The following is a 113,831-nucleotide window of genomic DNA, read 5'->3' as shown; positions in this document are numbered from 1 at the left end:
CAGGGGTGGGGCTCCGGCAACATGCAGAAACAATTTGACTACAATTACAGTAACGCCGAGCTAAAGTCTGTTGTCGCAACCATATCCAACACCCTTGGCCCTGCCGCAGACACAGGTGCCGTTTTTTTCAACAATCACGTCAGGGGGCAGGCGCCAAATAACTGCCGACAGTTGATCAACATGCTTAGGAGCCGGTCTTAAATAACTTGCTTATTTTGCTAAATCCTCCCGGGTTAAGTTATTTCGGTCACATGCCTTAACCGTCAGCCAGGCGTGTCGCATATAACAAAAGATCACAATTATGTAGTTTCATGTTCCGCCTATTTTTTTCAAAATTTATAATAGCCCCCACATCCAGTTCGAAATTTGAGATATATAGAAATACTTAAGGCGTGTTGGTAAAAAACAACATTTTTGTACCATAGTTTGATGTTTAATTCGACATTTTTGTGGATTAATAAAAATTTCCTATTTTTCAAGATATTTTGTAAGAAACAAAATCTGATATTTTTTCTTTTAATTTCAATATATTGCCCTAGATCGATCACTCGGTAAAATATATTTGGTATAACATTTGCTAATTGTTAAGAACAAATTTGTTGATTGATAAGTGGTTGCAAAAAAAATTATTCTTTTGGGAATTAACCATTATCTTATTTAACCAGAAATGAGGAAAATATGATGTTCAAACACTGTATACTTACCATTGTCTTGATCATGTTCAATGTATGCCCGGCCCTGGCCGGAGAAGGCACCATTGATACCGGAAACACCGCATGGGTAATCATGTCCACGGCCCTTGTCATGATGATGACGCCGGCCGGCTTGGCCCTGTTCTATGGCGGTATGTCACGATATAAAAATCTGCTGAACACCATTGCCATGACGCTTGTGGCCTATTGTCTGGCATCTGTGGTTTGGGTGGCCTGGGGATATTCGCTGGCCTTTGGAGAAAGCGACTCTCTTCTTATCGGCAATCTGAGTCATCTGTTTTTATCCGGCATTGACATTCATTCTGTATCAGGTTCCATTCCCACCATAATTTTTGTTCTGTTCCAGATGACTTTTGCTTGCATTTCCATTGCCATCGTGCTGGGTTCTGTGGTCGACAGAATGAAATTTTCTTCCTGGATACTGTTTACCATCCTGTGGATTACATTTGTTTATACACCTGTATGCAACTGGGCATGGGGCGGGGGGTGGATGCATCACCTACATGCCCTGGATTTTGCCGGAGGTAACGTTGTTCACATCAATGCCGGTGTATCAGGCCTGGTGCTGGCACTGGTCTTAGGCAAACGCAATGGCTATGGAAAAGAAGCCATGATTCCTTCCTCTGTTGCGTTTACTGCACTGGGTGCCGGGCTTCTGTGGTTTGGCTGGTTTGGTTTTAATGCGGGCAGTGAACTCGCGGCCGATGGCGTGGCAGCATCCGCATTTATGGTCACCAACACGGCAGCATCTATTGCAGGACTTGCCTGGTTGTTCACTGAGTGGAAGATATCAGGGAAGCCCACGGTTCTCGGACTTGCCTCCGGTGCGGTTGCGGGTTTAGTGGGTATCACACCGGCAGCAGGATTTGTCTCCCTTGGTGGCGCATTTGCCATTGGCACAGTTGCCGGTGTTTTAGGATATATAGGCGTAGCCGTAATCAAACAGAAACTTGGGTATGACGACTCCCTTGACGCCTTCGGCATCCATGGACTTTGCGGTATCTGGGGGGCCCTGGCCACAGGTCTTTTTGCCACACCGACAGTTACGGAAGGAGCGGTCGGGCTTTTTTACGGTAATCCAAAACAATTGGGGATCCAGCTTATTTCCGTCATCGGCACCGCAGCCTTTGCGGCGATTGCCACTCTGATCGTAATATATATTACCAAAACACTCACCGGCGGAATCAGGGTGGACCCGGATGAAGAGCGGTCCGGTCTTGATAATGCCATCCACGGTGAACGCGGTTTTGAAATTGAATAAAATTGAATAGGATCACGGGTAAACCATAACATCGTCCTGAACCCATCCCCAAGATGCTAAAGCCCCCAAATTTTTCTTTTCGGGGCTTTAGCTTTCAACATCTTTTAAAAAAGTGTTGACAGAAGCTTAATTTTTGTTTAAATCCAATACCTCATGAGCCCAGGTAGCTCAGTCGGTAGAGCAGGGGACTGAAAATCCCCGTGTCAGCAGTTCAATTCTGTTCCTGGGCACCATTTATATATGAGTACGTCCCCATCGTCTAGCCCGGTCCAGGACACAGGCCTTTCACGCCTGCGACAGGGGTTCGAATCCCCTTGGGGACGCCACTTTTACCCCAGTAAAAGAAACCGAGATGCCTTTGAGTAGCAACAACCTACTCCAGGGCTTTTTCGGTTTTTGGGTTTTGGGACTTATTTTGATTTCCTGAAACAGGTTGTTAAACACCATCCGAAGTTTTTCCGGTGATGCGTATTTTATTTCCTGGGACAGATTGTTGATAACTTCCCTGATGTCATCCTTTGATATTTCGGATACCTGGCTTTCTGCTTTTTCAGCCGCTATGTTCTGCTCAAGGTCTGCCTTCTTTTCATTTAATATTTTCAATTCAGCTGCCAGCTCACCTTCATCAATGAGGTTTTTCATGTGAAGGGCAATCAGTTTCTTCCGTTGATCCGCGACATCCTCTAATTGTTTGGTTATGGCCGTGAGCCTGGAGGTATCGACCGTTGAAAACCGCTGGTGTATTTTGTCAATGACCCGTTGAAGGGTACCCACTTTTAATACCACCTGTGTCAACAAGGCTATCAGCACCTGCTCTATCTTGCCCTGGGCGATGCCGTTGTTTACACATCTGGAACCGATTACACTTTTTGAATTACACCGGTAATAACCACTGTCGCCGGTGAAATTGGAGCCACAGACATCGCATTTCAATATCCCGGTGAGGGGGTAGGTTTTGGTGTTATATGGGCTGTCCCTCAATCCTTTTTCTTTGTTGTTCATGATTATCTGGGCAATTTTTTCGCTGACTAACGGCTCATGAGTATTTTCGGTGATAACCCATTCTTCACGGTCGCGGAATTTTTTGCCTTCCTTGTATCCATCCGACTTGCCGTTTTTCTTCAATCTTTCGTTGTGCCGGTTGAAAACGGTATGACCAAGGTAGGTGTCGATATTGTCTTCCATAGATTTGGCCGTTGATACCGCCCAGTGAGATGACCCTGCTGGAGTAGGCACTCCTCGCCTATGAAAATCCGTCAAGATGGCTCGCCTCGGCTCATTCTTGGCCCGTCTCTCAAAGTATTCCCAAGCAAATGGAGCCGTTTCCGGGTCCGGGGTTAGTTTGGTCTTGGTAATGGTGTCCCCGTTGCGGTGTTGGCCGATTGTGATGTTTTCAAGTTGGTATCCAAACGGGGCTTGACCACCAGCCCGGTATCCGTTTCTGACGTTTTGCTTCATGCTGGCGACGCCCTTAACCTTGCTCTGCTGTGAATGGATGTAGTCCATGGCTGACATGATTTGTTCGAAGGCTTCATCCATAAAACTGCCGGTGTGAGGCATGTCTTTGAATACGACCTCTATGCCATGCTTTTTCCTCAACTGCCACAGGAGAACATTCTTTTCGGTGCTGTCCCGCCCAAATCGGCTGGTGTCCTTACACAAGATGGTTTTGAACGGGGGATTGGCAGAAGTCGCCTGGCCGACCATATCATCAAATTGCGGTCGGATGTCCCTGGTTGATGATAGGGCCTTGTCTTCAAAAATGTGTATCTGGTTGTATCCCTTGGAAATGGCATATTCTTGTAGCTCTGCTCTTTGTGCCTCACAGGATACATCATGCCGATCCTTACTGGACCTGACATAAATGGCTATCCCTTTGATGTCTTGTTCTATTGTCATAGGTTCGCTCCTTTAATATGGATGCCACCACATCTTCAAACAATGGGGTGGCATATTTCATTTTATTTTATTGTTCCTGGTCTGCCCTGGTTTTATTTTTGAGGATTGATACGACCAGTTCAATTATCATTTCCTCAATTAATTCTTTGAATTCTTCATCTGGTTTTTTTCCCATTAAATTTTCACCCCACACTTCTCAATTTCCCCGAGGCCTTTCCTCGGGATTGTGGAGTTTTCTTCTCCGCCCAGTTTAACGAGATGGGTGCTCGGGTGTGGAGTTTACTGGGGCATAAAAACAAAAAACCCCTGACCATAAGTTTTCAAATCAGGGGGCGGATTGGCTTTGACAGCCAGCACGTACAGCTGTGGCGTACGATTTCAATCCTGGCGGTAGCAATTATTTTCGTACCGCGCTTCCTGACCTGTGGCAGGTAATTTTGTGCCTGCCGTTAACTTATGGACAAGGGTTGGCTTGCCCTGGGGCGTATCCTGATGTTCGTGGATACAGATTTTATACTGTTTTGAAAGATTTTCGGACCGTAATTTGGTCCCGACACTGAAAAGGTCTTTCTGGGTTTTCAACCGAAAATAGGACAATAATTATTAAATTCAATTTGTCAATATTGTTTGCCTTAACAAACAGAATTGAGGTATTTTATTAGCCTGGCCAAAAGTACACATTCGGGATATGTCAGAAATGCGTTTTCATACGTATGAAAACCGTTTTTTAATCTGCGGAAAGAGGAAGTGTCCGTATACGGACGGTTTAATTCCGAACTTGATAATTCCCCCGGAAATCGGTAAAAGTCCCTCCGACAAAAATTACTGACAGGAGTAGCTTATGAACAAACTTGAACTGATCCAGGTGCTTAAAGACAAAACCAAATTGAACAAGCAGGAAGCCAGCGAGGTGGTGAGGCTGTTCTTCGACAGTCTCACCGAAGCTATGATCAACGGGGACCGAATTGAAATTCGGGGATTTTGTTCTTTCTTCATCAAGGAATACGCTGGCTACACCGGCAGAAATCCTAAAACAGGGAAAACGGTCCAGGTGCCTGCCAAAAAATTGCCCTTCTTCAAGCCGGGTAAAGAGTTGAAGGATAGGGTCGATTGTTAAAATGGCAGTTGAAATATACCCTTCATCATTCCGATGCGATCGTGGCCAGGAATTAGATTTTTTTGAAAGCACAATCAAAGAAATGAAACAAATGAGCAAAAACAAACGGGTCCGTTTAGGCGAGGACGGCCATACGGTTATTTTTTACAAAGGGGAAGCTATAGAAATCCTATGCCCGAAATTAAAGAAGTGTAAAATCACAGGTATTGAATAAGGACACCAAAGTTTCGTACCACCTCCCGAAGCAGATACCCGTTTCCACCGATTTGGTCAGGGCTGAAAACCGTTTTTAATCTGCGGAAAGTGGAGTGTCCGCACGTAAGGACACTTCCTTTCTATTATGCCTTTAATTCCAATTCTTCCATTTTTTCGGGAAGTACCGTTTCTCTTTCTTTGACACACCGGGCTTAAATCCCAGGATTTTTTCATACTCTTCCAGCATCTGCTGTCTCAACTTTCCCTCGTATTGCTGGGGCACAATAAAACTGTCGTGAACAGGCAGGGCTGGAATATTTTCGGCCATCAGGTTGGTCAAAATGGCATCCGCAATCCTGCTGTCGAGGTTTTGGAGTTCAATGCCTTTACCGGATGCTACGTCATCAGAAATGTCAGGATGAGCCAGTTTTGCCCGGGCTATAAGGCTCTTTAATGCCTTGTCTTTCAAGATGTCTTCTCTGTATCCTTCATCCACCAGTTTTTTCCTGATACCCTGGATGGCCTTGGCTTCTGTTGTGGCATTGATCGCCGTGAGCAGGGCTATTTTCTTGATTGAGCGGTCTTCCGGGCCAACAATCATGTCGTAAGGGTCCTGGGCCAAATCAATGTCTATGCCCCTTAAATGGTAAAGCATGACCACATGAAGGGCATCATAATCAAGCTCAACAACGGGCTCGCCATTGATGCGGATAAATCCGCGCATGTGGCCGGGAATATCAAGGTGGGAAGCACCATAAAATCGGCCACCATTCTTGAAAGAGGAGTTGTTGAATACCCTGTGGCAAGCTTCATATTTCAACCTGAAAACCAATTCCGCAATCCCAAGTTTACCAAGACGGCTCCGGGACCGGTAAGCTTGCCTGATTTGTTTGTCATCCCAACCCCGCTTGATGCCTGTATTCAGGAACAATAACCAGTTCAAAAAATACTCCATCAGCTCATCATTTGAAATCATAAGAGCCTTGTCTATCAATGGTTTTGGCTGTTTCTCCTTAGTGCTGGATAGGTGTATAAGAGTTTGAATATGGGAAAGAAGAGTACTGGTGGATGAAGAAGAAGTACTGGTTGTGGTGTTGATGGATGGTGGTGCTGGTGTATGGGTACTGGTGATGGTAGATGAAGAAGTGCTGGGAACACTACAGGGAACAAGGATGTACTTTGGATTAGTGCTATCTTCTTGATTAATGTACACGATATGATAGTGCTCCGTTCCAGTGTCTGTGATGTTAAGTTCCTGATTTAATTTCAACCCCGCAAGTGTATAACTCGCATTTAACAGCCCATTCAGTAAATTGTGGCACCAGAACTCGTTATCCGTTGCCACCTCTTCTGTCAGATTTACGGTGATATACTGCTCTTGGATAAATTCATTGTATTGCTCCAGGCGTTTTCTTGTTAAGACAATCGGTTTCGTTGGTGTATAACTTACTAATTTTTTACTACTATCCTTTAACTGGATGACCTGTTCTGGTTCAGCCCGTTCAATGGATTTGTGATTTCTGGTCGCAGGTACCATGAAAAACCGAGAACGAAGTCTATCAGATGCCCAGATTTTGGTTTGATATCCGGTCTTTTTTTCTTTATCCCAGTACCCATTCAGATGTTCGACATAGCCAAGTTCAATGAGGCCGTCGATAATCGGTATCAGGCGGTCATATTTCAGCCAGATTTGGCCATACATACGGTGATGCCCGTAATCATTTTTATTTCTGGATATGCGGACACAGTCCTTTGTCCGTTCGGCATGAATGAGATTGAGGATAACTTTTTTCAAAGCTTCCCTGGCACGGCTTCTGTTGCTGATTTTTTTGATGCTTGAAATTTCGTCCAAAATCTCGTCGATTAGGTTCTGGATGTCAGTATCAGGGGTGGTGAGGTGTACATTGATATGGTTTGATTTTCTGTAAATTGGTATAAACATAAATATTTTTCCTCCAATCAGGATAGGCAGGGGGGTGTGATTGGACATCCCCCAATTAAGGAGCTACCACCTAAATTTTTTTATACTTTTTGGGATAACCTGCCCCGAGGACGGAGCAGGCTTCCTGTGCTAATTTTTCCGCTGTGGTGGAAACGGAAATGTCGATTTCTGTGGGTCTGTGGTTTGTTTCAATGTCTGGTCTAATTTGTACAGATTGTAGGCCAGCACAGAGACCTGGCAATTGTCCAACCGCTTGTCGTAAAGCATACAGGCGGTCGTTACACATTCTGACTGCGAAAACGGGCATTGATAACTTTCCATGTTATTCATCTTCTCGGTTCTCCTTTCCCTGGTCTATTTCCGCATATGCCTTGCTCGCGGCAATAGGCAGAGTGAACCCCTGGTTTTTGTATTTGGCAAAAATATTGATTTGCCTGATGTGCTCGGGGGAGTAATAGCGGTATTGAATGGCACCGCATCGAACCTTAAAGGGCTCGCTGATAAAGCCTTTGGCTTCATATTCTCGGAGTTGTTTTTGGCTCAACCCTGTCTCGGTGCTGGCATCTGAAATTGAAACTGAATTCTTCATGAAAAAATCCTCCTTTGATTTAATGTTGGGAAAAAAACATTCCCTTACTTATTAGAAAGGTTAGTTTATTCCCCGAGGGGGAGGATAAAGGGCGGGAAAGGAAAGGTGGGGAGGATGTTTATTCTTCGGGATCTTCGTCTGTTTCGAGTTCGGCCTCAAGGCGGCGGCGTTCTCTTTCTTCTTCGGCCAGTTCTTCGCCCATGGCACCTGCTAATCCAATGTCATCCCAGTCCAGGAAAAAATCACACATTTTTATCACCTCCATTCTTGTTGAGTCCGTACTTCGCTTCAATGGCCAGACGGCAAGTGGGACAAATGCCATGGCTTATCATGACCCCGTCCTTTGCCAAAACTTGGAAGTTTTTCGTTGCGGGAAAACCCGTCTCCGAAATAAAGGCACCGCACCAGGCACAAATTGTTTTAATTTTCATAAGCTGTTCTCCTTTCATCAGGCCACCTTTTGATTGTTTTCAATGCCGTCAGCACGGCCATGGAGGATAAGGTTCATAATTTTTTCGCAGTCGGACAGCACCCGCAGACAAGCTTTTTCAGGACTCATCTTTACCTTTTGTGCGTAATGGCTGATGTAGCGAAAACTGTTGCCCGTGGTGTCTTCAATGCTTTTTCCGGCAATGCGGGAAAGGGCCTGGGCTGACAGCTCGGCTGTGATCTCCTGGAACGGGTCCTGACCTGGCTTCAATTCACCTTTGATGATGTAATCCGCCGTGTGGGACAGTTCATGAAAGAATGTTTTTTCCGAAGGTGTAGCAAGGGCAATTTCTTTGCGGGCGGGAGAAAAATAGCCGTAATATCTGTAATTCCCAGGGACGGCCTTAACATCTATGCCCCAGTCATAGGCTCGTTGGATAAAGGGCAACTCGGGTAGCTCAATGCTCTGATAATCCAGAGGCTCGCCCTCTGTATCCTCAACCCGAAATACAGGCATTGCCTTGAATGTGGTTAAAACCTGTCCCTCTTCCTGGGTGTTTTCATCAACCTGTTTACGGAAACACGGCACCAGAATATAAACGGCCTTGGCTCCTTTCTTCACATGACGATTTACGGCCTTCCACTGGTTAAAGCCTCTGGCATCAGCGGTTCCTGAAAGGAACTGTATGGTGCGGTTTGTGAACGACCACTGGGTGCTGGGGATATCGGGAATAGGGAAGCTGGCTACGGCTACAGCATCGGGGATGTCTCCACTTTCAAAAGCTGAAACGATTGACTGTAAAACGGCTTGGATGTTCTGGTTCATGATAACCTCCTGATTAATTAAATGGTGTGGGTATGGGATTGTGTGGATTTAATAGCCGCACTGGGAACAGGTGATGACAGGCTCTTTGCCGTTGCGGATCGTGATGTCATTCCCGAAAAAATGGCCGAAAGTGATATGATGTCCGCAATCAAGGCGGAATTTCTGGCCTTCAAGCGACTTGATAATCTTTCTCAATGCTTCGGTGTTCTGGTATGCTTCTTTCTGTTGTCTGGTCATGGGGTCCTCCAAAATAAAAAAGCCACCAAAGAGCAGATGCCCTCTGATGGCTTTGGATTAAATGTTTATGTGTTCAGGTGTAGACGATGCGGCACTTGTCCATGCTGATTTCCCAAGGGCTTATTTCATCGCTTGAAGAAAAACCTTGGTTGAGCCACAGGCCTCCATTGAAAATTTGGGGATGGTGGAGCTGGTCAAAGTCTATGAACAAATCGGCGATATACTGCCACAGCCCCCGCCCCACGACAGGATAACCTTCCAGTCTCTCGATCCGTTCCCAATCCGGGACAATCAGTTTGTAAATGTCGACAAGGGCAGAGCTTTGGTGTTCTGCCTGTTCAAATATCTCTTGGAGTCGGCTTTGGAGTTTTTTATTGGTGGTGATACCCTGGTTAGCCAGGTGCCTTTGACACTGTTTTTCAATCAATTTTGTTGTGATTGTTTCCATTGAAGTCTCCTTGATTTTGGGCATAAAAAAACCTTCGCTGGAAATCTCCAGGAAGGCCTCTAATGCTTGTTTTACGGGTTGTTTTTACCGTTTAAAGGTAAGATTAAGAGTTGAGGGAATACCAGGTCCAAGGGTCCCTGTCGGGGGCAGAATCCGTGTCGAAATAAATGCCACCACCATGCCGTATCAAATCAACTTGACCGGCAGGCTTCGGGGTCCAATAAACATCGTACTGAACCTGATACAGCCCGAGAACATTGATGTCCTTCAGCTCCTGGAAGCTGACATATCCCCATTCAGCCATTTCCAGGTCGCCATTCAAAACGCAGAACCCGAACATGGTATCCACATGGTCATATTCGGCAATAAACCAATGGCTCGACCCGATGTAAAAATGGGCATGGATGATTTTGTCCTGGGTGCTGATGTGGTCTGTTTGATAAAGCCCAGGGATGCTTGCCAGTTGTGCTTCTGTTGGTGTGTTAAACATGATTTGTTCTCCTTCTTAAATGTTAATGAAACGGCTTGTATTGCTCGTTTAACGACCGTTTAAGGTCTTGGATGACACTTGATGCGTCTGTTCTTTTCATCGTACTCAAATCGGCCCCAAATTGCCGAAAACACCTATTATTCAGATGTTCGATGCTGATACAGTTTTGCTGGGCAAGGAGCCGGATATACCAGAACTGCCTTGGTGTGATTAGACGTTCTTTCCAATCGGGGTGCTCTTTGCGGATAAATCTGATGGTTCCCGAGTCCGGTAAATCACCTGATGCCCCTAAGAAACGCTGTAAAGTCTTGGTTTTTGAAATGTGTTCAAGCATAAAATCTCCTTTGCTTCGGGTTAAAATACGAAAGGGCCTGCCCGGAATGGACAAGCCCTTGTTGATGGTTTTTGTGTTGGTTCTTTTTTCCCGCTCAATCACAGGGACAAGGGGAGGGGGATAGTGTGCTGTGTGGATTTTGGTGTTTAGGTGAGGTGCTTGGGTGGGGTGGTACTTGCGATTGCTCTGATGTAGCGAAGCGCTGAAAGATCTATGGATAAAGGGGTGGGGGCTATAATGTATCAAACAGGTAAAGCATCCCTGTTGTTGGTACGGGCTCCCAGAGGCGATAAATCCGTGGATTTGAAATTTGACGGCTATGATGCTTGGGGAAAAGGTCTTATCGATAAAAAGAGGAGAGAGGGATGGGCGATATGGTACTTAGGTTAATTGGTACTGTTATTATGAAATTTTTTATCATTGGCTGTGAAAAAAAAGACATGGTTATGTAAAAAAATTCTTAAAAACTTGATAATACAGTTTTTTCTGTATACCGGTATGGACATTGCTGTTCTTCCCTGCTAATAAAATCCAATCAGTTGTGAAGCAGGGACGGGAAGCCACTAATGTGGTCCTGAACTAGTTGAATATTAATCAAACCATGGAAAAAAAAGGGAGTTGGAATGAAGAGCAAAGTTTTTTTAGTATGCTGTTTTTTGTTATTTTTATTTATTAGTATACCTGAGCACGCAATGTCATATTCTTCTACAGAGATAAGGTTGGCAAAAGGAGAATTTTCCTCAAGCACAGTAGTAGAAATGGAGATTCTGAATTCAGCCTTTGACTGGTCTCATACAGAGGCCGCTTCAAGTCTTGAAGGTATTTATGAGGATGGTGCAAGAACGATAGAAGATCTGACTATATCGGATACTATAACGTATTCCGGAGAAGCAAGTTCATCTTCCACGGCATTAAAAAGCAAGGTGTCGGGCGAAAAGGTTACTGAATATATTGAAGCTACTGATTCGATATCTGGTATCGCAAATGTAGAGGTGTCGGCGTATGCGTATTTCGCGGACGCCCTAACAGTTTCTGGAGCTATTGATTTGAGCTATATTCAGTTCAGCGTTAGTATTGAAGGTTATTTGAGCGACTACAATGCGTATGTTTCGGTGAAAGGTTCTGGTATTGACCTTTGGTTAAGTGGTGCAGATTTGGATGGCGAGACATCTCTTGATATCGATTTAGTATCAGACCTCTTAGAAATTGATAACGGTGAAGTTTACATTTCACTTAGACTGGAAACATATATAGATTTCTGGTTGGGGTATTACGAAGAAGAAGGAACCGCTGTTGAACTAACCGCCGATTTTTTCAATACTGTCACTATTGGTCAGTTTAGTGGTTATAATGATGCTGGAGAGTTAGTCGATTTATCAAGTGTAGTTGGTAGCGATGGCCATGTTTATGATACTTTACGTGTAGAATCCGCCCCTGTTCCAGAACCAACCACATTCCTCCTCTTCGGTCTTGGCATCCTTGGTGTCGCAGGAATGAGCAGAAAGAAAACAGCATAGCTTTATCTCGGTAAAAAACAACATGAAGGTAGGGCTATTCATTTGGCTCTGCCTTTTTTCGTTCTATCGCTTGTCAAAGATACAGGTTTTAATTGGATTTAGCGCCTATAAAAGACAGTGTTTTGACGCTGGCAAGTTCCAGGTGGCACAATCGGCTCTATCGGTGAGAAACAGCCATAACGCCTGTCCTTAAAGTAATTCCGGGATTTTTACGGTATTTTATTACAACTGGTCCGATCGGGGAGATGTGGGCTGTGGGGTGGTGCTGGCACACGCCCACTGGATTTATGAACAGTGCTTACATCGGTTCTTTAATTTTTACGGATTTGTTTGTTATTCGACTGTCGGAAAAAGTTTTAGAAAAAAAATCGTCCATAGTCCACTGTCTTGGCTACGGGTGTTTTGATGTGGCGATGACTGGAAATACCGACGGCTTTTTTTGACGGCTTTTAACGGCTCAAGACGGCTTTCAAGAGCCGGAAACGCCTGTAAAATAGGGTGGAATACGCTCTCCGTCGGCCTTTCACGCCTGCGACAGGGGTTCGAATCCCCTTGGGGACGCCACTTTCACTCTGGTGGAAGAAATCGAAATACCTTTGAGGTGTAATAATGCTTCCAAAGGTGTTTCGATTTTTTTATTTCTTTGTTTTTTGATAGAATGGTATACTCCATTGTCAATTATCGGTGCCCGTTGATAGGTATCCCCAGAAGTTATCATTAATTTGGACTGTTCCGCAGCGTAACGGGTTCGTTCAGCCGATAGGAGCGCTATTTATGAATAAGGGGTTAATCAATTTTAGGATACTCTGTAATTTCAATTAATCAAAATCAATCGAAAGGCTATTTATAAATGAAGGATATTCCATTGATGGAAGAGGAACTACAGCCACGCGGAGACCTGCTTCTTCGAACCCAGACAATGCCGGCAGATACCAACCCCAATGGCGATATTTTTGGGGGCTGGGTCATGTCCCAAATGGATATTGCCGGGAGTATCCTGGCCAAGGAGGCTACGTGTGGACGTGTGGTAACCATTGCCGTGGAAGGTATGAAGTTTATCGAGCCCATTCAGGTGGGAGATATCTTTTGTTGCTATGGTTACGTGGAAAAAATAGGAAATACCTCAATTACAGTGAAGCTTGAAGTGTGGGTCAAACCCATAATTCACACCTGCGGTCTGGGGCGTTATAAAGTCACGGAAGCACGATTTGTGTATGTTGCCATTGATGATAACCATAAGAAAAGGCAAATTCCAAAAAAATAAACCATAAGGATATATTATGAACTTTGAGCAGATTACCAAAAACAGACGGTCCATCAACTTTTTTGACCCTGATAAAGATCTCTCCCCGGAAGTGATCAAAAAAATGGTGGAACTGGCCAGTAATTCGCCTTCCAGCTTTAATCTCCAGCCTTGGAACCTCGTGGTCCTCCGGGACAGGGCGCAGAAGGAAAAGCTCAAAGAACTGGCCTGGAACCAGCCCAAGATTGTTGAAGCCCCGGTGACCATGATTGTGCTGGCAGACAGGGAAGGATGGAAACAGGGCCATCCCGGACTTGAACGGACCTGGCAGGAGATGGTTAAAACCGGTATGCCCGAGACGAAACGCGATTGGTTCCTCAACGCCACACGCTCCTTATACAACTGGAGTACGGATGCCAACCTGGCCTTTGCTGCCAAAAACGCGGCATTCTTTGCCATGAGCCTGATGTATGCAGCTGTAAGTTTAGGCCTTGATTCTCACCCAATGGACGGATTTGACCATGAAGGCGTAAAAAAAGCATTTAATATCCCTGACAGATATTGGATTCCAGTACTGCTTGCCGTGGGATATAAAAAGCCTGGGCTTGTACTTGATCCACCTAAATGGCGTAAGACCTATGAAGAAATTGTCGTTGAATTATAATTAATGGATTTTCATTTCTTTAAAAAATCAACATCGGCGATATATGACGTTGCTGCACCATAAAGACCCCACCCGGAAAGAAAACGTTCTGTCGCCTGGCCGGGTCTCCATGCTCAGTTATGCCCTGTTGCTAAAGTAATTTTTCCTATGCCCAGGAAAATATAATGATCGGTTAAGAAAATTAAGATCGGTTAAGAAAAGCATGTTCGGTTGATAAAGATAGTGAGCGTTAAAGGAAGATTAGATGAAGCAATTTCTGATTGTCGGCTTGGGGAATTTCGGATTTCACCTGGCTACCCATTTATACGGCAAGGGCCACGATGTTATGGCCATAGATAAAAGTCCTGTATTGGTACAATCCATTAAAGACCTGGTCACCCAGGCGGTGATTGCAGATGCCACGGATGGGGCCGCCCTCAAGGAGCTTGGCGTCAAAAATGTGGACACTGCCGTATTCTGCTCGGATCGGAAAAAGGGCTGGACGCACTGAAAACCGCTACCGAAAAATAGCAGACATGGACCTCCCATCGCCAGGGGCGTCATCCCGGCAAGCCGTGTAACCGTCAATTTTATAAGTCTTGTTTAACCGCTTAGTAAAAGGAAATTGTATGGATCAAGACAAATTTGGTAGTAAAGATCACCTGAGGCTATCTAATGTGTCAGCACAGTTCTATAGACTTGAGAACTTGGAAAAACAAGGAATAGGACACATCTCTCGCTTGCCGTTTTCAATTAAGATATTATTGGAGCAGACCCTGCGCAACTTGGATCACTTCCAGGTGAATGAGGATGATATCGTCGCGCTGGCAAATTGGCAGCCTAAACAAAAATCTGAAAAAGAGATCCCTTTTAAACCGGCCCGGGTCATTCTGCAAGACTTAACAGGTGTTCCCGCTTTAGTTGATCTGGCCGCCTTGCGAACATCCATGAGCCAATTAGGGGGTAGTCCTGCTGTTATCAATCCCAAAATACCGGTGGATCTGATTATTGATCACTCCATTCAAGTGGACTCCTTTGGCATGTCAACCTCACTGCAGATCAATATGGAGAAAGAATTTGAACGTAACCGGGAAAGATATGAATTTTTAAAATGGGGACAAAAAAATTTTAAAAATATGAGGATATTCCCTCCCGGCGTGGGCATTGTACATCAGGTGAATCTGGAGTCTTTGGCCAATGTCGTGCAAATGAGAGATAACATCTGTTTTTCTGATACAGTGGTTGGAACCGATTCACACACGCCCATGGTGAACAGTTTAGGTGTGTTAGGCTGGGGAGTCGGTGGAATTGAAGCTGAATCCGTCATGTTGGGACAACCCATTTATATGCAAATCCCCCAGGTTGTAGGATTCAAACTCACCGGAAAAATGAGTCCCGGAACGACCGCCACAGATTTGGTTTTTAGAATTGTTCAAATTTTAAGAGACGTGGGGGTGGTGGAAAAATTTGTTGAATTTTATGGTGACGGACTTTCAGGACTTAGTCTTGCGGATAGAGCCACGATCTCCAACATGGCGCCCGAATATGGCGCGACCATGGGGTTCTTTCCCACAGATACAGAGACGTTGCATTATTTAAAAGAAACCGGCAGAAGCCCTGACGTGATTGAAAGAGTCGAGCATTACTGCAAAGCCCAAGGGCTTTTCAGAACTGACGGAATGCCCGCACCTGAATTTTCAGATGAAATTGAACTGGATCTTTCAACCATTGAGCCTTCTCTGGCAGGACCCAAGCGCCCCCAGGATCGCATCGGATTATCGGAGATGAAGCAGGCCTGGGCAAAAACCTTAACGGCGCCTGTTAACCAACGGGGATATGAGTTAAAAGAGACCGAGCTGTCTGCCCAAGCAGAGATACGTCTTTCTACGTCAGAAAAGCCTGTCACCCTGGCCCACGGATCTGTTGTACTTGCGGCCATTACCTCCTGTACCAATACGAGCAATCCATCTGTTATGATCGCTGCCGGGTTGCTGGCCAAAAAAGCCGTTGAAAAGGGACTAAAAACAAAACCCTGGGTCAAAACATCGCTTGCACCGGGGTCAAGAGTTGTCACGGATTACCTGCAGCAGGGAAAACTTGACGGATTTTTAGAGCAACTTGGATTTTTTACGGTGGGATATGGCTGTACAAGCTGTATTGGAAATTCAGGTCCCCTTGCAGAACCTATCAGCAAAGCGATAACAGGCAAAGACCTGGTCGTTGCCTCTGTCCTCTCTGGAAACCGTAATTTTGAAGGCAGAGTCAACCCGCTCACAAAAGCCAACTATCTGGCAAGTCCTCCCCTTGTTGTGGCGTATGCCATAGCCGGAACCATCGATATCAATCTTTTGGAAGATCCCTTGGGAACAGACAGGGATGGGAACCCGGTTTTTCTGAAAGATATTTGGCCGGATACAACCGAAATTGCAGAGGTTGCCTCTCTAATCAAGCCTGATATGTATCTGAAACGGTATAGCAATTTTGAAACGCTCTCTCCGCTTTGGAACGAAATTCCCACCAAGGGTGATGAAGTTTATGCGTGGGATGAATCCTCAACCTATATCAGAAATCCGCCCTTTTTCCTGAACATGAGCAAAGCGTTAAAAACTGTCAGTGATATCGTTGACGCCAAGGTGTTGGTTAAGGTCGGTGACTCGGTCACCACCGACCATATTTCACCTGCCGGAGCCATCGCAAAAAACAGTCCGGCTGCAGCCTATCTACTTGAGCATGAAATCCGGCAGGCGGATTTCAATTCATATGGATCCAGAAGGGGAAATGACCAAGTCATGGTCAGGGGAACCTTTGCCAATATCAGATTAAGGAACCAGCTTGCACCTGGGACAGAAGGCGGTATTACCACCTATCTTCCCACCGGGGAACAGATGTCAATATTCGAAGCTTGCGAAAAATATAAAGTTTCGGAAACCCCTTTGATTGTTTTAGCCGGCAAGGAATATGGAACGGGATCTTCGCGGGACTGGGCAGCCAAGGGAACTTATCTTTTAGGCGTTAAAGCAGTTATTGCGACCAGTTACGAAAGAATTCACAGATCCAATCTGCTGGGGATGGGCGTTTTACCCTTACAGTTTAAAGACGGTAACTCTCCTGATTCCCTGAAGCTGACCGGAAAAGAATCCTATTCCATTTTGGGACTTAGTGATCAAATTAAACCCGGCCAGGAGTTGACACTAAAAGTGGATGACCAGGAAATTCCTGTTTTACTCAGATTGGATACGCCTGTGGAAATTGAGTACTATAAAAATGGGGGGATTTTGCATACCGTGTTACGAAACTTCATGAATTGAAATCTGCTGTGAATGGAATGGAAGGCTTGCCATGCCCAGGTTTTTTAATAAGTTAGAAAAAAAAGCCGGATCTTCGCCGGGTCTGCAGATTGATGCCCGGGCCGCGTCGGGTACCGCATCTGATATTTGTGTGTTAATCTATTCCAAAGATTCGCTTGAAACATACCACCCCCCGGACATTGATGCAGCCCTGCCTTTGATTCAAAAAAATAAGACCGCCTGGATTCAGATGACGGGCATACATGATCATTTTGCCTTTTCAAGGATGGGTGAGCTATTCAATATCCATACCCTGACCCTGGAGGATATGGTTACCCCGTCACACCCTCCGAAGTTTGAGGATTTTGACAACTATTATTATGTCACACTGAAACAACTGGCCTTTGATCCTAAGAAGGATGAGATATCAGAGACTCAGGTCAGTATGGCCGTCATGGAGAACCTGGTTATTTTTGTCCAGGACAGACCTTCCCCCTGCCTTAACGCAGTGGAGAAAAGACTTCATGCGGGAAGGGGAAAATTACGTACGGCCGGTCCTGGTTACCTGGCTTATGCCCTGATTGATGCCGTGGTTGATCAGGCTCTTGATGTCATTGGACAGATTGCGTCGGCCGTGGAATCTGTTGAACGAGACATGCTGGAAGATTTAAATCCCGGTCACCTTGAGCAGATACACCGGTTGAAACGTGAGGTGATATTTTTCAATAAGCAGCTCCGGCCGGTGCGCGGAGCAATTCTTAGTTTGATAAAATCCGAATCCCCGTTTGTTCCGGATACCACCATCCGCTTTTATGCGGATATTTTGGATCATGTCAATCATGTTCTGGATGCGGTTACTTCTCTTCAGGAGCTTTTGTCCAGCATGCTTGATTTTTATATGTCAGCCCAGGGCAACCGTATGAATGAGGTCATGACCATCCTGACCATTATTTCTACTATTTTTATCCCTTTAAGTTTTCTTGCCGGAATTTACGGAATGAATTTTAAATTTATGCCTGAACTTGAGTGGCAGTGGGGCTATTTCGTTTTATTAGGAAGCATGGCGATGATCGGTGGAGCAATGGTTTTTTATTTTAAAAAGAAAGGATGGTTCTGAAAGAATCATGGCAGAAAAAAATTTTGTTCATATGAAAAAACTACACGTTCAATTTATTTTCAAATTTTTTGTGATCCTGTTTGCCGGATTTACTGTTTTCAGTGGATTACCTTCTGCTTTTGCCGAATCAGAGCAGCCCCAGACATCTCAGGTGGTTGATGAACTGGGCACGATACTTGAAAAATCGTTGAAAGCCGAGCTCAGTGACCTTGAAAAGTATAAAACCCGTATGGCCGCCGAAGAGAAGGACCAGATGTACCTGACAGCAGCATATAACGGGTATCGGGTCCAGTTATCCGCTTTCCGGAATTTGCTGCTGTCCGACGATGTTGATATTTCCCAGCTCGAGACAAGCAGGGGTGAACTGAAAACCGTCATGACTGACGTCCAGAAGTTATTTCAGGGACTGATGCCGGGAGAAAAGTCCCTGAAAGAGGAACTTGAACATCTGGAAAATCAGAAATTGCTTGTTGGCAAACAACTTACTGAACTTGCCGGAGTTAAAGAAAACACCGCTTCCGGTGACAAGAAAAAGAACCGGAACATTGAAAAAATAGCAACTCGCCTATCAAAAGTGCTCAAGGAAAAAGAGGCTTTGGTGTCCCGGCTGGATCAGGTATACAAGGGCCGTCTGGAGAAACTGACGGAAATAAATGAAACGTATACATCCCTGGATGCAGAATTTGAAAAAAAGATTGAAGAGAAAAAAGCAAAGGGGTTGTTTGAGCGAACAAAAAAGGACGAGCGGGTTGGTGCGCTTAATGCGCTTCATCAGGAAATTAAAACCCTGATTGAACATATCGTTATCGTTTCTGCGCCCAAGTTCTGGATATCGGAAATTGAAAAATTGTGGCAGGAGGCACAGCTTCTGGCAGTATCCTTTTTCTTTGTCCTGGCGGCTGTGCTTGCCATTCTAAGGCGGCTCAGAAAAGAGGCTTTGGGTTTAAAGAATCTGCCTGTTGTGCAAAAACTGGGTGCCTGGCATCAGATGGCCTCAGATCTGCTGATCATATCCATTATTCCGGCCGGAACTGCGTTGACAATTTTTCTGTACAGTCGTCTGGAACGAATGGTTTTGGTGTCCAAGGTTTTTTGGGCGGCCGCCATGGTGATAATGATTCTGCTTGCGTGCAGATGGATTTGCCGCGCCTTGAAAACGGTTTTTGTCGATGCCGTGGGTGGGAAATCCAATGCCCGGCATCTGATTCGTTTCACCCGGACTGTTGCTGTTTTTGTTCTTGCCTATGGGGTGTTATATGACGTTTTGGGGCAAAGTTCGGGTCTATTGATCCTGCTGCGCGTGACAGGGGCATTGATCATGGTTGTCTGGACTCTGAGAACCTGGCGTGATGTTAATTTTAATACACTGCAGTCTTCGGGGGGAAATCATCAGGATAAAAATCAGCTGATCCGGCTTTTAACCACTAAATATGTGATGCTTCTGATTTCCGGTCTTTCTCTTATGCTGGATATGACCGGTTATGAATTGCTTGCCTCTCACTGGGTCCTTTCCTGGGTTCAAAGTCTTGTGGTTGTTTTCTGGTGGGGGATCTTCTATCATTTGCTCCTGGAATGGGATCTGTATTACAGGGAGCAAAGCCATAGCAGGACCGAAGAGTTTGTTTATGATGACTATCCTGTTCAGTGGCTGATCATCCGGGCAGGTCAGTTCTGCTGGATGGTTACCCTTTCAATTCTTCTGCTGCTGATCTGGTGGGGGGATCCCCAGACCGTGCTGGGTCATCTGTATCAGGTTCTTGCCGTTCCCTTGAGCATCGGCAGTATGCGGTTCAGCTTTTTGGGAGCGATTAGTGCAGGACTTATACTTATTTTTACCTATGCCCTGGTGCGGATATGGAAATGGTTGTTCCAGAAAAAATTCTTAAGCCGGTCCGGTATGGCCCAGGGCATGCAGGAGTCCATCACAACCATCTCCTCTTATATGATTTGGGCCATAGGCCTTCTCATGGCCCTTCATGCTTTTGGGTTGAACACGGCCTCCCTGGCCGTCGCCTTTGGTGCCCTGGGCATTGGTATCGGATTTGGCTTGCAGAATATTTTTAACAATTTTATATCCGGCATCATCCTGCTGTTTGAGCGGCCCATTCAAGTGGGGGATGATGTGGAAATTAACGGCATCTGGGCCAGGGTGAGAAAAATAAATGTTCGCTCCACAATAGTACAGACCTATGACAATGCCTCCCTGATTATCCCAAATGCCGATCTCATCAGCAATCAGTTGACCAACTGGAGTTTCAAGGATAAACGGATCCGTCGCAAAATCAGCGTGGGCGTGGCATACGGATCAGATATCGAACTGGTCAGAACGATTTTATTGCAGATTGCTGTGGACGCTCCCAATGTCCTTCGATATCCGCGGGCAGACGTGATTTTTACGGATTTTGGCGACAGTGCCCTGATATTTGTGCTGCGGCTTTGGACTGATGTGGACCATATGCTGGAGGTGGATACGGATGTCAGATTCAGGATCGATAAAAAGTTCCGGGAAAACAACATAGAGATCAGCTTTCCCCAACGGGATATTCATATCCGTTCCATTAAGGGGGCTGACCGGTTTTTTTCTGCCAAAACACCAGAATCGCAACAGCCGGAGCAGGAGAAAGAGACTGATGATTGAAATTAACCTGAAACAAATTAAAACCACGAAGTTCACGAAGAACACGAAGTATAATACGCTAATATCTTCGTGAACCTCGTGTCCTTCGTGGCAACATATTAAAAAGTTGAAACTGTTAAAAACTCGTGAGTCGTAACTTTGGGAGGCAATATATCGACGTACTCCTTCCCTTAATGTTCCAAATTTGACCGTTCGTTCAGAGGGGAGGCTTCTGGATTTTGTTCTCAAGAAGCCTTGAAATTCACGCCATACAGAATTTTGATATTTTAATGAAATCAGTTGCAGCAAATCAAGAGCAATTGAACCGATCATGACAAATCGTTCATATGCATCAAAGCAGCGTCTGACTTTTCTTTTTTAATCAATGCCCATCCGAGGATTCAAATATTTATTCTTTCTGGGCTTTCTGGAATGGCGCGGCAAACCCTTTGTCCAAAATCGATATCGAAAAACACCCATGACATTTTTGAGCATATCAAACATAGTTTCGATACGGACCCTGGCGCAATAAAGTTCAAGGGCCATAACAGGATCTTGATGCAGGTCACTGCACATCAATACGATAGGACCACGACTGGTAATTGCCAGCACAAAACGGATCAGACCAGCTGTCGGCTTCCAGAGTAAATCCAGGGAAGTGATTGAAATCTCTTCAATTTTCCAATAAATTGTGCATTCGATTTTTGAGAATAGGTGTTGATGATCAAATAGCTCTAATAACCGTACTTTTTAACCATACTCTGGTGGTCTACCCGGGCTTTTTTTTTGAGGTATCTGTGCTTCGAAATAGGCCACACAGTTCTTTTTGGCTCTTATAATCAACGTAATCAGTGGCGATTGATACTGTACAGAGAACACCGAACCGGCCAGTTTGAAGAGATCGGCACTGGGGGAAAAAGCGTCCAGAGCAAGGACGCTGCGGATATTATGCTTCATCGCAAAATTTAGCGCCATTTGAATAATCCTGTTTCCCAGCGTATCTCTGGTTTCCTCAGAGCAGTTCCCATCATTTACGTGAATGAGTCCTTGATGGATTTTAAGAGATAACGGTATACAAAAAGGAGAAGCCATAGATCCAATCAGCATTCCTATGGCCCCCCAGCAATGACCACGGAAATAGGATGGCTTGCTTTGGGTTTCTGAATGTTGATGCCCGAAAGAAATGGATAAATGCATGGTAGCCAGTTGTGTTCAGGCCCCAGAATCGACAAAACGCTCAAGATCCTGCATCATCCCCCACCGGGTTGATTTACCGATCTCCTTTCCAATGCGATTCGTCATCTCGATGAGACACACCTTTTTGCTGCCTGTGGTTGCCATTTCAAAAAGAGCTTCCGCAGTTTCGGCCTTGTTGATCAGCAGAAATTTGATGATTTCCGCCGGCATGGTGCCTTTTTCCGCAAGGAACAATGCGGTTTCAACCCCCACAGCCCCGCCGCCGATCACGGCCACATGTTTGCCGGTTTCCACCTTGTCTTCAAGAACATCCCAGGCTCCTGTCACATGGGGCAGGTCCATGCCGGGGATGGGCGGTTCAAGGGGACGCGCACCTGTGGCAAGGAGCAGGGCATCGGGTTTTTCCTTTGAAATAAGGGCTTCGTCCACCCTGCAGTTCAACATCACGGGGATTTTTTCCACAGCGAGCTGATGTTCAAGGTCATCTGACAATTGGGCAAACTCTTTCCTGCCCGGAGGCGCTGCCGCCAGGTGGAGCTGGCCGCCCAGGCGCCTGGAACGCTCATACAGGACAACATCATGGCCGCGCCGGGCGCAGGTAAGTGCCGCGGTCATACCGGCAACTCCGCCACCAACCAGCATCACTTTTTTTGCTGCGTCAACTTTCCCGGCGTTGTTCCGGAACTCATGGCCGGCCAAAGGATTGCAGAGGCACTCCACATGCTTGAGTTTGAACAGGTTGTCCAAACAGCCCTGGGCACAGGCAATACAATGGACAATCTCCTTTTCTCTGCCTTCACGGGCTTTTTTGGGCAGATCCGGATCTGCGATCAGACTGCGTCCCATGGCAACTATGTCGCAAAAACCGTGATCGATCATCTCCCTTGCGGTTTCAGGGTCATTGATCCTGTGGCTTGCGATTACAGGGACTTCTACAGCGGTCCGGATATCCCGGGCAAGATAGCCAAATGCCCCCCTGGGCACCTGGACCACAATTTGGGGCACCCGGGCTTCATGCCAGCCCACATTGATACACAGGGCATCCACAGGTCCCTGGGAGAGTTGTTTTGCATATTCGATGAGATCGGATCATTGATTGCCGCCCGGCATAAAATCATTGCCGTTCATTTATCATCATGGGCACCAATGTTCCGGGTGTTGCCGGACAGTTCGTCCACCGTGGCATATCCGACGCAGATCATACCCGGTCCGCCCTTGGCCCGCCTTGCGTAAAATTCAACGATTTGATCCGTTACTTCAAATGCCTGTGCCATGCCCAAGTGCATGGGCGGCATGTAGATTCTGTTGGGAATGCTCAATTGATTGATTTTAATGGGGGCAAACAGGGGATCTGTCATTGTGGCTCCTTACATGAAACTATAAACAAGAACGCGAAGGGCCTGCGGCGCAAAGCTTGAACCTGCATTATTGGTGGCTTTAGTTTCATTTTTGTTTTGGGCTTGCACCCCATGTGTGTAATATTGGAAGTTAACCTTTTTGAAGGGGAATATCCCATTTTTTCATGTACTTCCATACAAGGGTCCGACTTTTTCCAAGCTGTCTTGCCACTTCAGCCTTATTCCAGTTGCAGGCATCCAGAAGCAACAATAGACGTTCCCGGGTCAAATGTGTCGGGGAAAAGGATAGCGGGCTTGGGAATGCGGAGCTGCCTGGGGGCGCGGCATAGAATTGATCCTGGCCGCAAACCTCGTCCGGCAGATCCTCTCGGCTTATTTCCCGGGTGCGGCACAGCACAAAGCCATGGGCAATGGCATTTTCCAGCTCCCGCACATTTCCGGGCCAGGGATAGGCCATCAGCGCTTTCATGGCGTCAGGGGTCACATTGCGAATCTCCATGCCTTCGTGCTTGTTCCCCTTTTCAATGAAGCTTCGGACCAGCAAAGGGATATCCTCCAAACGCTGACGCAACGGCGGAAGGCGAATGGGAAACACCTTAAGGCGGTAATACAAATCCTCACGAAACGTACCCTCCCGGGTCAGGGTGTTCAAATCTTTATGGGTGGCAGCAATAATCCGGATGTCAATTTTCTTTTTCCGGGTATCTCCCACCCGTTCAATTTCCCTTTCCTGGAGCACCCGCAGCAGCTTTACCTGCATATATGGCGTCAGTTCACCGATTTCATCAAGAAATATCGTGCCCGTATCTGCCTGTTCAAACCGTCCGATCCGGTCTTTGTGCGCACCGGTGAAAGCGCCTTTGACATGACCGAACAACTCACTTTCCAGCAGGGTCTCGGACAGTGCCGAGCAGTTCACCGTTACCAGGGGACGCTGCCCTCCGGCCGATTCATAGTGGATGGCCCGGGCTACAAGCTCTTTGCCTGTGCCGCTCTCCCCCTGGATCAGGATGGTCGCCCGGCTGTCTGCTGCAGCCCGGATGGCATGGAATACCTTTTCCATGGCTGCTGATTTACCAATAATATTACCTAACGCGTAACGTTTTTTAAGTTCCTGCTTGGCAGACGCTTCCCGGGCCTTGATGGCTTTAATTTCCGTTAAATCGGTCAACGTTTCCACAATGCCCAGCACATTGCCCTTTTCATCCCGAACCAGTCTGGCATTTTTAATCACCGGCACATCATAACCGTCCTTGTGCCGAATAAAGCACTCCTTGGCTTCTGTTTTGCCATGGGCCAGCACCCCGCATTGGGATATATCCGACGGATTCACCTGATCATAACACCGGCTGCATTTTATCAGGCAGCACCGCTGTCCCACGGCCTCTTGGGCGGTATAGCCGCTGATATTTTCCATCGCCTGGTTCCAGGCTGTAATTTTACCGTCCTGATCCAAAGTAAACAACCCTTCAGCCATGGCATCTAAAATGTGGTTTAAGAAATTAAGATTCCTGATCCCGTCGTTATTCACACGTCTCCCGTATATTTAGTGTTTGAACGCAAACGCAAACCTCTGTCGCGTTGCAGAAAAATTCTCATCTATGCACTGTTGCCCAGAACGTTACCAGACACCTGGTAACAATAAGGTAGCGTTACATAACAATCAATCGTTATCTTCAAACGGGTTCTTTTTTTTCTTTTTGTCTGTCACCTGACAGGCATCACGCATTCAGGTGGATACACCCATTTTAGGAAGAATATAGATTTGAAACAGTAGATAAACTGCAACAAAACCGATCACAAACAAAAATTCCATTCGCCATTTCCTTTAAAATAAGAATTAAGCAGGTCTGTTGTCATTTTATAAAAAAATAATCTCAATAGTAAAGACAGCAAGCAATATGCCAAAATAGTTACACGTTTTCAAAACATTATTTATCCGGATCACTATAAAAAATGCAGAACGGCGTGTACAGATGGCATTCGGTGAAACACTTTACAATGCGATACGATCCGAAACGTTTCAGTCATGCCAAATCAGAACTTTTGATAATTTTACGTCTGTGGTATATGCTGCGGGTCGGATGTTATTGAGTGTTTAGTGTCTGACCGAAGATAAAAATATTAAGATATAACGCCTGATGATGGAGGCCATGTGGCAGAAATAAAGGATATTGTACTGATTTACCTGGAAGACGATCCAGTCAGTTTCGCCAGAATTGAAGATATTGTGCCGGACCATAAAAAAGACTGGTTCCAGATCAGGTTACTGATGCTGCAGGTGCCCTTGCAGGTTGTTACCTGGATTTTAAAAGCAGACTACATCAATGGAGAGACCTTTTCCATGAACGGCAAAAGTATGCGGCTGGAAAAGGTGGCGGCCCCGGTCGCGCCTTTTGAACACGACAACTTGTCGGAAACATCTCCTGAAAACGACAAAGATATTGAATCCTCTGAAACCGACAATCCTCCCGAAAAAAATAAGGGCAAAATTATCTCCTTTTCCAAACGCAAAGCTCATAAAAACGGGCAGGAGCCTTAGCTTGGCCGTTCCTGCCGGTATCTTGTCCGCCTCCAGACGTACAGATATACCAGGATGGTATACGCCCTGGTTTCTGGACCAGATTGAGAAGGGGTATTTTTTTGTAACCAATCCGTTTAACAGACAGTCCCGCAGGGTTGATGCAACACCAAAAGAGATCCATACCATTGTTTTTTGGTCCAAAAATTATGGTCCGTTTCTGGATTTAAGCGCCCACAAAATTTTAGCCCAAAAAGGATTTCACCTGTTTTTTAATTTTACCATTAATACCCCTTTAAAAGATCTTGAACCCGGCCTGCCGGATCTTTCAGACCGTCTGGCCCAGGCCCGGCGCATTGCCCGGGATTTAAGTCCCGTACAGCTTGCCTGGCGTTTCGACCCCATCTGTTTTTATGAGAAGGGCGGTCGGATGTTTAACAACCTTGACGCCTTTGAAGATATCGCAGGGAAATTGGCACAGATGGGTATTAAACAATGTATTACCAGTTTTTATGATCCTTATAAAAAGGTGGCCGCAAGAATCAAGCGTATGGCTGAGTCGGGCAGACCCATGCTCAAATTCATAGATCCCGGTATGGATCGCAAAACAAAAATTATCCGCAGTATGGCGCAATCTCTTAAACATCTTGGCATGGACCTTTTTTTATGTTGTGAAAAAGAACTGATGGAGACGGCCGGATTACAGGCATATGCATCCCCTAACGCGTGCATTAATGGGCATCTTTACAAAGCCTTGTTTGGCGGCAATCCCGAAACCCGCGGCGATTATGGTCAGCGGCGAAAAAAGGGATGTCAATGCACAAAATCCTTTGACATCGGTTCATATGAAGACCATCCTTGTTTTCACAACTGCCTTTTCTGTTATGCCAGGACAGGCCTTGATGTTACAGAACCGGCTACCGGTTAACCCGGCGTGTCCCCCCACAAAAAAAATTAAACCCGCAACAGAACATGAAAATAAAAGATTTAGAAATTAATGGAGTTACCTTTCTGGCCCCCCTGGCCGGGATTACCAATCTGCCATTCAGGAAAATGGTAAAGGATTGCGGATGCGCGGTCGTATGCTCGGAGATGATCAGTGCCAAGGGCATATTTTATAACGCAGAGAAAACGATAACCCTGCTTAAGTCACAGGAAAATGAGCGGCCGCTCTCTGTGCAGATTTTCGGTTCAGATCCGGTGTCCATGGGACAGGCTGCAGCGGTTATCAATGATCTTGGCACAGCGGATATCATTGATATCAATTTTGGGTGCAGTGTTAGAAAAGTGATCAAGCAGGGCGCCGGCGTTGCGTTAATGAAAAATCCGGCGCTTGCCCGTAAAATTTTAAAGGCCGTCAGGGATGCCACGCCCCTTCCTTTTACCATAAAAATACGCAGCGGGTGGGATCCCTCCGGGGATCAGGCCGTGACTTTGGCAAAAATCGCCGAAGACCAGGGCGTCGACGCCATTGCCTTTCACCCGAGGACGGCCGTGCAGGGATTCAGGGGAAAGGCGGACTGGCAGCTGATTGCGCGACTTAAACAGGCGGTTCGTATTCCCGTGATCGGTAACGGGGATATCATTACGCCCCAGGACGCAGGAGACATGCTTTCCAGGACCGGCTGTGATGCTGTCATGGTGGGAAGAGCAGCCATGGCCAATCCCTTCATCCTTTCACAGATCGAACAGTATGTGGTCCATGGCTCTTTCAATCTTCCTGAGCCTCGGGACATCTTCAGAAAAATGGAATCGCTGACCCAGGGGTATGTATCTTATTTCGGAGAAATCACGGCATGCAGGATGCTTCGGGGAAGGCTTGCATGGTTTATCCGGGGATTTCCCGGTGCCGCTGCGTTCCGTAAAGAATTATCCACCCTTGCAAGCAGTGCCCATGTCATTGAGATGATCCGGGATTTTGAGGCAGGCCTCAAGGCTTGATATATTCGGCAGATCCCACGGACGAAATCCCGCCGCGTGGGGTGAATTCGCCTGTCACCTTCATGTAAAGGGGCTTTATCACCAAGACCAGATCGTCCAGAATTTTATTCACCACATGCTCATAAAACATCCCGACGTTCCTGTACTGCATCAGATAATATTTAAGCGATTTTAACTCCACCAGATGGGCATCCGGACGATACTCGATAATGATGGTTCCGTTATCGGGCAAACCTGTCATGGGGCAGACCGACGTGTATTCGGGCTGGGTGATTTTAATATCAATGCTGCGTTTGGACTTATATGCGTATTCAATCGGTTCCAGCAGATCCGGTGTAATAACATCAGCGGTATCCACCGTAAAAGGGGGCTCATAGTGCTTATTTTTCATCTACAATCTTTCTTTACGATTTTTTTACAATTTTTGCCCGAAAAATAATTTCTTAACGGGTTGCCATTTTTAAAAATTATGTTATCATACACTATTGAAGTATTCAATATGCTTCGAAGCAGACATCTGGTGGCAAGACTCCCCCCCTTTGATAAACAGTTGATAAACAATATCCGGTTGTTCAATATTAGGAAATTGTTAAAATCCTCTTGACAAGCGGCTTGAAAAATTAGATAAAGACGTCTGCGATCTGTCCAAAGAAAAATTAATTATTTTAACTCCTTATTATTGCACGCATTATTTGATTAAGGAGGGCCAAGGTAAATCCCAGAGCCAATAAAATTTATACATGCGGCATAAGGAGAATCAAGGAGAATGAGGTTATTATAATGAACGATTTTTTACAAAGCCTTCGTAACGGCCAGGCCGAAAAGCCGAGAACACCTAAAACAAGAAAAAATTTTGACAATTCGTATTATTCAAACACATCCAGGTTCAATTCATATGGTGGATCCGGCTATCCCAGTAATAATAGACCCCCCCAAATGAAACGCCCTATGCCTCCAGGACTTCCCCAGACTCCCGGTAACCAGATGTCTGAAGAGCCCAATACCCTTCTTTTAGCCGATATCTTGGAGAATATAGGCACCCAGGTTGATATTCTGATTAAAAATCAGGAATATATGATTACGATTCAGGAAAGAACTGCGGACCTGCTCCAGCGCCAGGCTGATGCCATTGAGATCATCATGGATCGCCTGAATTTTTCCCCGGACCAGAAGATGGATATTGCTCCGACATTTGAGCATCATTACACATCGTCTCAGGCCCCGGATGAAGAAGATGTTGACGGCACAGTGGAAGATTTGCTCAAGGCGGAGATTGCCGAGGAAGAACGCCGGAAAGTCTCAGCCCATAACGACAATCAAGATGCCAATATTCTAAAAAGGCGCAGAAAGATTGTTGAATCGCCTTCTCCGGCAGACGCATCATCCGGGGAATCCGTGGAACTGATGCCCAGAGAGGAAATTATGGATATCATCAACACCATGCGGGAACAAGGTGCGACCTATGATCAGGTTGCCAAGCATCTCATTGATCTTGGACAGCCCACCTTTTCCGGTCGTGGGGAATGGCATGCCCAGACCATCCACAGGCTGTGCAGTAACAAATAGCAACAATTAAAATAAAAAGATATAAAAACCGACCGGGATTTATTCCGGTTGGTTTTTTTTATCAGCCCCTATCCGTAACATGTAGTCATCCCACTCCGCCGGCAACATGCGTTGTTTTTGAGTGTTGCATGCCTTGCAGCATGGCACCAGGTTAAATTTCTCCGAGCGCCCTCCCCGGGAAATGGGAATCACATGATCCATGGTCAGCTCTTTGGGAGAGAAACTCTCTCCGCAATAGTGACATATCCCGGACGATCGTTTTCGCTTCCACCACTGGCTGGCCCGAAGTTGCCTGGCCTTTACCCGTTCCTTTTTCAGTGCAGCATCGTCGGGAAAAGAAAAAAACATATCGTCAGCCTTTAATATCCAAACTCGCTGAGGTGACGCTTATTTGAAACCCAATCCCGGGTTACCTTGACAAACAGCTTGAGCAGCACCTTGCTGCCCAGGATCTGTTCAATATCTTTGCGGGCGATTGATCCGATACGCTTGAGCATGCTTCCGTTTTTTCCGATAACGATACCTTTTTGGGAATCACGCACCAGATGAATGCTCGCATGGATGACGATCAGTTTTTTTTCCACTTCAAAGGCATCCACAGTTACAGCGGATGAATAGGGAATTTCCATGCCGGTGAGTCTGAATACCTTTTCCCGGATAATTTCGCTGACCATGTATTTTTCGGAGACATCGGTGAAAGTCTCTTCGGGATAAAGGGGCGGTCCCTGGGGCAGTCGGGATTCCAATTCGTCAAGAAGCAGATCCATCTGGATATTTTCCCTGGCAGAGACAGGTACAATGGTTTCAAACGCGTACATATCCTTGAACGTCGCCACCTGCTCATACACAGCCGCTTTTTTGGCCAGATCAATTTTGTTCAGCGCCAGAATCACAGGTTTACGAACGGTTTCAAACTGCTTTACGATCATTTTTTCCGACGCATAGTTCCGGGATGCCGCATCCACCATAAAAAGAATCAAATCCACATCGTCCATGGCCTGGATGGCCTGGGCAACGATTCTTTGATTGAGCAGGGTTGTGCTTTTGTGAATTCCGGGCGTATCCAGGAACACGATCTGGGAATGGGGACGATTCACAACACCAAGGATCCGGTCCCGGGTGGTCTGGGGTTTTTTGGATGTAATTGAAATTTTTTGACCCAGAACCTGATTGAGCAATGTGGATTTACCCGCGTTGGGCGCGCCGATAATACCCACAAACCCCGAACGGGAGATATTAGACATCTATTCCTCCTCCTGATACCAGTCAATGAGGTTGTGGATTTCATCCCATATGATTTGGCGACCCTGGCGGGTTTTAGCCGAAAAAAGAACGATCCCGTTCCGGTCGCGGTTAAATGCTGTACAGGCTGCATCAAACTGCTTTAGTTGTTTGGTTTTAGACAATTTGTCCGCTTTGGTCAACACCAGAAGACAGGGTATCTGTTTTGTTTCAAGCCATCGGACCATCTCAAGTTCCTCTTTGCCGGGATCCCTGCGGATATCAATGAGCAGAATCAGCCCCAGCAGGTTTTTTCGCGTTCCCATATAGGTTTCCACCATAGGCTGCCATTGTGCTCTAATTTTTTTTGATACCTTGGCATATCCATATCCTGGAAGATCCACCAGGGATAAACCATCGTTAATCAGAAAGAAGTTAATCAGCTGGGTGCATCCCGGCCGGGAGCTTGTTTTGACCATATCCTTGCGGTTAATCAAGGTGTTGATCAAAGAGGATTTTCCCACATTGGATCGGCCCGCAAACGCGATTTCCGGGAAATCGTATTCCGGATACTGGGCGGGCTTTACCGCACTTTTTATAAATTCAACAGCACGAATTTTCATGCATACCTTTTCAAATATTCTTCCAGGCGGTTCATCCCGATTTTAAGATTGTCCAGGGAATTGGCATAGGAGAACCGCAGATACCCTTCACCGTTTGCGCCAAAATCAATGCCCGGAGTAACCCCGATGTGTGCCTTTTCCAGGATATCAAATGCCAGGGTATAGGAATCGGTGGAAATATGTTTGAAATCCACAAAAACATAAAACGCACCGGTGGGCTCTGCCATCATTGAAAGCCCCATCTCTTTTAATCGCCTGATCATAAATTCCCTGCGCTCATTATACGTATCGCGCATGGTTTGGATTTCCTTATCCGCATCGGTCAATGCAGCCACGCCGGCTAACTGCGTAATGGAATTGGCACAGATAAAGAAGTTTTGCTGCAGTACCTGAAGGGCCCGGATAAATTTGGGGGGTGCGATCAGGTAGCCCAGGCGAAGCCCTGTCATGGCAAACAGTTTTGAAAAACCGTTCAGGACAAAGGCCTGGTCGGTAAATTCCAAAATGGAGTGGTCTTTTCCTTCATATGTCAGGCCGTGGTAAATTTCATCGGAAATAATATACAGTCCATGTTCTTTGGCCACCTCAACAATTTCCTTCATCCGGCTCTCGGGGATGACGGTTCCGGTGGGATTGGACGGGGAATTAATGAAAATAGCCTTGGTTTTAGGTGTGATTTTTTCCCTGATGGCTTCGGGTTTATAGACAAAGCCGTCCTGCTCATGCACCTTGACAAAAACAGGTTCACCCTGGACATACCGTATGAAATTGGCATAGCAGGCATAGTGGGGATCTGAAACGATGACCTCGTCACCGGGGTCCAGCAGTGCGCTGAACAGCAGAAGCATGGCCGGCGATGTTCCGTTGGTTACAAGGATTTGACCAGGTTCCACAGTCGTGCCGTAGATGCGTTTGTGATAATCACTGATGGCCCGACGCAGACGAAGGTCTCCTAAACTGTTGGTATAACCGGTTTCGTTTTGCTTCAGGGCTTCAATACAGACCCGGTTGACGCATTCAGGCACATTAAAGTCCGGTTCACCGATCTCCATGTGAATCACGTCAATACCCCGGGCTTCCATCTCATGGATTTTCTCCATCACGTCCATGACAATGAACGGTTTTATCTGTTCACATCTTTTGGCCACACTCATTTTTAGATCACCTTGTTCAATGAGCATTCAATTATACCTTCTGCCCCTGCTTTCAATAATTGGGGCACCAGATCCCGGACCACACTGATTTCAACCACGGTTTCCACGGAAAACCAGTCGGATTGATAGAGGGAGGCCACGGTGGGGGCGTTCAGGCTTGGCAGAAGCTCAACCACAGCAGGTAACTTGGATTCCGGCACATTCATTTTAAGCATCACAAGCTTTTCCGCCACAAGGGCAGCCTGGAGCAACATGGCAATCTGCTCAATCTTTTCCCGCTTTACCGGATCCTTCCAGGCGGTTTTATTGGCAATAAGCTGGGTATTGGTTTTCATCATCTCGTGGATGACCTTTAGATTGTGTGCCCGGATCGTGCTTTCTGTCTCTGTAATCTCCACGATGGCATCAGCCAGGCCGGACACGATTTTGGCTTCAGTGGCCCCCCAGGAAAATTTCACATTCACATTGATGTTACGGGACTGGAAATAGCGTTGTGTAAATTTCACAAGTTCGGTGGAAATGGTTTTGCCTTCCAGGTCTTCAAGATTGTTGATGTCGGAATCTCCGGCCACGGCGACCACCCAGCGGGCCGGACGGGATGAAACCTTTGAATAAACGAGGTCTGCCACCACATGGACATCAGACTCATGTTCCGCCACCCAGTCAAGACCGGTCAGGCCGGCATCAATAACCCCGGATTCCACATTGATCGACATTTCCTGGGCCCGGCACAGGGCGCATTCAATGGTGTCGTCATCAATGTCCGGGAAATAGCTTCGGCCTTCCACATTTATTTTCCATCCCGAACGTCTGAACAGGCTGACAGTCGCATTCTGCAGGCTTCCTTTGGGGATGCCCAGCTTTAATTTTTTATTCATTATTTGTATACCTCTTCCGGATCAAAGACCCGCTGTTCAACTATTTTGAATGCATCGTTATCTAGAACTTTGTAAAAACAGCTCTTATACCCTTTGTGACAGGCTGCACCGCCCACCTGGGTCACCTTGAGAAGCACAGTGTCGTTGTCACAGTCCACCCGGATCTCCCTGACTTTTTGAACGTGTCCCGAGGTTTCCCCCTTTTTCCATAATTTTTTTCTGGACCGGCTGTAATATACGGCATTGCCGCAGGCAAGTGTTTCTTCAAAGGCCTCTTGGTTCATATAGGCCAGCATCAGCACCTCTCCTGTGTCCGCATCTTGGGCAATGGCGGGAATCAGCCCGCCGGTTTTGTCAAAATCAAGTTCCGGCATGACTCTTTTGTCTTCCTTATAATTTTGATTGTTCGATAAATTGAAGTCGGCAAAAGCCGCTTGAAGCCGGTTCATTAAGGCGATCAAGATTTAGAAGCATCTTAATCTTTTACATATTTTATCCGGCCGACCATATCAAAACCTAAATAATTAATGGTTTAAACACAAAATGTCAATTAATAATTGTAATATTCCGCAAAAAAAAAGCCGGCATGACATAAAGTGCGCCCGGGCCGTTATGGTCTATGGGGTTGACCATCTGTGCCGGATGACGCCCTTCAAGCACAGTGGCAACCAAGGCCTGTAACCCCTTGTTGCCAGATGCCTTGAATGTGGGCAGCAGAACCGAATGGCAATAAAACCCGTCTCCCCCTGATGATGAGGTCTTTTTTGTGAAACACAGTGAAAAAGCCTTCACTCAAGATTTCATACGTGTATGTAACATCATCCAAATGCATTGCCAGGCAAGGGAAGGGGCTTCAGAAGACGGGCCCAGCCTTTCTATTGCCATCTTAATTCTAATCTGATAAAAGCAACTATTTTATTAAAATATAATACTATTTCCAAACCTTATGACAAAACAACAAAGTCGCACCCAGATTCTGAAGAAGCGAAGCAAGAAAAAAGAAAAAAGCTTATGTTTCTCCTTTTTCATGTGGATATTTATCCTGTTTCTCCTTGCAATTATTTCCGGATTTGCAGCCATTACCGCCGGATTTTTTTATTTGAGCCGAGATCTTCCCCAGATCAATACGCTCAGTGATTACCGCCCCGCCATTGTGACCAATGTTTTTTCCGATGACGGCAGAAAAATCGGCGAGTTTTATAAAGAGCGCAGAATCGTTATTCCTTTGTCCGACATGCCTTCTAATCTGCTAAATGCTTTTGTGGCGGCAGAAGATTCTCGGTTCCGGGAGCATCCCGGCATTGATGTGAAATCAATTGTCAGGGCGTTTATTAAAAATTTTAGGGCCGGTTCGATTGTCCAGGGCGGTTCCACCATTACCCAGCAGGTGACCAAATCTTTTCTTCTTACCCCGGAAAAAACTTATGAGCGCAAGGTTAAAGAAGCGATTCTGGCCTATAAAATTGAAAAACAGCTTTCCAAAGATGAGATACTTTTCCTTTATTTAAACCAGATTTACCTGGGACACGGCGCTTACGGTGTTGAAGCGGCTTCTGAAAACTATTTTGGAAAACATGTTAAGGATCTGACCCTGGCTGAATGTGCCATGCTGGCGGGTCTGCCCCAGGCACCCAGCAGATACAGCCCTTTTCAGCATCTGGAACTGGCCAGGCAGCGCCAGGTTTATACCCTGAACCGTATGAAGGAAGAGGGTATGATCTCCAATCTGGAGGCTACCGAAGCCATGGGTGCCAAACTGGATATCAAGCCCCGGAAAAACTGGTTCATCGAAAGGGTTCCCTGTTACACTGAACATGTTAGACGGTATGTCGAAAAAAAATATGGCAAGGAGATGCTTTACACCCAAGGGTTGAGCATCCATACCGCAGTGAACATTGAGCTGCAGAAAATAGCCCGGGCCGCAGTCAATAAAGGTCTGGCAGATTTAGATCAACGCTGCGGATACCGAGGCCCTGTAAAAAACATACCAGCCCTTCAGGTAGAGGAGTTCTGTCGCACCATTGCCGGAGAACTGAACGGCAGCCGCCCGGTCAAGGGAGAGATATACAAAGGGGTGGTTCTGGAGGTGGACGATTACAACAAAGTTACCCATGTACGGGTTGGTGATATCACAGGCATCATCCGGTTAGCCACCATGACATGGGCCAGAAAGCCAAACCCCAAAATATCCTACCAATCTGCCAGGATCTCAAAACCCTCCCAGGCCCTAAACACCGGGGATGTCATCTACATTAAAGTCCTTGAGGAGATAGCCGGGGAAAAGGAATATGAATTTACCCTGTACCAGGAACCCATTGTCCAGTCAGCACTTTTGAGCATTGAGGCTGAAACCGGCTATGTCAAAGCCATGATTGGCGGAAGGGATTTTAAAGATTCCCAGTTCAACCGGGCTTTTCAGTCAAGACGCCAGCCAGGTTCCGCGTTCAAGCCCATCCTGTACGCGGCAGCCCTTGACAAGGGATACACGCCGGCCACAATTATCATTGACTCCCCTGTGGTATATGAGGACAGGCTGCATGACAGGGTGTGGAAACCCCACAATGATGCGGGAAAATTCTATGGACCCACGTTGCTCCGCCAGGCCCTGACGAACTCCAGGAATATTGTCAGTATTAAAATCCTCCAGGATATCGGCATAGATTATGTCATCAGTTATGCAAGAAAGCTTGGAATCACATCCCCCATCCCCCGGAATCTATCCATAGCCCTTGGGTCTTCAGGCGTTTCCCTGTTCGAATTGACCAAGGCGTATTCAGTGTTTTCCAACCTGGGCTACCTGATTGAGCCGGTATTTATCACTGAAATTTATGACCGGGACAACACGCTTTTGGAATCTTCCAAATTGATTCGTAAAAAAGTTATTGATATGGGCACGGCCTATATCATAACAAGTATGCTTGAAAGCGTGGTGCAGGAGGGCACCGGCCAGCGAGTCAAGGCCCTGAACCGCCCTGCGGCAGGTAAAACAGGCACCACCAATGACCTTCACGATGCCTGGTTCATGGGCTTTACCCCCAGGTACACCACAGGGGTATGGGTGGGGCTTGACCAGGAAGCGCCCATCGGGAGAGGAGAGACAGGTTCCCGGGCTGCAAGCCCCATCTGGCTGGATTATATGCAGCATGCGCTGGAGGGTAAATCCGTGGAGGAATTTACCGTGCCCGAGGGTATTATTCGCGTTAAAATAGATGCCGAAACCGGCCTTCGGCCCATTGCCCAAAGTAAACAAACCATTTTTGAATGTTTTAAGGAAGGCACGGAGCCGACGCAGTATACCCCAAGTCCGGATGAGGTGTTGAGCACGGAAGAGCTGTTCAAAGAAGGTTTTTAGAAAAAGAGAGGTTGAAAAAAATAATTTAAATCAAAAAAAATAGTTGACAATAAGCGTTATAACATATAGATTACCCCTGTTTTTGACACTGTCTACGGGCCGTTAACTCAGTCGGTAGAGTATCTGCCTTTTAAGCAGAGAGTCGCTGGTTCGAGCCCAGCACGGCCCACCAACCTGATAGGTGTCAAAAGTTAAGTGTCCCCATCGTCTAGCCCGGTCCAGGACACAGGCCTTTCACGCCTGCGACAGGGGTTCGAATCCCCTTGGGGACGCCAACAAAATCAACAAGTTATCTAACTTGACATAAGCCATCCCAGGAGTAGACGGCTCCCAGGACGGCTTTTTTGTTACAGGCCAAACATAAGCTTACCATAATCCGGTTCCTCCCTTCTTTCTGGATTACGGTCCATTGCCAGGTTTTCAAGTGCTTCACGGACATTTTCCAAGCCCAGGCTCTTCAAGTATCTCTCCGTTGTGCTGGGGCTTTTATGCCGCAATATTGTCTGTATCACCGATACTGAATACCCAAGGTCGTACAAGATAGAGGTTGACAAGTGACTGATCGCATGAAACCCAAAGGGTTTAACACCTGCTTTTTCACAAAGCTTGCCCATAAAATGACGGCGCTCTTTGAAGGGACGCATTCCCATTTTCCCGGTTTTAAAAAAGTCTATCTTTTAGTGGAAAAAGCCAGTGATGTCCGGTTAGGTTTTTGCAAGGTAACTCCGATAGCATTTTTTTATAAAAACATCATTTTTTTGTTGACAAAAGCGTTAAAAAATGATGCTGAGCCGGCCAGGCGCGTAGTCATATAAGCCAGTTCTGTATCCATCGCAAAATGGACAAGAGCGCGTTTTTTGAAATCAAACAGCAATTCCCGGTGATCCCGGTCTTTTTTATACTGACGGATCGCGTTTTCCACGGTCTGCCCGGTCATGGGATTTTTTAACTCAGCTGTGATCACCGGCAGCCCGTTGATAGAGAGAAGCAGATCCAGTTCATTGCTGTTTTTGCTGCTGTAGCGCAACTGACGGATCACGGAAAGCCGGTTGGCACCATACTGCGACTCAAGCGTTGGATTCATTCCGTGGGCCGGTTTAAAAAAACAGACCCGAAAGGTCCGGCCATGGCACTTGAACCCGTTTCGCAGCACCGGCAGCATGCCCTGTGAATTGAGCCAGAAATTGAGATCTTTGAGCAGGCTCTCATCGGTTTTATCCCCCAGCATGGTTTCAATGCGTTTTAGTTCTTCTGCCTGGGTTTCGCGGATAAAGCCTATTACCTGAGCTGGGAAAAACGCCCGTTCAACATCATACCCATCTTTGGGCAGGGCTGAATAGCCCTTGGCCATAAGATGAGCCTCAATTGCCGATTCAAACTGTTCTTCCGTGTGTATTTTGCTCATTTTTTAAGCTTCGACGTTTTCAGCGCTTTAGTTCACCGAATTCAGCTTCCATCTCTTCGATGGACGGCAGGCTTGGTTTCAGATTATCCGGCAGGGCGCGGGTCAGTTGATATTCAGACACTCCCATTGGCTTGGCGATATCACTTAAGGCATATTCAACCACCACGGGATTACGGAATTTGCACAGCAGGATACCGATGGCCGGCTCGTCCCGCTCGCCAACCTGTAATTCTTGTTGACGCCCCACAAAGGCAAACCCCGTCCCCAGTTCAAGCAAAAAATTGGTTATATGGTCAATCAGAGCCTTTTCCAGTTCCCGTTCATTGTAGTTCTGTGTCAGCGTCAGAAAATCAAAGGTATAGGGATCTTTGATCAGTTGCGGCAGAAAGCCGCTGCCCCATTTGGCTGATTGCTGACATTCCACGATCTGCGCTCCCAGCTCCCAGTAAAAGGTTAAAAGGGTCGTATTCACCTGGACTGCCGCTTTTATCTGGGCCTTGCGGATTCGCTGTTTGATATCGGTCAGCCAGTTGCGGTATTGAGGTGTTTTGAGAGGATGGTCGGTCATTTTAAATTCCTCCGCTTGGTGCTGCGCACACGGTACAGACGTTCGGTAAACCCGCCCTGGTTTTCAAAATCCTTTGCCAGCCGTTCGACCTGACGGTCGGGAGAGAGCAGGCCACGGCGATTAAAACCAGCATGGCGTTGGCGGAAGTTTCGGGGTAGATGTGGATGAACAAGGTCCACTGGGTCCACCTCGTCCATAAAAACGACTCACGTCCTTCACCCAGCCCGCCACGTCATCAGCCGTTTGACACCGCCGGTCAATCAGTGCCTGCCGGAGCGGGTTATCCCGCTCCCACAGCGCCAATCCCCGCTGCCGCAGAAAATCCTCATAATCCAGCTTCAGCTCTTCCAGGCTTGCCCGTGCCACCTGTGTCAGCTTCAGTTCAGTCTTCTTCGAGGTTGCCGAAGCCTGTGATCCCTCGGCAATATTCTGCACCCCTGATCGAGCCGCCTGCACCATCTGGTCCTTTGTCCGACTGAAGCGATCAATATACTTGCTGCAAAACCTTACGGTTACGTCATAACACAACTGCGCCATCTGAAAACTTTTCAGGTTGCGGTAGCCGCCATGTTTGGGGATCAGGTCAGACACGGGTGATGTTCTCCTACTGGATTCGGCATCGGTTCGTTTGTTTGGGTATCGCGGCCTGCATTCAGGATTTTATTAGCCAGCTTTCCTGTTACGGCTGCTGAAATCAACGCTGTGCAGCGTTCTTTTAGAAGGGAGATGGCTTTTTCAGTAACTTTTTGCAACTGTTTTATTGATTGCGAAGCTTGCTTTATATGCGCCACAATTAATTTTTGTTCTTCAATGTGGGGCACAGGTAATTCAAAATCTTTGAATTGGGTGAAGCGTATACGAGGTGCTCGCTCTCGCACAGCAGAACATTGCGCTTGAATAAAATGCTGCAAAGCCATTTCTCTCAACAATACAGCATAATAGTCCGAATCTGTTTTATCCGTTACAGGGTCGCAGATCACATATTCTGGAGTACACTTACCATCGGAGTCAGAAACTCCTATGGCTCCTGCAAAGGCGTCCATTGAATGAATAACTAATTGGCCCTTTCGTACGCCCTGATACCCAAGTCCCAGTATTGCATTAGTAAACCCAGCCTCCCGCCTATTGCTTCGTAAAGTGACCATTCCATCCCGAAAGCAAGTAACCATTTCGTCGTCTTTCCTTACCGGCAAATCAGACTGTGTGAATAGCCATCTTGATCGTTCAATTTCCCAATGCATTGGAAGCCTACCAAGCCAGGGAATACCGGATTCTTTGAGAGGGACGTCGGGGTTCAGACCACGGGTGAGGGCGCGTTTTTTTTTCATCCAGCAGTTTCAGCAACCGCTGTTTTGCCCCGATCAACTGATCCAGTTCGGCCGTTTTTCGATCGAGATAATTGGCTATTTGGGTTTGGGTTGCGAGGGGAGGCCATTCAAGCTTGAAATTTCCTAAGAGAAAGCGACTCAACTCAATTTGATTTGTTGCCCCTTCGGAACACTCAACTGTTATTCGTTCTTGTTGACAATAAAGTACATAAAACAAATACCTTGTTTTAATCACTTTTTTGGTGGCACGGAGTATTGTAACATGACCATCAGCAAAGATATCTGTCTCCGGTTCGAAATTTAAATGGCATACACGTCCAAGAGTCCCTGTTTCTGTAGAGTTGACTAATACATCCCCCTCTTTTAGCCATGCATCTATGCGCCTAATTTCTTCTGGGTTGTGATGCTTAAATTTTGAACTGTCAAGGCCTGATGGCCATACGCAAGCTTGGTTAACGACAGGAATACCTCCATTCTCTACACATGAAGGTGGATTTCCACGTCGAATAGGATCAATCTTATATTTTAACTTTACAGTACTGCTCATATCAGCGTCACCTTTTTTAGCAATCGCATAAATTCATCTTCGGCACCCCTGATATCAGCATCTATTTCTTCAAGCTGACGCAGTTCGGTAAATTTTGTGCCATAACCTTTGCGAGTGCATTTTTCAATACGCCTGGTATTTTTCACAAGGTTTCCGATGCGAGGAATCCGCCACGAAATGCAGCGGTTGTTTCATATCAATCCAACCGGAACAAAATGGTTTTTTCTGTCAATGGGGATTAACTCCCGGCAAAGGCAAATGACATTCCCCTGTCCCAGGACAAGGCCTTTTTTTTCAAGCACGGAGAAATGCCGGATCGCGTCTTTTTTCGGACTGCCGCTTTTTTTGATTTCCACGGGGTACAGTATTCCGTCCTGTTCAATGATGAGATCAATCTCTTTTTTATCGGAATCACGATAGTAATAAATAGGGGGACGTCTGCCGTCATTATAATAACTTTTGATGATTTCACTCACCACGTAAGATTCAAAAAATGGTCCGGCCATGGCTGACACCTCCAATGTCTGGGGGCTGGTCCATCGGGTTAGATAAGCACACAAGCCGGTATCCAGAAAATACATGTTCGGTGCTTTAACAATCCGTTTCAAAGCATTGTTGAAATAGGGTTCAAGCAAGGTGATAATCCCGGAAGAAACCAGTATGGAAAGCCATTGTTTGGCAGTTGGCGAAGTGATGCCCACATCCTTTGCCAACTCGGAAAAATTGACCATCTGACCTGTTCTTGCCGCACAGGCCTGCATGAATCTCATGAAGGAAAGCTCATCGGCGACCTGGGTCAGATCCCTGATATCCCTTTGAAGATAGGTGTTCACATAGGATGCATAGTATTGCTCAATATCCTGTTCAATCTCATAAAGTGCCGGCATGGACCCTTTGAAAATCCGTTCAAAAACATCATTGACATTTTTTACAGACCCTTTCCGACCGGATAATTGTTCATATGCCGTGGTATAGGGTTGATTACCTGTGTCGAAAATCTCGGAAGTGGAGAGCCCCAGCATATGGATGACCCCTACGCGGCCGGCCAGACTCTCGGAGACGTTTTTCATCATATGAAACAGTTGTGAGCCTGTCAGCCAGAACGCCCCTTTCTGTTTTTTTTCATCCACCCGCATCTTGATATATGGCAGAAGTTCGGGTGCATACTGAATTTCGTCGATCAGTACCGGAGCCTGATACCGTTGTAGAAAAAGCTCGGGGTCTGTCTTGGCCAGCTCCCGGATCAACGGATTGTCAAGGGTTACATAAGCCCTGTTCTCTGCCGCGATCTTCCGTAGCAAAGTTGTTTTTCCAACCTGTCTTGGCCCGGTGACCAGAATGATCGGAAATGCCAAACTCATTTTGTTGACAACATTCTCAAGGTGTCTTTCGATATACATGGAATATCTCCGTGTAATTTAAAATATAGTTTTATAATACACAAGCCCAGCCTAAATTGGAACGGTTAATGAGCATGGGCAGCAATTTTAAATTATCACCCTTCGGGCGGGATCATAGCTGATAGGACATTCCTATACTATTAAATTACTGGAGTATGGAAAGAATCTGGCCTTGATTAGAGCAAGGAATAGGGATCCACATCTATGGCGATGGAGACGGATTTCACCTTCTGGATGGCCGGGTCCCGAACCATGGCAGACACCATCCGGCTGATATTTTCCGAATACAAACCTTTGATAAGAATCTGCCATCTGTACCGGGAGGAAATTTTCTGGATGGCCGCTTCAATGGGTCCCAGAATCTGGGCTTGGGGTTCCAGGGTATTTAACCGGACAAGGATGTCTGCGGCAAGCCGGGCATGATCCCTTGTCTTATCCGCATTTTTCCCTGAGATCTTGAGTTGGATCATCCGGGAAAACGGCGGATACATCAGCGCCTTTCTAAATGGGGTTTCCTGATTGAAAAATTCAAGGTAATCCTGGTTACGAGCGGCTTTAATGGTGAAGTGATCCGGGTTAAAGGTCTGCATGATCACCCGGCCCGGTTCCGCCCCCCTGCCCGCTCTGCCCGCCACCTGGGCCAGCAACTGGAAGGTGCGTTCACTTGCCCTGAAATCGGGCAGGCTTAAGCTTAAATCCGCACAGATCACCCCCACCAGGGTAATGGCCGGAAAATCATGGCCCTTGGCCAGCATCTGGGTACCCACAATAATATCAACGGTTCGGTTGCGGATCTGACGTAAAATTGCCAGGGTACTGCCCTTTCTGGCCGTGGAATCCTGGTCCATCCGCGCCACCCGGGCATCTGGAAACAAGGTTTTCAGCATGGATTCAATTTTTTCCGTGCCAAAGCCCAAATTCCTGATTTTCCCGGTGCCACAGTCAGGGCAGCGGATATCAGATATTAAAAGATGGCCGCACAAATGGCATTTATAACGGTCGGCCTCCTTGTGGAGGGTCATGGTCACATCACAATAGGGACATCCCAGGGTTTTGCCGCAGGAGGCACATACCGGAAAGGTGGAAAATCCCCGACGATTTAAAAAAATCAAGGCCTGATTACCCTTTTCAAGGCAGAAACGGATGGCCCGGCCAAGCTCCGGGGTAATGATCCGGTCGGTATAGCAGCTGCTTCCCTGATATTTTTTCATATCCACCAGGGTAATTTCAGGCAGCGTCTGGTTGTTTACCCGCCGGGTCAGTTCCAGTTTAAAAAATTTTTTCAACATCACATTCCTGCAGGACTGCACCGAAGGCGTGGCAGATCCCAACACCACAGGGCAGTTGTGCATTTTGGCCCGGACCACGGCAAGATCCCGGGCATTATACCGCAGGCCCGATTCCTGTTTATAAGAATAATCATGTTCCTCATCCACAATAATGATGCCGATCTCCCGGATGGGCGCAAAAATCGCTGACCGGGCGCCAATGACGATATTGACCTTGCCGAGACTGATTTTCCGCCACTGATCCAGGCGCTCTCCCTGGGAAAGCATGGAGTGAATTACCGCAATTTTTTCACCAAACCTTGCCCTGAAACGCCCTTCTGTCTGGGAAATCAGGGCAATTTCCGGTACCAGCACAATGGCGCCACGGCCTTTTGCCACGGCATCCGCCACCAGGCGCATGTACACCTCGGTCTTGCCGGATCCGGTCACACCCACCAGCAGACAGGGGGAGAACACATCTGCGCGGGCCTGGATCTGTTTTACAACGGCGGCCTGTTCATCGGTGAGTTCGGGCGGGGTATCCGGTGTCACCGGCTCCCCCAAAGGATCTCTAAACACCCGGCGGTTGACCACGTTCAGCCAACCGGCCTCAACCAGGGGCTTGATTAAATTTGCTGCGGTAGGCACATGGCGCTTCAAACTGGTCAGGGAGACTTCCCTTGCCTCGCGGACAATAGCAAGGATCTTCTGGCGCTTGGCTGACATCCGGATCTGGAGCGTCGGTGTTTCCCGGGGCAGGGAAATAAATTTTTCGGTTTTAATCCCGGCAGTCTGAGTTTGAAGCACGGCCGTGACCTGCACCAGGTCTTTTTTTTCAAGACCCCGCAGTACGGCTGCCCCGGCAGGATCCCGCCGGGAAAGGGATTTTAAAGAGATCCCCTCCTTTGCAGAGGCCAAACCCAGAACCCTGGCCTCTTCATGGGGTAACTCCCCGGCTTCAAGGGCCTTTGCGCCCTTGACCGTGACAAAGGCGCAGGAGACATCCATGCAGTCCAGGCCGGCGGGCATTGCCGCTTTAATGGTCTCCCCTAAAGGATAGATATAATAGCCGGATACCCATTTAAAAAATGCAATGTCAGATTCGGGAAACAGGGGATGATCATCCAGCAGATCCAGCACATCTTTGGTCTTATATGGTCCGCTTTCCTTTTTTTCCGCCAGGATATAACCGGTAACTCTGCGCCGCCCGAAGGGTACCAGCACACGCATGCCGGGACAGGCATCAGCCCGGAATGTACCCGGAATCGCGTAAACATAAGTCTGGTTCACAGGAAGGATAACAGCAACCTCAATGTAGTCGGTGGAAATCATGGGGGGCATTGTGCAGGATAAACTTATGAATTTCAATATCCAACTCATAGCCATGGGCTGATCATACGAGAAATTAAAAAACGCTAATTCTAGGTTAACTTTTTGGGCTTGCGCCAGACTACACTATTCCAGAAGCCAGGATTCGTGATTGTAGTAGGAGAGCAGCACCGGAAAAAGAAGGGTGTTGATTTCGGTGTGGCGGCTTTGGGTCATGCCTTTTCCGAATACCAGTTCGCGTCTGAATACCTCAGGGGTTAGAAACCGGGTGGGAACGGTAAATTCAAGTTCTGAAATTCGTTGTTTGCCAAGGCTGTTGTCCCAATCTTTACGGGTGCATAGAAACCAGCCCCAGTCCCCGAACGAAGGCACATTTTCATGGTATGGCAGAATAAAAAATCCGGCAGATATCAATGTCCTGCCAATACAAAGATAGCTTTCTTTGGCAAGGTAAGGAGAGGTGGCCTGGACAGATGCAATGCCGTTTTTTGACAGCCTGTGGTAGACTTTAAGATAAAATTCCTTTGAGTAGAGTTTGCTCAGTTCCGGTGTGGATGGATCCGGCATGTCTACGATAATGACGTCCCAAAATCCTTTAACCTGTTCCAGAAACTTGTCGGCATCCAGGTTCATGACCCGGACCTCGGCGACGTGCCGCACGTCATCCGGTTTCCTTTTTCTGTCAGAGGCCGCTTGATAGATCTGGCGAAACTCCCCCGGTGACATCCCGGGACCTGTCAAGGTGGTCACCCGGGCGCTGTCAAACGCATGATTATTAAGCCGGGAGAGCAGGGGATGGGTGGCGGCAAGGCTTGTCATGGCCGGGTCCAGGTCCACCAGGGTAATCAGTTCAACATCCGGGTATTTTAAAACCTCCCTTAACGCGCAACCGTCACCGCCGCCCAGGATCAACACCCGGGTGCGGGCTTGTGCCAGGGCCATGGCCGGATGAACCAGGGATTCATGATACCGGGCCTCGTCCGTACTGCATAACTGCAGGTTTCCGTTTAAAAAGAGCCGGACTTCGTCCAGGGGCGTGAAATGCGTAATAACGATATGCTGATACTGGCTGGTTTTAGAATAGACGATTGGGTCGTCATACAGGGACTGTTCATTGGTGACCTGCCACCGGCGGTTGTTCATATACCCGAAAATCACCACAACACAGGTGGCGACCATGATCACAAGCAATGGAATATTACGCCGGATGATTTGTTTACGGGTAAAATAAATAAAGGTAATCAGGGCAAGAAAAAAGTTCATGCCGGCGGTTAAAAAAGCCGCTTCCGTAATGGGAAAAAAACGCAGAAGGATGAACACATAAACCAGGGCACCTGCCAAAGAGCCGATATAGTCGGCGGACAGGATATAGCCCAGGTTGGTGGACAACTCCTTTGAAAAATCGTTGTTGATACGTATGATCACCGGAATTTCAAGGCCGATGAGAATGCCGATCATGGATACAAAAAAATAGAGCACCAGGCTGTAGTGACCCGTATATCCGTAGGACAGATAGGTCAGGGTGGGTGAATACCCGCCTGAAAGCGCAAGTGCAATTTCAATGCCGATAAAGACGTATACCAGGCGCTCCTTGGGAATTCGGGCCTGGATGAGGCTGCCGAACCCCATCCAGAACATCATCAGGCCGATGACCATGGCCCACTGTTCAAAGGCATTGCCCAGGATCATGGAGGCAAGGCTTGCCTGGATGTACTCAAGGATGATGCCACAGGCACCGGATGCAAACATGCACAGACACAGCAGGGCCGAGGCAGGGTTGACCCGGGAGTGCCCGGGTGCCCGAACGCCCCCATGAAGTTCAGATGGCATGGGCAATGATCAGCGCCACGGCAATAATGGTCGCCTGGACCACTACCAGGGCTGCCACATTCTGGTCCTCTTTGATCTCAGTTGCAATATTTGTGGTGGGCAGAAGAAACCGGTCCACAAAGGCACTGAATCCAAGCAGCAGCACCATGCCGAACACCGTATAAACAAAAAACCCAATAATATCATTTACCCAGCCGGTAAAAGGACCGGAAAGGCTGCTTTTCAAAATGATGCCCAGAGCGACCAGAATACCGGCCAGACCAATGCCTGCGGCCGGATTGTTCCGCCTGATTTCATCCCGGACGTTAAAGGGGTTGGTGAGTTCATAGACCAGGCCAAAGGCCAGGAGCACAATCTGCCCCAGGACAAAAAAGAGCAGGGCGGACCCCAGGGACTGAATAAAACTGCCGCCGCCTCCGGACATGCTGCCGTTGAGAATACAGCCCGTAGCAATGTACATACCTGCCTCCACCATGCCAAGGGCGGTATTGCCTGTCGTGGTCCGCCCGCCGCCAAGGATAAATACCTTTACACACTCCCGGTCGTTGTTTATACGTCCCATCATGATGAAATCGTTGATGAACCGGGAAAAGAAAAGACAGCCCGTGATGATTACACCGTCGACCAAAAGAGAGAGCATATCGGTCCTGAACCCTGCAGAATCCCCTGAAAGCGGGCCGATCATGCCGATGGCAATGCCAAGATAAAGCCCTGCCCGTCTTAACCCCACGGCCACATTTCCGTCATCAATGTGACGGTCATCATCAAAGTCCTTGGTCCGCCAGTCATCCATTTTTTTAGCCAGAAAAATAAATAAAATGCTCACCAGGGCGTAGCACAACCCTTGTCCCATGCTGTTTAAGGTTGCTGTAAAATTCATAAGTAATTCTCCTTATTTACCTTTTGACTTGGGACCGCCGCCCCTAAGCCCTGAAGCGCCGCCCCTCACCGAGGCAGAAGCGGTTTTAAGTCCGCCGGTTTTCGAAAAGGTGCTGTTCTGATACCGTGGTGACTGGTTCATGGTGCTGCCCCGGGTGCCGAAGGTGTATCCGGTTTGGCTCTGGCCGTAATAGGGTTTTTTGTATCTGTAGTCCGAGCGCCACCTGTTCCATGATCCATAGGAATAGTAATGGGGCGGGAAAAAGAACAGGTTGGAAAAAAAGGCATATTTCCCGTACCAGGACCAGAAATTGTTGCCGTTTTCATCCTTTTTCCATTCCCCGTATTTGGGATTGCCGACATAGGCCATGCCGGGGGGAGCGGCCTGGGGATCGGGCTCAAATTCACCATAGGGTTTGGACAAAATCGCCATGCCCAGGTTGTCCAAATTTTGTTCATAAAAAGAGGCACTCACCGCTTCCCAGCCGGTTTCCGAAGTTTCCCCGTTCTCTTCCTTAAGGTATTTATGAAAATGCTTTAATTGGGTGCTCTCAAGGTAGAAGGTAGCGGCATTGTGCCGGGAATCAGGCCAGCCTGCCGCCAAATCAAGGTTCAAGGCCTTGAAGGCGGATTCCAGCCCCGGGGTAACCCGTATATTCATCCCCTTGCCACCCGATTTCAACTCTGCAATGGATTCACCCTGGGACTGGTTTAACGCCTGAAAAACCGCAGGGGATACCTGTACGGTATAGGCGAAAATTCTGGGATTATAGAAATCTGACCTTTCATCCCAGGATTCACGATAGATATTGACAAAATAGTCCACTTTCATATCTTCAAGGATTTTGGTGTAACTTTGGTATAACTGATCCAGATCCTTTTCAAATTTTGGTGCCTCCCTGGAAAGCGTCACCTTTGCCCCTTCAATGGCATCGGCTGCCGTGACAAAAGCGCCATAGTCGGCAGGGCCTTCGGTATGGGCCTTATACTGGGTCTTTACAATATCCGTATTGACCTTTGTGTCATCCGCCATTTTGACAAACGGGGCGAACCGGGCCGTAATTTTGGCTTCTGACGCAGGAAATTGTTCCTTTGCCTTGGCCACGGGTCCCTGCTCCAGGTCTTGCACCTTTGACAGGATGGTGTCTGCCGATTCCAGGGCGGATCTCTCCATGGCCTGGGTCCGGTTCATGGCTGCCGTGATTCTGCTTACACGTTCCAAGGGCGCTTTGGCCTGATCTTTAGCGTCCCGGATTATCGAGTTGACCTGCTTGATCTGGGCTAAGGCCTGGACTTCACCTTCGGGCTTATCCTGTTTGATGGTGACGTTTAACCCCTTGTCATATAGATCCTGTGCCCGGGCCAGGGTGGCACCGGCATCGGCAAATGCCCTGCCCCATTTTTCCCTTGCTGCATACTCAGCCATGGCAGAGAAGTCCGGGGAGGTTGACAGGCCGGCATATTTTTTCTTCTGGGCTTCAATGAAATCCCGGGTAGATTCCAGATCCTGTTTTACCGCTTTGGCCTGGGTTTTGGTTGCATCGGAAAGTCCCTGGCCGCAACCGGTCAGAAAAACCAGGGCCAACAAAATAAAAACCACATTTGTGAATATTGGTTCCGTTTTAACCCGGGGGTGACGGCCTGTCATGTTTTGCCTCCCCCCTTGGAGATAAGAACCAACTCCAACGGGTTCACGGGTTTGGAAATATAAATCCGGTATTCCTCTTTGTCCCCGTCCTGCCACTCTTCAATGGTAATGAACAGGGACGATCGATTATTGACAAATTCATACATATAAACCTTTTCTTCTTTGCCGTTGCGACGGTATACGGCAGCCCAGTCGTCATCATAATCAAAGGTTTCACCGGCATAGACAATCGTGTCCTCATCCTCGACAATCTGGTCCAGATCATCTTCGTCAATGGGCTGGCCCTCTTCATCAGCCAGCCGTTTGAATTTGATCTGGTCCAGGGTGATACATACCGCCAGTTCATCATCAATTTCCCATTCAAAATGGCCCACCGCGCCGGTTTCCAGGCACAGGCATGTCAGTTCGGTGACAAAATAATCTTTCAACTTTGAATAATCCTCACTGGCCTCCTGGTATTTGTTGATCTCCTGGACAATATAGGTGCTGCCAAAACAGGTAAAAACGTCGCCAACACCTGCATCCATGATGGTCAGCCGTGCCTGCTCCTCCTTTGACAACATGTTGTCCGGGGCCAGGGTGCGGATAATGGAAAACCGCTGTTCAAAAGACTTTTGTTCGGAAACGGGTATCATGTCAGCCCTCCTGACGCCTTGACGTTAACGCATCTGTCCTGGCTCTGAAACGTTCGTTCATAACACTTAACGCATTGGAACTTTGGGAAGCAATGCTGATGGTCTCCCTTGAAATGGCAGTGTAGGCCTCAAATGCCTGCTCATAAGTATTACACGCCTCTTCCAGGGCTTCAATATTCACGGTCATGCTCTGGCTCATCTTTGCGCCCTTGACCGCAGCATCGCCAATGACCTTTGCCGTATCCGTCATGGTCTCGGCTGCTGCCTTCTGAACCATATCCAGGTGTTTCAAGGTATCCATCTGCTGCTCCGCCGCCACCCGAACGGCCAGGGCATTTTTCACGGCTGTGGCCAGGATCATGTCCGTGCGCTGGACCAGACGCTGAACCAAATGAGAATTTCTGACCATCATCTCTCCGCCGAACCGGGTCTGAAGATTGGAATTGTCAATGGTCTGCAGGTCCACAACAGCCATGGCCAGATCAGAGGCCAGGGTGGTCAGTGCCTCTTTGACCCGGGGATCGGTCACCGTCTCAAGGTGTGCCGTGAGCTTTTCCCAGATCAGCTGCCCCAGGTAAATCTGTTCCTGCAGGGCCGGCTGGATCTCTTTTAATGCATCACAAATCTGGGACAGTTCCGCCGCGTCAAAAGCCACCTGGTCCGCCTCATTGCGCAGGTGCTCCCGGATGCCGTCAATGGTGGAGTTCACGGTTTCCCTGCGTTCGGCAATAATGCGCAGGATCTCGTCGCCCTTGGGCAGACGGTTTACGGTGCGGGTGAAAAGCCCCATCACTTTTTTAGGCAAAGGCATTTGCGTTTTCGCCACCATGGTGGGGTTAACCTTGTCCAGTTCGGTTTTAATGGCCAGGATATTTCTTGCCACAGGGGAGCTCTCCTCAGCCGCCACATTTTTCAGCACCGAGCCCATTTTACGGTCGTATAGGGATACCTGGGTCTGAGTTTTTTCCATGACTTCCCGACCCAGGGAAAATACAAAATTGCCGAGCTGCCAGTTGGACGGGTCTGTTTTGACCTTCTCCACAAAGGCCTGGGCGTGATTTTCAATTGCCTTGATATCTTCAACAGCAAGGTGCCCGGGCTGGACCGGCACCAGCTGGTTGGCTGCCTGGACAGGGGTAAGCGCCCCCTGCCCGGATGCTTGTGTAACTTCCGCTAATACAGGTGCTTTGGCCTGACCGGCCACATTGGCTAGTTCCTGAGCCAAACTGGACATATGTTTTCTCCTTTATGAAAATTTACCTTCAAGAAAATGGGCCATGGTTTTAAATTCTGCAATTTCATTATTGTCCACAATCTGCCGGGATCTGGCGCATACCTCATGAAGGGTTTCAATGGTTTTTTCAAACGCCGACCTTTGGATCTGTCTGCTGTCCGGGGAAAGGTCGAGATACTCTTTAACGATTTTAAATAAATGGGTGGCCCCGATTTTTTTCAGCTCATAGGTCAGGGTCTCCCCCGGGTAACGGGTGATCATATCCGGGATAAGCGCTTTAAGATCGTCCACAATCGATTCTATTTTCAGAATCAGGTCCATGGAAAAATCACGGTCGGTCCGAATCAGAATATTCAGCTTGATCAGGGTATCAAGAATTTCCTTGAAATCAGCACCCGGATCTTTTTTGGCAGGCGGGGATTGATCCTTGGTAGACGATGAAACTTTTGGCACCTTTAGACGCCTCATAATGAGCTTGAATGCAAATAACGCAATAATAAATACGGCAGCTGTAATTATAACGGTCATGAACTATTCCCTTCCATTTTTTTAAGAAAGCCTTATTTAAAGGCAACTTTAATGCTTTTTAGACCGGGACGGTACTATTGTTATACATTAAATGGCGCGAAGTTCAAGTCAATCCGCCCTGTTGACCAGTGCCCACCTCCCAAATCACACCAAATCCAAATGCATTTGCCCTGGATAAAATGCTTGACAACACTAACGTTAGGCATATGCTGACCGTGCCATTCCTCACCATGCTGCCCATTCCGTTCATCCGGGTCGAAGAAACCACCATTGATTTTAATGCGAAAATAACCTCGGTTCAGGAGTCCTCATCCACCTCTTCCCATGGCCTTGATACCGAATTGAAAGCCAAGGCCGGATGGGGATCTGCTGCTGTGGTCGAGCATTACAAGGACAACCCCCTTCTATCGGGAATGAGCATTCCACGTGTCAGGCTGCCGGAAGTCTCCATTAATATACCCATGTTAATAGGCCCAGGATGAGGGGGAAGCAGATCAGATTGCCGATGCCGAAACCATTAAAAAGGCAGTGGGAGAAGAACTGAAAAACTCTCTATCCCGGCAGCGGGCTCGCATTGTTGCAGCCCAGAATGGGTTTCGGAAGGGGCCTCTCAACGGCGTAAAGCTGTCACGGACAAAAAGCGTTAATGTGACAGCCTCCCAAGCCCTGGGAGAGGTGGAAGCGAAACTTGTATCCCAGGTTCATATGATAGACCAAAAATTTGATGCCTGGCGGGATAAACTGGCCTAGTTTATTTCCGTTGCTTCAAATATTGTTCCCATCAGTCTACCGCCTTCAAGCCCCCGCCGCGACTGGCTGAAACAAACCTGGCAAAGCTGGGAAGCCATTGAGGAGACAAAATCCATGTACAGCTATCTGAATACGGTGATGTCTCCGGGTGACCGTCTCCACCTGCTTGACGAATTACTTGAGAACAACATGAATAGCAATTAAAATGCAGATCTCTTTATCTGAGCTTTGCCAATCCCTGGTGGATGAGTTTGCAATTGCGCTGACCATGCTCAAACGCAGCCATCCAACGGTGAAGGTAAATTCATTAAAACTGGCCCTTGGCCAGACCGGACAAGACATAGCCCAGGGCCCAATGCAGCCTCCGCGATTATCCTGCCTTACTTGACTTTCTCCCATGCAATCATTACTTCCTTTTGCCGGCTACAGGCGGTATAATGGCACCATCAAGAAACAAAATACTTGAAACAAGAGGGTAAAGCGCCTTTGGCGCACATTTTATATATCAACCCGGGAGGCAGGAACATGAATACAGCCCGATCAGGCATTAAAATTATTGTTTGCATTATGGTTGCAGCTATGCTGACCATGGCAGGATGCGCGTCATCCAGCTCCAATGTATATACCTATGAGCAGACCATGCAGGCCCAAACTGTGGATACAGGGACTGTGGAATCTGTAAAATCCGTCATCATCCAGGCCTCAAATCCTCCGGTTGCCGGTGGTGCCATCGGCGGTGTCACCGGCGGTGTGATCGGCAGCTCCGTCGGCCAGGGCCACGGACAGGGTGTGGCCACCATTGTCGGTGCCCTGGCAGGTGCGGCCATTGGCGCAGCCATTGAACATGAGGCCGGAACCAAAAACGGGTTGGAAATTGTTGTTAATCTTGACAGTTATAGAACCATTGTAGTGGTTCAGGAAGCTGATGCACCGATATTTCCCGGGGACAGGGTGCGGGTGTTGACTGCCCCGGATGGCACGACCCGGATATCTAAATAACAGGAGAATATGAAAAAAAACAGTGCAGTAAATGATAAACTAAGAAATGTTGCCATAATCGCCCATGTTGACCATGGGAAAACCACACTTGTGGATGCCATGTTCAAACAGAGCGGGATGTTCCGGGAAGGCCAGGAAGTGGATGACCGGCTCATGGACTCCATGGACCTGGAGCGGGAGCGGGGCATTACCATTGCCGCCAAAAACTGCTCTGTCACCTGCAACGGCATAAAGATTAATATTATTGACACCCCGGGCCATGCAGATTTCGGCGGTGAGGTAGAGCGGGCCCTTTCCATGGCGGATTCCGCCATTTTGCTGGTGGATGCATCTGAAGGGCCTTTGCCCCAGACCCGATTTGTGCTCAAAAAAACCTTTGAGGCAGGTCTTCCCGTACTTGTCATCATAAACAAGATCGACCGCAAGGATGCCCGGCCCGATGAGGTTCTGGACATGGTCTACGACCTGTTCATTGATCTTGGCGCGACGGATGAACAGCTGGAGTTCACCTACCTATATGCCATTGGCCGCGACGGGATTGTCAAGCGGGGACTGGAAGAAGAGGTGGATAACCTAAAGGTCCTTTTTGATATCATCATCAATGAGATGCCTGCGCCGTCGTATGATCCTGACGCCCCTTTCCAGATGCTGGTGTCAGACCTTGGCTATTCCGATTACCTGGGCCGCCTTGCCATTGGCAAGGTATTCAACGGATCTGCCGCCTCCAACGCGTCTCTGGTGTGCATGGATGAGAACGGCGGCCAGAAACAGCTTAAGGTGTCCAAACTCCAGTCCTATGAAGGCATAACACTGGTGCCGGTGGATCAGGCAGACACCGGAGACATCATCGTGCTGGCAGGCATTGAGGACGTGAAAATCGGCGATACCATATGCACCCGGGAAAATCCACTGGCCCTGCCCAGGATTACAGTGGACGAACCCACGGTGTTCATGCGGTTTACCATTAACACCTCCCCTTTTGCCGGCAAGGATGGCAAAAATGTCCAGTCCAGAAAAATCCGGGAGCGCCTGCTCAAGGAAACCCTGCTCAATGTGGCCATTGAGGTGGAGGAGAGTAGCGATGACGACAGCTTTATTGTCAAGGGACGCGGGGAGCTGCAGCTGGCCATCCTCATTGAGACCATGCGCCGTGAAAATTTTGAAGTGTGCGTAGGCCGCCCCAAGGTCATTTACCGGGAAGAGAACGGGAAGCTCCTGGAGCCCATTGAACATCTGTTTGTGGATTGCGATGAGAATTTCATGGGCGTGGTCACCGAAAAACTGTCCGTAAGAAAGGGCAAGATGACCAACCTGGTGAACAACGGCAAGGGCCGGGTCCGCCTGGAATTCTCTATCCCCTCCCGTTCACTGATCGGGTACCGGGACGAGTTCATGACCGACACCCGGGGCACGGGCATCCTGAACTCCTATCTGTCCGGGTATGAAGCCCATCGCGGGGATTTTCCCGTACGCTACACCGGCTCCCTGGTGTGCGACCGCCAGGGCAAAGCCGTACCCTATGCCCTGTTCAACCTGGAACCCCGGGGCCGTCTTTTCATCACTCCGGGCACCCCGGTTTACGAGGGCATGGTCATTGGTGAACACAACCGTCATTCGGATATTGACGTCAATGCCTGCAAAGAGAAGAAGCTGACCAATATGCGTGCATCCGGAAAAGACGAAGCCACCATCTGCTCCCCTATCAAGCCCATGACCCTTGAACAGGCCATCCATTTTATCAGGGACGATGAAATGGTTGAGGTCACCCCCTTATCCATCCGCATCCGCAAGGTGGAACTTAATGCTGCCAAACGCCATATCCTGGCCGGAAAGCTTAAGAAAAAAAATACGGAGTCCTGATTTATTTTGGGGGTGTGGCTTTAGACTTGCGCCATTCCACTTTGGACCACAACATGGGTGTGCAAAACCTGGTCCATCCCCATTTCAAAATATTGATCAACCAGAAGGAGACCCAAAGCGCCCAGGCCAGCATGGCAACCCGGTAGGACCACATGGGAATGGACACCATCCATGTCCGGGGCAGAACAGGCCCTGACACATCATGATACCAGCGCAGCAGGTTGGCACTGGCACCGTTGCCCCGGATGTTCATATCCGGATGCCCTAAAAGTCCGTTGGATATGCTCAAAACCAGACATGCACCCGATGCCAGGGTCAGTGCCACAATGCCCAGCTGGATCAGGTTGAACTTCATGCCGGTGAACCGATCGGCTTTGGACCGAAAATCGAGTGCAATCAGCCAGCCTGCCACAATGATCGCGGGTGCCGGATGGTTCATGGTGATGCCGATGAACAGCAAAAACCACTGCAACAGGGTCAACGGCGTCCGCCCGGTTTTTGAGAGGATAAAGGCAATGATCAGGATCACGATCAGTTCGGACCAGAAGAGTACGGCCGGACCCAAAGCCGGTTCCCCACCCAGAAACAGGGGCCACCGGCTGCTGCCGGGCGTGATATCCACACAGGCGTTGGCACTCTCCATCCCCAGGTTCACAACCGGTGTTTTATAGAAGGGGGTAATACCCCCGGCTGACACCCATTGGAGTACAATTTCCTGGTGTCCCGGGACAATGGGTAGGGTTACCTGGTTCTGATCCTGCCGGATGGGTCGTATCCTGCCTTCAATTTTCACCTCCTGCAGCCTGGCGTCTTTGGGCAGAGAAATGGTATGGCGCCCTCCCTGGCTGCTGTTGATGGTAAGATCCAGCTGAGCCGTGGCCGCTGCCCTGCCCGGCGAAAAGGTCAGCAGACTTTTTTCAATGGTCATGGTCTGTCCCTCAATGCCCTGGGGCCGGGTCACGGTCAGTGTCAGGGTCTCCCCGGGCCAGGGGTGCCAGGTGGGATACCAGCGGGTGCCGGTTTTATGAAAAATCACAGGGGTTCCCTGGTATTCCATATGAAAAACAGGGCTGATATCCACCTTCCATATTTCGGTCCAGTCACGGGTATTGGCATGTTTTAACTCTATTTTATCCGCAGGGGCCAGAAAAGATTCCCAGGTCAATGTTTTCTGTCCGGAACCAAAGTTGACCTTTGCGGTATTCCCCTCTACCCGGATGCCTTCGGTGGTGATGGATTCGCCGGGAAGCAACGGGATGTCAAGGACCATGCCGGAACTTGCTTCTCCTTGACGGATTACCTGGGTATTTACTTTCCAGACAAGTCCGAGCAGCAGGGTCCGTTCAATCCTGGCAAACGCAGGCAGAACACCTGTTTCAAGTACCTGCTGATCTTTACCGTCTGCCCGGGCATTTCGTTTAAACTGAAGCTGGGCATCAAAACTGCCGTCGGGATGACTGCCTTCCACTGTCCAGCCGTCCATGACAATATCCAGGTGCCGGGGTTTTAAAGGGAAAAAAAGCTGGAAACCGCTCTGCTGCCGTATGGCACCGTAAAGATCTATTTTGTGGCGACCCTTGGGGACCATCACCCAGAATTGCCCCTCTTTTTTGAAGATGCCCGCAGCGGTCAGGCCGTCCACGGTTACCTGTGACGGCAGCCACTGGCCGGCATCCCCGGGAAGGGGAATTGCCGTGTCAATGGCGGCATGAACCGCCACGCTGACCGTCATCACATCCTTTTTCAGGTCAATGGACGCCTGGGGCAAATTTGCACAGGAGTTGAAACATTGGTCCGTTTCGAGCAGCCGTTTTTCCAGTTCTTCCAGCATCTCCTTTGACGGGAATTGTGCTGCATGCGACAATACGGGCGTAAGACACAGAACAAGTGCGGACAACGCAGGAAGCATCTGTTTAATACCGGTTGCACCTGCCTTTTTAATGCCGCCTTTGCCGATACCGAGCATGCCCGCACCTAAAAGCACCACAAGGGCGACCCGCAAAAAGGCCAGGACCAGGTTGACTGTTGGCCCGATGAGAAAGAACCCTATGGACTGGTCTTTATTCACAGGACCGGACCAGGAAAAACCGATGGTTTCATACGCCGGCCACAAAGGCATGCCCGGGCCTGTCTGGGTTCGGGCTTTGGGGTCATACTGCATAACTTGCTGCATAACTTGAGCCGACTTTCCGGCCGGCTCAGGCGCACTGGCCGGGGCGATGCTCTCCATACGCATCAGCTTATTTCGATCCGCCCCCTGCCGTTCCGCTTTTGCCACGGACGGCTTCGGGCCTCCCTCTTCCATCATAATCACCTGATCCCGGGATTCTGACCGGATTACGGCATTTGATGTATCGGTCCATGTGCTGGCCAGTTCCGGGTATATGCCGATGCGAAGGGTCTGGATGGCAAAGGGAATCACAATGGCGGCAAAACAGATCAGCGCCGTACCCTGACAAAGCTTGACAAAGGCGCGCATCCTGCCCTCGGGCAGATGTTTGAGCAAAGCAAATCCCACCAAAAGCACCAGCCAGATATACTTGGGTGCCTGATCTTCATGGAAGATCAGCACCAGGGTGACAAAGGCAAGAATGGCTAAAGGTTTTGAGTAGACCCGGGACAGGGCAATGGTAAAAATCAGGAGCGCAAAAAAATCCAGCAGGGTCCATCTGCCCACCCAGGTGCCGGGGATGCGGTCTACGCTCCGGGCATTGATAAGGGTCCAGCCCGCAGGCAGGTTAAGCGTGCCGTTTACGTCATTGAAATCATGGTCCCAGCCCGTTGCCGGAACATCGGCAATCCCGTTTTCAAAGGTGGCATCGGCCACAATATTAATTTCGCCGTTTCTTAGCTCAATACCGGCCTTGTCGCTATCGTCTCTTTTGGTGATCAACTGCTCTTTACCATCCACAAGAACCTGGCCCGGATGGATGGCCGGATTCATTTCCAGGCGCCAGTTGGTGTTCTTTTTGCCCGTGATTTTATCCTGGATAAAATAGCCGGTACCATCAAAACGCAGCCACAGGGTTCGATTCAAGGAGAGCTGATCCGGTGCGGGCTCGGGATCTCCCCGCTTGATCTGCTTAAAGGCCAGTGTGGTGGCAGGCGCCATCAGGTACGCCGGAAAGGATTGCCATCGTGCCGGCATGGGCGTTTGTTTGGGGTCCACGGGGTCAGCCCCTGAAATCTGCACCTGTCTCAGGTCGGTCCTGGCACTGAAGGCCCAGATCTCGTGATCCGGCCAGAATGCCTGGTCCGGACGGATGAATCGGACGTTCTCCAAAGGCCCGGCATGGCGCAGATTAAGATCAATGTTATAGCGTCCGGGCCGAACCTGAATGGTGATCCGGCCGTCGGATTCCAGACGGGCAGGCAGCGGGCTTTTAAAGGATACCGGGATGAGCCTGTCACTTTGGTATACAGGCCCCAACACCATCTGCCGGGCCTGGCCCGACACTTCCAGGGTAAGCGCAACCGACATCCGGGCCGGAATGTCATCCTCGATGAGCCGGAAACATTCAACTTTTAACCGGTCTTCCACCCGTTGTTCACGGTTTCTCTGCTTTAGCCACAACCGGCCCTCATCGTCCAGATCCGGAAACGTTACGGGCTGATGATTAACGCTTAGACTCACCAGTCCGCTTGATGACGGGATATTCAGTCTTTCGGGCATGGTTCGCCAGTAAAATTGTCCGCTGATTGTATGACGGCCCGGGGAAAGTATCAGGCCCGGGGTGTTATCCTGGTCCAAAACCACAGCAGGCTTACCGTCGGCAAGAACCTGCACGGGCCAGTTTCTGTCGGAGCCCGGCAAATCCACCCGGGTCTGGGCATACACCTGCCATGACTGTTTGAATGCACCCCCGCTGTCTGTCAGATTCATGTTTAACTCTCCCGGCCAGGCGCAAAGGATCTGTCCGGCATTGTTGTACATGGGAATGCATGACAACTGCTGTTCTTTTCCCTGCAGCACCCATTCTTTCCAGGGGGCAAGGGCATCGGGAACGTAAACGGAAGATCTCGCATGTGCCTGGCCATATACTGCCGGAAAAATGGCGCAAGCCATAAGCAATATACAAATAACGCCGATATTTCGCTGAATGGTCATGACAATGTCCTTTTTGAAAAGAATCTGACAAATTTCAGATTTGAAAAAGGAATACGGTCCGGGTCGTATTCAATATCAACTGGGACACAGTCTAATAGGAATATGGACAAAAATCAATGCGGGGCTTTAGGAGAATTGACAGCCTGTCGAATGTAAATCATCACGGTGAGCACCTGAAACGGGCCAATGAGAATGCAAAAATCTTTCACTTATTGCAATACCAATACCATCCGAAACGATATTGAAAAAAAAAGCCCGGGTTCAGGAATTAGTGCCAGAGCAGTTATATGCAATATTGACAAACTTCGATAATTCGTTACTTTCTGATATGAACGATTGCAATATATAATTAGGAGATGAAATATGAATAGTTTGTTCAATCCTTTAACTATTGGTGCATTAGAGCTGCCAAATCGTATTGTCATGTCCCCGTTGACACGCAGTCGTGCAGGCTCGGAACGTACACCAAATGATTTAATGATAGAATATTATACCCAACGAAGTAGCGCCGGCTTAATTATAAGCGAGGCAACTGCAGTTACTCCAATGGGTGTGGGCTATGCTGATACACCTGGAATCTGGTCTGAGAAACAGGTAGAGGGCTGGAAGAAAATTACCAACGGAGTTCATAAAGCCAAGGGACGTATATTTTTACAATTGTGGCATGTGGGACGAATTTCTGACCCCATGTTCCTCGATGGTGAAATTCCTGTTGCCCCAAGCGCGGTTCGACCAAAAGGTCATGTCAGTTTGGTTCGTCCGGAAAAACCTTATGTTACGCCACGGGCCCTGCAAACAGATGAAATAGGCAGTATTATTGAAGCGTTCCGGATAGGAGCTGAAAATGCTAAAAAGGCTGGATTCGACGGTGTTGAGATACACGGAGCCAACGGTTATCTGCTCGATCAATTCTTGCAGGATAGTACCAACAAGAGAGCCGATGAATATGGGGGAAGTCTGGAAAACCGTGCCAGGTTTATGCTGGAAGTAACCGATGCCGTTATCTCGGTTTGGGGAGCTGATCGTGTCGGTATGCATTTAGCTCCCCGGGGAGATGTCCATGATATGGGAGATTCCAACCTGCTTGCTACGTTTACGTATGTTGCCGAACAGCTAAAAAAACGTAATATCGCTTTTATCTGTGCTCGAGAAGCTATGCGTGATGATTGGTTTGCACCAATATTAAAAAAATCGTTCGGCGGTGTTTACATCGCCAATGAAGGTTTCACAAAAGAAACTGCTGAAGATGTTATTGTAAAAGGAAAAGCAGATGCCGTTGCCTTTGGTCAGCTATTTATTGCCAATCCTGACTTGCCTTATCGATTTAAAACAGGTGAACCGCTTAATATCCCGGATACATCAACATTTTACGTCGGTGCAGATAAAGGTTATACAGATTACCCGTTCGCACATGTAAATCGATGATACCTGTTATGAGGAATTTGCAACAATGTCATTGTCTAAACCGTCTGCTCAGCAGCGCATATCGACTTTCGATGAGTTTGTGAGATTAGCTGATTATTCTTTAATGGATACCTTAAATGCCGATCCCGATGCCACTGGAGATGGTAACGACCACCGTGCCCGTCAGGTTTTTTCCGGTCACTTCGTACCGGTTACTCCCACGCCGCTTCCAGACCCGGAATATGTAACCCATAGCAGCACTTTTTTTAATGAACTTGGGTTGAGCGACGAGTTGGTAAATGATCCAAAATTTTGCCAGGTATTTTCTGGTGATATCTCAGCAGCGCACAAGCCTATGCGTAAAATTGGCTGGGCCGTTGGCTATGCCCTGTCAATTTACGGCACCGAATATACCCACCAATGTCCATTTGGAACCGGCAATGGTTATGGCGATGGTCGGGCGATATCAGTATTTGAAGGGGTATTCAAAGGACAGCGTTGGGAAATGCAACTAAAGGGTGGCGGTACAACGCCTTATTGCCGTGATGCCGACGGGCGTGCAGTTCTTCGTTCAAGTGTGCGTGAGTTTCTCGCGCAAGAGTATATGCACGCCCTGGGGGTTCCCACAACGAGATCTCTAACCCTATATGTATCTAAATCTGAGACCGTTGCCCGGCCCTGGTACTCCCAAGACTCTTATTCCACCGATCCTGATATTATGGTGGATAATCCTGTGGCGATTTCAACTCGCGTTGCACCATCTTTTTTGCGCGTTGGTCAGTTAGAGTTATTTGCCCGCCGGGTTCGCGGCAATACTCATCCAAGAGCCTTAGAAGAGTTGCGCATGATTGTGTCGCATTTAATTGACCGAGAATACCAAAACGATATTAATCAAGACCTTGTTTTTGCGGATCAAGTGGTTGAGTTGGCAAAGCTTTTTCGCCGGCGGCTTACGTCACTAGTGGCCAATTGGCAGCGTATTGGATACTGCCAGGGTAATTATAACAGTGACAACTGCGCCACAGGCGGCTTTACCCTCGACTATGGACCATTTGGATTCTGTGAAATTTTCGACCCTGGGTTTCAGCCATGGACTGGCGGCGGCGAACACTTTTCCTTCTTCAATCAGCCAACCGCAGCAGAAGCCAATTACCACATGTTTTGGACTGCAGTTAGACCGCTGCTTGCTAAAGATGCCGAAGCTTTGAAACAATTGGATCAAATACGTCATGGCTTTGCAGAGGCAATGCAAAAACAAATCCAGAAAATGTGGGCGGCCAAGCTTGGCTTGACAGACTATCACCCAAAGATAGTGCAGGGATTAATGCAGTTACTGACCAAATCAGAGGTGGATTACACCATTTTCTTCCGTGAATTATCCCATGTACCAGAGAATATTTCAGCCTTGAAAAAGAGCTTCTATAGAAAGAACTCACAACAACTCGATGAGCAATGGCAATCTTGGCTGAAAAACTGGCACGACCTCGTTATCAAAGGCGGCCATTTGGCTGAGATATCGGCAAAGATGAAACAGATTAACCCCAAATACGCGTGGCGAGAGTGGTTGATTGTCCCCGCCTATCAACAAGCCACGCGGGGTGACTACACATTAGTAAGAGAGTTGCAAGAAGTTCTTAGCTCTCCATATGATGAGCAATCTCAAAGGGTAGAAGATAAATATTATCGTCTAAAACCTGAGGCGTTTTTTAACGTTGGTGGCGTTTCGCACTATAGCTGTTCATCTTGATTCTAAAAATAGTTTTCACCTCAAACACCTCAGTTTGATCTGCCCAATTTAATACCTCAGGTCCTCAATAACAAAAGGGGCCAACAGCACTTCGATAAAGGCTTTGGAAATATATGAATTGCATCTAAAAAAGATAGAGAGTTTTGAAATTATTGTTCTCAATCGGTTCAGAGTTGCCTTGGCCGTTAAATAACTCATTCAAAATTTTAGTTCGTAATTGCCGAACCCTTTTGATGGAGACTTTCTCATTGAATTCTTCATGGCAATATATCGCCATCAGCAGATATGTTATAAGACCACCCAAAATTTGAACCATCAGACCATACTTACTTCTGGCAATCAGGTGATAAACTTTAAGGTGCTCCTTCCACCATTTAAAGAAGGATTCTACACTCCACCTGAGTTTATAAATCGTTGCTATTTGTTCTGCAGTAAGCTTACGACGATCAGTAGCAACATAATATTTTGTCCCGGAAATCTGATAACCAACAACACGGACAGGTTCCCGGGTTTGATTTTGCCCCGGAGTTCCAAGAAGCACTAATGCATCATAAAAAATATAACCGCCTTTTTCCGTTGGATATTGTTCAATGATTGTCCTTGTCGTTTTGGCCTTGATCCGACAAACAAAATGTTTGTTTTTGCCCTGAAGCAAATCAAAAATGTCATGGGATTGGTAACCCCGGTCCATAACGCCGGTTTGTCCTTCAGTAAGAATTTGATCAATGAAAAGGCGTTCAGCTCCGTTCCCGTCTGTCAGGTATACTTGAGTAGGGATGCCATGGTTAATGTCAAAACCACAATGCACTTTGGCTTTTTTGGCTCCTTCCCGATAGTCTGCCCAAAACATTGACAGCACAGCAGTGATGAGGCTGCCATCAATTGATACGAGATCACCTAATTCTTCATATGCATCAGGAAGCACCGCTGAAGCCTGTTTGTAGAGGTTTTCAAAAACATATTGTAATTGTTCAAGCCCCCGGTGGTTGATGGCCTCTGAAAAACTACTACGACTAATTCCCTCATCTGGTGCTACGTTTTGCCTGGCAAATTCATTTTCCTGCATATCCTGGACTAAATGACGTGCAGATTTATGCTCTTGAAGATGAAAATAGACCAAAGCTTTTAGCTGATCCTCAAAGGTCATTTTTTAACGCTTTTGTCAACAAAAAAAATGATGTTTTTATAAAAAAATGCTATCGGAGTTACCTTGCAAAAACCTAACCGGACATCACTGACCTGGATTAAAACGCTGGTCGCCTTTTCCGGTGAGGTGGAAGACGACAGAACATGTATGAAATATACGGAAACTGGAATGAATAATGGGCGAAGAGGCTGATCCAAATACAATGTATGCCATCAAGGCTGAGTTGGATGCGTCCGGGATTTATACCCGGGAAGAGCTTGATGCATTTGTATCGGTCTATTTCAAGCAGAAAAAAAGACAGAGCCATGCTGACCATAAGGCATTGACTGCTGCCATTGATCCAGCAGTGGAACGTTTTTCAATCCTGAAAGATAAGGACGAAGGACAGGCTGAACTCATCAGGGGAAAAATGGCCGCTTTCAGAAATTTATATGCCTTTCTTTCGCAGGTTATTCCGTATCAGGACTCTGAACTTAAAAAAATATATACCTTCCTGCGCTATCTTCTCCCTAAATTACCAAAACGGGAATCCGGCCCTCGCTACAGTTTTGATGATGACATTCGACTGGAATATTACCGGATTCAGAAAATCAGCGAAGCTTCAATCAATTTGTGTGAAGGAGATGCAAAAAGCCTTGATGGACCGATAGAAGTGGGTAGTGGGAAGCTGCATAAAGAAGAGCTTTTGCTCTCTCAATTAATTGATGTGGTGAACAAACGATTTGGAACTGATTTTACTGAGGCTGATCAGCTTTTCTTTGATCAGCTTTTCTTTGATCAGATTATTGAGGCGGCTGTAGAGGAAGAATCGTTGAAAGAAGCTGCTGCTGTTAATCCACAGGAGAAGTTTTCCCTTCTTTTTTCAGGAATGCTGCAAGCATTGTTCATTGAACGGATGGAACAGAATGAGAATATTTTCGGGAAATTTATGAATAAAAAAGAGTTCCAGAATGTCGTGAGCGAATGGATTTCTGAAAAGGTCTATAATCGTTTGAGGGGAGAGTTATCTGAAAGGAATACTGGCAAGTGACTGAATAAGGACATAAGGGACAATGGGGTCGGATCAGGCACATTTTTACAAATAAACAATTGATCCCATAAAAGACTTAACAACCGGCTTGAAGTCTGTGGTTGTTAAGTCCATAGCTAAAGGGTAAAGAGTGTAATGTGGATCCCTATTCCCTGCTTTGATAAGGTCCGGGTTCTTCCCGTGCTACAGCTCCCCTGCAGCCTTAAAAGACTGAATCATCTCGGATATCTTGTCTACATGGGCGGTTTCTTCAGCTATGATCTCGTGAAGTCCATCCTTAACGGATTCTGATTCCACAAAGGCCTCAAGAAATTGATAAAACAGAATCGTGTCATTTTCAAACATGATGAATGTTTCAAGCATCTTCACAGGTGTAGTGATTTTTGAAAAATCCAGCTCACTCAAAGAGAGGCTGTTGTCCCCCATCATCTCTTTAATCACCCCGGGAAGCATGACATCCAGGTCCCTGCTGCCTGCAGAAAGACGGCCTTTCTGTTCTTGAAACCAGGATTTGTGTCGTTTTTCTTCATCGGCCATCCACTGAACAAGACTTTCAATCTCCCTGTTGTGGGTCTGCTTGAGGGCGTTCAGATAGACAGATCGGCCGTTTTCTTCCATTTTTATGGCAATATCGAACAAATCATTGAGGGTAAACATAATATCTCTCCCATTCTTCATGCGTTGACCATATAATAGCGGGTAATGACTCAATCGTCTTGTTTGAATTCAAAATATAAAAAAAACTGCAGGGCAGTGCAACCTCGCTATAGAGCAATGTTTGGAACATAGTTGTCCGTGCCTGTCCCGGAAAAAGGAGAAGATAGACCATGAGCAAGTACATGCAATTGACGGTTCATGTGCGCCCGTTTTACACAAAAGGATTCAAGGCCGCATACCCCCAGCTGGCCAGTGCCCTCATCCATGCCAAAACCATCAAAGAATACGAGGATCCGTCCCTTTACGACCTTGTGGGAAAGCTGGATAAACTGCTTTACGCCTTGGATGGAAATCCAAGAGTAAAGGACATCTTGCTCAAACAAATGAGCCCACTAAAGGCATTGTATTGCCAGATTGAAGGGGGCATCGCGGCCCGGGAGCTTTCCGAGGTGGACAAAGCATTGTATCAAATCGAAGATATTTTTGAAGAGATTGAATATGATCTGGCTGGCCTTTGAGCCTGAACTCTCCTGTGCTGCCACATTTTGCGGGCAAAATGTAAAAAGCCGCCATGATACATATGGCGGCTTTTTATATTGCAAATTTTAAAAGAATTTACATGGCGTCAAAAGCCTCATCCGGGATATCGGCGTTGGTATAAAAATTCTGGACATCATCGTTGTCGTCCAGGGCTTCCATAAATCTGACCATCTGCTCTGCTTCTTTGCCTGATACCGCTGTGGTGTTCTGGGGAACCATGGAGATTTCAGCCACCTCGCAGGGAATCTGTGCACCGTCAATGGCATCCTTGACCGCATCAAAATCTTCGGGTGCGGTGAGTACGTCAAAGGTCTCTCCTTCGTCCTTGATATCTTCAGCCCCGGCTTCAAGGGCTACTTCCATGAGGGTCTCTTCGTCTGCATGTTCTTTGGAAATGGTAATCACGCCCTTTTTATCAAACATCCAGGCCACGCAACCGTCCGTACCCACATTGCCGCCGGCTTTGTTAAAAATATACCTGACATCGGCAATGGTCCGGTTTTTGTTGTCCGTGAGGCATTCCACCATCACCGCCACGCCGCCGGGCCCGTATCCTTCATAGATGATCTCCTCGTAATTGACGCCGTCCATGTCGCCGGTACCCTTTTTAATGGCCCGGTCCACATTGTCCTTGGGCATGTTCTGGGTTTTGGCCGAGTCAATGGCACGGCGCAGCCGGGGATTGGCCCCGGGGTCACCCCCGCCCATGCGGGCAGCCACCGTAATTTCCTTAATCAGCTTGGTAAAGACCTTTGCCCGCTTTTTGTCGGCCGCACCTTTCTTATGTTTGATGGTCGACCATTTGCTATGTCCTGACATGGATGTTGCCTCCTTATTTTATCTTTGCTTTTGCTATGATATAAATTTCTTTGCTTTGTTTTCTACAGCTTTCGGGCTTAAATACCCGGCACTCCTTAAACGCGGCCTTCACTTCTTGCTCAAACGTTTTGAAGTCATTTCCCTGGAAGATTTTGCACACAAAATTACCCTGAAAAGCCAAATTTTTCAAGGCCGTGTCAAGGGCCATGCGGCACAGTTCAAGAGACCGGATGGCATCCACATCTTTTCTGCCTGTGGTGGCCGGGGCCATGTCGCTGATTACGGCGTTAAATTTACCTGTATGGGGCTCAATAAAGGCCGGGTGCTCAGGGCTAAGGATGTCATCCTGGATGGTTAACGCATTGGCCGGCAGATTTGTTTCAACCGCTTTTAAATCAATTCCGAACACACGGCCCTGATCCCCCACAAGTTTTGCCGCATAAAGTGTCCAGGACCCTGGTGAGCAGCCAAGATCAAGAACAATGTCCCCTTTTTTGATAATCTGAAATTTGTTCTGAATATCTTCAAGCTTAAACACGGATCGGGCAGGATATCCCATGGATTTGGCCTTTTGTGTGAGATGATCCGCCCACTGGCCGCTCGTGCCGCCTTTTCCTGCCGGCTTTTTTTTACCCTTCAAACAAAACCTCCACGGCATCCCTTAAAAAACTGACACTTTCAATGGCCATGCCTTTGATTTTTGATAATTGTTTCATGGTGGCCGTGGGCACAAGGCATCTTGTAAATCCCATTTTGGCGGCTTCTTTGATCCTGGCCTGGGCATGACTGACCGCCCGTATCTCGCCGGTAAGGCCGATCTCACCGATCAGGGTTGTCTCCTTGTGCACGGGACGATCCAGAAAGCTTGAGGCAAGCGCGGCCGCAATGGCAAGATCAGCCGAGGGCTCGGTGATGCGGACCCCCCCCGTAACATTCATGAAAATATCCAGGCCGGCCAGATTCATTCCCAGGCGTTTTTCCATCACCGCCACAATCAGGGCTACACGGTTGCTGTCCAGCCCTAGAACCGTACGCCGGGGTGTACCCAGCCCGGACGTAGAGACCAGGCCCTGAATTTCCACCAGAATCGGGCGGGACCCTTCCATACTGGCCGTAACCACCGATCCCGGGGCCACCAAAGCCCGTTCAGACAAAAACACGGCCGATGGATTAGGCACCTGGGTCAGTCCCTGATCCCGCATTTCAAACACCCCGATCTCATTGGTGGACCCAAAACGGTTTTTTACGGCCCGGAGAATTCGAAAAATATGGTTTTTATCCCCTTCAAAATAGAGCACTGTGTCCACCATGTGCTCCATGATTCTTGGGCCTGCAATGGCGCCGCCCTTGGTGACGTGTCCCACAAGAAAAATGGGAAGGCCCACTGTTTTGGACAGGCGCATGAACTGCATGGATGCTTCCCTGATCTGGGTTATGCTGCCCGGTGTGGATGTCACCTGGGGGTGGAATACGGTTTGAATCGAATCCACAACCATGGCGTCATAGTCATCTTTTTCCGCCATGGCAAGAATCGCCTCAAGATCGGTTTCAGATACCACAAACAAAGAACGGCCCAAAGATCCCAGACGTTTTCCCCGCATGGAAAGTTGGCCTATGGATTCTTCGCCGGATACATACAGGCATTTTTTCCCGGCCTTTGCCAGGGTGGACAACACCTGGAGCATGAGCGTGGATTTACCGATCCCGGGGTCTCCGCCGATAAGTACCAGGGAGCCGCTTACAATACCGCCGCCCAGGACCCGGTCAAATTCATTGATGCCGGTACACATACGCAGGGACATGGAGGGTTCCACGGATTCAATAGGTACGGGTCTGGCTGCAATGGCCGGCCGGCCAGCACCTGCCACACCTGGGATCCGGACCACCAGGGTCTCTTCAACAAGGCTGTCCCAATCGCCACAGTCCGGGCACTGGCCCATCCATTTAGGTGTCTGTGTACCGCAGGTTTTACAGCGGAATATGGTTTTATCTTTCTTTTTTGTCACGTCCTAATTTTGTCCAACTGATTGAAAATCGGGTGAATATATCATGATATCGTATCCCTATCAAGCATGTATCCTTGGTAATCGGCAATTCTGAATTTGGGTTTTATTGGGCTGCTGTTCACTCCACCTAGCACGATACGGTTCAAATCAACGGCTCAAGAATCTAAATACAACCGCACCGGCAAGCGACACAGATGCGCTCATTAAAAAGAGACGGGCGCCATATGCCTCGTACAAATAGCCGTTCAGCAGAAAACCGGCCATCATGCCGAGGCCGTACGAGACGGCATTGTTGGCAGCCTGCCCCAGGGTACGCGTCTGTCCGGTTGAAAGCCGATCCATATACAGGATGGAGGCCACATGAAATGTCCCGTAGGTAAATGCATGCAGCACCTGAGCGATCATGATTTCAGTCACTGTGACCGCACGCCATAAAAGGCACCACCTGGCTGAAGCAGCCAAACAAGAAAAGAAGATCACATTTTCAAGGGTGATATATTTTAAAATCCTGCCGGAGTTGATCATAATAACGATCTCGGCGATGGAGGCCACAGCCCAGGTCGACCCTATAAAAAAAGGGCCATAACCCAACTCCTCCAGATAGATGGAATAAAATCCATAATAGGTCCCATGGCTGAAAATCATCAGAAACGAGCAGGTGAGAAAAGTCAGGGTCCGGGCATTGAGGAGTTCTCTGACTCCGGCGTGAAATTGTTCCTCCCTTGCTTTCGCCTTGGGCATGGGAATCGAGAAGATCGCCTGAAGCGTGTAACCGGCCAGAATGAGAGGAACAATAGTATTGATGCTGAAAAGATCGGAAACCTTGCCCAGACTGAACACAACAAGGATAAAACTCACCGATCCCCAGGCGCGAATCCGGCCATATCTGTTCTTGTCACCACTCCCACTACCCAGTTCATCCATTGCAAAGGCTTCTATAAATGCAATGAGCGGGGCAAAGAAAATAGTATGAAAAATGGTCACAATGAGCATGCCCGAAAAATTATTGATATAGAGAAAGAAGACCCAGATTGCGGCACTGAGGAAATTGAATAGAACATAAATCGGTTTTCGCCAGGCATACCGGTCGGCAACAATACTCCACACTATTGAAAAGACAATGGTAATGGCGGTCCTCAGGGCAGACAGGGAACCGATTTCAAAACTGGTGAAACCCAGATGATGGCAATAGAGGTTAAAATAAGGCAGAAAAATCCCCATTACCCCGAAATAGATAAAATACTGGATTTTCAGTATGCGCTCTGAAGATCCGTTTAAACTCTCCCCGGGTTTCATTGCATCAGCCTTTTTGTTTCTTTCATGTTACGCCTTGATCAGCAACTCGGTGATCCTGATTATCACATGATTCTCCGGTGATCCAGCACTTCATTAAAAAAAAAATTGAATTTATTATAAGAACGTAGAGGCAAAAACGTTATTTGTTGAGGTGTTTATCGCTTACAAAGCGAATTCAAAGGCTGCCTGAAAAAATCCCTTTCACATTCCATGGCATATCGGTAAGTGGCCTCAACCAGAGGATCTGCAGGATCGGCATATTTATCCACCAGGGATTCGAGGTTACAGGCCAAAGTCTCTATCGCACTGCTGCTGTATGTCTTATTGAATGATATGTCAACATCAAGACTTTCAGCCCATGGTGGTTGAATCCGGTGATTCTCCTGTGCCCCGGTGAATGTCGAGTTTGCGCATGCGCGAGGCAAAGGTTGAGCGGTTGATACCTGACGCCTTTGCCGCCCAGGTGATATTCCAGTTAAATTTTTCCATGAGCGCCATGACATAGGCCTTTTCAAGATCCGGCCAGGTCATGATGGAAATATCGCGCAGGTATTGTGTCTCATTTGTTTGGGGATCTGTGTTTCTTGGCGCTGTGCTTTCTTTGACCCCATCCGGGTTGATTTTAAGAATACGTTCGGGAAGATCATCCGGTTTTATAATTTCGTTTTGGGTTGTAACCATCAAATACCGGATAAGGTTTTCCAGTTCCCGGATATTGCCCGGCCATGTATAAGCCACCAGATGGTGTATGGCTTCAGGGGAGATTTTTTTTTCGGAAATGTTTGTTTTCCGACCTTCCACGTTTAAAAAATGCCGGACCAGCAACGGAATATCTTCCCTTCGTTCCCGCAATGGCGGCAGGTGAATCGGCAGTACGGAAAGGCGGTAATACAGATCCTGTCTGAACCGGTTTTCTTGGATCATCCCGGCAAGGTCCTTATTGGTGGCTGCAATGATTCTGATATTGATGTACCGGACCTGGGTGGCGCCTAATGGTTTGATCTCATTTTTCTGCAATACCCGAAGAAGCCCGGCCTGAGTGCCCATGGGCATGTCTCCGATTTCGTCCAGAAACACCGTGCCGCCGTCAGCGGCCTCAAACAATCCTGCCCGGTCCCGGGTTGCACCGGTAAAGGCGCCTTTTTTATACCCGAACAATTCGCTTTCCAAAAGGGTTTCGGGGATGGCCGAACAGTTCTGGACCAGGAAAGGATAATCCGCTCTGGCACTGCCCGTGTGAAGGCGTTCTGCCACAAGCTCCTTGCCTGTGCCGCTTTCGCCCGTTATCAGCACATTGAAGTCGGTATCTGCATAGCTTTTGACAAGATCCATGCTTTTGTGAAAGGCCTTGCTCTGGCCGATAATGGTATTTTCTTTTTCAACCCTGGACAGGACCGATGAGAGTCTGCGATTCTTTTTCTGCTCCCTGGCATAACATAGGGCGTTGCCCAGGGCGATGGAACAGATTTCAAGCAGGTTTTGGAAATGGGAAAGGTAGGAAGAATCCAGATTGAGGTGAATACTGTCAGGGTTGGTGTCAATAATCTGTACCGCCCCAAAGACCTGTCCGTCTATGAATAAAGGAAAACAGAGGATCTGGCTGCTTTTGATGGCGAAATGTGCTTCCACCTCCCGGTTGTGACGGCGATCAGAGCCCGCTTGGGCAATGGTCATCTTGCCGTTTTCAATTACCCACCCCACAATGGAGGGTGAGCCTGCATCCAGGGTAACCCCCACAATATTTTCGCTGTCAATGCCGGCGGCCTCAACACAAACATAGGTCCGGCCCCGTTTGATCCAGATTGATCCACGCCTGACATTCTGGATTTTCAGCAGGGCATTGAGAAATTTTTTTTGGAGAAGGTCCGGGTCCAGCTCCCTGAACAGCTCATAATTTTCCTGGGATAATTTGTCTTTTTCATTGTTCATAAAAACAGCATTCTGTTAATATTTTGGAAAATTGCACCGTCACAATAAGCACTAAATGATTTCTTCAGGCTTGCACAACCGTTTGGCCTTATTTGATAACCGTTGGCATTTTTGGCATGAATAGGTCAATTTCTTCATGACTGGTTTGCAAAGCATCTTAGCTTCAGTTGACGAGGCCCCACAGTTTTTGCAGACAAATGCTTTTGACGTATCCGATGATTTTCGCAAAATGTCTTTTTTCTTTTTACACGCCTTACAGGCCCTAAGCTTTTTTCCCATAATGCATTCCTCCTTCACAACTTAAACGTTCCATTCATACTTTAAAAATAGCACGGATTTTTGAAAGGTCAATTGGCAGCGTCCAAAGACAAAAAATTGGATGTCACCGCAGCCAAACGAGTTGTTCTCTGTTGTGACGGTACCCGCAGCGATTGGCAACGGACAAGTCATTGGCTGTTATAAAAAAGATCCAGGAAAGATTCGGTTTTTGACCTTTGAAACATCAATTGATCAAGTCAGCCGGTATCATTTGATATCCAGGCGGCAGGGATCAGTGGATCAGTTTTGTTACAAACAGATCGACCACCTCAATGAGGATCAGGATGATAATAATCCACTCCAGCTGGGCACTGTGGCTGTGCTGCGAAAGGTCTTTAAACAGCTCCAAATTTTCCTGGACAATGCCAAGATTCTCCTGAATATAGCGGTAGCGCAGCGTTATATCAAGTTCACGGGTCAGGGCGGTATGCAGCTGGTCAAGGCTTTGTTCCTCCCACATGAGCTGCGGGGTGTCAAAGATATAGAGGTTGCGGGCAATTTGATTTTTTAAGTTCAGGGCTTTTCCGATATACTGGATCAGTTGTCTGCCTTTTAGATCGACTTTCCCTTTTGTCTCCAGCTGGGTGGTGTAAACCCTTGTCTCTTCCAGAAGATGTTCAGACTGTGAACTGTAATAGCCTAAGGCAATGGACTGGGCGATGGAGAACATAATCGTGTAGATCTTATCTACCTCGTATGAAGTCAGAATGATTTTATTGAAAAGAACCCTGCGTTGTTTTTTGCTGTCGATTTCAATGGTGTATTTTTCACTTTCAAAGTCCGATGTGGATTTAATCTCCAAAAGATTATGGATTGAGCGCAGGATAAGGGTTTGTTTGTTCTGGTCAACATCCACAAACACCACACTGCCGTAGTTGGCAATAAAGATATAACCGCCTGCCTCCGTCATATAAAAGAGTTCGGTGGGCTCTTCTCTAATCAGTTCAAAAAGCAGAGATTTTTTTATAATTTCAATATTGATATTGCTATTGACATGAAGCCCAAAAACTAGTTTTTCCACGATTCCCTCCAATTGACAATAAAGAATTCTAACATGCTGAGACTGCATTTACAACGGTTAGCGAAGTTGTAAAGGAACTCGACAACAGTATTGAAAGCCGGACACTGCACATCCAAAACAGGGAGTCAACGGGTACTCGGCCTGTATGATCCGGCCGGTCTGTCTGTCCCCAAAGGATGGAGAGGCGGATTTTTTTTAAGGCGTATTTTGCCCTCTACCATCACCCAGGAGACATCCGAAGCCCTTGCCGCATAGACCAGACCTGAGTATGGGTCATGCATGGGGGTCATGTGAAGGCCGGTAGTGTCCACCACAATGATGTCCGCAGCCTTGCCCGGGTGTATGGAGCCCGTGATATCACCCAGTCCCAGGGCCTTTGCACCGTCAATGGTGGCCATTTTCAGGCAGGTGCGGGCATCCATGACGCAGGGATCCAGGCGCACAACCTTATGCAGTTTGGCGGCTGTGTCCATTTCAGAAAACATATCCTGGTCGTTGTTGGATGCACACCCGTCCGTGCCAAGGCCCACGGTCAGACCGGCAGCTACCATGTCCGGTACCGGCGCCACCCCGGATGCCAGTTTCATATTGGATTCAGGACAGTGGATGACCCCGCACCCGCGCTTGGCAATAATGCCAATGTCGTTTTCATCCAGCCACACGCAGTGGATTAAAAGGGTGTCCGGATCAAGGATGGCCAGGCTGTCCAGGTAGGCGATTACGGACAGGCCTCTATTTTCTTTGATCATACCCGGCTCGGCCCGGGTTTCTGCGGCATGGATCTGGAACAGAACCCCCTTTTCCCGGGCAAGGTTCTTTCCCGCCACAAGCGTCTGTTTTGAACAGGTGTAGGGAGAATGACAGAAAAGAGACGGGGTAATTCTCGGAGACAGGGTGCTGGTTTTCTCAATAAAGTCTTTGGCATGATCAATGTTTTTGACAGGATCAGGAACGCCCGGCGCAGGAAAATCAATCACCCCCTGGCCGGCTACAGCCCGGATGCCACTATCTGCCATGGCCTTTGCCGCATGGCTTTCCAGAAAATAGCCGTCGCAACAGGTGGTGATGCCGCCGGCCAGCATCTCCCTGCAGGAGTGGGCTGTCCATTGCGCCACGGATTCTGGGTTTACATCCCTTGCTTCGGCAGGAAAAATATGCCCATTGAGCCAGAGATCCAGGGGCAGGTCATCGGCCAGTCCCCGGAACATGGACATGGGTGTGTGGGTGTGCCCGTTCACAAGTCCGGGCATAATAATTCCACCGCAGGCGTCGATCTGTCGTGCAGGGTTTTGGGCCAGAGTCCTTATCTGTTCCGGGAGTGCGGGTCCGCAATCCGCAATTTTGCCCTGTTTAATATGGACGAACCCGTTTTCAATCACGGGCAGTCCATCCTCCATGGTTAAAAGGATGCCGTTATGTATAAGAATGTCATTTTCCATGATATAGTTCTCTTATTTTTTTGAACCCATTATCCGGCCTGCCTGTCTGTCCCCAAGGGATGGACAGGCGGACTTTTTTTAATTGTCTCCACCACAATGATATCAGCAGTCTTACCCGGGCGTATAGAGCCCCATGATATCATCCATTCCCAAAGCCATTTACCCCGTCAATGGTGGCCGTTTTCAGTTAGGTTCAGGCATCCATGACGCAGGGTTCAGGCGCACAGTCTTATGCATTGTATAGCTTTCTAAGATATTTTTAGACGCATGAATATCTTGACACTTAATTACCTGTTCAATTAGGATACCTCAAACGCTGTTTGAATGCAGCCGGCAAGTAAGCTTTGTTAGACATATACACCCTAAGCCACGAAGGCATACAGATATCCTTTTTGAAAAATCGATGATCGAGTAAAAGCGTCGGCCCTTTGCGGCTTTTTTTTGGTTCAAGGAGTTAGAATGAAGACAAAACTTGCATTGTTATGTGTCGCTCTGTTTCTGATCCCGGTTGTTTTTCCGGCAAATGCAAAAACTATTTTGGACAGCACAGGTAAAGTCGTGGTGGTACCGGAGAAAATCAGCCGCATTATCTGCTCGGGTCCGGGGGCCTTGCGTTTGATCACCTATTTCAATGCCCAGGATTTCGTGGTGGCTGTGGATGATATGGAGACGGCTAGAAAAAAGTTTGATGCAAGACCCTATGCCATTGCCAATCCCCAATACAAAAATCTACCGGTGTTCGGGGAATTCAGGGGAAACGACGACCCTGAAAAAATTTTGGGCCTTGCCGCACAGCCCCAGGTTATTTTTAAGACATATGTCGGCATGGGCTATGACCCGGTTGAATTATCTCAGAAAACAGGTATCCCGGTGGTGGTGCTGGAATATGGCAATCTTACCGTTCAAAGGCAGGTTATTTACAACAGTCTGCGGATCATCGGTCAGGTGCTGAACCTGGAAAACCGGGCCGAGGCCTTGATCGGTTTTTTTGACGAGCAGATCGCTGAACTCAACCGGCGCACCGCATCCGTTGAAAATAAAAAAACGTGTTTTATTGGCGGTATAGCACATAAAGGCCCCCATGGATTCCAGTCCACAGAGCCCAATTATCCACCCTTTGAGTTTGTGAATGCCGCCAATATCGCAAACGCCACTGACGTCAAGGTGAAAAATTTGTCCCACTCAAGCTTTTCCAAAGAAAAACTGCTGGAAGAAAATCCTGAAGTTTTGTTTCTGGACCTATCCACCCTGCAAATGGGGGACGGTCATAGCGGGCTTGATGAACTGAAAACAGATCCCGTATTCCAGGCTCTGGATGCCTTGGCAGATGGCCGGGTTTACGGGGTGCTGCCCTATAACTGGTACACCCAGAATTTCGGTTCTATCCTGGCCGATGCCTGGTATGTGGGAAAAGTGCTTTATCCGGAACAGTTTGAGGATGTTGACCCGGTTAAAAAAGCAGATGAAATTTATGATTTTTTACTATCTGCCAAAGTATATGCCGCCATGGATGCCCTGTTCGGGAACAAAGCATTCAAACCGGTTGATTTAGGGGCGAAATAAAGGAGATGCACTTTGATCATGGTGCTGTGCCTGATGCCTATATCGGGTATATTCGCAAAAAATCCTGGTTGCTTTTCGCCCTGTTCAGTCTTATGGCAGTCCTGTTTCTCATCTCTTTGTGCAAAGGGGCCGTAAAACTTCCTTTGCTGGATGTAGTGCAGACATTAATGTTGGATCCGCCGTCCCGAAAGGCAGATCTTATCGTATGGAATATCCGGCTGTCGCAAACTGTCATCGCGATTTTAGGCGGGGCAGGCCTGGCGGTCTCCGGTGCCGTAATGCAGTCGGTATTGAAAAACCCTTTGGCCTCACCCTTTACTCTTGGCATTTCCCATGCGGCCGCATTTGGGGCCGCACTGTCCGTGATTATCATGGGGAGCGGGGTGATGGCCTCGTCTTCCGGTGATGCCGTGGCCATTTCAAATCCGGTGATCACCGTGGTAACGGCTTTTTCATTTTCAATTATAACCGCGTTAATCATTATTTTTATTTCCGGCAAAAAAGGGGCCTCGCCCTAGGTCATGGTGCTCACCGGCGTGGCATTAGGCTCTCTTTTTACTGCCGGAACCATGCTGCTGCAGTTTTTTGCCGATGATGTGCAGCTGGCTGCCATGGTCTTCTGGACCTTTGGGGACCTGTCCAGAGCAGACTGGAACGACATCGCACTGATTGCCCCGGTTGTGCTGGTGCTGCTTGGTTTTTTTCTGGTAAACTCCCTGGACTACAACGGCATGGCAATGGGGGATGAGAGTGCCAAAGGCATTGGCATACGGGTCGAATGGATCAGGCTTTCCGGCATGTTGGCCGCTTCTTTGATGACGGCTTTGATCATCAGCTTTGTGGGTATAATCAGTTTTGTGGGCCTGGCCGCCCCCCATATTGTGCGGCGCATCATCGGCGACGACCACCGGTTCCTTTTGCCGGCATCCATTCTCGCCGGGGCCTTGATTCTTCTGGCAGCAGATATGGTCGCGCGGCTGGTCATGCTCCCTCATGTGCTGCCGGTCTCTATTTTTACGGCATTTTTAGGGGCACCGATTTTCATTTACCTCATTATTAAAGGCAATCCCAGATGATTCTGACAGTAAACCAAATTGATTTTAAGTATAAATCCGTTAAAATTCTTGAGGATATCAATTTTTCCATTCCCCGGGGTGCAATCACCGTAATATTAGGACCCAATGGCGTGGGAAAAACCACATTACTCAAATGCCTTAATAAAATTTTAACCCCGTCAGCGGGCCGGATTTATGTAAAAGACAAGCCGTTGAAAGCCATGGATATCCGTCAGATTGCCAAAGAAATCAGCTATGTGGCTCAGTATAACGAAGCAGGCAAAATCACGGTGTTTGACGCCGTCCTCATGGGGAGATACCCCCATATCAGGTTTACAGCCGGCAAGGAAGATTTAAAAAAAGTCGGGTCGGTGTTAACGCATTTGAACCTGTCACACATGGCCCTTAAAAATTTGTACGAACTTTCCGGCGGGGAGCTTCAGCAGGTGGCCATTGCCAGGGCCCTGGTCCAGGAAACCGATATCCTGCTGCTGGACGAACCCACCTCCAGCCTGGACTTAAAAAATCAGACCCGGCTTCTAAGTCTTGTCCGGCATATTGCACAGGACCACAACCTTGCAGTGATTATGACAATGCATGACCTGAACTCGGCGCTGCGGTATGCGGACCAGTATATCTGCTTAAAAAACCACACAGTGTTCGGGGCGGGAAAAATTGAAGAAATCCGGTCAGAGTTGCTTACAAAGGTGTACGGCCTACCGGTTGAAATTATCCGGCATAAGGGCTACCCTCTCGTGGTGCCGCTTGAAGACGCCTCCAAGGCGGCCTGATGATGAATTTATTCATGGTTTGAAATAGAACTTAAAGCTGTTAAAATTGGGTACAAATCATGATTAAACTGAACTCGGAAATTTAGATACCCCAGGTCAGGGAGGATAAAATGGATTTTGAATTAAGCAAAGAATTGCAAATGCTCCAGAAAGAGATTCATAAATTTGCAAAAAAAGAGATCGTTCCCTTTGCAGACCAGTGGGATGAGGAACATTACCTGCCCATTAAAGAGGTGATGCGTCCCCTGGGTGAAATGGGGTATTTCGGCACCGTGATTCCTGAAGAATACGGTGGAGAAGACTTGGGCTTTCTGGCAGCCATGATCGTGACCGAGGAACTGGCCAGGGCCTCTTCCTCCCTGCGGGTTCAGGTGAATATGCAGGTGCTGGGCTGTGCTTACACCATTTATACATACGGTAATGAAGCAATTCGTAAAAAATATGTGAAAAAATTGTGCACAGCCGAATACATCGGCGGGTTCGGCATCACCGAACCGGATGCAGGTTCTGATGTCATGAACATCGCCTCCACGGCCGAAGATAAGGGCGATCATTGGCTGCTCAACGGCAATAAAACCTGGATTTCCAATGCCGATGTGGCAGACTGTTTGATCTACTACGCTTATACGGATAAATCTGCCGGCTCCAAGGGGCTGTCCGCCTTTGTGATTGAACCCAAAAACTATGACGGTATAAAAACCTCTTCCCTGGACAAGCTGGGTTCCCACTCTTCCCCCACAGGCGAACTGTTTTTGGACAATGTTAAGGTGCCCAAGGAAAATATCCTTGGCAAACCCGGTGACGGTGCTAAAATTGTATTTTCATCTTTGAATCAGACCCGTCTGTCTGCAGCTGCCGGCGGCGTGGGATTGGCCCAGGCCTGTCTGGACGAAGCGGTCAAATACTGTAATCAGAGAAAACAGTTTGGCAAAAAGATCGGCGAGTTCCAGATGAACCAGGACATGATCGCCCAGATGGCCACGGAAATCGAAGCAACCCGTCTTCTGGTCTACAAAGCGGCCTGGGCCAAGGACCAGGGCCGACTGAACAACGGCATGGATGTGGCCATGGCCAAATACATGGCCGGCGAAGTGGCTTACAAATGTGCCAACTATGCCATGCGGATTCTGGGAGCCTACGGCTACTCCACAGAATATCCCGTGGCCCGCTACTACCGGGATGCTCCCACTTATGCCATGGTGGAAGGTTCCGCCAATATCTGCAAGTGGATTATTGCTCTGGATCAGTTGGGTATCAGAAAAGCGAACAGGTAACTTTTTAAGAAAGGAGATCCACATGTCTGAAGAGGTACTCGCACCCCTGTCAGGGGAAATTGTCAGCTTAAGCGTTGAACCGGGCGCAGCCATAGAAGAGGACGACGAAATTCTGGTTATCGAAGCCATGAAAATGGAAACCCCCATATTTGCCCCCTGTTCCGGCACTGTGTCAAAGATTGTCGTCAAGGCGGGGGATGTTGTGGAGGAAGATGATCTGTTAGCCGTCATTGATTAGGCGTCAAAGGAAAAACAAATGAAATCCTATTTTGAAAACATGACGCCTTTTGGTAAAGCGCTCAAAAAAGGGACCATAAAACGCACCCAGAATAATTATGAGCAGGTCCTTGGGTTGGAAAAACAGATCTTAGCCGCAGTGGACGATGTTAAAAACGCAGGTATTTCCGAAGAAAAGATTAACCAGCGGGGCCAGATGACCGTATGGCAGCGCCTGGAATATATCGTGGACTCCGGCACCTGGACCCCGCTTCATACGCTTTTCAACCCTGCGGATAACGTTGAGGGCACCACCAATGTCATTGACGGTCTTGGGAAAATTGCGGGCAAATGGGCGGTCGTGATCGGTTTTGACAACAAGGTCATGGCCGGAGCCTGGCTGGCCGGCCAATCCGAGAATATTTTGAGGGTCACAGACCTTGCAAAAATACTGAATATCCCGCTGGTCTGGCTGGTGAACTGCAGCGGGGCCAAGCTCACGGAGCAGGAAAAATTTTATGCCAACCGAAGGGGTTCCGGTACCCCGTTTTTCAGGCATGCGGAACTTGAGCAGGAGGGCATCCCCGTCCTGGCGGCCATTTACGGCACCAACCCTGCCGGCGGCGGCTACCAGTCGATCAGCCCCACGGTTCTTTTTGCCCATGAAAAGTGCAATATGGCCGTGGGCGGTGCCGGCATTGTCAGCGGGATGTCCCCCCAGGGAGGGTTTACTGCGGATATGGCTGAAGCCCTGGTCCAGAAAGCCAAAGAACACCGGGAAAAGCCACCCGGATCCGTGGCCACCCATTATGACCACACCGGTTTTTTCCGCTTTGTGTACAAGGAAGAAAAAGAGGTACTGGACGGCGTTAGAGAATATATGAAAAAGCTGCCGGCTTATGATCCTGAATTTTTCAGGGTCACCGACCCCAGGTCCCCGGCGTTCGAAGCTGAAGAAGTCATGCGCCTTCTGCCCATCGCCTCCAAGACCGTATATGATTTTGACGACATTCTGGCAAGGCTCGTGGATGGCTCCGAACATATGGAATACCGCCCCGACTACGGCCCTGAAGTATATACAGGGCTTTGCAAGGTGGACGGATTCCTTGTGGCCTGTATCGGGAACCGCCAGGGGTATCTTGGTAAGGGCTACCCTGAATATGCCGATTATCCCGGCATGGGGGCCAAGCTCTATCGCCAGGGGCTTCTCAAGATGAACGAGTTTGTAACTCTTTGCGGGAGAGACAGAATTCCTGTGATCTGGTTCCAGGACACCTCCGGCATTGATGTGGGCGACATTGCCGAAAAAGCCGAACTTTTAGGCCTGGGCCAGTCCCTGGTCTATTCCATCCAGCAGTCAGGTCTTCCCATGATGCTTGCCATCCTGCGCAAGGGAACCGCAGCAGCCCACTATGTCATGGGCGGCCCCCAGGCCAACCGGAACAATGCCTTTACCCTGGGCACCTGTGCCACGGAAATCTGCGTTATGCATGGTGAAACAGCAGCGGTGGCCACTTATGCAAGGCGGCTTGTAAAGGAAAAGGAGGCAGGCCGGGATCTTGAGCCTGTGGTGGAGAAGATGAACGCCCTTGCCCGGAAATACAAGGAGACATCAACCCCGCTTTACTGTGCAAAACATGGCATGGTGGATGAAGTGGTAAGGCTTGCTGATCTGCGGCACTATATGCAGTCCTTTGCGGGCGCGGTTTACCAGAACCCCAGATCCATCTGCCCCCAGCATCAGATGATCCTGCCCAGAATTATACGGGATCACGCTGTCGAAAAGGAAAAGGAATAAATCATGGGGGATGCGGTCAGGGTCTTTCTCATCGGACTTTTTGGTGTATTCGCAGGCATGACTTTTCTCTACCTTTCTATGAAGATTACTGAAATGGCTGTCACCGCGCTGGAATCAAAAAGGAGAACCGGGGAAGATACCGGGCAGGGAGAAGATAAATGAGTGCTTTGTACACCCTGTTTCAGACCACGGGTCTGTTTTATGTCACTCCGGGCATTGTGGTTATGTGGGTCATCGGACTAATCCTGATCTACCTTGCCATTGCAAAATCCTATGAGCCCCTTTTGCTGTTGCCCATCGGATTTGGAATCATCCTTGTGAACCTGCCCCTGGCAGGACTGATGACCCCCCATGAAGGGCTGATTTGGAAATTTTATGAATACGGTATTCACTGGGAGGTTATTCCCCCGGTGATTTTCCTGGGCCTTGGGGCACTCACCGATTTTGGGCCGCTCATTGCCAACCCCAGGCTGATTTTTCTTGGTGCCGGGGCCCAGGCAGGTGTGTACATCACTTTTTTTGCGGCCCAGGCCTTTGGATTTGACCTGAAAGAGGCGGCAACCATCGGTATTATCGGTGGTGCAGACGGGCCCACCACCATATTTCTGGCATCCAAACTGGCCCCCTCCCTTTTGGGGGTCTGTGCTGTGGCAGCCTATTCCTACATGGCCCTTGTGCCTATTATCCAGCCCCCGGTGATGAAGCTTTTAACCACTGCAGAGGAAAGACGAATCCGCATGGCCAAGGGTAGAAAGGTGGGAGCGCTTGAAAAAATGCTCTTTCCCATTGTCTCCACCTTTGTCATCATCCTGCTGGTCCCGGCATCAGCGCCGTTGATCGCCATGTTCATGCTGGGGAACCTGTTCAGGGAATCCGGCGTGGTAGGACGTCTGCACGATGCCGCCCAGAACGAACTGATGAATATTGTTACCATTTTTCTTGGGGTATCAGTAGGCGCAACCATGAATGCGGAGAATTTCTTAAGGCCCCAGGTGATATTTGTCTTTTGTCTGGGGCTTTTTGCCTTTGTGATCTCCACCATGACAGGGGTTCTCCTGGTCAAGCTCATGAACATTTTTTCCAAAAATAAAATTAATCCACTGCTGGGTGCAGCCGGTGTTTCTGCCGTACCCATGGCTGCCAGGGTGGTTCATAAGGTGGGTATGGAAGCGGATAAGAAAAATTATCTTCTCATGTATGCCATGGGGCCGAACGTGGCAGGTGTTATCGGCACCGTGATTGCGGCCGGTATTTTTTTAACCCTTTTAGGGGGGTGATCGTGATCACCCCAGGGTTTCTTTTCATCGCCCTTACACATCGTGTGGTAGGAGATCAGACGGGCACCCGGCTTTTATGGGTGTTCGGCGTACACATTATTCGGGAAGCGGGCAGGCCAGCATATGTTCTCTGATCACCTCAAACAAATCACCAAATCTAAGAACACCGGTGACCGTGTCGCCGTTTTTTACGATCAAAGGCTGGTGGGCGCCCATAACATATTCATGCAGCGCTTTTTCCAGGGAATCATCCTCCTGGAGATATTCAGTCTTTTTAGGTACATACATGATTTCGGAAGCCTTGATAGCGGCACCGCGTTCGCAAATGTTCTTAATGGGCTCCACCCAGAGATTAAAATCCCGCATAGCATTAATCACATAATCTTTGGTCAGTGTTTTGCCTTCATAGTTTTCGAACAGTTTTTTATAGTTGGGCTCAAGTGTTTTGAAAATATCAATCATGGTAACGTTTCCCTTGAACTTGCCATTGTCATCAACGACAATAACATCCCTGTGGGCGTGGCGGCCATCTGATTTGCTTTTTTCCAGAACCTGGAACATATCATAAACGGTATCCGTTTCCTTGATGCTCACATAGTCAGGTAAGGGGATCATAACCGTTTTTATTAGAATTTCTTTCATCGCATTCTCCTCAAAAGGGTATTAATGGCCTTAATTATGATGATTTTATAAAAAAGTCTGGGTAAGTTACTCAGATCTTTAAAGCTTTTTTTGTGTGCTATGCCTGCTAGTTGATATGTCAGTTCAGCCCATGATTATTTTCTAGAATTATATGAGAAAAATATGGGAAGTCAAGCTTTATAGGTAATTTGACCCTGTCAAAGTTCGAATTAAAAAGATTTTTCGTCATTGATTGATTCTCTTCATTATATAAGAAATAGTTGTATAATCTGCACAGAACTTACAATTTTTGTTGTGGATAGAGCCACGGTGGAAAAACAGGTCAGCCCGTGCTGTTTTCTGCGATTGTCTGTAAAACCGGTCTTTTGATTTTGTGTCTTTGAGGGGAATAAATTATAGTGGGAATTTTTTGTCTGAAGAACGCCATCCAGGTGGCAGACCGGGTAAGGGACCGCCTCTTTGATGATTCCTGGTATATTCTTGGGCGCATTGAAAAAGGGCTGGTCCGGATTAATCCCAAAAATCAGAGCACTGAAGTTTTGGAAATGCTCAGCGACATTATTCTGAATATGTCTGCCTTTGCAGGCCTTGCTTTGGAAAGCATAAGCCGGGGAATGGGGTGGCGATTTATGGATATGGGGCGACGGATTGAGCGGGCCCTTCATATAATAACCGTTATGACCAGTCTGATTCAGGGACGCAGCTTGCCGGATTCCAGCGAGCTTGAGGCCGTACTTGAGGTGGCGGATAGCCGCATAACCTACCAGACCCGTTACAGGACTACCCTGCACATGGAGCCCCTGGTGGACCTGCTGCTGCTGGATGAGATAAACCCACGGTCTGTGGGATTTCAGCTGGCAGCCCTTTATTCCCAGCTGGAAACCCTGCCTAAGCCCCAACCTTTTCCTTTCCGGACAAAGGAGGAGAAAATTATCCTGGATCTGACCACCCGGTTGCGCCTGGCAGATACTCAGGAGTTGATGATACTTGGGAAAAAGCATGTGCTGCCCAACCTCGATGCGTTGCTTAAGAAACTGAATAAGGAATTGCAGGACCTTGCCGACAGCATCACCCAGCACTATTTAAGCCGGATCGAAACGGAAAAACAGCTCAATGGTCAGTTTGCAGGTAAGGGTTACCCTGTGGTCGGGGCTGTGGTAGGAATGGTGAATAATGAAATATAAAATTAGCCACCGGACCCATTATCAATATGACTCTCCGGCCTCATTATCCCATAGCGAACTGGTGCTGATACCATAAGTGCTTGGTCAACTATGTTGCCATCTGGAGAAAAAAATTTGTGAACCATTTCAGATGATGTTAATAATTTCATTATTGATTTTTAAACATTTATGCCGGTCTGGTGATTCTCACTTTTCGGATATTGTCCCGTTCGATAAGTAAATACGAAAGATCAACGGAAACCATAATCAAATTGTTTGAGATGTACTATGAGGAAAAATCAAAAAGAGTTGTTTGGGTTTATGATGACACGCTTGAAAAAGCGTTGGGATCTATGTTTGTGCCCTGGGGATTCCTGTGAAGAAAAAGCAATAAACGCTCATTCAATTCAAAATCGAAGAACGTTAGATCTGCTGAGCGTAAACGGGCATATCATAATGCCGAAGCCCAAATTAACTGCGACTGCTCTACCAACGTTTATATTTAAATCATTAAGCCAAAATAAAGCGACAAGCTTTACTGGCTTATGTAAAAATCACGACACTGAACTTTTTAAACCCATCGACACCAATCAACTTGATATTAATGATCCAGAGCATCTATTTCTTGTCGCCTATCGCTCTGTTCTGAGAGAGGCTTTTGTTTCTATGAAATCAGCAATAGACACTCAGCTTACTTATCAAAAAGGAGCAGCAATTCTAAATTTGGCATCTTATCCTGTTATAGGGATTTTGAGCTGTTTAAACATAAAGCCCATTAGATGTTCCCAACTCATTGAGCCGTTTCATCTTCAACCTGTTTGAGTCCTTCTATTTCTACAAGTTCCCAGACCACAAGGGCCTCCATGATCGTGGAAAATCCATCCGGCCGGTTCAGCAGGTAGAGTAATGCCTTGGCTTCTGCAACACTTTTTTTCAGCACAGCCACTTTAAGCGTCTTCATGCCAAGAAGGCCTGCACAGCGATGCCGCTTGAAACCGTCTATTAAAAGATGGCAACCGCCTTGCTCAACCGCAACGACAGCCGTCAATTGACCATGCTTGACTAATAAAGGCGCCATCTTTTCCCGGGCATCGGCGTGGACCGGACGCAGGAATCCTAAACGTAAATCCAATTGGTCTGGACGCAGACTAATCATTTGGGCCTCCGGTGATATTGAGGCTTTTCTGAAAAATCTCCCCGATTGGGATAAGGCCACAGTGGCCCACAGGTTGCTTAGGCGCCTTGGACGTCTGTGTTGCAACGGCTTTTCGGGGAAGGGAAAGCACTTGAAACAGTCGGCCGTCAAAGGCTATGAGATCTTTATCAATGAGCCCGTTCCTGGCTTGGATATATTCGTCCAGGCTGATGGCCGTCAATGAACAAATTTTATCATAACCGTAATAAGACATTCCCTGACGATCTGCCACCATCACCAGAAAAAGATACAGCACAAGCTCCTGGTAGTTCAGGCTGTCCCAATACCCCTGGCGGATAAACCGATGGCTTATCCATGCGAAACTGCCGTTAATTTTTCTAATTCGATGGTCCTTCAACGGGTCTTTGGTAATCATTTTTGCCCTCCTTGGAGATATAATGATGAAAATTGTCGCCTGAATAGCGTCTGCCATATCCCCGCCGGGGAAATTGATCTACAATCAGACCTCTTCTTCCGCAAAAACAGCAGCATGGATGGGAAGACGGAGGCGTTACCCGAAGACTATCATTGGATTTGGAGGGTGTTGAAGTGTCATCATCCACGGTTTTTTGAGAATTTCTTAATCGCCGTTTTTTTCCTGTCGACGATGGGCTATCTTACCTTTTTCAGTTTGTCGATACTTCTCCTGGGCGTTACGGTGAGCTTCTCTTTGAGCAGTTTCGCGACAGGATTTACAGCAGTAAGTCTGTCCACGCCAGCAACTGTGACAGATATAAAAAATGCTGCCGCATCGTTTACACTGAATTTCTTTTAATAAGACGATCTCCACATTTTCCGTTCTTGCCATAAAACGGAAGCTGTGATTATATGAGGATGTTGGGTAGCTTCCGTATTTTATATGGATGTCTGCTTTTTGAAGGCTCGAAGCCGCCTACTTCGAGCCTTTATTTTTTTCAAATCCATCCAGGAAACAAAACCAAAATCAAAGAAAAAAAGGAAGAAAATATATTTTTTAAAATCTGGGGGTGAAGAAAATACAAAGTAAAAGGGATGGAAGCTTTGTTACCGGCTAAAGGGGTGGCCTGCTTCATCACCATAGGTGGGGACGTTTACGACCGGCGGTAAAACGTATTCATCTTGATTTTATAATATGCTGATGGAATAATGACCCAATTATGAAGAATATAAAGCGTATTCTGGTGCTCGGCGGCTGCAGGAGCGGCAAAAGCGGTTTTGCCAAGCAGGCCGCAGATCATATGGCCCGGGACAAAAAAATATATCTGGCCACCTGTGTGCCCACGGACAGGGAAATGAATAAACGGGTTAAACAGCACCAGGAGCAGCGCGGACCTGACTGGGCAACCATTGAAGAACCCATACGCATCCATGAGACCATTGAGCGGGCCTGTGCCCAGGCAAAGGTGATTCTGGTGGACTGCCTGACCCTTTGGACCTCCAACCTTTTGCTCCAGCAAACAGATGAGGCCGGTATTATGGCGGCGGTGGACCTGCTTTTAGGCGCATTAAACCGGTCAACCTGCCCTGTTATCCTGGTTTCCAATGAAGTGGGATATGGAATCGTTCCTGAAAACAGCCTTGCACGGCAGTTCAGGGACATGGCAGGGCTTGTCAACCAGCGCGTGGCCCGGGCCGTTGACGAGGTTTTTGTGAGTATGGCCGGTATCCCCGTCCAAATCAAACCGGGCCAAATCAAACCGAATCAGATCAAATCCGGACAGGTCGGGCCCGGGCTCTTCAACGGCAAGGATTTTGGGAACGGCGAACTTCAATGACCCGGACGGATACCCCTGGTTTTTTTGCAGACTTACGGGCCTGCATGGCCTTTATTACCATTCTGCCCACGGGAAAAAATCCGGTATATTCTCCTGTGGGCATGATCCGCTTTTTCCCCGTGGTGGGATTGATCATCGGCACCCTTCTGGTGATAACCGATTTTCTGGCATCCATGGTCTGGCCGGCACCTGCCGCAGCCCTTGTTGATCTCATTTTCCTGGTGGCCGTAACCGGCGCCTTTCACCTGGACGGACTTGGCGATACCGCAGACGGAATCTTCAGCCATCAAAGCAGGGAGCGGGCCCTTGAAATCATGAAAGATTCGAGAATCGGAATGATGGGACTGGTTGCCGTTGTTTTAGGTCTGGCGGCAAAACTTGCCGGGATCTGGTCGGTGAAAATCAGTTGTTCTCCGGTTCAGGCCATGGCCATACTTTTCGTGGTGCCCTCTTTTTCCAGAGCCTCCATGATATTGGGCATAAAATATCTCAAATACGGCAGAAAAGACAGGGGAACAGGCAAGGATCTGTTTGACCGCCCGCTTAATTCAAAAGATTTTTACCTGTGCCTGATCCCGCTGGGGTTTTCCCTGCTTCTGGGGTATAAGGGTCTGATATTGATTTCAGGGTTTGCCCTGGGCTGTGTTGCTATTTTAAAATTTTACAAACAAAAAATGAACTGCATCACAGGGGACATGCTTGGTGCCATGACCGAAGTGATGGAAGCCTGGCTGTTCATGGCCGCCGGCATGAATGTTATTTAAATGATTCAGGGCCACGGCGGAAATAAACAGCAGCTTGCAGACCGTATAGGATGCGGGCTTGAAGATATCATTGATATGAGTTCCAACCTCAATCCCCTGGGGCCGCCGAAACGTATCCACGCCTTTATCCGGGAAAACATTCACCTGATTCATGCCCTTCCCGAACCGGATGCGGCCGGTATGTCAAAGGGGTTTGCAGACTATCACGGCATTGATCCCGGGTGTGTGATGGCAGGCAACGGTACCACATTTTTCATCTATACCCTGCCCCTGGCCCTTGGGGCAAAAAAGGCCCTGATCCTGGGTCCTGCCTACGCCGATTATGAAGATGCCTGTGCAGCCCTCAATGTAAAGACCTGTCACTGTTTAACCCTTGCCCAAAACAATTTTGTTCCGGATCTGGATCAGTTGTCTGCCGAGGCGCAAGGCGCCGATCTGGTGTTTATCTGCAATCCGAACAATCCCACAGGCGCCCTGATTGACAAACAGGATCTGGAGAGATTAATTGGCCGCCACACGAACACCTGTTTTGTGGTGGATGAATCCTATCTGCCCTTTGTACCGGATGCAGAAGCGTTTTCCCTTGTAACGCAGACACACCAGCCCAACCTTGTGGTGCTCTCCTCCATGTCCAAAATCTTCAGGATTCCTGGGCTTCGCACAGGTTTTTTAAGCGGGGCCAAAACCTTGATCCGGAAAGTCATGGCCCATTACCAGCCCTGGAGCGTCAATGCCTTGGCCCAGGCAGTAATCAAAAACATTTACGATCATCCGGGCGACATTTTGCCCTTTTACCGGCAGACCCGGGAATTTATCGTTAAAGAACGCCGGGCTTTTGTCCATGCCCTGGCTGAAACAGAGGGCATCCGGCTTTTTGATACGCCGGTCTATTTTGTGTTGGCCCGGCTGGACCGGATCTCTGCCCCTGAACTGTGCCGCCGGGTGGGAGATGACAGATTTCTGATCCGCGACTGCGCCAATTTTAAAGGGCTGTCCGACCGGTTTGTCCGGTTTTCCCTGAAAACACATGAAATCAATCTGGCCCTGGCCCAAAGCATCAAAACAGCCCTGGCCCGGGAACATACGTAACCGTGCTTTTTGATGTGACCTGGCACATTATAGCTGCCGCGTTTATCCTGGATATCCTGGCCGGAGATCCCAAATCCCTGCCCCATCCCATTATCTATATGGGCCGGGCTATTTCATTTTTTGAACCTGAATTTCGAAAACGGATTAAAAACCCATTCCGGGCAGGACTTCTCTTTGCCCTTTGCCTGATATCCACAGCCTTTGGCCTGACATGGGCCCTTGTTTTTATGGCCGGCCGGATTCATCCGGTTGCGGCCGCCATTGTCCAGATCATATTGATTTTTTACAGTTTTTCCACCAGAAGCCTGTACAGGGCCGCCATGGATGTATTTACCCCGCTGTCCCGAGGAGATCTGGCCCAGGCCAGAATCAAGGTGGGATATATTGTGGGACGCCAAACCAAAAACCTGGATGAAGCGGGTATCACCCGGGCGGCCTGCGAAACCGTGGCGGAAAATTTCGTAGACGGTTTTCTGTCGCCCCTGTGTTTTGCCCTGGTACTCGGTGCCCCCGGGGCCATGATGTACAAGATGATCAATACCCTGGATTCCATGGTTGGGTATAAAAACGACACCTATATCCTGTTCGGCAGGGCTGCGGCCCGCATTGACGATGGGGCCAACTATATCCCGGCCCGGCTCTCCATCGTGATGATTGCGCCGGCAGCAGCGATACGTTCCCTTTCCCGAGGCAGGCGCGCGTTTTTCACCGCGCTGACCCAGGGTCGCAATCACAAAAGCCCCAACGCCGGCTTCCCCGAGGCGGCCTTTGCAGGAGCGCTGGGCGTCCGGTTCGGCGGTCCCAATGTCTACCACGGAAAACTTGTGGATAAACCCTATATCGGCGGTGCCTTCAACGACCCCAAACCCGTCCACATTGAAAAAGCCTGTGAATTAATGATGCTGTCAGCCCTTATTTCCGTGGTATTGGGCTCTCTTTTGGCCTGGGGTCTGTTTTAGAATGATGAAAAAACCTTTCAGGCTGGGCACAACCTCCTTTATCTATCCGGATCATATTATCCCCAATGTCAAAAAAATCGGCGCCTTTTTTGACGAAATTGAACTTCTGGTCTTTGAAAGCAAACCCAAAGAGGTGATGCCGCCCCGGAACGATGTGAAAGAACTGGCAGGACTATCCCGGGACCTGAATCTGACTTATAATGTCCACCTGCCCACGGATATCAACTTATGTGCACCGGACCATCGGCAACGCCGGGACGCCGCAGATACCCTGAAACGGGTGATTGAGCTATTTTCCCTTGCGCCTGTCACAAGCTTCACCCTTCATCTGGAGATGGATAAACCCATGCCGTCAAAGGATGGCATGGAAGTCTGGCGAAACAATGCACAGCAGGGGCTTGAATTGCTGGTGCCGGCCCTTGAAGATCCGGCAAAGATCGGCGTGGAAACCCTGTGGTACCCCCCGGATCTTTTCAAAGAAGTGGTAACCCAATTTGGCCTCTCCGTCTGTGCCGACCTTGGGCACCACATCAAATACGGGTATGACATATCGCGCACCTTTGAACTGTTCGGCCCCAAAATCAATCTGATTCACCTCCACGGTGTGGATACACACCTTGAAAAACCGCCCCAAGACCACATTGGCCTTGACAAAATGGCACCAGGCGAGTTCAGGAAAATCATCGGCCACTTGAAACACTACACGGGAACCGTCTGTCTGGAGGTTTTTAAACTTGCCGATCTGCAAGGCTCTCTATCTGCCCTGGCCAAAATTTTTAACGGCATACCCTGTATATAAATCCATAGTTATTTAATAAAATCAATCCGGCTGATCCATACACAAATCTATGACTCAAGAGCGCAGAATGCGTATTATCAAAATATTATCGGAATATCATCAATAATTCACAGATAACTCAAATTTAGAATTGCTGATTAAAATGATAGATGATAGGGTAACGAATAATTATGATTAATTGGGAAACCTATTCATGAATGAAAAAAAATCCAAGGCAAACCTGCCGCCTCCACCTCAGATGAGCCCTTACGTATTTACGCTCCTGTTGCTCGGATTCGGGTTGTGGTGCTTTTGGGACGGATGGCTGAGTACAGATCCTGACATGGCCGAGTATGCCCTTTTCAACCAGGTATTGAGCGCTGTGTTGGTTCCCTGGGCCGTATGGGATTTTTTCAACGTCAAAAAAAAATATAAAAATAATAATAACCGACCGGCTGATCGCCCGGGATCTACAGCAACAGACAAAAGTAACTTTAACACAAATAAATAAGAGATGGTTGCCATTGTCGGATATTCTGATGCGGCAAAGTCTTTTCAACAGATTTTTTTTGTTTTATGAAACCGGTTTCAGGGTGGGCCCGGACAATCGAGTGATCCGGAACCACCTCCCTCCAGTGTATAAAACCTACTTTCGTCCCAGAATCATAGTTTCGGGGTTGACCCATTCATCAAATTGTCCGGGCTGAACCAAATCCAGTTTTGCGGCAGCCTCTTTTAACGTCATGCCGTCCGCAAGCGCTTTTTTGGCGATCCGTGCGGCATTGTCATATCCGATGTGCGGTGCCAGCGCTGTGACCAGCATCAGGGAGTTTTTCAGGTGGCGTTCAATCACCGGGATGTTCGGGGTAATCCCGGCCAGGCAATGGGATGTGAAAGAGGCGATGGTGTCGGCCAGAAGCGTAACTGACTGAAGCAGGTTATGTATGATAACCGGCTTAAATACATTGAGTTCAAAATTCCCCTGGCTGGCGGCAAAACCGATGGCCGCATCATTTCCCATGACCTGGCAGGCCACCATGGTGGCTGCTTCGGTCTGGGTGGGGTTTATTTTTCCGGGCATGATGGAGCTGCCCGGCTCATTGGCCGGGATGTTGAGTTCTCCGATGCCACATCGGGGACCGCTGGCAAGCCACCGGACGTCATTGGCGATTTTCATCAGATTGGCAGCCAGCCCTTTGAGTGCACCACTGGTGAAGACGATCTGATCATGTCCGGTGAGGCCATGGAAGGTGTTTTCCATCTGTGTGAAGGGATGGCCGGTTGACCTGGCAAGTTCCTGTGCCACGGCTTTTCCAAACCCTTGGGGCGCATTTAAGCCTGTTCCCACCGCTGTGCCGCCAATGGCCAGCGGATAAAGTGTTTCCAGGGATTGCAAAATCTGCTCTCGGCTGCTTTGGATCATGGCTTCCCAGCCGCTGATTTCCTGGCCAAGTGTTAGCGGTGTGGCATCCTGGAGGTGGGTGCGTCCTATTTTAATAATCTGTGAAAATTCTCGGGATTTTTTTTCAAGGGTAAGACGCATGCGGTCAACTTCGGGAAGCAGGGTGTCATGGATCTGAAAAACTGCCGCAATATGCATGGCAGCCGGGAATGTATCATTGGAACTTTGGGATTTGTTTACATGGTCATTGGGGTGGATGGGTCTGGTTTCATCAAGCTTCTTGCCGTCAAGAAGGGCTGCTCTGTTGGCAATGACCTCATTTAAATTCATATTGGTCTGGGTGCCGCTGCCCGTCTGCCAGACGTGAAGGGGAAACTGGCTGTCGTGATCCCCGTTCAGGATTTCATCGCAGACCCGGATAATAAGATCTGCCCGATGATCGTCCAGCAGTGTCATCTGTCTGTTGACGGCGGCACAGGCTTTTTTCAGCCGTGCAAAGGCATGGATCATGGCTTGCGGCATAAATTCCCGGCCAATGGTGAAATTCTGCCGGCTGCGTTCGGTCTGCGCGCCCCACAATGCGTCTGCGGGCACCTGGATTGCGCCCATGGTATCATGTTCGGTTCGATTCGCCATCTCTTGATTCCTCCTTTTGGCCCTTACTCCGGAAGGGCGGGTCTGTTGTGTCGGTTCCGGGAATGATGGGGTTCCTTACGATCTGTTTGTCGGAATTTGCCAATATAACAGCTTGCCGGAGCAAGATCAAATGCTTGAGGCCGCTGCAGCAATTCAGAGTGTCGCACCTGCACCGTAGTAGTTTATGATGTGACCTTTATAATTAAGGCGCGGTTCACCGTATCTTCAATTTGAAATTGAAAGACGTCATTTCTCCTTAATTTAGCTATCCCCGTTTGTACCTCATTTTGTGCTATAGAAATTTTTCTGTATTCTGGAGCAGACACCTCCTATACAATTTCATCCGTTGTAAGAGAAGCGGTAAAAAAAAATAAAATAATAATAATTTTACTTGACACACAGATTGGTGCTTGATATATATGCTTCCGTTTCGGGCGATTAACTCAGCTGGGAGAGTGCAAGCCTTACAAGCTTGAAGTCGCAGGTTCGATCCCTGCATCGCCCACCACATCAGGCAAGTTACGGGGGTGTAGTTCAGTTGGTTAGAACGCTAGCCTGTCACGCTAGAGGCCGCGAGTTCGAGTCTCGTCACTCCCGCCACAATAAAGCAAAGGGCTTTTGAGGAAACTCAAAAGCCCTTTGTGTTTTTTTTGAGGAATACACAAATAAGTAAAGACAAAAAAACCGGCGATCAAGAAAAAGATTCTTGATCGCCGGGGTGTGCAGGGTTAAATAATGATGCGTCAGGCTCTGTGAGTCTTTGTCAGAGCATTGATAATTTCAGTTCCCATTTCCTCAGTATTGACAGCATTTTCTTTTTTATCGGTCAGATCTGCAGTGAGGATTCCTTGGTTAAGAACGTCGGAAATTGCCGCCTCAATGGCATCAGCTGCCCGGGTTTGTTCAAAGGAGTATTTCAACATCATGGCTGCGGACAAGATTTGGGCAATGGGATTGGCTATACCTTTGCCCGCAATATCCGGCGCAGAGCCGCCAGCCGGCTCATAAAGGCCGAATTTTTTTTCATTCAGGCTTGCCGAAGAGAGCAGCCCCATTGATCCGGTGATCATGGCACATTCGTCAGATATAATATCGCCAAACATATTTCCGCATAAAAGCACATCAAACTGGTGGGGGTTTCGGATAAGCTGCATGGCGGCATTGTCAACGTATATATGATTCAAGGTGACATCCGGATATGATTTGGAGACTTCTGTGACCACTTCCCGCCACAGAACCATGGCGGTGAGTACATTGGCCTTGTCCACAGACGTTACAATGCTGCGCCTTTTCCTGGCGGCCTCAAACGCCATTTTGGCAATCCGCTCAATTTCGAATCTGGAATATACCATGGTATCAAATGCGGTTTCCTCCTGGCCGCTGCCTCTTTTGCCCCTGGGTACACCAAAATAGATCCCGCCGGTCAGTTCTCTGACACATAAAATGTCAAATCCGTTTTTTATGATTTCCGGTTTCAGGGGAGAGGCGGACGCAAGGGAAGGGAATACTTTGGAGGGTCTTAGGTTGCAGTATAAACCAAAGTGTTTGCGCAGCGTCAGAAGGGACGCACGTTCAGGCTGTTCCTCCGGTGGCAGATGTTCCCATTTGGGTCCCCCCACCGAACCAAACAAAATGGCATCTTTTTGTTCGCACAATGCCAGGGTTGAGGCCGGCAGTGCTTTGCCATGATTATCAATGGCTGCACCACCCACATCTGCGTATTCATAGGATAGTTTAAAATCAAAAAGCTCAGCAGTTTTATCAAGCACTCTGATTGCCTGTGCCATGACCTCTGGACCAATACCATCTCCGGCAAGTACAGCAATTTCGTTCAATGTTTTTGTCTCCTGTAAGTTTATAAATAATTAATTTAATTAAATTATACTGGAATATATTGAATAAGGCAAGATGCAAGAACAACAATTTTATCCAAGATAGGCCTTATCTATTATTTTCATGAGATATTTAAATGAGATTGCCCTGTTCGTGGATAAATTAAACGTTTTGGTTTAAAGCGTTTTACGCTATGGTGTCTTCCAAATTTTTATTTACTCTTAACGTATAAAGAGGTGCTGCCATGCCAATTGCAGACAAGATGGTCGGAATCGTAAAATCCGCATCCATGATCAGAAAAATGTTCGAGGAGGGCATCCGGATGAGAGAACAGTTCGGGGCTGATAACGTGTTTGATTTTTCGTTGGGAAATCCCGATGTCCCGCCGCCGCCGGTGGTGAAGGAAACGCTGCTGGGTCTGATCAATGATGCCGCAACTTCTCACGGATATATGCCCAATGCAGGATACCCCTGGGTGCGCCAGGCCGTCGCCGATTACCTGAACACCCAGTGCGGCGTTGGGATGACTGCGGATTTGGTGGTCATGAGTGTGGGGGCTGCCGGTGCTCTGAATGATGCCTTAAAAGCCTTGGTTAATCCCGGCGAAGAGATCCTGGTGCCGGCCCCATATTTTGTGGGGTACAACCAGTATGCGTTTATTTGCGGAGCCAATCTTAAAACCGTCTCTACCAAGCCCGACTTTCATTTGGATCTTGGGGCCATTGACGATGCTATTAGTAAAGATACCCGCGTCATGTTGATCAATTCTCCGAACAACCCCACGGGCGTGGTATATAACAAACAGGAACTGGATGAGCTGGGGCAGCTTCTGGAAAAGAAAAGTCAGGTGTTTGGTAAACGCATTTATTTGATTTCGGACGAACCCTACCGCAAAATTGCCTATGATGTGAATGTGCCCTGGATGTTTGGCGTATATGACCATACCATTGTGCTGACCTCCTATTCCAAGGAGCTCTCCCTGGCCGGTGAACGTGTGGGATATCTTGCGGTCCATCCCGGGGCTGAAGATGCGGCAATGATCGCGTCAGCCGCGGCCGTGGCCAATACCATGATGTTTGTGAACGCCCCGGCGCTGTTTCAGCAGGTGGTAGGAAAGCTGCAGGGCGTATGTGTGGATATTGATATCTATCGCAAACGCAGGGACATGATCTGTGAGGGCCTTGCTGCGGCAGGGTATGAGTTTAATGTTCCCGACGGTGCATTCTACCTGTTTCCCAAGACCCCCATTGAGAATGATGTGGAATTTGCAGGTCTGCTTAAAGAAGAGAATATCCTGGCCGTACCCGGTTCAGGATTTGGTGGCCCCGGCCATATCCGACTCTCCTATGCCGTTCGTGAACAGTCCATTACAAATGCCATGCCCGGATTCAAACGGGCCATGGAAAAGGCTCAAAAATAAAATAACGCCATATTTTTGGGGGACAATTTGTCCCCCAAAAATATTTTTTAAACTCTATCAATTCTGATAGTGCTGCCTGGGATATGCTCTTTTTTTTCGGAGTGCACCGGTTCATGCCCCTTCTCTGCTGTCCAGCACCCCGGGAGCAGGAAAACGCACTCCCAAGCCCATCAGGGCCTGTTTTCCCCTCAGGGTCAGGTCCGTTGTGAACCGGAATTGGTCCCGGGCGTCCACCGGATAGGCCTTGATCCTGTATTCCGTGGCCCAGGGCCCTTCCGAGGCAAGGATAACCACCGGTTTTAACAGCTGAAGATAGGCGCTGGTCATGGCCGTATCTTCCAGGGCCTGGATTACCAGCCCGGGGTCGTGCTCGGGGTGGAGGTAAAACCTGGCAACACACTGGAGGTGGCGACTGCCGTCGTTGGCATTGAAGATCATTTCCCCCCAGAGCTTCAGGTGAGGGATCACCACCACCGTATCATCAGGGGTGAGTATCTCATAGGACCGCATGCCGATGGATTTGACCTCTCCGTAAACCCCGTCCACAGAGATCCAGTCCCCAAGCCGGTAGGGCAGTTCATAGAGAGTGACGATGCCGGCGATGAGGCTGCCGACATAGTCCTTGAAAGCAAACCCCAGGGCCAGACCCAGGGTCCCCAGCAGGGCAAATATATTTTGCGCTTTTGGATCCACGACAATGGAGATGATCATCCACACAGAGGCCAGGATGATGACAAGACGGGTCAGCGGTACTGTGGCCAGGACATAGAGCCGATGCCGGCCCGAGAGTCGGTCCGCTATCCACGGAATCACCTTCTGACTGAGTCCGATCAGCACCAGGGCCAGGCCGGCCAACAAAACGACCCTGATAACGGTTTCCTGGTTCATCTGCTGGAAAAATTCCATGGGTCAATCCTCCTTTAGAATTTGTCTGTCAGATAGGCTTCCCCGTTGAGGTGGGCTCTCACGGACGGATACCAATGGGCCGATATTTTTAACTCTCCCTGGTGGGTTTCCACAATTCCTGCGTCAGTCAGCGTAAGAAGTGTCCGGCCTGCCTCAGTAGCGGGAAAGGGAAGCAGGTCCACGGCAAGATCCCGGGGCAACCCGTTATGAAGCAGCAGGGTGTGCATGAGGATCGGGGATGCCAGCCCCAGGTCCGAAGGGACAACAAGAGATGGTATTTTTTCCCAGGGCTCCACCCAGATGGTGATTTCGTCGGCGGGTCCTGTTTCAGACGCCTGGTCACCGGCGGTCTGATCCGGTTCGCGTTTCAGGGCCCGCCGCCAGATCTGAAGGGCAATGCCCGGTATACCAAAACTGCGGGCTGCCAGTTGATTGATAAAGGCACTTGCCCTGGTATCGCCATCTGCAGGTAGAACTGTTTCTGCGTTGTTTGCCTGGCGGAAGAGTATCTGCCGACCGCATCCATCATCTGCCCTCCGGCTCAGCCATCTGCCCAGGGAGAGATCGTCAAACGCCTGTGCTACCACCGCTTTTGGAAACGGAACCGGGAGTATCCGTCGCAAATAAGTCAGAGCCCAGGAGTTGCATCCGATAACACCAGTGCCCACAGCCTTTGAATTGATGTTCGCCAGGAGTTGGCGGATCAGGGTCAGTCCACGAACATGGCGCAGATAGGTTTTAGCTATGTCGGGGACTACCCAGGGAGTATCTGCGGACTTTGTCCAGTCCAGCCATGTCAGGTCCTGGCTGAGAATCTGCTCTGGATCTGGCGCCGGAATCAGCCGCCATTCCAAGGCCTTGGCCAGACGGGACAGGATCTGGGCATTGTCGCTGCCGGGCAGGCCCGCAACCATCATAACAGACGGGGCCTGCGCTGATCCGGTTTTCTCTTTTACCGCGATTTCAAGCGCCCGGACAGCCCCGGACCAGTTAGAGAGGGGCGCAACTTTTTCAACGGCAGAAGGCGACAGGTATTCCAAATTCTGAGCAGGGTCATGGATCTGGGTGTCGTTCCGCTGAAATCGTTGCCAGATATCCTTTATCCCGCGTTTTATGGTGCGGGAGATGGTTGCCTGGGGAGCGGCATAATCTGCCAGGGGGACATATTCCCACAGATTCGGTTTTTTCCGGTTCACGTCATTTCCTCATGTTAAATTCATGTCGGTGTTCGTCCGGCCCTTCCGGGTTGATCAGGTCTTATTTGCCGCTTGAAGGATTCAGGCGCTCTGAACAGAATTTACAGAACACCGCATCCGGATTATGTCCATGGGCCATGCAGGCCTGGGTGGAAATTTTTTCCGGACAGATAGGAAGTTGCCTTTTGCTGAGCAAGGTATAACAAAAGTTGAACAGATGCTCAAGAGTCTGAATTCAACCTTTTTTCATAAATGTACACTTATCCATTATCTTACAACAAATGAGAAGGCAAGTATGTAAAATCCAAATCATTGAGAAGATTTACAAAATATTATAAAATAGGTTCATGAATTTACCACAATCGGGAGAGCCTATGCCTAGATGTGAACGATACAACCAACCAGCTATCGGAACAATAGTTTGCAGGCCATGAAGCCTACCACCCGGGAAGGGTAAAGCTCCGATTTTACATTACCTGTGGTGACTGCATGGCTGTGTATCAAGGGTCGTATCTTTGTGAAGGGTCAAAATGTTTCTTACAAGAACCTATTATGCGGCCACGGCCGATTGAATATTAGAACAGGAGAAAAAATGACCACACAACCAAAAGAAAAAAATACTATGACACAGGCAGAATATTTGGCCATGGAACGAAGCGCCCTGGATATCAAGTATGAATATTTCGAGGGTGAAATATTTGCTATGGTCGGAGCAAGAAAAAACCATGTTCGAATTAATGCTAATCTTACAAGAAAAATAGGGAATAAATTCGAAGCCACTAATACCCCGTGTGAGGTGTGGCCCAATGATATGCGGGTAAAAATTGAAAATGGTTATGTCTACCCTGATATTGCAATCTCTTGCAACGATGCTGAATTTGAAGACAACGAATTCGATACACTGACAAACCCGATTGTTATTATAGAAATTCTTTCAGAATCGACAGAAGCCTTTGACAGAGGAAAAAAATTTGGCTTTTACCAGGCAATCCCAACACTTCAAGAATACATCCTTGTCTCTCAGGATAGATATTATGTTGAACAATTTATGCGCAGTAATGATGGTAAGTGGGAGTATCGATCACTAAAAAATGTCGATCAAATTCTAAAAATGGAATCTGTTAATTGTGAATTGCCACTATCTGAAATTTATTGGGATATTGAGTTTGAACAGAAAGGTTAACAGATTCCGGCAGCTTGATGAAACAGGGTTCATTCCCCCAGATGTTCTTGATTGAGCCGTCAAGAAAAAACATCAGTCCATAGGTCAGAATCAAGGTGTATACTTTTAAGTGTTCTTTATAGAATACATGGCTGTCGGGTTTAATATCATTCTGGATGACTATTGTTCTGGTGCTTCTTGCTTTAATACGGCAGACAAAATGTTTGCTCTCTTCCTGGAGGAGATCAAAACTTGATTATCGAATAATCCGGGGACAGATTTGGGTAGAGCAGGAGCCAGGGTATAGTCCAGCCTCCTTTCATTAAACCGTACGTGCGGTTTTCCCGCATACGGCTTTCCGATGTTTTTCATCTATCTGAAGAACAGGCCGGAATTCAGCCTGAACCTTGAAGCTTGAATCACATTTTGTTTCCCTCAATTTGCCTGTACAAATCCCGGGGACGATGCTTGATAGGGCGGGACGGCGCCCTCTGAAATTGAGGAAAAATGTCATCCCAAATGCTTGATTCTTTATCCGACTTGTTTTATGCTTTTGATACTTGTGCAAAAGATGTTCCTCAACTTGCAGAGACGATTAAACAAATCATTTCTGATATGGATTGACTTTAAGGAATACAAAACAAAAAAAACTCTTTGGCCACGGATCAGGACCAAGACTTCCACAATCCATACGGATTCAGCCCAACGATAACATGGAGGGATCATAAAAATGGATATCCACGCCTGGATCGCCGTTGCTACGTTGGTTGCGGCCATGGTTCTTTTTATCAGCAAGCTTATCCCTCTTGAGGCCACTGCTCTTTCGATCCCGGTTGTGCTTGCGCTCACCGGGACTGTTAATCCTGCTGAGGCAGCCCTCCGCGGGTTCGGTAACAGCGCGGTGATTTCTCTGGGAGCCATATTCGTACTTTCAGCCGGGCTTAAGGAGAGCGGTGTCGCTACGCTGATGGGGAGAATGCTTGAGCGGTTCGGTGGCAAAAAAGAGTGGCGTCTGGTTTTGCTGATCATGGTCACCACCTGTGTTCTCTCCGCAATCATGTCAAACGCGGCTACTGTTGCAGTTTTCCTTCCAGCTGTTTTGGTGCTCTCCCGCAGGGCAAACATTTCCCCTTCTCGATTAATGATGCCCCTGGGGTATGCGGCGATTCTCGGCGGCACGCTTACCTTGATCTCGACGACTTCCAACCTTATTCTTGGAAGTGAACTTGACCGACTTAGCGGCGGAGATAAAGCTCTCGGGATGTTTGAGTTCGCTGTTTTAGGCGTTCCCATCTCTGTCGCCGGCATTGCATATATGGTTCTGATCGGGACCAGACTAATCGGTAAGAATAGGTTGGACAACACACCCAGGGTCGGAAGTTTCCAAGAGCGGTTGAAAAAACGGTACAATCCCGAAAAAAAACTTTTCAAACTGACCATTCCATCGGGGTCTGATTTGGCCGATGCCACAATTGAAAAGGCAAGCCTTGGAAAGCGATTCCAGATCGAAGTTGTCCAAATCGCCCGCAAAAAGGGTTTTAGAAAACAATTCATAGACATCCGGCCGGATCTCAAGATGCATGCCGGCGATGTTCTCTTTGTCGATGGACGGGATGAAGACGCTCAAAGACTTGCCAAAGTGCACTCAATTTCTATTGAGATTGCAACTGAGGTCGAGTTGGAGAGTCTGAGAGGACGGGGGATCAATATGGCTGAGGTATTAATTTCACCTCACTCTGCCTTCCTCGATAGAACCCTGATCGACATTAGTTTTCGAAACGTGTTTGGACTGTCAGTCCTCGCCATTTTAAGAAGCGGTAAAATTATCGAAAAAGACGTAGGCGCTACCCCGTTGAAACTTGGTGATGCCCTGCTCGTATACGGCCCCGTCCGATATTTCCGAAAGCTTGAGGAAAATAATGATCTGGTGCTTCTGGATCGGCAACAATCTGAAGAGGATGTCCGACACGCACCTATCGCGCTTGTGCTTCTGGCCGTGGCCCTTTTACCGCCGGTTCTCGGATTGTTCCCTCTTGCGGTCAGTGCCTTGGCCAGTGCGCTTTTAATGGTGGCAACCGGCTGTGTCTCGCTTCGAGGCGCTCAAAAAGCAATTGATTTTCGAATCCTATTTCTGATTATAGGTACAATTCCTCTGGGTGACGCACTATTCCAGACCGGTGTGGCGGGTAAAATGGCCGCCAATTTGTTCCCGGCGCAGATGAGTTTGGGGCCGTTCTATGTTTTGGGGGTGCTGTTTGTGGTTTCTTCTCTGTTTAGCACGGCATCTAACAATGCGGCAGCCGCGGTTATCCTTGCACCGGTTGCTTATCCTGCAGCAGAAGCTAGCGGTATTGATGTCAGTAAAACATTTCTTGCTGTGGCCTATGGCGCCAGTTGCGCCTTTGTTCTTCCGTTTGCTCATCAATGTAATTTGATGACCATGGGGCCCGGAGGATACAAAACAAAGGATTTCATCAAGGTCGGAGTTGGTTTGTCTTTGGTTATGGCGACGACGGCGGTTGTTCTTCTCGCTCTATAGAGTATAGGGTTAATTTTTATGGTATGAGTGAAGGCGTTTGCTAAAATTACCCATTCACAATGATTATAGTTAAAATCCCGTTATCCAGACTTTACTTTTTATTGCAGGTGATTATCGTTGTTGGGGTAACCAAAAACAAATCCTGGTGACCCATGAAAAAAAATATTGCTGCCGCTGTAACCCAGACAGCTGATAAATATGCTGCTCATAGCCCGACTCCCCTGCACCCCCTGGAAGAAGATTCCCGGTCCAAGGAACTGGACCGGATCATTGTCCGGGGTGCCAAGGAACATAATCTTAAAAATATTGATGTAGAGATCCCCAAAAAAAAGCTGGTGGTTGTGACGGGTGTTTCCGGGTCGGGCAAGTCCAGCCTGGCCTTTGATACCATTTTTGCCGAAGGCCAGCGCCGGTATGTTGAGTCCTTGTCCTCCTATGCCCGGCAGTTCATCGGGCAGATGGAAAAACCCCGCTACGATACCATCCGGGGGCTTTCTCCCACCATTGCCATTGAACAGAAGTCCGCTTCCAAAAATCCACGCTCCACCGTGGGTACCATCACTGAAATTTACGACTACCTGCGGGTGCTCTTTGCCCGGGTGGGGACCCAGTATTGCTATAAATGCGGGAAAAAGGTGGGACGGGGCCATGCCCAGGCCATGGTCTCCCAGATTATGGATCTGCCTGACGGGTCTAAGATCCTTATTCTGGCGCCCATTGTGGAAAACCGCAAGGGGGAACATCGGGAACGCCTTGAAGAGCTCAAACGCGAAGGTTATGCAAGGGTCCGGGTGGACGGGGTGGTCCAGGATCTTGAAAATGTCCAAGCCCTGGCCCGCAATAAAAAACACCACATTGAAGTGGTTATAGACCGGCTGGTGGTAGCGCCCCAGGCCGCGTTTGAAAAACGACTCACCGATTCCGTGGAAGCGGCCCTGAAACTGGGCGCAGGCCAGCTCATTGTGCACATGCTGGGCCGGGAAGACTTGAAAATGAGCGAGGCACGTTCCTGTTGCGGTATTGCCTATCCGGAACTTACGCCCCAGATTTTTTCTTTTAACTCTCCTTTGGGCATGTGTCCTGACTGTAACGGTATCGGCACCCTTTTGGCCATTGATCCGGATAAGGTGGTGCCGGATCCCAATCTATCCATCCGTGAGGGTGCGGTGGTTCCCTGGAAAAACTATTTCATCAAGAACCCGCGCTTCAACAATGAAAATTCCTGGGGCAAGGGCCAGTTACTGGCCATGGAGGAGCAGTGGGGTATTGATTTTAATATGCCCTGGAAAAAGCTGCCCCAAAAAGACCGGGATCTGCTGCTCTACGGCTCCGGAGATAAACAGATGACCGTGAACTGGAACTCGTCAAAGATCCAGGGTCAATTTTCCCGCACCCACGAAGGTCTGATCCACACCTTGATGCGCCGGTACAGGAACACCCAGTCCGAACATCAGAAAAAGTACTATATCGATTTCATGACTTCGGCCATCTGTCCGGCATGTAAGGGGCGGCGGCTGCGGGATGAAATTTTGCATGTCAGGATCAATGAAAAATCCATTATAGATGTCACTGAGATGACCGTGAAAGATGCCTATAATTTTATCTCTTCACTGGTGTTGACCGGCAGCAAAAAGCTCATTGCCGCCGAACTGCTCAAGGAGATCCGGGATCGTCTGGGTTTTCTGGTGAACGTCGGTTTGGATTATCTCTCCCTGGACCGGTCCGGTCCCACCCTCTCCGGCGGGGAATCCCAGCGCATCCGCCTGGCCTCCCAGGTGGGGTCTGAACTGACCGGGGTGCTTTATATTCTGGATGAACCCTCCATCGGCCTTCACCAGAGAGACAACATTAAATTGCTGTCCACGCTGAAGCATCTGCGGGATATCGGCAACACCCTGCTCATTGTGGAGCATGACCAGGAAACCATGGAGGCCTCGGACTGGATTGTGGACATCGGCCCGGGTGCCGGTCATCTGGGTGGCGAGATCGTAGCCCAGGGTACCCCTGAACAGATCAGGAACAACCCGGTTTCCCTCACCGGTCAATTTTTAAGCGGACATGAGACCATTGCCGTGCCTGAAAAACGAAGGACCCCCAAAACCATGGGAGATAAATGGCTCACCATCCACGGGGCATGTGAAAACAACCTGGCCAACATCACAGCCAAAATCCCTGTGGGGCTTTTAACGGCCGTCACCGGTGTGTCCGGAGCCGGTAAATCCACCCTGATCAACCAGATTCTTTACCCGGCCCTGGCGGTAAAACTGCACGGCTCCCAGATGAGTGTGGGAAAACATAAAAAGATCACCGGGCTGTCCCACATTAATAAAATCATCAACATTGACCAAAAACCCATCGGCCGGACCCCGCGCAGCAATCCCGCCACATATACCAAGCTGTTCGATCCTATCCGGGACCTCTTTGCCATGCTGCCCGAATCCGAGGCCAGGGGATATAAAAAAGGACGGTACTCTTTTAATGTTAAGGGTGGCCGGTGCGAGGCCTGTCAGGGCGACGGATACATCAAGGTGGAGATGCACTTTCTGGCCGATGTGTTTGTGCCCTGTGACGTATGCCACGGCAAGCGGTTCAACAAGTCCACCCTGGAAATTAAGTACAAGGATCATTCCATTGCCGATGTATTGGATCTTTCCGTAGTGCAGGCCAGGGATCTGTTTGACGCCTATCCCAAGATCATAAGAATTCTGGATACGCTCGTGGATGTGGGGCTCTCCTATATTAAACTGGGTCAGGCAGCCACCACCTTGTCGGGCGGCGAAGCCCAGCGGATTAAGCTGGCCCGGGAGCTTGCCAGAAAGGACACCGGCGACACCCTTTATATCCTGGACGAGCCGACCACCGGGCTGCACTTCCACGACATCCGTATGCTGCTGCAGGTGCTCCAGCGCCTTACCCATGCCGGCAACACCGTTGTGATCATTGAACATAATCTGGATGTGATTAAGACGGCAGACTGGATTCTGGACATAGGTCCCGAGGGGGGCAGCGGCGGAGGAAGGATTGTGGCGGCCGGTCCGCCTGAGGATGTGGCTAAAGACCCCGGCAGCTATACTGGCCGGTATTTAATTCCCATCCTTAACTCCGGCGGTTACATTTTTGTTTGATGAGTTACGTTTTTTGCATCTTTTGAGGGTCAGGAGTGAAAATTTTGTAACTCGGTTTTTTATTGGCAGAATGCCTCTTTTTGAAAAAAAAGATTTAAATATAAGCAGTTGCATTATTGGTATGTTATTTGCATATAACAGTTATGTATGACAAAGGACACAATAACCCCCTGAAACCAGTGCATACGCTATCTGTCCTTGTCTCTCCACCATCATCACCTTCCTGTGTTGGAAGAGCATTTCCACACATGGCCTCACAATTAAATGGTGATTTAAAAAAGAAAAAGAATTGTGATCAGGTAGGCTTCAGTCCTGTTTGACAGACTGATTCAAAGCTAAAATGCCCTGTGGACTATAAATCACAGGGCATTTTGGCGTTTTGTTCAGGCTGATGCTTACAAGGATATCTAAAACAGCTAAAAATGAAAATATCGTTGCTATGGATGAAGTTTTGGTAACCATTTTGTATATGAATTCTTGTTTTTTTATATATTTTGTTTAAATTCAGTATGTTATTGTTTGGCATGCCCTTTGCTATGCTATGTCACGTTCATTGCTATACCGGCGATGGATTTTAAAGAATTAAGGAGATATAAACGATGGTAATGATCAGAGAGAATATTAGAAATAAAAATAAAATTGCAGCCCTGGCTTGTATCCTGGCAGTTTTGGCAGCGGTCTTTTTATATGGCACAGGCGGTTCATCTGCCATCCAATTTCTTAAAGGGGTGGTCTGGGGGCGTGCGTTGATTGCCGTATTCTCGGTTTTTTCCAGTCTTGCCCTGGCAGAGCTGGTATGGAGAATCATCCTGGTTCTGAAATACAGGCCAATTCCGGGTGTGTCCGATGATCAGCTGCCCACTTGTACAATCGTAGTACCGGCTTACAATGAGGGTCGTCAGGTTTTTGATACCCTTAAAAGTCTTGCTGCCAGCAACTATCCCAGGAATAAAATTCAACTGATTGCGGTGGATGACGGCAGTATGGATGACACCTGGAAATGGATTAAACAGGCCAAAAGAACCCTTTCATTACCTGTTCTGACTATACGTCAGCCCCGGAATCAGGGCAAACGTCAGGCCCTTTATGATGGGTTTAAGAAAAGTAGAGGCACGGTTCTGGTGACAGTGGATAGTGACTCCATGGTGGAACCCGACACCCTTAGGAATCTGGTGACGCCTTTTGCATTAAATCCCGATGTCGGCGCTGTTGCAGGCAATGTTCGGGTACTCAACCAGTCCCAGGGTATTATTCCCCGGATGGTGGACATTGTTTTTGTGTTCAGCTTTGATTTCATGCGTGTCAGCCAGAGCATGGTCCGTACAGTGACCTGCACGCCCGGGGCACTGTCTGCATACCGTAAATCCGTTGTCATGGGTGTGCTTGATAAATGGCGGAACCAGACTTTTCTTGGGCGACCCGCCAATATCGGCGAAGACCGCGCAATGACAAATATGATTCTTCGCCAGGGCTATGATGTGGTGTTTCAGCAGAATGCCAGAGTTTTTACCGAGGTCCCGGTGGCTTATACCCAGCTGTGCAAAATGTATTTGAGATGGGCCAGGAGCAATGTACGTGAGACCATTGCCATGGCCTCCTTTATATTTACGCGGTTTCGCCGGGGATCAATGCTTGGGGCGCGGATCAACCTGGTTTCCGACGTGATCAAACTTACCGTGGCGCAGCTTTTTTTCTTGATGTCCTGGGGACTGATTTTGTGGAATCCGGCCATATTCGGGAGTAAGACCATTGTCGGAATTGTGCTGGGCTCCAGCCTGGCCGCCACGATTTACGCCTTTAAATTCGGCAAGATTTCCTCAATATTGGCATTTGTGTATGGCTTTTTCTTTTTCATCGCCCTGAGCTGGATAAAGCCTTATGCCCTGATAACCCCTCATCACTCCCGTTGGCTGACACGTGCCTGTCCAAAGGTCAATCCGGACAATGATCTTCACCACCAATTAGGTGCCCGGCAGTTGACCTGATCTTTTCTTAATTACTTTCTTTTCTTTGGGCACGGCGCACTGTTCCGGTGCTGCCGTGCCTTCCTTGCCTTGGCAATCATTTTTCCATGGCCTACAGTTTTAATATCACCTTGTCATGAAGCCGCGTTATTGAGAAACAATTCCTTGTCCTGGAGCGGAACTGAATAAATCAACGATCAATAAGTTGGCGATTACAAATTTGACCGTTCGTTCAGAAGGGAGGCTTCTGGATTTTGTTCTCAAGAAGCCTTGAAATTCACGCCATACAGAATTTTGATATTTTAATGAAATCAGTTGCAGCAAACCAAGGGCAATTGAACCGATCATGACAAATCGTTCATATGCATCAAAGCAGCGTCTGACTTTTCTTTTTGGATCAATGCCCATCGGAGGATTCAAATATTTATTCTTTCTGGGCTTTCTCGAATGGCGCGGCAAACCCTTTGTCCAAAATCGATATCGAAAAACACCCATGACATTTTTGAGCATATCAAACATAGTTTCGATACGGACCCTGGCGCAATAAAGTTCAAGGGCCATAACAGGATCTTGATGCAGGTCACTGCACATCAATACGATAGGACCACGACTGGTAATTGCCAGCACAAAACGGATCAGACCAGCTGTCGGCTTCCAGAGTAAATCCAGGGAAGTGATTGAAATATCTTCAATTTTCCCATAAATTGTGCATTCGATTTTTGAGAATAGGTGTTGATGATCAAATAGCTCTAATAACCGTACTTTTTAACCATACTCTGGTGGTCTACCCGGGCTTTTTTTTTGAGGTATCTGTGCTTCGAAATAGGCCACACAGTTCTTTTTGGCTCTTATAATCAACGTAATCAGTGGCGATTGATGCTGTACAGAGAACACCGAACCGGCCAGTTTGAAGACATCGGCACTGGGGGAAAAAGCGTCCAGAGTAAGGACGCTGCGGATATTATGCTTCATCGCAAAATTTAGCGCCATTTGAATAATCCTGTTTCCCAGCGTATCTCTGGTTTCCTCAGAGCAGTTCCCATCATTTACGTGAATGAGTCCTTGATGGATTTTAAGAGATAACGGTATACAAAAAGGAGAAGCCATAGATCCAATCAGCATTCCTATGGCCCCCCAGCAATGACCACGGAAATAGGATGGCTTGCTTTGGGTTTCTGAATGTTGATGCCCGAAAGAAATGGATAAATGCATGGTAGCCAGTTGTGTTCAGGCCCCAGAATCGACAAAATGATGTAACACCAATCATTTCAGATGCTCCGATAAACCCAAGAACTACCATACAAAACATGAGCCAGGTAATATTTCTTGAAAAAGCATTGCGGAAAAATCGTAGAGTCTGATAAATATATTTGAGAATTTTGGGTCCTTTTTTGTTTGAATTTGGTTGTTCAAGGCGTTAAAAAGCCTAAAATGCTCTTTCCATTTTTAAATGTCACTTTTTTTTGAAAAAACTTACGACTCTCGAGTATATAATGAAATGGGACGCATCTCTATGAATATTCAAATGGTATCAATTCATTTGTGACATACCACTATCTATCCGGGCGGGTGTCTCATTCTATCCTGTCCGGGCAGAATTTTAAATCCATGTCCCAGAATTCACCGACCCGATCCAAATAAGCCTGCTCCGAAGTTGAGTTGAGCAGTTTTTTCAACGGTTTTTTGCTCTTTTCAAAGGAGGGCCCCAGATAGCTCCATAATCCCTTCATGCGCCCGATAAGGTGCGCCGGGCCTGAAAAAACCTGTTTGTAACTATTAAAAAGGTCCGCGTGAAAGGTTTTCAATCGTTCACGCGTTTGCCTGTCTTGATCTTGGGCGTCGGCGTTTTGGGAATCGAATATCACCCCCTTGATCTGCTCGGGCAAAAAGGGATTGGAGAGAATGCCTCTGCCGATCATGAAACGTCTGATTTGCGGAAAACGCTGCCGGATTTTTTCCCATGATGCCGTGTCCACAATATCTCCGTTATATACCATGGGATGGATACAGGCTTTCATGGCCCCTGCAAAGGCGTCAACATCAGCGGTGCCTGTATACATTTGTTCCCCGGTTCTGGGATGCAGGATAATTTCGTCAAGCTTGTGGGTATTGAACATTGCAATCAGGTCCAAAATCTCCTCCTTGCTTTTACGGCCCAGACGAATCTTAACGCTTAATGTAGGCTTCATGCCCGGAATTACCCTGGAAAGGAAGGCGTCTATTTTATCCGGATGGGATAAAAGGCCTGAGCCACGCAGTTTTACTGCAATTTTTGAATGAGGGCATCCGAGGTTCCAATTGACTTGAGTATAGCCCATGTCGAAAAGACAATCTCCAAGATAGATAAAATCATCCGGATTATTTCCCAGAATTTGTGGGATCACGGGAAGGGCTATATTCAAAGCCGGAGCCACGTCTTTCAGCCTGGACGGTTTCAGGCGCCTGCTGCTCATGGTGGAGATAAACGGGGCCATGGCCTGATCAATGCCGGTAAAATGCCGGACATAAGCCTGTCTGAACACCACATCGGTAAAGCCCTGCAAAGGGGCCAGTATCAAAACGGGTCGATTATCTGTCATGGGATATTTTTTACTGGGATTACCCTGAATTAAGCTCAAAGATAAATCAATTTTTATTCCGGGGAGTGATCGTGGGGCGTATTATGCTTTCCAATGATGAAAGGCATAATCACTTCAATTTCACCACTTTCCCCCCGTATAAATTCTGCGTGGGGGTAGGTGTTTTTGAACACATTAAGCATTTTTCGGTTTTCGGCCAGGACAAGGGCAGTAAACCCGGAATAATTATTTTTCCGGGCGATTTTTTCAAGGCAGCTCAGCAAAAATGTGGCAATCCCCTGACCATGAAGCTCCTCCTGCACCAGAAATGCCACTTCCGCACTCTTTTGGTCCACTTCTGCGTAAGAGGCCACCGCCACAATCTGTTTGCGTTTACCCTGCTGCATCAGGGCGATCAGGGTCATATTCCGGCTGTAATCCACCTGGGCCCACATCTGCTGAAGCATACGCCTGGAGAAAACTTTGCGCCTGTTAAAAAACCGGAAATAGATGGAATCCTCCTGGAGGGAATAGTAGAAATTTCTGGATTCGAACTCATCCGAGGGCTGAAGCGGCCTCACTTGCAACTGTTTTCCACCGGACAAGAGCATGTTGTATCTATATGCATTGAGAAACAGCAGATCCTGGTTTGTGGGAGGCAATTGGTCACTGAAAATATAATGGTTCTGCTTGGCCTGTTCAATGAGCTGCTTGCGGAATTTGGGATGAGCAATCTGGGCCAGTTCCATAACCCGCTGGAAAATGCTTTTCCGGCGGATTTCCGCAATACCGTATTCAGTGACCACAAGGTCAATGTCACCCCGGGTGGTAGCGACCCCGGCACCTTCGCTTAAATGGGTCACAATACGGGATACCTGGCCGTTCTGGGCCGTGGACGGAATGATGACAATGGAAAACCCGCCTTTGGACATGGCAGACCCCCTGATGAAATCCACCTGATCACCGATGCCCGAATAAAACAGATACCCTTTTGAGTCCGTGCATACCTGACCTGTCAGATCCACCTCCAGGGCGGAACTGATGGAGATCAGATTGTCATTTCTGGCAATAACATTGGGATCATTCACAAATTCAGAAGACCTGAAATAGAACATGGGGTTGTCTGCTATGTAGTTATATAGTTCCTTTGACCCCATGCAAAGGGATGCGACAGCCCGTTCAGGGAGAAAATTTTTTTTGCGGTTGGTGATAACCTTCTGTTTAAATAAAGGCAGCAGGGCGTCCGTGATGACCTGGGTATGGATACCAAGGTCCTTTTTTCCGGCCAGATAGGGCATGATGGCATGGGGAAGATGCCCGAAACCGATCTGCAGTGTGGCACCGTCATCCACCAACTGGCTGACATAATGGCCGATGCGCTCGACCACGGTTTTATTTTTGGTTTTGGGCAGGGATTCCAGAAGTTCTTCTTCGTATTCAACCAAATAATCGATATCGTCGATGTGCACCAACGAATCTCCCCAAGTTCTGGGCATTTGGGGATTGACCTGTGCGATGGTAATCTGCGCACTTTTCATTCCGGAAAGAGTGATGTCCACGGAAATGCCTAAAGAGCAGTAACCATGAGCGTCTGGCGGGCTGACCTGGACCAGCGCAACATCCAGGCCGATTTCATTGTTCCTGAAAACTTTTGGGATCTGGGAAAGGTATGCCGGGATATAATCAATTTTTCCTTCAAATACAAATTTACGCATAAGAACGGAAATAAAAAATAGTTTAATGGAAAACCGGGACGAAAAATTATCATCATTGAGATATTGCGCCAGGGTGGTTGACAGCATCTGATAAACAACAATGTCCTGAAGGGACTGGTCTTCGACCATGGTCCGGATCAGGTGCTGGGGTTCTCCGCACCCTGTACCGATGAATACCCGTGAACCATTGCGAATTTTTTTTACACTTTCTGCAGCCGTGAGTAGCTTATCAGGACAAATCTGTTTTAAATCCATGCTATTTTTCCTGCCGGGTCAATGCCAGAGTCGAAATCTTTAGGCCCATGTACAAGTTAAAGGAAATCATAAATCTGATTGATAATCAATTGTTTTTATTTTGATCATTTTCCTTAAATTGTGCAAAGGCCGGGGCGCAACCGCCCACCCCGGCAAGATTTTTGTAAAGACTGTTGTAACGCCCTTTATTTTTTGTTTCCGGTTTCGGGCAATATCAGTCAGGAACGCCCCGGTGTGATGATTTGGGGCTCAAAGTTTAATGTGGCGAAATAGTCATCCATGGTCTCTGCCCGGCGGATCAGTTCAATGCTGCCGTCGGTTTTAAGCAGAAGCTCCTTGGGACGAAGCTGGCCGTTGTAGTTAAAGCCCATGGCATGTCCGTGGGCCCCGGTATCATGGATAATCAGGATGTCGCCTTCGCGGGTTTCAGGCAATTGCCTTTGGATGGAGAACTTGTCGTTATTCTCACACAGCGCACCGACGACATCCACTGTTTTCAATGGGGCGGATTCCGGTTTGCCATGGATATGGATATGATGGTATGCACCATACATCCCGGGGCGCATCAATGCCGACATGGATGCATCCACGCCCACATAGCTGCGGTAGGTGTTTTTATGGTTGATCACCGAGGTGACAAGAACGCCGTGTGGACCGGTGATATACCGGGCACTTTCCATATAGAGCTTGGGTACCCAGCCGTTTTTTGCCTTAAAGTTTTCAAAGGCTTCGATGATGCCGACGGCCATGCCTTCAAGATTGAATGCTTTGTGATCCGGCTCGTAGGGAATGCCCAATCCGCCGCCGATATTTATGAACTCAAACCGGATATCAAGGGCTCGGCTTACCTCTTCAGCCAGCTCCAGAAGCATCTCCGCCGTGTCGATCATATATCGGTAATTCCGTTCATTGGACGCTATCATGGTATGCAGGCCAAATCGTTTGACGCCAAGTTCCAGGGCCTGCCCATAGGCTGAAAAGATTTGCTCCCGGGTCAGGCCGTATTTGGCTTCTTCCGGTTTTCCGATAATGGCGTTTCCCTGGCGTGTCGCACCGGGGTTGTATCTGAAACAGAGCAGATCAGGTATGGCCGGCAGTTTGGCAATCAGGGTGATGTCGTCCAGGTTTATGATGCTGCCCCCCTGGTCCATGGCGGCTTTGAGCTGTCTGCGGGTGGTGTTGTTGGAGGTGAACATGATATCTTCGGCATTGCTTCCCACTTTACGGGCCAGCTCAATTTCCGGCACAGAAGAGCAGTCAAACCCAAACCCCTGGGTTTTGAGAAGTGCCATCACCGTGGGATTTGGCAGACCTTTTACGGCAAAATACTCCTTGAATCCGTCAATAGGGGCAAATGCTTCGTTCAGGGCCTGGCAGGTTTGAATAATCCCGATTTCATCATAGATATGGAACGGGGTGCCAAAGGCTGATACGGCATCCTGGACCACCGTTGACAGTCTCTGTTTAAATTCAGGTGACATGGGCATGGTAGTAATTCCTTTATAAATAAATTAAACGTCATCCGGCAATTTGATCTTGGCACTTTCCTTGAAAGTGGAAAGCGCAATAAATGTTTTCGTTGCCCTTACGCTGCTCACATCGGCGATCCGGGTTTGTATCAGCTCTTCCAGCTCCATGTTGCCGGACGCCTTTACTTTAATCATCAGGATGTCGCCGCCTGCCAGATAATGGACTTCCTGGACCTGTTCAATGGCTGCCAACAGTTCGCCGGTTTCCCGGATCTTCGACGCACGGGTCACCTCGATACTGACAAAGGCGGTCATGGCACAGCCGAACATATCCGGGTTCAGGCGCACCTCATAACCCTGGATGATCTTTTTTGCCTCCAGTTTTTTAATACGCTCAAGCACTGCGGAAGGGGCCATGCCGATGGCTCTGGAAACTTCAACATTGGGTATTCTGGCTTTTTTCTGCAATATTTTAAGAATTTCCAGATCAATTTTATCCATGACAATAATATTCAATTTATGTTAAATTTATCATACAAGCTTTATATTTATGAAAATAATATTCGCTATTTATTATAAAGTCAAGAATATTATTCTATTTAAAAATAAAAATAACAAATTAAGTTCTGTTCGCGAGGGTATCGTCTGAATCTTGGATAAATTGATTTTGATTGATAAAATACGATATTTCGTATACATGTAAATTTTAAGTAAATTCAGATTAACAACGGGTTGAGATGGATGAACAAGGAGAATATTAAAATCCTGGTGGTGGATGATGAGGAAGGCATTCTCGATGTCACCGAATGCTTTTTCGAAAGAAAGGGATACCAGGTATACACCGCAGGAAACGGGGAAATGGCCCTGGATATTGTCAACCGGGAAAAAATAGACTGCATTTTTACCGATATAAATATGCCCGTGATGGACGGACTCGAACTTGCCGAAC

Annotated in this window: 107 protein-coding genes, 6 tRNA genes and 2 pseudogenes (2 of these 115 only partly in view); 54 read left to right on the top strand and 61 right to left on the bottom strand. The window is 48.1% G+C overall.

The genetic code is table 11. The annotated features are described in order from the left end of the window. The 4 genes from DESPODRAFT_RS03710 to DESPODRAFT_RS03695 all read left to right on the top strand — a co-directional run. Positions 1-201, top strand: the final stretch of a protein-coding gene (locus DESPODRAFT_RS03710; protein ID WP_004071427.1) for a DUF72 domain-containing protein. It extends 594 nt beyond the left edge of the window; the window shows 201 of its 795 coding nt (coding positions 595-795); its start codon lies off the left edge, out of view; its stop codon occupies positions 199-201. A 477-nt stretch (positions 202-678) separates the two neighbouring features. Beyond that, positions 679-1,974, top strand: coding sequence for an ammonium transporter (locus DESPODRAFT_RS03705; protein WP_004071425.1), 1,296 nt, complete (start codon positions 679-681; stop codon positions 1,972-1,974). Positions 1,975-2,131: 157 nt separating this feature from the next. Continuing rightward, a tRNA-Phe gene (locus DESPODRAFT_RS03700) sits at positions 2,132-2,207 on the top strand. Positions 2,208-2,222: 15 nt separating this feature from the next. After that, positions 2,223-2,300: transfer RNA gene (locus DESPODRAFT_RS03695), tRNA-Glu, on the top strand. On the opposite strand, the gene DESPODRAFT_RS21680 is transcribed toward DESPODRAFT_RS03695, so the two are convergent. Then, positions 2,260-3,873, bottom strand: coding sequence for a recombinase family protein (locus DESPODRAFT_RS21680; protein ID WP_353740116.1), 1,614 nt, complete (start codon positions 3,871-3,873; stop codon positions 2,260-2,262). The genes DESPODRAFT_RS03695 and DESPODRAFT_RS21680 overlap by 41 nt on opposite strands. Before the next feature lie 841 nt (positions 3,874-4,714). On the opposite strand from DESPODRAFT_RS21680, the gene DESPODRAFT_RS03675 reads away from it, so the two are divergent. Further along, positions 4,715-4,990, top strand: a complete 276-nt coding sequence (locus DESPODRAFT_RS03675; RefSeq protein WP_004071424.1) for an HU family DNA-binding protein — start codon at positions 4,715-4,717, stop codon at positions 4,988-4,990. Between the two features lie 91 nt (positions 4,991-5,081). After that, positions 5,082-5,204: a hypothetical protein gene (locus DESPODRAFT_RS21415; protein WP_280985107.1), complete on the top strand. Its 123-nt coding sequence runs from the start codon at positions 5,082-5,084 to the stop codon at positions 5,202-5,204. 132 nt (positions 5,205-5,336) lie between these two features. Here DESPODRAFT_RS21415 and DESPODRAFT_RS20870 read toward each other — a convergent pair whose 3' ends face one another. The 9 genes from DESPODRAFT_RS20870 to DESPODRAFT_RS03625 form a co-directional block, all read right to left on the bottom strand. Next, positions 5,337-7,127, bottom strand: a complete 1,791-nt coding sequence (locus tag DESPODRAFT_RS20870; RefSeq protein ID WP_004071422.1) for a hypothetical protein — start codon at positions 7,125-7,127, stop codon at positions 5,337-5,339. Positions 7,128-7,449: 322 nt separating this feature from the next. Further along, complete coding sequence (locus DESPODRAFT_RS03655) at positions 7,450-7,716, bottom strand: helix-turn-helix domain-containing protein (protein ID WP_004071420.1); 267 nt, start codon at positions 7,714-7,716, stop codon at positions 7,450-7,452. Between the two features lie 118 nt (positions 7,717-7,834). Further along, positions 7,835-7,966 (bottom strand): hypothetical protein, encoded by a 132-nt coding sequence (locus tag DESPODRAFT_RS21410; RefSeq protein WP_004071419.1) that lies wholly within the window; start codon positions 7,964-7,966, stop codon positions 7,835-7,837. Continuing rightward, the gene (locus DESPODRAFT_RS03650; protein WP_004071417.1) at positions 7,959-8,165 is read right to left on the bottom strand and encodes a hypothetical protein; all 207 of its coding nucleotides are present in this window, start codon (positions 8,163-8,165) and stop codon (positions 7,959-7,961) included. The genes DESPODRAFT_RS21410 and DESPODRAFT_RS03650 overlap by 8 nt, the downstream gene beginning before the upstream one ends. Then, positions 8,165-8,971, bottom strand: a complete 807-nt coding sequence (locus DESPODRAFT_RS03645) for an ArdC-like ssDNA-binding domain-containing protein (RefSeq protein ID WP_004071415.1) — start codon at positions 8,969-8,971, stop codon at positions 8,165-8,167. The genes DESPODRAFT_RS03650 and DESPODRAFT_RS03645 overlap by 1 nt, the downstream gene beginning before the upstream one ends. Before the next feature lie 48 nt (positions 8,972-9,019). Beyond that, positions 9,020-9,208, bottom strand: a complete 189-nt coding sequence (locus tag DESPODRAFT_RS03640) for a hypothetical protein (protein WP_004071412.1) — start codon at positions 9,206-9,208, stop codon at positions 9,020-9,022. Positions 9,209-9,281: 73 nt separating this feature from the next. Continuing rightward, positions 9,282-9,656, bottom strand: coding sequence for a hypothetical protein (locus tag DESPODRAFT_RS03635; protein ID WP_004071410.1), 375 nt, complete (start codon positions 9,654-9,656; stop codon positions 9,282-9,284). A 103-nt stretch (positions 9,657-9,759) separates the two neighbouring features. Beyond that, positions 9,760-10,146 (bottom strand): DUF2958 domain-containing protein, encoded by a 387-nt coding sequence (locus DESPODRAFT_RS03630; RefSeq protein WP_004071408.1) that lies wholly within the window; start codon positions 10,144-10,146, stop codon positions 9,760-9,762. A gap of 22 nt (positions 10,147-10,168) precedes the next feature. Then, entirely contained in the window at positions 10,169-10,480 is a 312-nt protein-coding gene (locus DESPODRAFT_RS03625; RefSeq protein ID WP_004071406.1) for a hypothetical protein, read from the bottom strand. A gap of 623 nt (positions 10,481-11,103) precedes the next feature. On the opposite strand from DESPODRAFT_RS03625, the gene DESPODRAFT_RS03620 reads away from it, so the two are divergent. The 7 genes from DESPODRAFT_RS03620 (at position 11,104) to DESPODRAFT_RS03590 (ending at position 20,925) form a co-directional block, all read left to right on the top strand. After that, positions 11,104-11,997, top strand: coding sequence for a PEP-CTERM sorting domain-containing protein (locus DESPODRAFT_RS03620; protein ID WP_004071404.1), 894 nt, complete (start codon positions 11,104-11,106; stop codon positions 11,995-11,997). 868 nt (positions 11,998-12,865) lie between these two features. Further along, positions 12,866-13,261 carry an acyl-CoA thioester hydrolase YciA gene (gene yciA, locus DESPODRAFT_RS03615; protein WP_004071402.1) on the top strand — a complete coding sequence of 132 codons (396 nt, stop codon included), beginning with the start codon at positions 12,866-12,868 and terminating at the stop codon, positions 13,259-13,261. A gap of 16 nt (positions 13,262-13,277) precedes the next feature. Next, a complete protein-coding gene (locus DESPODRAFT_RS03610) occupies positions 13,278-13,904 on the top strand; it encodes a nitroreductase family protein (RefSeq protein ID WP_004071401.1) in 627 nt (208 codons plus the stop codon). A gap of 244 nt (positions 13,905-14,148) precedes the next feature. Beyond that, complete coding sequence (locus DESPODRAFT_RS03605; RefSeq protein WP_004071399.1) at positions 14,149-14,394, top strand: NAD-binding protein; 246 nt, start codon at positions 14,149-14,151, stop codon at positions 14,392-14,394. A 118-nt stretch (positions 14,395-14,512) separates the two neighbouring features. Continuing rightward, positions 14,513-17,191, top strand: coding sequence for an aconitate hydratase AcnA (gene acnA / locus DESPODRAFT_RS03600; RefSeq protein WP_004071397.1), 2,679 nt, complete (start codon positions 14,513-14,515; stop codon positions 17,189-17,191). Positions 17,192-17,222: 31 nt separating this feature from the next. Continuing rightward, a complete protein-coding gene (gene corA, locus DESPODRAFT_RS03595; RefSeq protein ID WP_004071396.1) occupies positions 17,223-18,287 on the top strand; it encodes a magnesium/cobalt transporter CorA in 1,065 nt (354 codons plus the stop codon). A 7-nt stretch (positions 18,288-18,294) separates the two neighbouring features. Continuing rightward, positions 18,295-20,925: a mechanosensitive ion channel domain-containing protein gene (locus DESPODRAFT_RS03590; RefSeq protein ID WP_004071394.1), complete on the top strand. Its 2,631-nt coding sequence runs from the start codon at positions 18,295-18,297 to the stop codon at positions 20,923-20,925. A 729-nt stretch (positions 20,926-21,654) separates the two neighbouring features. Here DESPODRAFT_RS03590 and DESPODRAFT_RS03585 read toward each other — a convergent pair. From DESPODRAFT_RS03585 to DESPODRAFT_RS03575, 4 genes are all read right to left on the bottom strand, one after another. After that, positions 21,655-22,011, bottom strand: coding sequence for a hypothetical protein (locus tag DESPODRAFT_RS03585; protein WP_040015826.1), 357 nt, complete (start codon positions 22,009-22,011; stop codon positions 21,655-21,657). Positions 22,012-22,116: 105 nt separating this feature from the next. Then, positions 22,117-23,148, bottom strand: coding sequence for an FAD-dependent oxidoreductase (locus DESPODRAFT_RS03580; RefSeq protein WP_052314661.1), 1,032 nt, complete (start codon positions 23,146-23,148; stop codon positions 22,117-22,119). A 77-nt stretch (positions 23,149-23,225) separates the two neighbouring features. Next, positions 23,226-23,459, bottom strand: a complete 234-nt coding sequence (locus DESPODRAFT_RS20865) for an oxidoreductase (protein WP_052314660.1) — start codon at positions 23,457-23,459, stop codon at positions 23,226-23,228. A 130-nt stretch (positions 23,460-23,589) separates the two neighbouring features. Beyond that, positions 23,590-24,990, bottom strand: a complete 1,401-nt coding sequence (locus DESPODRAFT_RS03575; protein ID WP_004071392.1) for a sigma-54 interaction domain-containing protein — start codon at positions 24,988-24,990, stop codon at positions 23,590-23,592. A 624-nt stretch (positions 24,991-25,614) separates the two neighbouring features. On the opposite strand from DESPODRAFT_RS03575, the gene DESPODRAFT_RS03570 reads away from it, so the two are divergent. From DESPODRAFT_RS03570 to dusB, 3 genes are read left to right on the top strand one after another with little or no spacing between them, the layout of a single operon-like run. Then, positions 25,615-26,001, top strand: a complete 387-nt coding sequence (locus tag DESPODRAFT_RS03570; protein ID WP_004071391.1) for a hypothetical protein — start codon at positions 25,615-25,617, stop codon at positions 25,999-26,001. A 1-nt stretch (position 26,002) separates the two neighbouring features. Further along, the gene (locus DESPODRAFT_RS03565) at positions 26,003-26,908 is read left to right on the top strand and encodes a DUF1848 domain-containing protein (RefSeq protein WP_004071389.1); all 906 of its coding nucleotides are present in this window, start codon (positions 26,003-26,005) and stop codon (positions 26,906-26,908) included. 44 nt (positions 26,909-26,952) lie between these two features. After that, positions 26,953-27,921, top strand: coding sequence for a tRNA dihydrouridine synthase DusB (gene dusB / locus DESPODRAFT_RS03560; protein WP_004071386.1), 969 nt, complete (start codon positions 26,953-26,955; stop codon positions 27,919-27,921). Here dusB and queF read toward each other — a convergent pair. Then, positions 27,911-28,312 (bottom strand): preQ(1) synthase, encoded by a 402-nt coding sequence (gene queF, locus DESPODRAFT_RS03555; protein WP_004071384.1) that lies wholly within the window; start codon positions 28,310-28,312, stop codon positions 27,911-27,913. The two genes, dusB and queF, sit on opposite strands and share 11 nt — an antisense overlap. 389 nt (positions 28,313-28,701) lie before the next feature. Between queF and DESPODRAFT_RS03550 the strand changes: the two genes are divergently transcribed. Further along, positions 28,702-29,487: a hypothetical protein gene (locus tag DESPODRAFT_RS03550; protein ID WP_004071382.1), complete on the top strand. Its 786-nt coding sequence runs from the start codon at positions 28,702-28,704 to the stop codon at positions 29,485-29,487. A gap of 39 nt (positions 29,488-29,526) precedes the next feature. Here the strand turns inward: DESPODRAFT_RS03550 and DESPODRAFT_RS03545 are convergent, their stop codons facing one another. The 7 genes from DESPODRAFT_RS03545 to DESPODRAFT_RS03515 all read right to left on the bottom strand — a co-directional run bounded on the left by DESPODRAFT_RS03545 (position 29,527) and on the right by DESPODRAFT_RS03515 (position 34,155). Next, on the bottom strand, positions 29,527-29,835 hold the full coding sequence (locus DESPODRAFT_RS03545; protein ID WP_004071380.1) for an HNH endonuclease: 309 nt from the start codon (positions 29,833-29,835) through the stop codon (positions 29,527-29,529). A gap of 11 nt (positions 29,836-29,846) precedes the next feature. Continuing rightward, positions 29,847-30,731, bottom strand: coding sequence for a GTPase Era (gene era / locus DESPODRAFT_RS03540; protein WP_004071378.1), 885 nt, complete (start codon positions 30,729-30,731; stop codon positions 29,847-29,849). Further along, positions 30,732-31,331: a ribosome biogenesis GTP-binding protein YihA/YsxC gene (gene yihA, locus DESPODRAFT_RS03535; protein WP_004071376.1), complete on the bottom strand. Its 600-nt coding sequence runs from the start codon at positions 31,329-31,331 to the stop codon at positions 30,732-30,734. It lies immediately after the preceding gene. Further along, positions 31,328-32,512 carry a pyridoxal phosphate-dependent aminotransferase gene (locus tag DESPODRAFT_RS03530; RefSeq protein ID WP_004071374.1) on the bottom strand — a complete coding sequence of 395 codons (1,185 nt, stop codon included), beginning with the start codon at positions 32,510-32,512 and terminating at the stop codon, positions 31,328-31,330. The genes yihA and DESPODRAFT_RS03530 overlap by 4 nt, the downstream gene beginning before the upstream one ends. Further along, the gene (gene hisG, locus DESPODRAFT_RS03525; protein WP_004071372.1) at positions 32,488-33,363 is read right to left on the bottom strand and encodes an ATP phosphoribosyltransferase; all 876 of its coding nucleotides are present in this window, start codon (positions 33,361-33,363) and stop codon (positions 32,488-32,490) included. The genes DESPODRAFT_RS03530 and hisG overlap by 25 nt, the downstream gene beginning before the upstream one ends. Further along, complete coding sequence (gene hisI / locus DESPODRAFT_RS03520; RefSeq protein WP_040016168.1) at positions 33,363-33,737, bottom strand: phosphoribosyl-AMP cyclohydrolase; 375 nt, start codon at positions 33,735-33,737, stop codon at positions 33,363-33,365. The genes hisG and hisI overlap by 1 nt, the downstream gene beginning before the upstream one ends. A gap of 172 nt (positions 33,738-33,909) precedes the next feature. Next, positions 33,910-34,155 (bottom strand): ABC transporter substrate-binding protein, encoded by a 246-nt coding sequence (locus DESPODRAFT_RS03515; RefSeq protein WP_040015824.1) that lies wholly within the window; start codon positions 34,153-34,155, stop codon positions 33,910-33,912. A 154-nt stretch (positions 34,156-34,309) separates the two neighbouring features. On the opposite strand from DESPODRAFT_RS03515, the gene DESPODRAFT_RS03510 reads away from it, so the two are divergent. The 3 genes from DESPODRAFT_RS03510 to DESPODRAFT_RS03500 all read left to right on the top strand — a co-directional run bounded on the left by DESPODRAFT_RS03510 (position 34,310) and on the right by DESPODRAFT_RS03500 (position 36,990). Then, positions 34,310-36,715, top strand: coding sequence for a penicillin-binding protein 1A (locus DESPODRAFT_RS03510; protein ID WP_004071368.1), 2,406 nt, complete (start codon positions 34,310-34,312; stop codon positions 36,713-36,715). Positions 36,716-36,811: 96 nt separating this feature from the next. Next, positions 36,812-36,887 (top strand) — tRNA-Lys (locus tag DESPODRAFT_RS03505). Positions 36,888-36,912: 25 nt separating this feature from the next. Then, positions 36,913-36,990: transfer RNA gene (locus DESPODRAFT_RS03500), tRNA-Glu, on the top strand. Positions 36,991-37,062: 72 nt separating this feature from the next. Here the strand turns inward: DESPODRAFT_RS03500 and DESPODRAFT_RS19235 are convergent. The 16 genes from DESPODRAFT_RS19235 to DESPODRAFT_RS03440 all read right to left on the bottom strand — a co-directional run bounded on the left by DESPODRAFT_RS19235 (position 37,063) and on the right by DESPODRAFT_RS03440 (position 51,314). Then, positions 37,063-37,359: a tyrosine-type recombinase/integrase gene (locus tag DESPODRAFT_RS19235; protein WP_216594036.1), complete on the bottom strand. Its 297-nt coding sequence runs from the start codon at positions 37,357-37,359 to the stop codon at positions 37,063-37,065. A gap of 95 nt (positions 37,360-37,454) precedes the next feature. Then, entirely contained in the window at positions 37,455-38,120 is a 666-nt protein-coding gene (locus DESPODRAFT_RS03495; RefSeq protein ID WP_004071365.1) for a type I restriction endonuclease, read from the bottom strand. A 19-nt stretch (positions 38,121-38,139) separates the two neighbouring features. Next, the gene (locus tag DESPODRAFT_RS03490) at positions 38,140-38,688 is read right to left on the bottom strand and encodes a PDDEXK nuclease domain-containing protein (protein WP_004071364.1); all 549 of its coding nucleotides are present in this window, start codon (positions 38,686-38,688) and stop codon (positions 38,140-38,142) included. Continuing rightward, entirely contained in the window at positions 38,685-38,885 is a 201-nt protein-coding gene (locus DESPODRAFT_RS21675) for a four helix bundle suffix domain-containing protein (RefSeq protein ID WP_353740112.1), read from the bottom strand. The genes DESPODRAFT_RS03490 and DESPODRAFT_RS21675 overlap by 4 nt, the downstream gene beginning before the upstream one ends. Then, a complete protein-coding gene (locus tag DESPODRAFT_RS03485; RefSeq protein WP_245532006.1) occupies positions 38,809-39,279 on the bottom strand; it encodes a four helix bundle protein in 471 nt (156 codons plus the stop codon). The genes DESPODRAFT_RS21675 and DESPODRAFT_RS03485 overlap by 77 nt, the downstream gene beginning before the upstream one ends. Beyond that, positions 39,267-40,016 (bottom strand): restriction endonuclease subunit S, encoded by a 750-nt coding sequence (locus DESPODRAFT_RS03480; RefSeq protein ID WP_083843539.1) that lies wholly within the window; start codon positions 40,014-40,016, stop codon positions 39,267-39,269. Before DESPODRAFT_RS03480 ends, DESPODRAFT_RS03485 begins: the two co-directional genes overlap by 13 nt. Next, the gene (locus DESPODRAFT_RS18520; protein WP_052314658.1) at positions 39,937-40,563 is read right to left on the bottom strand and encodes a restriction endonuclease subunit S; all 627 of its coding nucleotides are present in this window, start codon (positions 40,561-40,563) and stop codon (positions 39,937-39,939) included. Before DESPODRAFT_RS18520 ends, DESPODRAFT_RS03480 begins: the two co-directional genes overlap by 80 nt. After that, positions 40,560-40,709 (bottom strand): hypothetical protein, encoded by a 150-nt coding sequence (locus DESPODRAFT_RS19845; protein ID WP_157488402.1) that lies wholly within the window; start codon positions 40,707-40,709, stop codon positions 40,560-40,562. The genes DESPODRAFT_RS18520 and DESPODRAFT_RS19845 overlap by 4 nt, the downstream gene beginning before the upstream one ends. A gap of 45 nt (positions 40,710-40,754) precedes the next feature. Further along, on the bottom strand, positions 40,755-41,963 hold the full coding sequence (locus tag DESPODRAFT_RS03475; RefSeq protein ID WP_004071363.1) for an ATP-binding protein: 1,209 nt from the start codon (positions 41,961-41,963) through the stop codon (positions 40,755-40,757). Between the two features lie 176 nt (positions 41,964-42,139). Continuing rightward, positions 42,140-44,599: a replication restart helicase PriA gene (gene priA / locus DESPODRAFT_RS03470; RefSeq protein WP_245532005.1), complete on the bottom strand. Its 2,460-nt coding sequence runs from the start codon at positions 44,597-44,599 to the stop codon at positions 42,140-42,142. Between the two features lie 87 nt (positions 44,600-44,686). After that, positions 44,687-46,390: a polyamine aminopropyltransferase gene (locus DESPODRAFT_RS03465; RefSeq protein ID WP_004071361.1), complete on the bottom strand. Its 1,704-nt coding sequence runs from the start codon at positions 46,388-46,390 to the stop codon at positions 44,687-44,689. Beyond that, on the bottom strand, positions 46,380-47,270 hold the full coding sequence (locus DESPODRAFT_RS03460; protein WP_004071358.1) for a DUF350 domain-containing protein: 891 nt from the start codon (positions 47,268-47,270) through the stop codon (positions 46,380-46,382). The genes DESPODRAFT_RS03465 and DESPODRAFT_RS03460 overlap by 11 nt, the downstream gene beginning before the upstream one ends. 12 nt (positions 47,271-47,282) lie before the next feature. Next, positions 47,283-48,917 carry a hypothetical protein gene (locus DESPODRAFT_RS03455; protein ID WP_004071356.1) on the bottom strand — a complete coding sequence of 545 codons (1,635 nt, stop codon included), beginning with the start codon at positions 48,915-48,917 and terminating at the stop codon, positions 47,283-47,285. Beyond that, positions 48,914-49,552: a DUF4178 domain-containing protein gene (locus tag DESPODRAFT_RS03450; RefSeq protein ID WP_004071355.1), complete on the bottom strand. Its 639-nt coding sequence runs from the start codon at positions 49,550-49,552 to the stop codon at positions 48,914-48,916. Before DESPODRAFT_RS03450 ends, DESPODRAFT_RS03455 begins: the two co-directional genes overlap by 4 nt. 1 nt (position 49,553) lies before the next feature. After that, complete coding sequence (locus tag DESPODRAFT_RS03445) at positions 49,554-50,786, bottom strand: toxic anion resistance protein (RefSeq protein ID WP_004071354.1); 1,233 nt, start codon at positions 50,784-50,786, stop codon at positions 49,554-49,556. A gap of 12 nt (positions 50,787-50,798) precedes the next feature. Beyond that, positions 50,799-51,314: a hypothetical protein gene (locus DESPODRAFT_RS03440; protein ID WP_004071353.1), complete on the bottom strand. Its 516-nt coding sequence runs from the start codon at positions 51,312-51,314 to the stop codon at positions 50,799-50,801. A 179-nt stretch (positions 51,315-51,493) separates the two neighbouring features. On the opposite strand from DESPODRAFT_RS03440, the gene DESPODRAFT_RS03435 reads away from it, so the two are divergent. The 5 genes from DESPODRAFT_RS03435 to typA all read left to right on the top strand — a co-directional run bounded on the left by DESPODRAFT_RS03435 (position 51,494) and on the right by typA (position 54,923). Beyond that, the gene (locus tag DESPODRAFT_RS03435) at positions 51,494-51,796 is read left to right on the top strand and encodes a DUF2589 domain-containing protein (protein WP_004071352.1); all 303 of its coding nucleotides are present in this window, start codon (positions 51,494-51,496) and stop codon (positions 51,794-51,796) included. A gap of 46 nt (positions 51,797-51,842) precedes the next feature. Next, positions 51,843-52,064: a hypothetical protein gene (locus tag DESPODRAFT_RS03430; RefSeq protein ID WP_040015822.1), complete on the top strand. Its 222-nt coding sequence runs from the start codon at positions 51,843-51,845 to the stop codon at positions 52,062-52,064. Between the two features lie 205 nt (positions 52,065-52,269). Beyond that, positions 52,270-52,452, top strand: coding sequence for a hypothetical protein (locus DESPODRAFT_RS03425; protein WP_040015821.1), 183 nt, complete (start codon positions 52,270-52,272; stop codon positions 52,450-52,452). Between the two features lie 137 nt (positions 52,453-52,589). Then, positions 52,590-53,063: an outer membrane lipoprotein gene (locus tag DESPODRAFT_RS03420; RefSeq protein WP_004071347.1), complete on the top strand. Its 474-nt coding sequence runs from the start codon at positions 52,590-52,592 to the stop codon at positions 53,061-53,063. 9 nt (positions 53,064-53,072) lie between these two features. After that, positions 53,073-54,923, top strand: a complete 1,851-nt coding sequence (gene typA / locus DESPODRAFT_RS03415; RefSeq protein ID WP_004071345.1) for a translational GTPase TypA — start codon at positions 53,073-53,075, stop codon at positions 54,921-54,923. Position 54,924: 1 nt separating this feature from the next. Here the strand turns inward: typA and DESPODRAFT_RS03410 are convergent, their stop codons facing one another. Beyond that, entirely contained in the window at positions 54,925-59,031 is a 4,107-nt protein-coding gene (locus DESPODRAFT_RS03410) for a hypothetical protein (protein WP_004071342.1), read from the bottom strand. A 363-nt stretch (positions 59,032-59,394) separates the two neighbouring features. Here DESPODRAFT_RS03410 and DESPODRAFT_RS03405 point away from each other — a divergent pair, with 363 nt between their 5' ends. Further along, positions 59,395-60,456, top strand: coding sequence for an alkene reductase (locus tag DESPODRAFT_RS03405; protein WP_004071340.1), 1,062 nt, complete (start codon positions 59,395-59,397; stop codon positions 60,454-60,456). 25 nt (positions 60,457-60,481) lie between these two features. After that, the gene (locus tag DESPODRAFT_RS03400; protein ID WP_004071338.1) at positions 60,482-62,182 is read left to right on the top strand and encodes a protein adenylyltransferase SelO; all 1,701 of its coding nucleotides are present in this window, start codon (positions 60,482-60,484) and stop codon (positions 62,180-62,182) included. A gap of 124 nt (positions 62,183-62,306) precedes the next feature. Here the strand turns inward: DESPODRAFT_RS03400 and DESPODRAFT_RS03395 are convergent. Next, positions 62,307-63,332, bottom strand: a pseudogene (locus tag DESPODRAFT_RS03395) (IS4 family transposase); the annotation flags it as partial. Between the two features lie 172 nt (positions 63,333-63,504). Here DESPODRAFT_RS03395 and DESPODRAFT_RS03385 point away from each other — a divergent pair. Continuing rightward, positions 63,505-64,359: a hypothetical protein gene (locus DESPODRAFT_RS03385; RefSeq protein WP_004071333.1), complete on the top strand. Its 855-nt coding sequence runs from the start codon at positions 63,505-63,507 to the stop codon at positions 64,357-64,359. 183 nt (positions 64,360-64,542) lie between these two features. Here the strand turns inward: DESPODRAFT_RS03385 and DESPODRAFT_RS03380 are convergent, their stop codons facing one another. Further along, positions 64,543-65,016, bottom strand: coding sequence for a ferritin family protein (locus tag DESPODRAFT_RS03380; RefSeq protein WP_004071331.1), 474 nt, complete (start codon positions 65,014-65,016; stop codon positions 64,543-64,545). Between the two features lie 170 nt (positions 65,017-65,186). Here DESPODRAFT_RS03380 and DESPODRAFT_RS03375 point away from each other — a divergent pair, with 170 nt between their 5' ends. Further along, positions 65,187-65,534 carry a hypothetical protein gene (locus DESPODRAFT_RS03375; RefSeq protein ID WP_004071329.1) on the top strand — a complete coding sequence of 116 codons (348 nt, stop codon included), beginning with the start codon at positions 65,187-65,189 and terminating at the stop codon, positions 65,532-65,534. 97 nt (positions 65,535-65,631) lie between these two features. Here the strand turns inward: DESPODRAFT_RS03375 and DESPODRAFT_RS03370 are convergent, their stop codons facing one another. The 7 genes from DESPODRAFT_RS03370 to DESPODRAFT_RS03335 form a co-directional block, all read right to left on the bottom strand. Beyond that, on the bottom strand, positions 65,632-66,375 hold the full coding sequence (locus DESPODRAFT_RS03370; protein ID WP_004071324.1) for a YebC/PmpR family DNA-binding transcriptional regulator: 744 nt from the start codon (positions 66,373-66,375) through the stop codon (positions 65,632-65,634). A 13-nt stretch (positions 66,376-66,388) separates the two neighbouring features. After that, positions 66,389-67,015, bottom strand: coding sequence for an RlmE family RNA methyltransferase (locus DESPODRAFT_RS03365; RefSeq protein ID WP_004071322.1), 627 nt, complete (start codon positions 67,013-67,015; stop codon positions 66,389-66,391). Next, a complete protein-coding gene (radA, locus tag DESPODRAFT_RS03360) occupies positions 67,005-68,381 on the bottom strand; it encodes a DNA repair protein RadA (RefSeq protein WP_004071321.1) in 1,377 nt (458 codons plus the stop codon). The genes DESPODRAFT_RS03365 and radA overlap by 11 nt, the downstream gene beginning before the upstream one ends. Positions 68,382-68,528: 147 nt before the next feature. Further along, positions 68,529-69,677, bottom strand: coding sequence for an MFS transporter (locus tag DESPODRAFT_RS03355; protein ID WP_004071319.1), 1,149 nt, complete (start codon positions 69,675-69,677; stop codon positions 68,529-68,531). Between the two features lie 351 nt (positions 69,678-70,028). Then, positions 70,029-71,606, bottom strand: coding sequence for a sigma-54 interaction domain-containing protein (locus DESPODRAFT_RS03350; protein ID WP_004071317.1), 1,578 nt, complete (start codon positions 71,604-71,606; stop codon positions 70,029-70,031). 550 nt (positions 71,607-72,156) lie between these two features. Next, entirely contained in the window at positions 72,157-72,945 is a 789-nt protein-coding gene (locus DESPODRAFT_RS03340; RefSeq protein ID WP_004071312.1) for an RMD1 family protein, read from the bottom strand. 125 nt (positions 72,946-73,070) lie between these two features. Continuing rightward, the gene (locus DESPODRAFT_RS03335) at positions 73,071-74,384 is read right to left on the bottom strand and encodes an amidohydrolase family protein (RefSeq protein WP_004071310.1); all 1,314 of its coding nucleotides are present in this window, start codon (positions 74,382-74,384) and stop codon (positions 73,071-73,073) included. A 459-nt stretch (positions 74,385-74,843) separates the two neighbouring features. Between DESPODRAFT_RS03335 and DESPODRAFT_RS03330 the strand changes: the two genes are divergently transcribed. The 8 genes and pseudogenes from DESPODRAFT_RS03330 (at position 74,844) to DESPODRAFT_RS03300 (ending at position 82,358) form a co-directional block, all read left to right on the top strand. Further along, positions 74,844-75,947: an iron ABC transporter substrate-binding protein gene (locus tag DESPODRAFT_RS03330; protein ID WP_004071308.1), complete on the top strand. Its 1,104-nt coding sequence runs from the start codon at positions 74,844-74,846 to the stop codon at positions 75,945-75,947. Between the two features lie 5 nt (positions 75,948-75,952). Continuing rightward, positions 75,953-77,023 (top strand): annotated as a pseudogene (locus DESPODRAFT_RS03325) (FecCD family ABC transporter permease). Next, a complete protein-coding gene (locus DESPODRAFT_RS03320; RefSeq protein WP_004071306.1) occupies positions 77,020-77,793 on the top strand; it encodes an ABC transporter ATP-binding protein in 774 nt (257 codons plus the stop codon). Before DESPODRAFT_RS03325 ends, DESPODRAFT_RS03320 begins: the two are co-directional and overlap by 4 nt. Before the next feature lie 110 nt (positions 77,794-77,903). Beyond that, positions 77,904-79,067, top strand: coding sequence for a glutaryl-CoA dehydrogenase Acd (acd, locus tag DESPODRAFT_RS03315; protein ID WP_004071305.1), 1,164 nt, complete (start codon positions 77,904-77,906; stop codon positions 79,065-79,067). Positions 79,068-79,089: 22 nt separating this feature from the next. Beyond that, entirely contained in the window at positions 79,090-79,305 is a 216-nt protein-coding gene (locus DESPODRAFT_RS03310) for a biotin/lipoyl-containing protein (protein WP_004071303.1), read from the top strand. A gap of 18 nt (positions 79,306-79,323) precedes the next feature. Continuing rightward, positions 79,324-81,081, top strand: coding sequence for an acyl-CoA carboxylase subunit beta (locus tag DESPODRAFT_RS03305; protein WP_004071301.1), 1,758 nt, complete (start codon positions 79,324-79,326; stop codon positions 81,079-81,081). A 3-nt stretch (positions 81,082-81,084) separates the two neighbouring features. Then, the gene (locus DESPODRAFT_RS20245) at positions 81,085-81,243 is read left to right on the top strand and encodes a hypothetical protein (RefSeq protein ID WP_004071299.1); all 159 of its coding nucleotides are present in this window, start codon (positions 81,085-81,087) and stop codon (positions 81,241-81,243) included. Next, the gene (locus tag DESPODRAFT_RS03300; protein WP_004071296.1) at positions 81,240-82,358 is read left to right on the top strand and encodes a sodium ion-translocating decarboxylase subunit beta; all 1,119 of its coding nucleotides are present in this window, start codon (positions 81,240-81,242) and stop codon (positions 82,356-82,358) included. Before DESPODRAFT_RS20245 ends, DESPODRAFT_RS03300 begins: the two co-directional genes overlap by 4 nt. Positions 82,359-82,454: 96 nt before the next feature. Here the strand turns inward: DESPODRAFT_RS03300 and DESPODRAFT_RS03295 are convergent, their stop codons facing one another. Then, entirely contained in the window at positions 82,455-83,000 is a 546-nt protein-coding gene (locus DESPODRAFT_RS03295) for a CBS domain-containing protein (protein ID WP_004071295.1), read from the bottom strand. A 398-nt stretch (positions 83,001-83,398) separates the two neighbouring features. Between DESPODRAFT_RS03295 and DESPODRAFT_RS03290 the strand changes: the two genes are divergently transcribed. The 3 genes from DESPODRAFT_RS03290 to DESPODRAFT_RS19840 all read left to right on the top strand — a co-directional run bounded on the left by DESPODRAFT_RS03290 (position 83,399) and on the right by DESPODRAFT_RS19840 (position 84,985). Beyond that, positions 83,399-84,184 carry an alpha-E domain-containing protein gene (locus tag DESPODRAFT_RS03290; RefSeq protein ID WP_040015818.1) on the top strand — a complete coding sequence of 262 codons (786 nt, stop codon included), beginning with the start codon at positions 83,399-83,401 and terminating at the stop codon, positions 84,182-84,184. Further along, positions 84,174-84,260 (top strand): transglutaminase N-terminal domain-containing protein, encoded by an 87-nt coding sequence (locus DESPODRAFT_RS19225; RefSeq protein ID WP_245532058.1) that lies wholly within the window; start codon positions 84,174-84,176, stop codon positions 84,258-84,260. The genes DESPODRAFT_RS03290 and DESPODRAFT_RS19225 overlap by 11 nt, the downstream gene beginning before the upstream one ends. A gap of 191 nt (positions 84,261-84,451) precedes the next feature. Then, positions 84,452-84,985, top strand: coding sequence for a hypothetical protein (locus DESPODRAFT_RS19840; RefSeq protein ID WP_004071293.1), 534 nt, complete (start codon positions 84,452-84,454; stop codon positions 84,983-84,985). On the opposite strand, the gene DESPODRAFT_RS03285 is transcribed toward DESPODRAFT_RS19840, so the two are convergent. Both DESPODRAFT_RS03285 and DESPODRAFT_RS03280 read right to left on the bottom strand, forming a co-directional pair. Next, the gene (locus tag DESPODRAFT_RS03285) at positions 84,954-85,319 is read right to left on the bottom strand and encodes a ParB/RepB/Spo0J family partition protein (RefSeq protein ID WP_004071291.1); all 366 of its coding nucleotides are present in this window, start codon (positions 85,317-85,319) and stop codon (positions 84,954-84,956) included. The genes DESPODRAFT_RS19840 and DESPODRAFT_RS03285 overlap by 32 nt on opposite strands. Beyond that, positions 85,312-85,734, bottom strand: coding sequence for a helix-turn-helix domain-containing protein (locus DESPODRAFT_RS03280; RefSeq protein ID WP_004071289.1), 423 nt, complete (start codon positions 85,732-85,734; stop codon positions 85,312-85,314). The genes DESPODRAFT_RS03285 and DESPODRAFT_RS03280 overlap by 8 nt, the downstream gene beginning before the upstream one ends. A 760-nt stretch (positions 85,735-86,494) precedes the next feature. Here DESPODRAFT_RS03280 and cobU point away from each other — a divergent pair. From cobU to DESPODRAFT_RS03250, 6 genes are all read left to right on the top strand, one after another. Further along, positions 86,495-87,112, top strand: a complete 618-nt coding sequence (gene cobU, locus DESPODRAFT_RS03275; protein ID WP_004071288.1) for a bifunctional adenosylcobinamide kinase/adenosylcobinamide-phosphate guanylyltransferase — start codon at positions 86,495-86,497, stop codon at positions 87,110-87,112. After that, positions 87,109-87,876: an adenosylcobinamide-GDP ribazoletransferase gene (locus tag DESPODRAFT_RS03270; RefSeq protein ID WP_004071286.1), complete on the top strand. Its 768-nt coding sequence runs from the start codon at positions 87,109-87,111 to the stop codon at positions 87,874-87,876. Before cobU ends, DESPODRAFT_RS03270 begins: the two co-directional genes overlap by 4 nt. After that, entirely contained in the window at positions 87,877-88,965 is a 1,089-nt protein-coding gene (locus DESPODRAFT_RS03265; protein WP_004071284.1) for a threonine-phosphate decarboxylase, read from the top strand. Between the two features lie 2 nt (positions 88,966-88,967). Next, positions 88,968-89,924 carry an adenosylcobinamide-phosphate synthase CbiB gene (gene cbiB / locus DESPODRAFT_RS03260; RefSeq protein ID WP_004071282.1) on the top strand — a complete coding sequence of 319 codons (957 nt, stop codon included), beginning with the start codon at positions 88,968-88,970 and terminating at the stop codon, positions 89,922-89,924. 1 nt (position 89,925) lies between these two features. Beyond that, positions 89,926-90,723, top strand: a complete 798-nt coding sequence (gene cbiR / locus DESPODRAFT_RS03255) for a cobamide remodeling phosphodiesterase CbiR (RefSeq protein WP_004071280.1) — start codon at positions 89,926-89,928, stop codon at positions 90,721-90,723. A 193-nt stretch (positions 90,724-90,916) separates the two neighbouring features. Further along, the gene (locus tag DESPODRAFT_RS03250) at positions 90,917-91,213 is read left to right on the top strand and encodes a hypothetical protein (RefSeq protein ID WP_004071277.1); all 297 of its coding nucleotides are present in this window, start codon (positions 90,917-90,919) and stop codon (positions 91,211-91,213) included. Between the two features lie 135 nt (positions 91,214-91,348). On the opposite strand, the gene fumC is transcribed toward DESPODRAFT_RS03250, so the two are convergent. Continuing rightward, a complete protein-coding gene (gene fumC, locus DESPODRAFT_RS03245) occupies positions 91,349-92,740 on the bottom strand; it encodes a class II fumarate hydratase (RefSeq protein WP_004071276.1) in 1,392 nt (463 codons plus the stop codon). Positions 92,741-93,172: 432 nt separating this feature from the next. Here fumC and DESPODRAFT_RS03240 point away from each other — a divergent pair. Both DESPODRAFT_RS03240 and DESPODRAFT_RS03235 read left to right on the top strand, forming a co-directional pair. Next, positions 93,173-93,248 (top strand) — tRNA-Val (locus DESPODRAFT_RS03240). Positions 93,249-93,263: 15 nt separating this feature from the next. Then, positions 93,264-93,340 (top strand) — tRNA-Asp (locus DESPODRAFT_RS03235). A gap of 143 nt (positions 93,341-93,483) precedes the next feature. On the opposite strand, the gene leuB is transcribed toward DESPODRAFT_RS03235, so the two are convergent. After that, entirely contained in the window at positions 93,484-94,575 is a 1,092-nt protein-coding gene (gene leuB / locus DESPODRAFT_RS03230; protein ID WP_004071274.1) for a 3-isopropylmalate dehydrogenase, read from the bottom strand. 242 nt (positions 94,576-94,817) lie between these two features. On the opposite strand from leuB, the gene DESPODRAFT_RS03225 reads away from it, so the two are divergent. Further along, a complete protein-coding gene (locus tag DESPODRAFT_RS03225) occupies positions 94,818-95,993 on the top strand; it encodes a pyridoxal phosphate-dependent aminotransferase (RefSeq protein ID WP_004071272.1) in 1,176 nt (391 codons plus the stop codon). Between the two features lie 111 nt (positions 95,994-96,104). On the opposite strand, the gene DESPODRAFT_RS03220 is transcribed toward DESPODRAFT_RS03225, so the two are convergent. Both DESPODRAFT_RS03220 and DESPODRAFT_RS03215 read right to left on the bottom strand, forming a co-directional pair. Next, a complete protein-coding gene (locus DESPODRAFT_RS03220; RefSeq protein WP_004071270.1) occupies positions 96,105-96,899 on the bottom strand; it encodes a mechanosensitive ion channel domain-containing protein in 795 nt (264 codons plus the stop codon). A gap of 14 nt (positions 96,900-96,913) precedes the next feature. Next, positions 96,914-98,095, bottom strand: a complete 1,182-nt coding sequence (locus DESPODRAFT_RS03215; protein WP_004071269.1) for a hypothetical protein — start codon at positions 98,093-98,095, stop codon at positions 96,914-96,916. Positions 98,096-98,687: 592 nt separating this feature from the next. Here DESPODRAFT_RS03215 and DESPODRAFT_RS03210 point away from each other — a divergent pair. The 4 genes from DESPODRAFT_RS03210 (at position 98,688) to DESPODRAFT_RS03190 (ending at position 106,906) form a co-directional block, all read left to right on the top strand. Continuing rightward, positions 98,688-99,278 carry a Uma2 family endonuclease gene (locus DESPODRAFT_RS03210; protein ID WP_004071267.1) on the top strand — a complete coding sequence of 197 codons (591 nt, stop codon included), beginning with the start codon at positions 98,688-98,690 and terminating at the stop codon, positions 99,276-99,278. Positions 99,279-99,987: 709 nt separating this feature from the next. Continuing rightward, on the top strand, positions 99,988-101,796 hold the full coding sequence (locus DESPODRAFT_RS03200; RefSeq protein WP_004071265.1) for an SLC13 family permease: 1,809 nt from the start codon (positions 99,988-99,990) through the stop codon (positions 101,794-101,796). A gap of 152 nt (positions 101,797-101,948) precedes the next feature. After that, positions 101,949-104,921, top strand: a complete 2,973-nt coding sequence (uvrA, locus tag DESPODRAFT_RS03195) for an excinuclease ABC subunit UvrA (RefSeq protein ID WP_004071263.1) — start codon at positions 101,949-101,951, stop codon at positions 104,919-104,921. Between the two features lie 599 nt (positions 104,922-105,520). Further along, positions 105,521-106,906, top strand: coding sequence for a glycosyltransferase family 2 protein (locus tag DESPODRAFT_RS03190; RefSeq protein ID WP_004071261.1), 1,386 nt, complete (start codon positions 105,521-105,523; stop codon positions 106,904-106,906). Positions 106,907-107,032: 126 nt separating this feature from the next. Here the strand turns inward: DESPODRAFT_RS03190 and DESPODRAFT_RS03185 are convergent, their stop codons facing one another. The 6 genes from DESPODRAFT_RS03185 to DESPODRAFT_RS03160 all read right to left on the bottom strand — a co-directional run bounded on the left by DESPODRAFT_RS03185 (position 107,033) and on the right by DESPODRAFT_RS03160 (position 113,383). Then, positions 107,033-107,446, bottom strand: coding sequence for a hypothetical protein (locus DESPODRAFT_RS03185; RefSeq protein WP_040015816.1), 414 nt, complete (start codon positions 107,444-107,446; stop codon positions 107,033-107,035). 204 nt (positions 107,447-107,650) lie between these two features. Continuing rightward, positions 107,651-108,007, bottom strand: a complete 357-nt coding sequence (locus tag DESPODRAFT_RS03180; RefSeq protein WP_040015815.1) for a hypothetical protein — start codon at positions 108,005-108,007, stop codon at positions 107,651-107,653. Between the two features lie 452 nt (positions 108,008-108,459). Then, positions 108,460-109,464 (bottom strand): tRNA-dihydrouridine synthase family protein, encoded by a 1,005-nt coding sequence (locus tag DESPODRAFT_RS03175; RefSeq protein WP_004071259.1) that lies wholly within the window; start codon positions 109,462-109,464, stop codon positions 108,460-108,462. A 53-nt stretch (positions 109,465-109,517) separates the two neighbouring features. Continuing rightward, a complete protein-coding gene (locus DESPODRAFT_RS03170) occupies positions 109,518-111,413 on the bottom strand; it encodes a bifunctional acetyl-CoA hydrolase/transferase family protein/GNAT family N-acetyltransferase (RefSeq protein WP_004071257.1) in 1,896 nt (631 codons plus the stop codon). Positions 111,414-111,631: 218 nt separating this feature from the next. Next, positions 111,632-112,900 (bottom strand): diaminopimelate decarboxylase family protein, encoded by a 1,269-nt coding sequence (locus DESPODRAFT_RS03165; RefSeq protein ID WP_004071255.1) that lies wholly within the window; start codon positions 112,898-112,900, stop codon positions 111,632-111,634. 24 nt (positions 112,901-112,924) lie between these two features. Further along, the gene (locus DESPODRAFT_RS03160; protein WP_004071253.1) at positions 112,925-113,383 is read right to left on the bottom strand and encodes an Lrp/AsnC family transcriptional regulator; all 459 of its coding nucleotides are present in this window, start codon (positions 113,381-113,383) and stop codon (positions 112,925-112,927) included. Between the two features lie 240 nt (positions 113,384-113,623). Between DESPODRAFT_RS03160 and DESPODRAFT_RS03155 the strand changes: the two genes are divergently transcribed. Further along, positions 113,624-113,831, top strand: partial view of an HD domain-containing phosphohydrolase gene (locus tag DESPODRAFT_RS03155; RefSeq protein ID WP_004071251.1) — the start only. 1,319 nt of this gene lie beyond the right edge of the window; the window shows 208 of its 1,527 coding nt (coding positions 1-208); the start codon lies at positions 113,624-113,626; its stop codon lies off the right edge, out of view.

The sequence above is a fragment of the Desulfobacter postgatei 2ac9 genome (assembly GCF_000233695.2).
GTDB lineage: Bacteria > Desulfobacterota > Desulfobacteria > Desulfobacterales > Desulfobacteraceae > Desulfobacter > Desulfobacter postgatei.
Note: the sequence above shows the minus strand (reverse complement) of the source record. Positions and strands in the feature narration are given on the sequence as shown.

What these genes read in the sequence shown, in the direction of transcription:
- DESPODRAFT_RS03705 (WP_004071425.1), top strand. Translation starts at nt 679, where the DNA reads ATGATGTTCAAACACTGTATACTTACCATTGTCTTGATCATGTTCAAT.
- DESPODRAFT_RS21680 (WP_353740116.1), bottom strand. Translation starts at nt 3,873, where the DNA reads ATGACAATAGAACAAGACATCAAAGGGATAGCCATTTATGTCAGGTCC.
- DESPODRAFT_RS03675 (WP_004071424.1), top strand. Translation starts at nt 4,715, where the DNA reads ATGAACAAACTTGAACTGATCCAGGTGCTTAAAGACAAAACCAAATTG.
- DESPODRAFT_RS21415 (WP_280985107.1), top strand. Translation starts at nt 5,082, where the DNA reads ATGAGCAAAAACAAACGGGTCCGTTTAGGCGAGGACGGCCATACGGTT.
- DESPODRAFT_RS20870 (WP_004071422.1), bottom strand. Translation starts at nt 7,127, where the DNA reads ATGTTTATACCAATTTACAGAAAATCAAACCATATCAATGTACACCTC.
- DESPODRAFT_RS03655 (WP_004071420.1), bottom strand. Translation starts at nt 7,716, where the DNA reads ATGAAGAATTCAGTTTCAATTTCAGATGCCAGCACCGAGACAGGGTTG.
- DESPODRAFT_RS21410 (WP_004071419.1), bottom strand. Translation starts at nt 7,966, where the DNA reads ATGTGTGATTTTTTCCTGGACTGGGATGACATTGGATTAGCAGGTGCC.
- DESPODRAFT_RS03650 (WP_004071417.1), bottom strand. Translation starts at nt 8,165, where the DNA reads ATGAAAGGAGAACAGCTTATGAAAATTAAAACAATTTGTGCCTGGTGC.
- DESPODRAFT_RS03645 (WP_004071415.1), bottom strand. Translation starts at nt 8,971, where the DNA reads ATGAACCAGAACATCCAAGCCGTTTTACAGTCAATCGTTTCAGCTTTT.
- DESPODRAFT_RS03640 (WP_004071412.1), bottom strand. Translation starts at nt 9,208, where the DNA reads ATGACCAGACAACAGAAAGAAGCATACCAGAACACCGAAGCATTGAGA.
- DESPODRAFT_RS03635 (WP_004071410.1), bottom strand. Translation starts at nt 9,656, where the DNA reads ATGGAAACAATCACAACAAAATTGATTGAAAAACAGTGTCAAAGGCAC.
- DESPODRAFT_RS03630 (WP_004071408.1), bottom strand. Translation starts at nt 10,146, where the DNA reads ATGTTTAACACACCAACAGAAGCACAACTGGCAAGCATCCCTGGGCTT.
- DESPODRAFT_RS03625 (WP_004071406.1), bottom strand. Translation starts at nt 10,480, where the DNA reads ATGCTTGAACACATTTCAAAAACCAAGACTTTACAGCGTTTCTTAGGG.
- DESPODRAFT_RS03620 (WP_004071404.1), top strand. Translation starts at nt 11,104, where the DNA reads ATGAAGAGCAAAGTTTTTTTAGTATGCTGTTTTTTGTTATTTTTATTT.
- yciA (WP_004071402.1), top strand. Translation starts at nt 12,866, where the DNA reads ATGGAAGAGGAACTACAGCCACGCGGAGACCTGCTTCTTCGAACCCAG.
- DESPODRAFT_RS03610 (WP_004071401.1), top strand. Translation starts at nt 13,278, where the DNA reads ATGAACTTTGAGCAGATTACCAAAAACAGACGGTCCATCAACTTTTTT.
- DESPODRAFT_RS03605 (WP_004071399.1), top strand. Translation starts at nt 14,149, where the DNA reads ATGAAGCAATTTCTGATTGTCGGCTTGGGGAATTTCGGATTTCACCTG.
- acnA (WP_004071397.1), top strand. Translation starts at nt 14,513, where the DNA reads ATGGATCAAGACAAATTTGGTAGTAAAGATCACCTGAGGCTATCTAAT.
- corA (WP_004071396.1), top strand. Translation starts at nt 17,223, where the DNA reads ATGCCCAGGTTTTTTAATAAGTTAGAAAAAAAAGCCGGATCTTCGCCG.
- DESPODRAFT_RS03590 (WP_004071394.1), top strand. Translation starts at nt 18,295, where the DNA reads ATGGCAGAAAAAAATTTTGTTCATATGAAAAAACTACACGTTCAATTT.
- DESPODRAFT_RS03585 (WP_040015826.1), bottom strand. Translation starts at nt 22,011, where the DNA reads ATGCTGATTGGATCTATGGCTTCTCCTTTTTGTATACCGTTATCTCTT.
- DESPODRAFT_RS20865 (WP_052314660.1), bottom strand. Translation starts at nt 23,459, where the DNA reads ATGACAGATCCCCTGTTTGCCCCCATTAAAATCAATCAATTGAGCATT.
- dusB (WP_004071386.1), top strand. Translation starts at nt 26,953, where the DNA reads ATGAAAATAAAAGATTTAGAAATTAATGGAGTTACCTTTCTGGCCCCC.
- queF (WP_004071384.1), bottom strand. Translation starts at nt 28,312, where the DNA reads ATGAAAAATAAGCACTATGAGCCCCCTTTTACGGTGGATACCGCTGAT.
- DESPODRAFT_RS03550 (WP_004071382.1), top strand. Translation starts at nt 28,702, where the DNA reads ATGAACGATTTTTTACAAAGCCTTCGTAACGGCCAGGCCGAAAAGCCG.
- DESPODRAFT_RS03545 (WP_004071380.1), bottom strand. Translation starts at nt 29,835, where the DNA reads ATGTTTTTTTCTTTTCCCGACGATGCTGCACTGAAAAAGGAACGGGTA.
- era (WP_004071378.1), bottom strand. Translation starts at nt 30,731, where the DNA reads ATGTCTAATATCTCCCGTTCGGGGTTTGTGGGTATTATCGGCGCGCCC.
- yihA (WP_004071376.1), bottom strand. Translation starts at nt 31,331, where the DNA reads ATGAAAATTCGTGCTGTTGAATTTATAAAAAGTGCGGTAAAGCCCGCC.
- DESPODRAFT_RS03530 (WP_004071374.1), bottom strand. Translation starts at nt 32,512, where the DNA reads ATGCTCATTGAACAAGGTGATCTAAAAATGAGTGTGGCCAAAAGATGT.
- hisG (WP_004071372.1), bottom strand. Translation starts at nt 33,363, where the DNA reads ATGAATAAAAAATTAAAGCTGGGCATCCCCAAAGGAAGCCTGCAGAAT.
- hisI (WP_040016168.1), bottom strand. Translation starts at nt 33,737, where the DNA reads ATGCCGGAACTTGATTTTGACAAAACCGGCGGGCTGATTCCCGCCATT.
- DESPODRAFT_RS03510 (WP_004071368.1), top strand. Translation starts at nt 34,310, where the DNA reads ATGACAAAACAACAAAGTCGCACCCAGATTCTGAAGAAGCGAAGCAAG.
- DESPODRAFT_RS19235 (WP_216594036.1), bottom strand. Translation starts at nt 37,359, where the DNA reads ATGCGTCCCTTCAAAGAGCGCCGTCATTTTATGGGCAAGCTTTGTGAA.
- DESPODRAFT_RS03495 (WP_004071365.1), bottom strand. Translation starts at nt 38,120, where the DNA reads ATGAGCAAAATACACACGGAAGAACAGTTTGAATCGGCAATTGAGGCT.
- DESPODRAFT_RS03490 (WP_004071364.1), bottom strand. Translation starts at nt 38,688, where the DNA reads ATGACCGACCATCCTCTCAAAACACCTCAATACCGCAACTGGCTGACC.
- DESPODRAFT_RS21675 (WP_353740112.1), bottom strand. Translation starts at nt 38,885, where the DNA reads ATGGACGAGGTGGACCCAGTGGACCTTGTTCATCCACATCTACCCCGA.
- DESPODRAFT_RS03480 (WP_083843539.1), bottom strand. Translation starts at nt 40,016, where the DNA reads ATGAAAAAAAAACGCGCCCTCACCCGTGGTCTGAACCCCGACGTCCCT.
- DESPODRAFT_RS18520 (WP_052314658.1), bottom strand. Translation starts at nt 40,563, where the DNA reads ATGAGCAGTACTGTAAAGTTAAAATATAAGATTGATCCTATTCGACGT.
- DESPODRAFT_RS03475 (WP_004071363.1), bottom strand. Translation starts at nt 41,963, where the DNA reads ATGTATATCGAAAGACACCTTGAGAATGTTGTCAACAAAATGAGTTTG.
- DESPODRAFT_RS03465 (WP_004071361.1), bottom strand. Translation starts at nt 46,390, where the DNA reads ATGCCATCTGAACTTCATGGGGGCGTTCGGGCACCCGGGCACTCCCGG.
- DESPODRAFT_RS03460 (WP_004071358.1), bottom strand. Translation starts at nt 47,270, where the DNA reads ATGAATTTTACAGCAACCTTAAACAGCATGGGACAAGGGTTGTGCTAC.
- DESPODRAFT_RS03455 (WP_004071356.1), bottom strand. Translation starts at nt 48,917, where the DNA reads ATGACAGGCCGTCACCCCCGGGTTAAAACGGAACCAATATTCACAAAT.
- DESPODRAFT_RS03450 (WP_004071355.1), bottom strand. Translation starts at nt 49,552, where the DNA reads ATGATACCCGTTTCCGAACAAAAGTCTTTTGAACAGCGGTTTTCCATT.
- DESPODRAFT_RS03445 (WP_004071354.1), bottom strand. Translation starts at nt 50,786, where the DNA reads ATGTCCAGTTTGGCTCAGGAACTAGCCAATGTGGCCGGTCAGGCCAAA.
- DESPODRAFT_RS03440 (WP_004071353.1), bottom strand. Translation starts at nt 51,314, where the DNA reads ATGACCGTTATAATTACAGCTGCCGTATTTATTATTGCGTTATTTGCA.
- DESPODRAFT_RS03435 (WP_004071352.1), top strand. Translation starts at nt 51,494, where the DNA reads ATGCTTGACAACACTAACGTTAGGCATATGCTGACCGTGCCATTCCTC.
- DESPODRAFT_RS03425 (WP_040015821.1), top strand. Translation starts at nt 52,270, where the DNA reads ATGCAGATCTCTTTATCTGAGCTTTGCCAATCCCTGGTGGATGAGTTT.
- DESPODRAFT_RS03420 (WP_004071347.1), top strand. Translation starts at nt 52,590, where the DNA reads ATGAATACAGCCCGATCAGGCATTAAAATTATTGTTTGCATTATGGTT.
- typA (WP_004071345.1), top strand. Translation starts at nt 53,073, where the DNA reads ATGAAAAAAAACAGTGCAGTAAATGATAAACTAAGAAATGTTGCCATA.
- DESPODRAFT_RS03410 (WP_004071342.1), bottom strand. Translation starts at nt 59,031, where the DNA reads ATGACCATTCAGCGAAATATCGGCGTTATTTGTATATTGCTTATGGCT.
- DESPODRAFT_RS03405 (WP_004071340.1), top strand. Translation starts at nt 59,395, where the DNA reads ATGAATAGTTTGTTCAATCCTTTAACTATTGGTGCATTAGAGCTGCCA.
- DESPODRAFT_RS03400 (WP_004071338.1), top strand. Translation starts at nt 60,482, where the DNA reads ATGTCATTGTCTAAACCGTCTGCTCAGCAGCGCATATCGACTTTCGAT.
- DESPODRAFT_RS03385 (WP_004071333.1), top strand. Translation starts at nt 63,505, where the DNA reads ATGGGCGAAGAGGCTGATCCAAATACAATGTATGCCATCAAGGCTGAG.
- DESPODRAFT_RS03380 (WP_004071331.1), bottom strand. Translation starts at nt 65,016, where the DNA reads ATGTTTACCCTCAATGATTTGTTCGATATTGCCATAAAAATGGAAGAA.
- DESPODRAFT_RS03375 (WP_004071329.1), top strand. Translation starts at nt 65,187, where the DNA reads ATGAGCAAGTACATGCAATTGACGGTTCATGTGCGCCCGTTTTACACA.
- DESPODRAFT_RS03370 (WP_004071324.1), bottom strand. Translation starts at nt 66,375, where the DNA reads ATGTCAGGACATAGCAAATGGTCGACCATCAAACATAAGAAAGGTGCG.
- DESPODRAFT_RS03355 (WP_004071319.1), bottom strand. Translation starts at nt 69,677, where the DNA reads ATGAAACCCGGGGAGAGTTTAAACGGATCTTCAGAGCGCATACTGAAA.
- DESPODRAFT_RS03350 (WP_004071317.1), bottom strand. Translation starts at nt 71,606, where the DNA reads ATGAACAATGAAAAAGACAAATTATCCCAGGAAAATTATGAGCTGTTC.
- DESPODRAFT_RS03335 (WP_004071310.1), bottom strand. Translation starts at nt 74,384, where the DNA reads ATGGAAAATGACATTCTTATACATAACGGCATCCTTTTAACCATGGAG.
- DESPODRAFT_RS03330 (WP_004071308.1), top strand. Translation starts at nt 74,844, where the DNA reads ATGAAGACAAAACTTGCATTGTTATGTGTCGCTCTGTTTCTGATCCCG.
- DESPODRAFT_RS03320 (WP_004071306.1), top strand. Translation starts at nt 77,020, where the DNA reads ATGATTCTGACAGTAAACCAAATTGATTTTAAGTATAAATCCGTTAAA.
- acd (WP_004071305.1), top strand. Translation starts at nt 77,904, where the DNA reads ATGGATTTTGAATTAAGCAAAGAATTGCAAATGCTCCAGAAAGAGATT.
- DESPODRAFT_RS03310 (WP_004071303.1), top strand. Translation starts at nt 79,090, where the DNA reads ATGTCTGAAGAGGTACTCGCACCCCTGTCAGGGGAAATTGTCAGCTTA.
- DESPODRAFT_RS03305 (WP_004071301.1), top strand. Translation starts at nt 79,324, where the DNA reads ATGAAATCCTATTTTGAAAACATGACGCCTTTTGGTAAAGCGCTCAAA.
- DESPODRAFT_RS20245 (WP_004071299.1), top strand. Translation starts at nt 81,085, where the DNA reads ATGGGGGATGCGGTCAGGGTCTTTCTCATCGGACTTTTTGGTGTATTC.
- DESPODRAFT_RS03300 (WP_004071296.1), top strand. Translation starts at nt 81,240, where the DNA reads ATGAGTGCTTTGTACACCCTGTTTCAGACCACGGGTCTGTTTTATGTC.
- DESPODRAFT_RS03295 (WP_004071295.1), bottom strand. Translation starts at nt 83,000, where the DNA reads ATGAAAGAAATTCTAATAAAAACGGTTATGATCCCCTTACCTGACTAT.
- DESPODRAFT_RS19225 (WP_245532058.1), top strand. Translation starts at nt 84,174, where the DNA reads ATGAAATATAAAATTAGCCACCGGACCCATTATCAATATGACTCTCCG.
- DESPODRAFT_RS19840 (WP_004071293.1), top strand. Translation starts at nt 84,452, where the DNA reads ATGAGGAAAAATCAAAAAGAGTTGTTTGGGTTTATGATGACACGCTTG.
- DESPODRAFT_RS03285 (WP_004071291.1), bottom strand. Translation starts at nt 85,319, where the DNA reads ATGATTAGTCTGCGTCCAGACCAATTGGATTTACGTTTAGGATTCCTG.
- DESPODRAFT_RS03280 (WP_004071289.1), bottom strand. Translation starts at nt 85,734, where the DNA reads ATGATTACCAAAGACCCGTTGAAGGACCATCGAATTAGAAAAATTAAC.
- cobU (WP_004071288.1), top strand. Translation starts at nt 86,495, where the DNA reads ATGAAGAATATAAAGCGTATTCTGGTGCTCGGCGGCTGCAGGAGCGGC.
- DESPODRAFT_RS03270 (WP_004071286.1), top strand. Translation starts at nt 87,109, where the DNA reads ATGACCCGGACGGATACCCCTGGTTTTTTTGCAGACTTACGGGCCTGC.
- DESPODRAFT_RS03265 (WP_004071284.1), top strand. Translation starts at nt 87,877, where the DNA reads ATGATTCAGGGCCACGGCGGAAATAAACAGCAGCTTGCAGACCGTATA.
- cbiR (WP_004071280.1), top strand. Translation starts at nt 89,926, where the DNA reads ATGATGAAAAAACCTTTCAGGCTGGGCACAACCTCCTTTATCTATCCG.
- DESPODRAFT_RS03250 (WP_004071277.1), top strand. Translation starts at nt 90,917, where the DNA reads ATGAATGAAAAAAAATCCAAGGCAAACCTGCCGCCTCCACCTCAGATG.
- fumC (WP_004071276.1), bottom strand. Translation starts at nt 92,740, where the DNA reads ATGGCGAATCGAACCGAACATGATACCATGGGCGCAATCCAGGTGCCC.
- DESPODRAFT_RS03225 (WP_004071272.1), top strand. Translation starts at nt 94,818, where the DNA reads ATGCCAATTGCAGACAAGATGGTCGGAATCGTAAAATCCGCATCCATG.
- DESPODRAFT_RS03220 (WP_004071270.1), bottom strand. Translation starts at nt 96,899, where the DNA reads ATGGAATTTTTCCAGCAGATGAACCAGGAAACCGTTATCAGGGTCGTT.
- DESPODRAFT_RS03210 (WP_004071267.1), top strand. Translation starts at nt 98,688, where the DNA reads ATGACCACACAACCAAAAGAAAAAAATACTATGACACAGGCAGAATAT.
- DESPODRAFT_RS03200 (WP_004071265.1), top strand. Translation starts at nt 99,988, where the DNA reads ATGGATATCCACGCCTGGATCGCCGTTGCTACGTTGGTTGCGGCCATG.
- uvrA (WP_004071263.1), top strand. Translation starts at nt 101,949, where the DNA reads ATGAAAAAAAATATTGCTGCCGCTGTAACCCAGACAGCTGATAAATAT.
- DESPODRAFT_RS03190 (WP_004071261.1), top strand. Translation starts at nt 105,521, where the DNA reads ATGGTAATGATCAGAGAGAATATTAGAAATAAAAATAAAATTGCAGCC.
- DESPODRAFT_RS03185 (WP_040015816.1), bottom strand. Translation starts at nt 107,446, where the DNA reads ATGGCCCTTGAACTTTATTGCGCCAGGGTCCGTATCGAAACTATGTTT.
- DESPODRAFT_RS03180 (WP_040015815.1), bottom strand. Translation starts at nt 108,007, where the DNA reads ATGCTGATTGGATCTATGGCTTCTCCTTTTTGTATACCGTTATCTCTT.
- DESPODRAFT_RS03175 (WP_004071259.1), bottom strand. Translation starts at nt 109,464, where the DNA reads ATGACAGATAATCGACCCGTTTTGATACTGGCCCCTTTGCAGGGCTTT.
- DESPODRAFT_RS03170 (WP_004071257.1), bottom strand. Translation starts at nt 111,413, where the DNA reads ATGGATTTAAAACAGATTTGTCCTGATAAGCTACTCACGGCTGCAGAA.
- DESPODRAFT_RS03165 (WP_004071255.1), bottom strand. Translation starts at nt 112,900, where the DNA reads ATGCCCATGTCACCTGAATTTAAACAGAGACTGTCAACGGTGGTCCAG.
- DESPODRAFT_RS03160 (WP_004071253.1), bottom strand. Translation starts at nt 113,383, where the DNA reads ATGGATAAAATTGATCTGGAAATTCTTAAAATATTGCAGAAAAAAGCC.